Genomic DNA, 95,101 nt, shown 5'->3' with positions numbered 1-95,101 from the left:
ACTGCAGGGGGGACCCTGTGGGAGAGTAGGACGCCGCCGAACAATCATTCAGGGAAAGCCCCCCGCCTTTTGGCGGGGGGCTTTTTCGCATTTCCAGAGAATTCCCGACGCGGCCCGGGCCGGACCGCCCCACCGGCCCGGGCCGGCACGCCTCAGAGGCGCGAGCCGCCGGTCGCGTCGATGGTCTGGCCGGTGATCCAGCGGGAGTCGGGGGTGGCCAGGAAGGCGACGATGTCGGCGATGTCGTCGGGCTGGCCGATGCGGCCGAGCGCGGAGAGGGAAGACGCGTGGGCCTGGGCAGCGGGGTTGTCGCGGAGCCAGGAGGCATTGACGTCGGTGTCGATGATGCCGGGCCGGACCGAGTTGGCGGTGATGCCGCGGGGGCCGAGCTGGGCGGCGAGGTTGAGGGTGAAGTTATCGAGGGCGCCCTTGGTGGCGTTGTAGGCGATGATCTCGGGCATGGCGATACGGGCGACGCCGCTGGAGATGTTGATGATGCGGCCGCCGTCGCGGAGCCGGGGCAGGGCCTGCTGGGTGATGAAGAACGGGGCGCGGACGTTGACCGCGAAGACCTCGTCGAACTCGTCCTCGGTGAGCTCGGGGAGCGCGGAACTGCGGCCTATACCGGCGTTGTTGACCAGGATGTCGAGCCCGCCGTCGGGGGTGTACTCGCGGCCGGCCCGGTCGAAGGCCTCCCAGAGGCGGGCGGCGTCGCCGTGGCTGCCGAGGGGTGCGTGGACCAGGAAGGCCCGGCCGCCGTTGGCGCGGATCTTCTCCAGGACGGTGGTGGCGGCGTCGTGGTCGCGGGCGTAGCCGATGGCGACGGTGGCTCCGTCCTGGGCGAGGCGTTCGGCGATGCCGCGGCCGATGCCGCGGGAGGCGCCGGTGACCAGGGCGATCTTGCCGTCAAGTGCGCGAGCAGACATGGTGGTTGACCCATCCCTCATTTGTTGAGTGACCGTTCAAGAAAGACCGTAGCACGGCCCGGCGTACTTTTTGAGTGATCGCTCTAAAATGGATGGCATGACGACGAGTGCAGGTGCGAGACGCGGCCGCCCGCCGGCCTTCGACCGGGCGGCGGTGCTGGCGGCGGCGACCAGGCTGTTCTGGGAGCGGGGCTACCAGGCCACCTCGGTGGGGGAGTTGACCGGGGCGATGGGGATCAAGCCGGGCAGCCTGTATGCGGCGTTCGGCGACAAGGAGGCGCTGTTCCGCGAGGTGGTGCGGGCGTACCAGCAGTCCCCGGCGGGGGAGTTCGTGGGGCTGGCGTTCGCCGAGGAGCCGACCGTCCGGGCGGCGTTCGCCCGGATCCTGCGGGAGGCGGCGCGGGTCTACTCGGATCCGGAGCACCCGGCGGGCTGCCTGGTGATCAGCGCGGCCACCAACGTGGCCGCCCAGGACGACGAGGTGGCGGTGTTCCTCCGGGAGCTGCGGGCCGCGAACCTGGCGGCGTTCGAGGAGCGGCTGTCCTCCGCGCAACGGCTCGGCGAGCTCCCGCCCGGCGCGGAACCGGCCGCGCTGGCGCGGTACTTCGGCGCGGTGCTGCAGGGGATGTCGCAGCGCTCCCGGGACGGCGCGGACCCGGCGGAGCTGACGGCGACGGCCGAACTGGCCATGGCGGCCTGGCCCGTTGTGGGCGCAGGCCGTATCGCCTCCTGAAAACGGGCCGGAGGACGTACGCTCGGCAGTATGCAGACTGCTGAGAACACGTCAGGCGGCGGCCGGGTCGAACGCGTCGAGGTGCTGACGGCGGAACAGGCCGAGGCGGTACGGGAGTTGCTGGCGGATGCGGCCCGGACGGACGGCCGGGAGGCGGTCTCGGAAGCGGGCCGGCTGCGCATTCGCCCCGACAGCCCCCGCCCGGGCGTGCGGCACCTGGTGCAGCTGGCGGACGACCGGGTCACGGGGTACGCCCAGATCGAGGGCGAGCGTCCGGGGACGGTCGAGCTGACGGTGGCCCCGGCCGACCGCGGCCGGGGCCTGGGCGGATCGCTGGTGGGCGCGGTGCTGGACGGGGCGGACGGCGAGCTGAACTTCTGGGCGCACGGCGGCCTGCCTGCGGCCCGGCACCTGGCCGAGGCCCACGGGGCGGTGCTGGTGCGGGAGTTGCGGCAGATGCGGCGCACCGCCGAGGCCCCGGAGCCGGTGCCGCTGCCGGCCGGCGTCGAGCTGCGGACGTTCGAGCCGGGCCGCGACGAGCAGGCCTGGCTGGCGCTGAACGCGCTGGCGTTCGCCCATCACCCCGAGCAGGGCTCGTGGACGGAGCAGGACCTGGCCGAGCGGATGGCTGAGCCGTGGTTCGACCCGAAGGGCTTCTTCCTGGCGGAGCGCGACGGCCGGCTGGTCGGCTACCACTGGACGAAGATCCAGCCGGACGGCCTGGGCGAGGTGTACGTGGTGGGCGTGGACCCGGCGGAGCAGGGCGGCGGCCTGGGCAAGGCGCTGACCGCGGCCGGCCTGCGGCACCTGATCCTGGAGCGCGGGGTGCCGACCGTGATGCTGTACGTGGACGCGGACAACGCTGCGGCCGTCCGGGTGTACGAGCGGCTGGGCTTCGCCGTCCACGAGGTGGACCTGATGTACCGCTGGGAGCCGTCCGCAGGCCGCTGAGCCGGTCGGGCGCGGTGCGGGTGCCGGGCGGACGGAGCCGTCCGGTAACTGCCACAGGGGTGACGGACTCAGCTTTCCTCCCGGCCATGCGGTGTTTACCGTGGATTCAATTGGCGCCGCGAAGATCACAGAATGTCGTCCGTATTGCCCCGTCCGCGTCACCGCTCCACCCGCCGTCCGGCCGGGCCGGTTCCGGCTGCGCCGGGTGGGTGGCCCTGGGTCGACGAGGACGAGCAGCGAGCGGAGGCGTGTCCTTCGTCCCGCCGGGACCGCGTCCTGCAGGAGGAGCTGGAACAGATGAGCATCCCGCGCCCCGTCTCCGATTCGGCAGCGGCCGAGTCCAGCACCGAGCAGAAGCCGACCGCCCGGTCCGGCGTGAAAGCCGGGCCCGCGAAGGCCGGGCCCAGGTCCGGCGGCAGGTCCGCGGCCAAGGACCCGGCCGGTGGTCCGGCGAAGCCGTCGAAGCCCCGGGCCGCGGCGCGCGCCAAGGCCGAGCCGCCGGCGCCGGCCGAGCCGCTCCGGGCGACCACCGCACTGCCGGCGGCCTTCCTGGCCGCCAGCGCGGGCGGCGTGGCCAGCGCGGGCGGCGTGGGCAGCACGGGCAGCACAGCCGTCGCGAGCAGCGCGGACGGGCGCGGCGCCGAGGAGGCGGAGCTGCCGCAGGGCCGGTTCCTGGACCGTGAGCGCAGCTGGCTGGCGTTCAACGAGCGGGTGCTGGAGCTCGCCGAGGACCCGAACATCCCGCTGCTGGAGCGGACCAAGTTCCTGGCGATCTTCGCGTCCAACCTGGACGAGTTCTTCATGGTGCGGGTGGCCGGCCTGAAGCGCCGGATCGCCACCGGGGTCGCCCAGCGGTCGGCGTCGGGGCTGCAGCCGCGCGAGGTGCTGGACCAGATCTGGCGCCGCTCCCGCGAACTGATGGCCCGCCACGCGGCGACGTTCCAGCAGGAGGTGCTGCCGGACCTCGCGGCCGAGGGCATCGAGCTGGTGCGCTGGCCGGACCTGGCGGAGACCGAGCAGTCCCGCCTGCACACGCTGTTCCGGCAGCAGATCTTCCCGGTCCTGACGCCGCTGGCGGTGGACCCGGCGCACCCGTTCCCGTACATATCGGGGCTGTCGCTGAACCTGGCGGTGGTGGTGCGCAACCCGGTGTCGGGCCACAAGCACTTCGCGCGGGTGAAGGTGCCGCAGCTGCTGTCGCGCTTCCTGGAGGCCTCGCCGCAGCGGTACGTGCCGCTCGAGGACGTGATGGGCGCGCACCTGGAGGAGCTGTTCCCGGGGATGGAGGTGCTCGCCCACCACGCGTTCCGGGTCACCCGCAACGAGGACCTGGAGGTGGAGGAGGACGACACCGAGAACATCCTGAAGGCGCTGGAGAAGGAGCTGATGCGCCGCCGCTTCGGGCCGCCGGTGCGCCTGGAGGTCGAGGAGTCCATCGACCCGTACATCCTGGACCTGCTGGTGCGGGAGCTGAACATCACCGAGGCGGAGGTCTTCCCGCTGCCCGGCCCGCTCGACCTGACCGGCCTGTTCGGCATCGCCGACCTGGACCGCCCGGAGCTGCGGTACCCGAAGTTCGTGGCGGGCACCGCGCGCGGCCTGATCGACGTCGAGTCGGCCTCGCAGCCGGACATCTTCGCCGCGATGCGCGAGCGCGACGTGCTGCTGCACCACCCGTACGACTCGTTCTCCACCTCCGTGCAGGCGTTCCTGGAGCAGGCCGCCGCCGACCCGCACGTGCTGGCGATCAAGCAGACGCTGTACCGCACCTCCGGCGACTCGCCGATCGTGGACGCGCTGATAGACGCCGCGGAGTCCGGCAAGCAGGTGCTGGTCCTGGTGGAGATCAAGGCGCGCTTCGACGAGCAGGCCAACATCAAGTGGGCCCGCAAGCTGGAAGAGGCCGGCTGCCACGTGGTGTACGGCCTGATCGGGCTGAAGACGCACTGCAAGCTGTCGCTGGTGGTCCGCCAGGAGGGCGAGACGCTCCGCCGGTACTCGCACGTCGGCACCGGCAACTACCACCCGAAGACCGCCCGGCTGTACGAGGACCTCGGGCTGCTGACCTCCGACCCGCAGGTCGGCGCGGACCTCTCCGACCTGTTCAACCGGCTGTCCGGCTACTCGCGCCGCGAGTCGTACCGGCGGCTGCTGACCGCGCCGCGCGGGCTCCGCGACGGCCTGGTCGCCCGGATCAACGGCGAGATCGCGCACCACCGGGCCGGCCGGCCCGCCTCCGTCAAGATGAAGGTCAACTCGATCGTCGACGAGGTGGTCATCGACGCCCTGTACCGGGCCTCGCAGGCCGGGGTGCCGGTGGACGTGTGGGTGCGCGGCATCTGCGCGATCCGGCCGGGCGTGCCCGGGCTGAGCGAGAACGTCCGGGTGCGGTCCATCCTCGGCCGGTTCCTGGAGCACTCCCGGGTGTTCGTGTTCGGCAACGGCGGCGACCCCGAGGTGTGGATCGGCAGCGCCGACATGATGCACCGCAACCTCGACCGCCGGATCGAGGCACTGGTCCGGGTCACCGACCCGGCCCACCGGGCCGAACTGAACGGGCTGCTGGACCTCGGCGTCTCCGACGAGACCGACTCCTGGCACCTCGGCCAGGACGGCAGCTGGATCCGCCACGCGCAGGACGCCGAGGGCCGCCCACTGCGGCACGTCCAGGACCTGCTGATCGACTCACGCCGCCGCAACCGCGGCTCCGCCGCCGCACGCTGAGCGGCACCCCGCCCGCGCCGGGAGCCCTCCCGGCGCGGGCGGCATGCAGCCCCGGGGCAGGCCCGGGGACGGAATCGGGGAGAGCCACAGCCATGACCGATGCGCCGACGACGGCCCCGGTGGCGCGCGCCGCGACCGCCGGGGAGGTCCTTGCCGGCTACCTGACCGCACAGGCGGGCGTGTTCCTGCGCGCCCTGCCGCAGGCGGTCGGCGAGGCGGGCTCCAGACCGGGTGCGCTCCCGGCGTCGGCACAGGCCGCGGACGACCTGCTGCGCGCGGTGCGCCGGATCGGCGGGGCACTGCACACCTTCGGGCCAGCCTTCGACCCGGTGTGGGCGCAGGAGTCACGGACCGAGCTGCGCTGGCTGATCGACCTGCTCACCCAGGAACCCGGCTACCGGCGCCGCTCCGACCGGCTGCTCGGCGCCGTCGACTCGCTGGCCGACACCGCCCCCGACGGGGCCGGCATGCTGGCCGGCCACCCGGGCGCGCCGAAAGCCCGGGCGCTGCTGGAACGCCAGCTGACGCTGGCCCGGACCCGTTCGCACACCGCGCTGCTGCAGGAGCTGCGCTCGGCCCGGCTGCACGCGCTGGCCGACCGGATGACGCTGCTGGCCGGCGAGCTGCCGCTGGCGCCGGAGGCCGCCGCCGAGCCGGCGGTGGCGCTGCTGCCGCGGACGGCGGCGGCGCTGGCGGCGCTGGTGGCGGCGGCCGAGCGGCTGCCCTGGCAGCGTTCCGCGCAGGCGTACGCCGGTGCGGGCCTGCACCGGCTCGGCGCGGCCCCGGCGGACACGGTGCCGGTACCGCGCGGCGCCGGAGACACCGCGGACGTGGCGCTGGCGGCGGACGACGCGCCGTGGCTGCGGGCCCGGATCCTGGTGAAGCGGGCCCGGTACGCGCTGGAGGTGTGCAGCGCGCCGGACGGCGAACTGCTGGAGCTGGACCGGGTGCTGGGCCACCACCAGGACGCCTCGGACGCGGCGGCCACGGTCGCCGCGGCCGCCCGCACGCCGCGGATCACCCCGGCGACGGCATACGTGCTGGGTGTGGTGCACGCCGATCAGCGGCTGGACGTGGAGGCCGCCCGGTACGCTTTCGGGCGCCAGTGGCCGGCGGTGGCGCCCGGGCTGGCCGGCCCGGCAGCGGTGGCGTCGGATTGAACCCTGGATCCCCGACCTGGATGGACCGCGTGCCGCAGCTCCCAGATCACCCGTCCCCGTCCGACGGCGCCCACGCCCGGGCGGGCGGTGCCCGCACCGACCGCCGCCCGGCGGCCGGTGCGCGGTCGACGGTGCTGGCGGCGGGCGCGGTGCTGTGGGTGCCCGGGCCGCTGCGCAAGGACGGCAGCCGCAAGAAGCCGCGGGTGGCGCTGGTGCACCGGCCCAAGTACGACGACTGGAGCCTGCCGAAGGGGAAGCTCGACCCCGGCGAGGGCTGGCGGACGGCGGCGCTGCGCGAGGTGTGGGAGGAGACCGGGATGCGCTGCGTGCTGGGCCCGGAGCTGCCCACCCAGCACTACCTGGTGCAGGGCCGCCCGAAGGAGGTCCGGTACTGGGCCGCGGTGCCGACCGGCGGGGCGTTCCGGCCCAACCGGGAGGTGGACCGGCTGGAGTGGCTGCCGCCGCGGCGGGCCAAGGAACGGCTGACCCACCCCCGCGACCGGGTCCTGATCGACGCGCTGCTGGAGCTGTTGCTCGGCTGAGCGCCCCGGCCTGTTCCGTACGGCCGGGACGGGTGATCTGCCCGCGCCCGACCTGTGACGCAACCGTTACTACTGGCCAAGGTTTCCTGACATCCGTCCGAGGTTCACTCCCCGTTCATTTGTGACGGGCTGACGCGTCACCTGTCCTGCCTAACTTCGGGGTTACCGGAGGGCCGGAAGGGCCCCGGACCACAGCAATTCCGGTCACTCGTGGACCGGTAATGCCTCAGAAAGGGACACCCTGTGAACCTGCGGAACGGCCGCTCCAAGGCCCTCGCCATCGGTGCCGTCGCGCTCGTCTCCACGCTGTCGCTGTCGGCCTGCGGCACGGACGACAACTCCAAGCCCAGCGCGAACGGCTCGTCCGCCGGTGGGGCCCCGGCCGCCAAGATCGCCTGCTCCGACAAGGGTGGCCAGCTGCTGGCGGCCGGTTCGACCGCGCAGACCCCGGCGATCGAGGTCTGGAAGGCCGCCTACGGCGCCGCCTGCTCCAGCACCAGCCTGACCTACAGCGGTGGCGGCTCCGGCGCGGGTGTCACCCAGTTCAACCAGGGCAAGATCGCTTTCGCGGGCTCCGACGGCGCCCTCAAGGCGGCCGAGATCGACGCCTCGAAGCAGGTCTGCACCGGCGGCCAGGGCATCGACCTGCCGATGGTCGGCGGCCTGATCTCGATCGTCTTCAACGTCGAGGGTGTCGACAAGCTGACCCTGGACGCCCCGACCCTGGCGAAGATCTTCGACTCGCAGATCACCAAGTGGAACGCCCCGGAGATCGCCGCCCTGAACCCGGGCGTCAACCTCCCGGCCGCCGACATCCAGGCGATCCACCGCTCGGAGGACTCCGGCACCACCCAGAACCTGACCGCCTACCTGGCCAAGGCCGGCAACGGCGCCTGGAAGTACCCGGCCGCCAAGAGCTGGGCCGGCCAGGGCGGCCAGTCCGCGAACGGCTCCGCCGGCGTGGTGGCCCAGGTCAAGCAGGCCAAGAACTCGATCTCCTACGTCGAGCTGTCCTACGCCCAGACCAACAAGCTGAACAGCGCGTCCATCGCCACCGGCGCCTCCAAGCCGGTCGAGGCCAACGCCGCCAACGCCGCCACCACGCTGGCCAACGCCAAGATCACCGGCACCGGTGCGGACATGGCGCTGGACATCGACTACGCGACCAAGGCCGAGGGTGCTTACCCGCTGACCCTGGTCACCTACGAGATCGTCTGCGACAAGGGCAACAAGGCCGACACCCTGCCGGCCCTGAAGTCCTTCCTGAACTACACCGTCAGCGACGAGGGCCAGCAGGCCATCGGTGCGGTCGGCTACGTGCCGCTGCCGAAGGAGCTGGCCGGCAAGGTCAAGACCCAGATCGACGCCCTCGCCTGAGGCTGAGCGACGACCGGCCGGGCGGCCCCCGAAGGAGGGGGAGGGGCTGCCCGGCCGGGCCGTGCGCCACGCGCACCATCCGTAACACCGGCACCACCCACCATCAGAACGTCCGGGGCACCGCCGCCAAGGTGCCGCCCTCCGCGGGGCAGCGCCGCCAGACCGGAGTAAACGATCATGACTTCTTCCTCCCCCGCCGACGCGCGGGGACGGACCCCACGACGCCGCGACAGCCGCCGCGGTGACGCCGTGTTCTTCAACCTCTCCCGCGGTGCGGGCATCCTGCTGCTGGTCATCATGGCCGCCATCGCAGGCTTCCTGGCCTACCGCTCGGCCCTCGCCCTGGGCAAGAACGAGGGCAACTTCCTCACCACCTTCGAGTGGACGCCGGACGCCGCGACGCCGGTGTTCGGCATCGCCGTGCTCGCCTTCGGCACCCTGGTCAGCGCGCTCATCGCGATGCTGATCGCGGTCCCGATCGCGGTCGGCATCGCGCTGTTCATCTCGCACTACGCGCCGCGCCGGATCGCCCAGCCGTTCGCCTACCTGGTGGACCTGCTGGCCGCCGTCCCGTCGATCGTCTACGGCCTGTGGGGCGTGCTGTTCCTGGTCCCGCACATGGACGGTCTGACCAGCTGGATGGACCAGTACCTCGGCTGGACGTACATCTTCGACCAGTCCAGCGCCGGCGTCCTGCCACGCAACCTGTTCACCGTCGGCATCCTGCTGGCGATCATGGTGCTGCCGATCATCACCGCGGTCACCCGCGAGGTGTTCCGGCAGGTCCCGCGGATGCACGAGGAGGCGGCGCTCGCGCTCGGCGCGACCCGCTGGGAGATGGTCCGCACCGCGGTGCTGCCGTTCGGCCGCCCCGGCATCATCTCCGCGTCCATGCTCGGCCTGGGCCGCGCGCTCGGCGAGACCATCGCGGTCGCCACCGTGCTGTCCACCAACAGCAAGCTGTCGCTGCACCTGCTCGACCCGGGCGGCGGCACCTTCGCGGAGAACATCGCGCTGAAGTTCAACGAGGCCCAGCCGCTCGGCCGGGACGCCCTGATGGCCTCCGGCCTCGTCCTGTTCGTGATCACGCTGCTGGTGAACGGTGCCGCCCGCGTCATCATCGCCCGCCGCAAGGAGTACTCGGGGGCCGCCGCGTGAGTACCGTCTCGACCGTCACCGACGCCACCGTCCCGCAGCTCAGCCACCGGCTGACCGCGGCCCGGCTGCCCCGCTGGGCACCGGCCGGCATCGCCGCGGCCTCGATCGCCGTCGGCTGCGGCCTCGGCGCCGTCGCCGGCCTCAAGAGCCACCTGCAGTGGGGCCTGATCTCCGCCCTGCTCTTCCTGGTCGCCAGCTACGCCGTCTCCGCCTCGGTGGAGGGCCGCCGGCAGGCCAAGGACCGCTTCGCCACCTCGCTGGTGTGGGTCGCCTTCATCTGCGCCGTGGTGCCGCTGGTCGCGCTGACCTTCTACACCGTGCAGCAGGGCATCGGGGCGATCAGCCCCGAGTTCCTCAGCCACTCGATGAAGGGCGTCGTCGCCACCCTCAGCCCGGACGGCGGCATCTACCACGCCATCATCGGCACCGTCGAGCAGGTCCTGCTGGCCACCCTGATCGCCGCGCCGATCGGTCTGCTCACCGCCGTCTACCTGGTGGAGTACGGCCGCGGCCGGCTCGCCAAGGCGGTCACCTTCTTCGTCGACGTGATGACGGGCATCCCGTCGGTCGTCGCCGGTCTGTTCATCCTCTCGCTCTGGAACATCCTCCTCGGCTTCCAGTACTCGGGCTTCTCCGGCAGCCTCGCGCTGGCGATCCTGATGATGCCGGTCGTGGTCCGCTCGACCGAGGAGATGCTCAAGCTCGTCCCGAACGAGCTCCGGGAAGCCTCGTACGCGCTCGGCGTGCCGCGCTGGAAGACCATCCTGCGGATCGTCCTCCCGACGGCCATCGGCGGAATCACCACCGGTGTGATGCTGGCGGTCGCCCGCATCACCGGTGAGACCGCCCCCGTGATGATGCTGGTGTTCGGCGCCGACTTCATCAACAGCGACCCGTTCAACGGACCTCAGCAGTCCCTGCCGCTCTACATCTGGCAGCAGTACTCGCAGGTCAACAACGACTACGGCTACTCGCGCGCCTGGGGCGCGGCGCTGGTGCTGATCGCCTTCGTGATGGGGCTCAACCTCATCGCACGGGGCATCGCCCGCTGGCGCGCGCCCAAGGGCGGACGCTGACCCCGACTGACGTACGAACAGACGAGAGAAGACGAAAGATCATGGCCAAGCGCATCGACGTCAGCGGACTGTCCGCCTACTACGGCTCCACCCGCGCCATCGAGGACATCTCGATGACCATCGAGCCCCGCTCGGTGACCGCGTTCATCGGCCCCTCCGGCTGCGGCAAGTCCACCTTCCTGCGCACCCTCAACCGGATGCACGAGGTGATCCCCGGCGCCCGGGTCGAGGGCAAGGTGATGCTCGACGACGAGAACCTGTACGGCTCGAACGTCGACCCGGTCGCCGTCCGCCGCTCGGTCGGCATGGTGTTCCAGCGCCCCAACCCGTTCCCCACCATGTCGATCTACGACAACGTGGTGGCCGGCCTGCGGCTGGCCGGCGTGAAGAAGAAGTCCGTCCTGGACGGCGTGGTGGAGAAGTCCCTGCAGGGCGCCAACCTCTGGAAGGAGGTCAAGGACCGCCTGAACAAGCCCGGTGCGGGCCTGTCCGGCGGCCAGCAGCAGCGCCTGTGCATCGCCCGGGCGATCGCGGTCGAGCCCGAGGTGCTGCTGATGGACGAGCCCTGCTCGGCCCTCGACCCGATCTCCACCCTCGCCATCGAGGACCTGATCGGCGAGCTGAAGTCGCAGTTCACCATCGTGATCGTGACCCACAACATGCAGCAGGCGGCCCGCGTCTCCGACCGCACCGCGTTCTTCAACCTGGCGGGCGTCGGCCAGCCCGGCAAGCTGATCGAACTGGACGACACCCAGCGGATCTTCTCCAACCCGTCGGTGCAGGCCACCGAGGACTACATCTCCGGCCGCTTCGGCTGACCGGCCCCGCCGCCTTCCGGCGGCGGAGCACACCAGCTGCTCCACGGTGCTGCATGGCGGTGCCGCCGCGGAGCCGACGAAGGGCCCGCCCCCGTGCTGTGGGGGCGGGCCCTTCCGCTCTGTCGCTTACTCGCTGACGCGGTCAGAGGACCAGCAGGTTGGTGAGGCCGAACATCGCGGCGGCCACGAGCGCCGCTGCCGGCATGGTGATGAACCAGCCCATCACGATGTTCTTCGCCACGCCCCAGCGGACCGCCCGGACCCGCTTGGTGGCGCCCACACCCATGATCGCCGAGGTGATCACGTGGGTGGTGGAGATCGGCGCCGCGTAGACGAACGAGGTGACGTACATGACCGCGGAGGCGGTCGCCTCGGCGGCGAAGCCCTGCGGCGGGTCCAGCTCGATGATCTTCCGGCCGAGGGTGCGCATGATCCGCCAGCCGCCCGCGTAGGTGCCCAGCGAGAGCATCATGGCGCAGGAGATCTTCACCCAGATCGGGATGCCGGTGCCGGAGTGGTGGCCGGAGATGGTCAGTGCCATCACCACGATGCCCATGGTCTTCTGGGCGTCCTGCAGGCCGTGCGCCAGCGCCATCGCGGCCGCCGAGGCGGTCTGCGCCACCCGGAAGTTGCGCTTGGCCTTGTGCGGGTTGGCCTTCTTGAAGATCCACAGGATCGCCAGCATCACCAGGAAGCCGCCGATCAGGCCGACCACCGGCGAGATGACCATCGGAAGGATGATCTTCTCGACCACGCCGTGCCAGATCACCTCGGTACCGCCCGCCAGCGCCGCGCCCACCATGCCGCCGAACAGCGCGTGCGAGGAGGAGGACGGTAGGCCGAAGTACCAGGTCACCAGGTTCCAGGCGATGGCGCCGACCAGCGCGGCGAACAGGATCGCCATGCCCTTGGAGCCGGTCGGGGTCTCGATGATCCCCTCGGAGACGGTCTTCGCCACCCCGCTGCCGAGGAAGGCGCCCGCCAGGTTCATCACCGCGGCCATCGCCAGCGCCGCCCGGGGGGTCAGCGCCCGGGTGGAGACCGAGGTGGCGATCGCGTTCGCGGAGTCGTGGAAGCCGTTCGTGTACGTGAAGAAGAACGCCACGCCGACGACGACGATCAGTGCTGCCATGTCCACGGAGCTCAGGACTCCTTGACGGCGATGGTCTCCACCGTGTTGGCCACGTGCTCGAACGCGTCGGCGGCCTCTTCGAGGACGTCCACGACCTGCTTGAGCTTCAGCACCTCGATCGCGTCGTACTGGCCGGAGAACAGGTGGGCCAGCAGCTTGCGGTGGATCTGGTCCGCCTGGTTCTCCAGCCGGTTGATCTCGATCCAGTACTCGGTGAGGTTGGCCATCGAGCGCAGGTTGGGCATCGCCTCGGCGGTCAGCTCGGCGGCCCGGGCCAGCACCTCGATCTGCTGCTCGATGCCGTTCGGGAGGGTCTCGATGTCGTACAGGACGACAAGGTCGACGGCCTCCTCCATGAAGTCCATGATGTCGTCCAGCGAGGACGCCAGCGCGTAGATGTCCTCCCGGTCGAACGGGGTGATGAAGGAGGAGTTCAGCTGGTGGAAGATCGCATGGGTGGTGTCGTCCCCGGCGTGCTCGGCGGCGCGCATGCGCTCGACGATCTCCGCGCGGGCGGACACGTCCGAGCCCAGTAGTTCCAGCAGGAGCTTGGATCCGACGACAAGGTTCTCCGCCGCGGCGGCGAACATGTCGTAGAAGCTCGTCTCCTTCGGGGTCAGGCTAAAACGCACGGAAATCTCCGATGTGCGGGGTCGGTACTTGACGATGCTAGGCGCACGTCCGCCGTGTCCGGACACGGGGCCGCCGACGCGCGCCCTAAGTGTGTCCCACGACACGCCGGTTTGCTCCCGCTCTGCAGGGGGATCTGTGCCCTGACGCCCGGACGGCGGAACACCAGACCGGCGCCGGATGTTGGACACTGGGGGCACCTCCCGGCCGAAGGCTGGGGGAGGGCCGAGTACCGAAACCAAGAGGGCGGACCGGGATGACCACCATCGACACCCCCAGCACCGACACCGCACCGGCGTGCCACGGAGCGGCGCAGGGCGCCGGGCCGCACGGCTACAGCAGCGACAAGGAAGCACACCTGAAGCGACTGCGCCGGATCGAAGGTCAGATCCGCGGCCTGCAGCGGATGGTCGACGAGGACGTCTACTGCATCGACATCCTCACCCAGGTCTCCGCGTCGACCAAGGCGCTGCAGTCCTTCGCGCTGTCCCTGCTCGAGGTGCACCTGGCGCACTGCGTGGCGGCCGCCGCGGAGGCGGAGGACGGAGGCGAGGCGCTGAACGCCAAGGTCTCCGAGGCCAGCGCGGCCATCGCGCGACTGCTCCGCACCTGACGCCCGGTCGTCCTGACGTCCGCTCAGCCGTCCGTGCCGGACGGCTGTTCGTCGTCCCTGCGCAGCAGCACCTGGTCGATCTGCTCGGCGGCCAGCCGTTCGGCGCGGCTGGCCGAGGCGGCGATCATCAGCTCACCGGCCAGGTCGATCTCGTCCAGCGCGGTGCTGTCGTGGCCGCCGGTGCCGTTCTCCCCGGTTGCCATTGGCCTCCACCCCTTCCGCGCCCCGTCCGTGCCGACTACCCGCCCCCGTACCAGCGTAGGCAGCGGGAGGCCGGCCCACATGGCACGGACGGGCCATCTCTGGTGTCCGAAACGGGTGGGACGGTCACTTCGGGGAGGGCGAGGCCGACATCGACCAGAGGTCGGCGGCGGACGGCTCGGCGGCCTCCACCGGCTTGCCGAAGTCGGTCAGCGCCAGCGTGGAGACCACCTTCACCTGGTCCTTCGCGGCGGTGGAGCCGGCCACCCCGGCGAAGGTGAAGTTCTCCACCACCTTGTGCAGCCGGCCCTGGTCGTCCAGCCAGACCTCGTACGGGACCTCCTTGACCGTGAAGGTCTGCCCGGCCATCCGCAGGCCGTCCGCACCGCGGCCGCCGGTGGCGTCGGCGGCCTTCACCAGGTCCAGGGTGCCCTTGTAGTGCTTCAGCTCCACGCCGTTCACCGTCTCGGAGCCGACCAGCTCGGCGCTCTGCGCCCCGCGCAGCGCGCCCGCGGCGGACGCCGGGTCGGTGGCGCCGGAGCTCACCAGATTGCCGTCCGGGAGCTGGCGGACGTCCAGCTTGACCCACTTGCCCTCGGGGATCTTGGCGCCGCTGTTCTGCAGGTAGACCGTGCCGGGCAGCACCACCTCGACGATCTTCCCGCCGGCGGCGGCCCCCGACGGGACGTCGATCTCCAGCCGGCCCAGCCGCTTCACGTAGTCGTAGCCGCCGGTGCCGTGGAACACCGCCTTCTTCTCCGCGGACTCGGTGCTCAGCTCGGTGGACGCGTGCGCCGAGCCGGTGCGGCCGGTGATGTCGGCGGTGGAGCGGACCGCGGTCAGCGGGTCGGGGGACAGCTGGTCGGCGGAGCTGTCCTGGTTCTGCCCGCCGCCGGTGCAGGCGGTCAGCACACCGGCGAGCGCGGCCGCGGCAGCGGCCCGGTAGAGCTTCTTCACGACTTCGACAACCCCCTGGCCCCGGAAGGCCCGGCCAGCAGCCGCCCCGGATGGACAGCGCGCCTGCCAGGCAAACGAGTTGGGGTCCGGAAGGTTACGGGCGGTCGACCCTTCGCCGAACACGTACCGGCGTGCGACCAGGGAGGACTACCGTGAAGGACGTGGCAGACCGGCAGCCGGAGACGACCGGCGTGGCAGCGTGCAGCGACCATCGACCCGAGGTGGTGGAGCGCGGATCCTTCTGCTTCGCCCAGTGCGACTGCGGCTGGTTCGCCCCCGGGCGGCGCTCCCGCGACCGGGCCCGGCGGGACGCCGCCGAACACCTGGCCGACCCGGAGCCGCTCGACTGACTCGCTGCTTCCGTGAGGCGGTCAGGCCGCCAGGTCGGACTCCCGGTCGCGCTCCGCACGCCGGCCCGAACGGGCCGCCCGCCCGCTGCCCTGACCGGCCGACCGACGCCGGCCACCGGCCGCGGCGGGGGCCTTGGCCGCCACCAGCGGCCGCAGCGCCGTCCGGGACAGCGCGTGACAGAGCGGCACCAGCACGGCCATCGCGATCGGCGCGAGCAGCAGCACCACGGCGGTGGCCAGCGCGTAGCCCCCGATCACGTCTGTCGGGTAGTGCACGCCCACGTACATCCGGCAGAAGCCCTGCAACAGGGCGAGCGCACCGGCGGCCACCCCGAGCTTCCGGTTGACCAGGAACAGCGCGACGGCGATGCCCATGGACATCGCGGAGTGGTCGCTGACGAAGGAGAGGGTGTCCTCCTTGCCGGGCACCAGCACGTCGATCTCGGGGTGGTCGACGAACGGGCGGGGCCGGTCGACGATCGCCGAGATCGGCAGGTTGGCCAGCTCGGCGATGGCGACCGCGATCGGCGCCCACAGCACCCCGGCGACGGCGACCGGCGCATCGGGGCGACGGCGGGCACTCAGCCAGGCGGTCAACCCGATCGCGGCCAGGCCCAGCAGGATGCCGTACTCGGCGGTCCAGGCGACCAGTGAGTCCAGCCAGCCGGGCGCGTCGGCGGCCAGGCCGTTGACTGCCTTGAGCAGGCCGAGGTCGGGGTCACCCGAACCGGTTCCCGCATCGGCGAGCAGCGTGGCCACGCCGTACCTCCCTGTCCGCATCTCCGCAGTGGTTCCCGATCAGTGCGGCCGGGTGCGGACGTCCGGCAGCCTCCTGAGTCAACGCGATCGAGACCATCGGGGGTTCCGTCCGAAACATGCTGTTATGCAAACTTGACTCACCGTCCACCCCGCATGCACATGCCGAGCGGACGGCCCGTCAGCTCTTTACCGGTCCTTGACCCGCCGTGATGGTGCCGTCGTTCTTGTTCCGGCTGGGCAGCGCGGCCGCACCGTCCGGGGTGACCCGGGTCGCCCCGATGTAGTCCCGCTGGTCGATCTTGTCGTAGCGCACCTTGGCGCCGGTGTGCGGGGCGTCGATCATGTAGCCGCCGCCGACGTACAGACCCACGTGGTGGATGGTCCGCGGGTCCTCCAGGTCATTGGCGAAGAACACCAGGTCGCCGGGCCGGAGTTGGTCCCGCGACGGGTGCGGCCCGCTGTACCACTGGTCGTTGGCCACCCGGGGCAGCTCGATGCCCACACTCTTGAACGCCGCCTGGGTCAAACCCGAGCAGTCGAACCGCCCGTCCTCCCAGGTCTGCCCGGTGCCCCCCCACATGTAGTCGATGCCCAGCTTGCTCTGCGCGTAATAGATCGCCCCCGCCGCCTCCTTGGACAGCGCGATCTGCGCCCCCGCCTTCGGCGGCGCGGTGAACGACTTCGCCAGCGACTGGATGCTCTTCACGTACCCCTGGGTCTCCTTGTACGGAGGCACCCCGTTGTTCTTGATCACCGCGTACGGCCCGGCGTTGTACGCGGCCAGCATGTTGGCCTGCTTGTCCCCGGGCACCTTGGCGACGTCCCGGGCCAGCGCGCAGTCGTAGGTGGCGGCGGAGGCGATCGCGTCGTCCGGGTTCCAGATGTCCGGCTTGCCGTCGCCGTTGCCGTCCGTCCCGTACGTCGCCCACGTCCCCTCCAGGAACTGGGCCATCCCATACGCCTTCGCCGGGCTCTTCGCCAACGGGTCGAAACCGCTCTCCTGGTACAGCTGCGCGGCCAGCATCGGCGCCGAGATCTCCGGGCACAGCGCGCCCCACTTCTGGATCTGCGCCCGGTACTGCGCGGGCACCGTCCCACCGGACAGCGCCAGTTCACCGGCCTGCTCCGGCGCCCCGCTGGCCGCGTACGTCCCCAGCGTCACCACCCCGACGAACCCGATGGCCACCACCGCGGTCGCGGCACCAGCGAGCCGAGCCTTCCGGAGCACCATCCCGCACCATCCCGACGGATCGTCAGCAGTCATGTCCTGTTGCGTTATTGCCCGGTGCAATCATCACAGATACCAAGGGCGGGCAGTATCCTCGGACTACCGGACATCTTGGCGGAGGCGTCCGGCCACCACGAGCAATCCGCGAGAAGCAGCCAAGTCGGCGTCAGATCTGGCCAAGAATAGGACCTGCCCCTTCGCTCGACCGTGGTCCGGGGCCTTGAATTTTCCTGATCGGGCGGTGAGATGGGATGAACCTGAACGTGGACAGCGCAGTGATCCGGTACCTGGCGGAAGACCCGCCGAAGAAGGCCGGCATCGACACCATCATCGGCGGCATCGCCCCCGACTGGGGCCCGTTCGCCTCACTCGGCTCCTCGGCCCGCGTGATGGTCCAGGTCGTGATGGCCGTCGCCATCCTGGTCTGCCTGGGCATCGCGATCTGGGGCGCCGCCAAGCAGCGGATCGGCGCCACCGCGATGCGTGACACCTTCAGCGCCGAACAGGGCAAGGGGCTGATCATCGCCGGCCTGACCGGCGTGTTCATCATCGGTTCGCTCGGCACCCTGTTCACCATTGTGTACGGCATGGCGATCTGACCATCGGACAACTCCCGTCCACCTCGCGCAGATCCACGCTCCGCGCGCCGACACCGAGAACACCCGTCACGCCGCCGCGCCCCGCGCGGTGACGCCGCACCAGGAGGGCCCCCGTGCCGTTGTCCGACGACCAGCCGCACACCCGTACGCGGCTACCGGTCGCCGAACAGACCGCCCCCGCGGCCGGCCGCCAGGCCCGCCCCCTGCGCACCCTCCTCACCATCCTCGGCATCGTCACCCTGCTGGTGATCGCCGTCGCCATCGCCAACCGTGACAAGGCCCTACCCGGCCGCACCCCCGCCGCGACCTCCGGCGACCAGGCCCGCGGCGGAACCGCCCCCGCCGCCGACCGCACCGCCGCGACCGGCCAACAGCCCGTCACCACCACCACCAACGGCATCGGCACCGGCTACCCCCACACCGACCAGGGCGCGCAGTCCGCCGCCGCCAACTACGCGGTCGCGCTCGGCTCCACCGACATGTTCCGCCCCGACACCCGCCACACCATCCTCGCCACCGTCGCCGACCCCACCAGCCTCTCCACCCTCCAGTCCCGCCTGGACCAGGCGTTCTCCCCGGAGATGGTGACCCGGTTCGGCCTGGACGCGCAGGGCCGCGCCCCGAAGGGGCAGACCTTCGTCAGCCGGATCGTCCCGGTCGGCACCCACACCACCAACGGCGCCGACACCGCCACCAAGGTCGACGTCTGGTGCACCGGGCTCTACGGCCTGGCCGGCGAGGACTCCACCAACCCGGTCAGCCAGGACTGGTACACCCTGACCGTCACCATGCGCTGGACCGGCAGCGACTGGAAGCTCACCGACTACTCCCGCGCCGCGGGCCCCGCCCCCCTGCCGGGCGACCAGCAGGCGGCCACCGCGAAAGAGATCGCCGATGCCGTCCAGCAGTTCGGAGGGTTCCGCTATGCCCGCTGACGCGTCCAGACTGCGCTTCCTGGGCCGGGCCGGGGTGCTCGGCGCCGCGCTGAGCAGCCTTCAACTCACCGCGCTGGTGGTCGCGCAGCGGGTCGCTGCCGATCCTTCGCCTGGTGCCAGTCCAAGCCCGTCCAAATGCGCAGGCCAGGATGCCACTGTCCTCGGCGCCGACAAGTTGTGCGCTCCCCCTGGGGCGGCGGTCGTCGGGGGGGACACGGTCTCCTCGGTGACGGATCCGTTGGGGTCGTTGGCCAAGGGGTGTGCGCAGGCGGCGGCCTGGGTGGTGCGGCAGTTGGCGGGGGCGATCGACGGGACGACGAAGGTCGATTTCACCAACGCGGCGTTCCTGCAGCAGTACGCGGTGGTGTTCGCGGTGTCGACGGTGGTCACGCTGGTGCTGTGGCTGCTGGCGGTGACGAAGCGGGCGGTGCGCGGTGCGGCGCTGGGGCAGGCGTTCGGCGAGGCGGTCGGGTTCCTGTGGCTGACGGTGATCGCTTCGGCGTTCACGCCGCTGATCCTGTACACGGTGGTGACGGTCACCGACGGGCTGACGGATGCGATCGCGGCGGGGACGAAGTCCGACACGGGCACGTACCTGGGCGGGTTCGCGGACACCCTGGACAAGGGCAGCATGGGCGGTGGACCGCTGATTCTGATCATCGTGTCGCTGGTGGCGGTGCTGGCCGCCGCGGTGCTGTGGATCGAGCTGGTGATCCGGGCGGCGATGCTGTACGTGGGTGCGCTGCTGGGGACGGCGGTGTACGCGGGGCTGGTGGACAAGCAGCTGTGGAAGCACGTGCGCCGGTGGGCGGCGATGATGCTGGCGATAGATCTGGCGAAGCCGATCATCGTGATCATCCTGGGCCTGGCGGGTGCGGTGGCGACCGGTGCGGGCGCGGACGACGACTTCGCGCGGGTGCTGAGCGGGCTGGCGATCCTGTTCCTGTCGATCTTCGCGAGTGCCGCGGTGTACCGGTTCGTGCCGGGCTTCGGTGACGAGCTGCTGTCGATGCGGCAGGCCCGGGCGAGTGCGGTGCAGGCGGGCAGTGCGGTGATCAACGGCCCGGCGAACTTCGTGAAGCAGGGTATTTCGACGCACGGTTCGCGTGGCGACGCGCAGGGCGGGGGCGGCTCCCCGGGCGCGGGTGGCGGTGGCGGGGTGGCCCCGGGCATCGCCGCGCACGCGTCCCGGCCCGCCGGTCCCGGCCGGCAGGCCGGTCCGCCCGTGCAGTCCCAGGCCCCGGTCAACAACCCGAAGGGAGGGTGACGGGTAGATGAGCAGCGAACAGTTCGGCCAGTACGGCGCCCAGTACGCCCAGCCTTATGCCCAGCCGCGCCGCAGTTACCTGATCGGCAAGGCGCGTCCGAACGCGCCGATCGGGCGCAACCGGGAGACCGGCGAGATCGTGCTGATCATCGCCGGTGCGGGCCTGGGCATGCTGTGGGGTCTCGGGGTGCCGTTCCTGACGCTGCGGCTGGCCGGCCTGGTGGGCTTCCCGCTGCTGGCGATCATGGCGGTGTACGTGCCGTACCGGCGGCGGACGTTCTACAAGTGGGTGGAGATCAACCGGACGTACCGGCGTACGGTGCGCAGTGGTCGGGCGGTGTGGAAGCCGGACGTGCACGAGGCCGGGACGCGGCTGGACGGGCGCGAGGTGGAGATCGGCCCGCCGCCGGGGGTGGGGCGGCTGCGCTGGCTGACGGCGCCGTTCGGGCCGGACGAGGTCACGGTGCTGATGCACCTGGAGCGTCGTACGGTGACGGCGGCGATCGAGATCGAGGGCCCGGGCGTGGGCCTGCGCGACTCGGAGGACCAGGAGGCGCTGGTCGACCGGTTCGGCACGCTGCTGAAGCACGTGGCCAACGGCGACGGTTTCGTGACGCGTCTGCAGATCCTGGCCCGCACCCTGCCGGCCGACCCGGACGCGCACGCCAAGGACGTGGAGCGGCGCGGCGACCACTCGGCGCCGCGCTGGCTGCAGGACAGCTACGACGAGCTGCAGTCGATGGTGTCGACCTCCTCGGAGCAGCACCGGGCGTACCTGGTGGCGTGCATGCAGTACACCCGTGACCTGGCGTCCGAGGCGCACGCGATGGGGCGGACCGCGTACGGGCGGGACGAGGGCAAGCGGGACCGCGGCGACGACGGTCTGGCGACCGTGATGGCGCGTGAACTGACGGACATCTGCGCCCGGTTGGCGGAGGCGGACATCCGGGTGCGGCAGCCGCTGGGGCAGGCCCGGCTGGCGTCGCTGATCCACTCGATGTACGACCCGGACCACCCGATCGACCACATCCAGGCGATGAGCCGGCGCAATGCCTGGCCGGCCGAGCTGGATGCCACGCACCCGCAGTACCTGACGGCGAAGACCCGGGAGTCGGCGACCCGGGAGCCGTGGTGCCACGCCACCGCGTGGATCAAGGAGTGGCCGCTGACCCCGGTCGGGGTGAACTTTCTGGCGCCGCTGCTGGTGCACACCCCGGACGTGATCCGGACGGTCGCGGTCACCATGGACCTGGAGCCGACCGACGTGGCGATCGAGCGGATGCTCACCGAGAAGACCAACGACGAGGCGGAGGCCAGCCGCGCGGCGAAGATGAACCGCACGGTGGACCCGCGCGACCTGGCGCACACCGGCCGGGTGGACCAGCGCGGCGACGACCTGGCGTCCGGCGCGGCCGGGGTGAACCTGGTGGGCTACCTGACGGTGTCCTCGCGCAGCCCGGAGGCACTGGCCCGGGACAAGCGGACCATCCGCGCCTCGGCCGGCAAGAGCTACCTGAAGCTCGAATGGTGCGACCGCGAGCACCACCGGGCGTTCGCCAACACCCTGCCGTTCGCCACCGGCATCCGCCGCTGACCCTCTCGGAGGCCCGCACATGCTCGGCAATCTCACCGACGCCTTCGCCAGCGCCCTGTTCGGCAAGGTGGAGACCACCCGGCTGCCGGTGCGCACCTCCAGCGGCCAGGCACAGGCGGTGTACCTGCCGACGGCGGCGCCCGGCCTGGGCGACTCCGGGGTGATCATCGGCCGCGAGGTGTACAGCGGCAAGGGTTACGTCTACGACCCGTTCCAGCTGTACGGCCAGCAGCTGCCGGCCCCGCACTGGCTGGTGCTGGGGGAGTCCGGCAACGGCAAGTCCGCGCTGGAGAAGACGTACGTACTGCGGCAGTTGAGGTTCCGCGACCGGCAGGTGGTGGTGCTGGACGCGCAGGGCGAGGACGGCGTCGGCGAATGGAACCTGATCGCCAACGCGCTGGGGATAAAGTCCATCCGGCTCGACCCGATGGCGGCCCGGGACGGCGGGGTGAAGCTGAACCCGCTGGATCCGGCGATCACCACCACCGGTCAGCTGTCGCTGCTGCGCACCATCATCGAGGTGGCGATGGCGCGTCCGCTGGAGGAGCGGGCCGGTTTCGCGCTGAAGGCCGCGCACGCGCACGTGCACGCCACGGTGAAGGACCGTCAGCCGGTGCTGAACGACATCATCGACACGCTGCGTAGCCCCGATCTGTCGGCGGTGGAGTCGCTGGGCGTCGAGGTCGGCGAGGTGCAGTCCTGGGGCCTGGACGTGGCTCTGGTGCTGGACCGGCTGGTCGACGGTGACCTGCGCGGCATGTTCGACGGCCCGACCTCGGCGGGCATCGACCTGGACGCGCCGCTGATCGTCTTCGACCTGTCGCACATCGACCGGAACTCGATCGCGATGCCGATCCTGATGGCGATCGTCGGGGTGTGGCTGGAGCACACCTGGCTGCGGCCGGACCGGGTGAAGCGGATCTTCCTGGTCGAGGAGGCCTGGCACATCATCAACAGCCCGTTCGTGGCGCAGCTGTTCCAGCGGCTGCTGAAGTTCGGACGCCGGCTGGGCCTGTCCTTCGTGGCCGTGGTGCACCATCTGTCGGACGTGGTGGACGGGGCGGCGGCGAAGGAGGCGTCGGCGATCCTGAAGATGGCCTCCACCCGCACCATCTACATGCAGAAGGCGGAGGAGGCCAGAGCCACCGGCCGGGTGCTGGGCCTGCCGCGCTGGGCAGTGGAGATCATTCCGACGCTGTCGCCGGGCATCGCGGTGTGGGACGTCAACGGCAATGTGCAGGTGGTCAAGCACATCATCACCGAGGCCGAGCGCCCGCTGGTGTACACCGACCGCGCGATGACCGAGGACGCGATGGAGGAGCGGGAACGGGCCGAGCAGCAGCTGGCCGCCCAGCCCAGGATCTGACCTCCGCAGGCGGGCTGAGCAGGGGTCAGCGGAGAACTCGTCAGGCTTCGGATACCAGCTCGTTACCCCAGGGTTCCTGACAGCTACGCGCGTGGACCCTAGGCTGCTCCCCGATACAACGCCAGGCCGCCGTCCGTCGCGGCCCCGACGGTGCAGGGGACCCTCATGCCCATTTCCGGTTCGACCGGCCGCCGCAGGACCGCGCTCGCGGTCGCCGCGACTGTTGCCCTCTTCGGCTCGATGGCCCTGCCGGCCACCGCCGAGGCCAACGGCCAGGGCAAGCCGAAGCTCGAGGACCTGCAGCTCCTCGCCATCAACGACCTGCACGGCAACCTGGAGCCGCCGGCGGGCTCGTCCGGCACCATCAACGAGATCGACGCGACCACCGGCAAGACCGTCGCCACCCCCGCCGGCGGCGTCGAGTACCTGGCCACCGCGCTGCGCAACGCCCGCGAGGGCCACCCGAACAGCGTGACCGTCGCGGCCGGCGACATCATCGGCGCCAGCCCGCTGATCTCCGGCCTGTTCCACGACGAGCCGACCATCGAGGCGATGAACCAGATCGGCCTCGACGTCACCTCGGTGGGCAACCACGAGTTCGACGAGGGCTCGGCCGAGCTGAAGCGCATGCAGAACGGCGGCTGCCACCCGACCGACGGCTGCTACGAGCCGGGCCGCACCTTCGAGGGCGCCGAGTTCCCGTACCTGGCGGCCAACGTCACCAACGAGAAGACCGGCAAGCAGCTGCTCAAGCCGTACTGGGTGAAGAACGTCCGTGGCGTGAAGGTCGGTTTCATCGGCGTGACCCTGGAGGGCACCCCGAACATCGTCACAGCCTCCGGCGTGCAGGGCCTCAAGTTCGGCAACGAGGTCGAGACGATCAACAAGTACACCGCCGAGCTGAAGCGCCAGGGCGTCAACTCGGTGGTCGCGCTGATCCACGAGGGCGGCCTGCCGGCCAGCAGCGTCTACAACTACGACTGCGGCTCGGGCGGCTCGGGCATCTCCGGCCCGATCGTGGACATCGCCAAGCGCCTCGACCCGGCGGTCGGCGCGATCGTCACCGGCCACACCCACAACTCGTACGCCTGCATGATCCCGGACCCGAACGGCGTGCCCCGCTCGGTCACCAGCGCCGCCTCGTTCGGCCGCCTGTACACCGAGATCGACCTCAAGCTGGACAAGCGCACCGGCAGCATCGTCCGCCCGTCGGTGACCGCGACCAACCACATCGTGCGCCGCGACGTCCCCAAGGCGCCGGACATGACCACCCTGATCGACCGGTACCGGCAGCTGTCCGCGCCGATCGCCAACCGGGCCGTCGGCTACATCAGCAGCGACATCAACGGCCGCGGCTCGACCGACCTGGAGAAGCCGCTCGGTGACCTGATCGCCGACGCGCAGCTCGCCGGTCTCGCGCCCGCCGACAAGGGTGGCGCGCAGGTCGCGTTCATGAACCCCGGCGGCATCCGCTCGGACCTGGTCTACAAGGCGTCCGGCAGCGAGGGCGACGGCGTGGTGACCTACGGCGAGGCGTTCACCGTCCAGCCGTTCACCAACATGATGCAGATCAAGACCCTCACCGGCGCCCAGCTGATCCAGGTCCTGCAGCAGCAGGTCTCCGGCTCCAACACGGCCTCCCCGAAGATCCTGCAGATCTCCGGCAACCTCGCCTACACGCTCGACCTGAACAAGGCCGGCGCGGACCGCGTGGTCCTCGACTCGGTCCGCCTGAACGGCGCCCCCGTCGACCCGAACGCCAAGTACCGGGTCGCCGCCAACGAGTTCCTGGCCGGCGGCGGCGACGGCTTCCCGGCCTTCGCGGCCGGCACCGACAAGCTCGTCGGCGCCTCCGACCTGGACGTCTTCAACGCGTACCTGTCCGGCCACAGCACCGCCACCGCCCCGATCGCCCCGCCGGCCCAGAACCGGATCAAGGTCATCGCGGTCGGCCAGACCGGCTGACGAACCAGTCACGGCGAAGGGCGGGGCACTCCGGTGCTCCGCCCTTCGGCGTGCTCAGCGCGGGTCGTCCGGCTGCCCCGGCAGCACCATCACCGCCTGCGTCCCCGGGCCGCCGTCCGCCGCCGGCCCCAGCGAGACCTGGCCGCCGGTGTCCCGGACGGTCTGTGCGACGATCGACAACCCCAGGCCTGAGCCCGGCAGTTGGCGGGAGGACGGGGAACGCCAGAACCGGTCGAAGACGAACGGCAGCTCCTCGGCCGGGATGCCCGGGCCGTGGTCGCGGACCGTCAACCGGCCCGCGCGCAGGCGTACTTCGACGGTGCCGGACGGCGGCGAGTACTTCACCGCGTTGTCCAGCAGGTTGATTACCGCGCGTTCGAGTGCGGCCGGATCGCCGTGCACGTACCAGGGGTTGACCTCGGTGACGAAGGTCAGCGCCGGGCCGCGCAGCCGCCCGCGCTCCAGCGCCCGCTCCACCGTCTCGTGGAACGGCACCACGGTGCGCACCGCCTCCGGATTCGGGGTGTCCGGGCGGGAGAGCTGCAGCAGGTCGCCGATCAGCACGGTGAGTTCCTGCATCTGCGCCTTCATGTTGCCCAGCATCCGGGCCCGCGTCTCCGGCGGCAGCGCCCGGCCCTGGGCGTCGGATCGGATCAGCAGGTCCACGTTGGTGCGCAGGGAGGTGAGGGGCGTGCGGAGCTCGTGCCCGGCGTCGGCGATCAGGCGGGTCTGCCGCTCCCGGGAGTTGGCGAGCGCGGTGGACATCGAATTGAAGGAAGTGGAGAGCCGGGCGATCTCGTCGCTGCCGTTGACGGGGATGGTGGTGCCGACTTCTTCGGTGCGCGCGATGTGCTCGACGGCGCCGGTCAGTTGGTCGACGGGCTTGAGCGCGGACCGGGCGACGACCCGGCCGGCGACGCCCGCGCCGAGGACGCCGAGACCGGCTACGCCGGTCATCAGCAGGGCGAGAGAGCTGAGCGAGTTCTGCACTCCCTGGGTCGGCAGGGCGGTCAGCAGGACGGCGGGCTGCAGGATGCCGTTCGGCAGCAGGACGGCACTGTTGGTGCGCCGTACCTGCGCGTGCTCGTCGCTGTCCACGTAGTGGCCGGTGCGGTAGACCGTGGTGTTCCGGGGCAGCGGTGCGCTGTCGCCGGGCGCCACCTGGATGGCCCGGGTGGCGTCGCCGGTCAGGCAGATGGTGCCGTCGGGCAGCACGTACTGGAAGTCGTACTTCTGCGGGCCGAGCCGGCCACTGCCCCCCGGGGGGACGTTCGCCAGCGCCTCGGCCGGGGTCGCGCCGCAGTGCAGCTGCCCCCGGTCGGGCGGCGCCACCGGGCTCCTGGGGGCGGCGGAGAGGGTGTCGTGCAGCTCCTGGTAGAGCCGTTCGCGGACCAGCAGCCAACTCGCCAAGCTGACCACCGCGATGGCCACCGCCACCGCGGCAGCCGTGAGCATGGCCAGTCGGCTCCGCAGCGACCTGCTGCGGAACCACCCCGTGAACCGGCCGATCAGTTTCACGCCGCGGCGCCGCTGGTGGCGGTGCGCAGCGCGTAGCCGACGCCGCGGACGGTCTGGATGATGCGGGGCATGCCGTGCTGTTCGGTCTTGCGGCGGAGGTACATGACGTAGACGTCGAGGGAGTTGGAGGAGGGCTCGAAGTCGAAGCCCCAGACGGCCTTGAGGATCTGTTCGCGGGTGAGCACCTGGCGCGGGTGGGAGAGGAACATCTCCAGCAGCATGAATTCGGTGCGGGTGAGCTCGATGGTGGTGCCGGCCCGGGTGACTTCGCGGGTCGCGGTGTTCATCCGCAGGTCGGCGAAGGCGAGCACCTCGCCGCCGTCCTCGTCGGCGGCGGTGCGGGCTGCGGCCTCGGTGGCGAGTGCGTTGCGGCGGAGCAGGGCGCGGACCCGGGCGAGGAGTTCGTCGAGTTCGAAGGGCTTGGCGAGGTAGTCGTCGGCGCCGACGTCGAGTCCGGTGACGCGGTCGCCGACGGCGTCCCGCGCGGTGAGCATCAGGACGGGGACGGTGTCGCCGCGCGAGCGCATCCGGCGGACGGCGGTGAGGCCGTCCATGCGGGGCATCATGATGTCGAGCAGGACGAGGTCGGGGTGTTCGCGGTCGACGGCGGTGAGGGCCTCGTAGCCGTCGGTGGCGGTGGTGACGTGGTAGCCCTCGAAGGCGAGGCTGGATTCCAGCGCGTCGCGCAGGGCGGGTTCGTCGTCGACCACGAGGACGCGGGCGCCGCCGCCCGGGGCCTCGGCAGGGGTGCGGTCGTCGGCGGGGGGAGTCATCGGCGCGGGGCCCTTTCTGAGTCCGGTGCGGTCGTGGCCATTGTCCGTCGCTGGGAGACGGAACCGGCGGGTGTCAGAGGTTCTTGCCGGCCTGGAGCTGCGGCAGCACCTGCTTGACGCTGTTGATCGGGATGGCGAAGCCGAGTCCGACGCTGCCGGCCTCGGTACCGCCGGTGGAGCCGGAGCCGCTCGCGGCGTACATGGCCGAGTTGAGGCCGATGACCTGGCCGGCGGCGTTGATCAGCGGTCCGCCGGAGTTGCCGGGGTTGAGGGCGGCGTCGGTCTGCAGCGCCTGGTAGGTGGCGGTCTCGGAGCCGGTGGCGCCGGTGGAGCCGCGCAGGCCGGGCAGGTTGGGGAGGCCGAAGCCGCCGTTTCCGCTGGTGGTGCCCTCGTCGACCTGGACGGAGACGGTGCGGTTCTTGGCGGAGACGATGCCCGAGGTGACGGTGCCGGTGAGCCCCTCGGGGTTGCCGATGGCGACCACGGGGTCGCCGACGGCGGTGGCGTCGGAGTCGCCGAGCACGGCGGTGGTCAGGCCGCTGACGCCGGACGCGGTGATGACGGCGGTGTCCAGGGACTTGTCGGTGCCGGTGACGGTGGCGGAGGCGGTCCGGCCGTCGTGGAAGGTGACGGTGGCCCGGCCGCCGTTCACCGCGCCGGAGATGACGTGGTAGTTGGTGAGGATCTGCCCGTCGGCGGTGAGGATCACGCCGGTGCCGGTCGCGGTGCCGTTGCCGGTCTTGACGGTGATCTGCACGACGGCGGGGGAGAGCGCGGCGGCGATCGCCGACACGTTGGCGCTGCCATCGGCGTTGGCCGCCACCGGGCGGACCAGGGCGCTCGCAGTGGCGCTGCCGGAGCCGTTCCGCTCGTTCACCAGGGCGCCGCCGGTGACGCCACCGAGCAGGGCCGCCACCGCGGCGACGGCGGTGGCCAGCGCGACGCGGCTCTTCAGCAGGCCGCGCCGGGCACGGTGGCCGTGCGGGGGCGGCGGCAGTTCGGGGCCTTCGGGGCCGTGGAAGACGGGCGGCGTCGGCGGGAGCCAGCCCGCGCCGCCGTCCTGGGGGTGGGGCTCGTGGGTGCTGCGGTACTGGTCGCTCATGGAGATGACGTTCCGCCCGTTTCATGAACGTTCGATGAGAGGGCGGTACGAGTTCCCCGAGAAGCGCGTCAGCTTCTCATAAAGCCTGGTCAGGCCGGAGGCCGGCCGGTTTCGCCGGAGCAGCCGCAGGAACGCCGCACGACCAGCCGGGACGGGAACTTGCGGACCCGTTCGGTGTCGCTGCCGGGCACCATCAGCGAGTCGTCGAGGACCAGGTCGACGGCGGCCCGGGCCATCGCGTCCCGGTCGGAGGCGACGGTGGTGAGCGGCGGGTCGGCGAACCCGGCCTCGGGGATGTCGTCGAAGCCGGCCACCGCGAGGTCCTCGCCGACCTTCAGGCCGAGTTCGCGGGCGGCCCGCAGCACGCCGATGGCCTGGTCGTCGGTGGAGCAGAAGATCGCGGGCGGCCGCCGGTCGGAGGCGAGGAGCTCGAGCGCGACCTGGTAGGCGCCGTAGCGGTGGAACGGGGCGTCGATCAGGTGCGGCTCGGTGGGCAGGCCGTGCGCGGCCATGGCGAGTTCCCAGCCGGCCACGTGGTCGATGACCGGGTCGCCGGGGGCGGGCGATTCGACCGGGCCGCCGAAGCACGCCACGTACGGGTGACCGTGCACTTCGAGCAGGTGACGGACGACCAGTTCGGAGCCGCCGACGTCGTCGGTGACCACGGCGACGTCGTCGATCGCCTCGGGGCGGCGGTGCAGCAGCACCACCTTGGCGCCCTCCATGGCGGCGAACTCCTCGGCGGCGCGCTGCGAAGGGCCCTGGCTGACCAGGATCAGGCCGGACACCCGCATGCCGAGGAAGGCGCGGACGTAGTGCACCTCACGGTCGTCGACGTAGTCGGAGTTGCCGATCAGCACGAGCTTGCCGCGCTCGGAGGCGGCGCGTTCCACGGCGTGCGCCATCTCCGCGAAGAACGGCTGCCGGGCGTCGGGGACGACCATGCCGATCAGGTTGGTGCGCCGGGAAGCCATCGCCTGGGCGACGGAGTTCGGGCGGTACCCGAGCTGCTCGATCGCGGCGAGCACCTTTTCCCGGGTGGCCGGGGCGACCGGCCGGGGACCGTTGTTGATCACATAGCTGACGACCGCGGTCGAGGTCCCAGCCAGTCGGGCTACATCGTCGCGCGTCACCTTGGCCACGGGGGGAGTCTACGCGTGTGGTCAGGTGCCTCTCGCCGGGGTCTTGCCCGGTGGGACGGGGCGCTTTTCCGGACCGAATCGGACTGATCCGGGCAAGCCGGGCGGGCCGGGCGAGGGGTGCCGCCGCCCGGCCCGCCCGACGGCCGGTCAGCGTCCGCGGCGTGCCGCGGCTCTGCTCGGCTCGGCCCGGTCGGTGCCCTTGTCGGCCCGCTCGGGGACCACGAAGCGGTAGCCGACGTTGCGCACGGTGCCGATCAACTGCTCGTTCTCGACGCCGAGTTTGGCCCGCAGCCGGCGTACGTGGACGTCCACGGTGCGGGTGCCGCCGAAGTAGTCGTAGCCCCACACCTCCTGGAGCAGCTGGGCCCGGGTGAACACCCGGCCGGGGTGCTGGGCCAGGTACTTGAGCAGCTCGAACTCCTTGAAGGTGAGGTCGAGGACGCGCCCCTTGAGCTTGGCGGAGTAGGTGGCCTCGTCGACGGACAGCTCGCCGTTGCGGATCTCCATCGGGGAGTCGTCGACGGCGACCTGGAGGCGGCCGAGGGCGAGCCGCAGCCGGGCTTCGACCTCGGCCGGTCCGGCGGTGTCGAGCAGTACGTCGTCGATGCCCCATTCGGCGGTGACGGCGGCCAGGCCGCCCTCGGTGACCACCAGGATCAGCGGGCTGCCGATGCCGGTGGAGCGCAGCAGCTGGCACAGGCTGCGGATCTGCGGCAGGTCGCGGCGCCCGTCGACCAGGATCACGTCGGCGCTCGGGGTGTCGACCAGGGCGGACCCCTCGGCGGGGGCCACCCGGACGCTGTGCAGCAGCAGTCCGAGTGCGGGCAGCACCTCGGCGGAGGGTTGCAGGGCGTTGGTCAGCAGGAGCAGTGAACTCATACCCGGTTAGTCCCCTTTCCGGGTCGTCGCGGTCGCGGCCGCCGGGGGGAACGGCGGACGCGGTACAGGGTGGGGGAGCGCCGACAGTCCGGAGGGTGCGGCGATGGACGGGGCGGTGGCCGGCCGGGGGTCCCGCAACCCCTGGCGTCCCACTGGTGCCTCGTCCATCGGCGTACCCTCCGCTCTGTCCGCCGGCGGCCGACACGTCGTCGTGCGGCCGGCGGTGGGGCCGGTCCGGCGGCCGGTGCGGGTGGGGCACCGGTCGCAAGAACGTCCTACTGGCGTCCTGAAAGCACAAAAGGATCCGGGGGCGACTCTGCCCGGATCCCTTACGGAATCGAGGATAGCCGACCGCTCGCGTGGCCGGGAGTGGCTCGAGCGGCGCGCGGGCCCGCGACCGGCTCCGGAACGGGTGAGGTACGACACCTTGTGCCCCCGTGATGACCTGGGAGGTTTGCCCGGCGGCGGGGGCCGGGGGCGATGATGGGGGCCGCACCGGGCCGGCCGCCGTACCGGGCGAGGACCACCGAGAGGGGTTGCCGTGACCGGGACCGCCGATGCCCGTCCCATGCCGGATTCACCTGTGCGGGTGAGCGGGACGGTCCGCTACTGGGCCGCCGCCAAGTCCGCCGCGGGCCGGGCCGAGGATCCCTACCTGGCCGTCACGCTGGCCGAGGCGCTGGCCGGGGTGCGGGCCGCGCACGCCGGGCGGCCGGAGTTGCTGCGGGTGCTGACCATGTGCTCGTTCCTGGTGGACGGCGATCCGGTCGGCGCCCGGGAGCACGCCGCGGTGCCGCTGACCGAGGGCGGCACGGTGGAGGTGCTGCCGCCGTTCGCCGGGGGCTGAGCGCGCATTTGCCCGAGTACCGCGCCGGAACCCGGGCATCCGTGCGATCGTCCTGTCTTCGGGGCCGGTTCGTCGACGGAGCGGCCCGGCCGGAGCGTTTCAGGGGGAAGCGATGCGTGGCGCGGTGAAGTTGCTGATCGGCCTGGGGGTCGTGGGCGCCATGCTGGTCGCCGCCGACCGGGTGGCCGTGGGGGTCGCGGAGGACCAGGCCGCCGATGCCGCGGTCTCCTCCGGCTGGCTGACCAGCAAGCCGGACGTCGAGATCGGCGACATCCCTTTCCTGACCAGCGCGGTGGCCGGTGAGCTCGACCAGGTCAGCCTCTCCTCGGACGGGATGACCGTCACCGACGGCAAGGAGAAGGTGACGGTGCACTCGTTCCGGGCCAACCTGTCCCAGGTGAAGTTCACGGACTCCTACCGGGGCGTGACGGTCGGGCGCGGTGACGGCCAGGGCGTGGTCGACTACAAGGAGCTCGCCAAGTTCATGAACGGCAGCGGCCTGCTGGGCCTGGAGTACGCCGGCCCCGGCACGGTGAAGGCCGCGGTGCCCGGTGGCGGGATCGAGGGCAAGCTGCGCAGCGAGGGCAACGACCTGGTCGTCGACAACCTCCAACTGACCGGCGCCGCTTCGGTGTTGAAGGGCGTCGCGGGCGACCGGCTGAAGCCTCAGCGGTACCACCTGGCCGGCCTGCCCAAGGGTCTGTCGCTGGCCGAGGCCACCCCGGAGGCGGGCGGGGTGCGGCTGCGCTTCACGGTCGCCCCCGGCACGTCGCTGGGGCACTGAGGCTCCTCGGTGCCTGTCCGGTGGGCGAGACGCGCTGTCCAGCGCCGCCGGAAAAATCCTTCGCAGCACCGGTTCGCCGGGCCCCCGTGCGGGGGTCCGGGTCCCACGGCGTGCGTGCGTGTGCGGCGGAAAGCCGGTGAATCTCAGGATTCGAGTGATCCGGTCTCATTATTCGACACGATGATGACAGCGCCCCTCCGGAGTCCCTAGCATCGTCGTCATGAAGCGACAGGCAGACCTCACAAAGCGGCGGGCGGTAGACCACTGCCGCGTGTCGAGCTGCCTTTGTCGAATGCGCTGACCGGGCGGTCCTGACCCCAGTCACGGCAAGCCCGCCCCCGTTCCGACGCCGCGAACCGGTAGCAGTTGCGCACCGGCACGTCGGGGACGACGAGCACACCTCACGATCAACTCCCCCGGCTCTGCCGCACCTCACGCCGTCCCAGCATGCGGACAGGTGTGCGGACAGCGCGGCCCGGGAGAACCTCCAGCAGCCTTCCGCCAACCGCCCCCGGATGGAGAACAGCACATGAGCCGCAGCGACGTCCTGGTCGATGCCGACTGGGTCCAGGCCCACCTGGACGACCCGAAGGTCGTCATCGTCGAGGTGGACGAAGACACCGCCGCCTACGACAAGAACCACATCCGCAACGCGGTCCGGATCGACTGGAAGAAGGACCTCCAGGACCCGGTCCGCCGCGACTTCATCGACCAGGCCGGCTTCGAGGCGCTGCTGTCCGCCAAGGGCATCGCCAACGACGACACCGTGGTGCTCTACGGCGGCAACAACAACTGGTTCGCCTCCTACGCCTACTGGTACTTCAAGCTGTACGGCCACGGCGACGTCCGCCTGCTGGACGGCGGCCGCAAGAAGTGGGAGCTGGACTCCCGCGAGCTGGTCGTCGAGCAGCCCGAGCGGGCCGCCACCCAGTACACCGCGCAGCCGGCCGATTCCTCGATCCGCGCCTTCCGCGACGACGTGATCGACGCGATCGGCACCCTGAACCTGGTCGACGTCCGCTCGCCCGACGAGTTCTCCGGCAAGCTGCTCGCCCCGGCCCACCTCCCGCAGGAGCAGTCGCAGCGCCCCGGCCACGTGCCGAGCGCCAAGAACATCCCGTGGGCGAAGAACGCCAACGACGACGGCACCTTCAAGAGCGACGACGCGCTGAAGGCGCTCTACGAGGCCGAGGGCGTCGACCTGGCCACCGACACCATCGCCTACTGCCGGATCGGCGAGCGCTCCGCGCTCACCTGGTTCGTCCTGCACGAGCTGCTCGGCCAGCAGAACGTCAAGAACTACGACGGCTCGTGGACCGAGTACGGCAGCCTGGTCGGCGTGCCGATCGAGCTCGGCAACTGAGCCCCGGCTCGCGCGAAGCAAGGAAGAGGGAGAACAGACATGTGCGGTGCGAAGGCCGGCGGCCCGGACCTGGCAGGAGTTGACGTGGCGAACGAGACGATCATCCAGGGTTCGGTGACCCGCAACGAGGAGCCGGTCAACGGCTACGTGCGGCTGCTGGACGAGAACGGCGAGTTCACCGCCGAGGTGCCGACCTCGGCGACCGGGCAGTTCCGGTTCTTCGCCCGCCCGGGCAAGTGGACCCTGCGGGCCCTGGTGCCCGGCGCCACCGTGGACCGCCAGGTGGTCGCCACCCAGGGTGAGTTCACCGAGGTCGCGATCGCGGTCTGACGACCGCGGTCAGGGCCCCGGTCGCCTTCTGGCGGCCGGGGCCTTCGGCCTACCCTGGAAGCGTGCAGGCACACCGGCGGCATGTGCGCTACTTCGTGATGATGGGCGTCTGCCTTGGGCTGTTCGTCCTCGCCTGGGGCGTGGTGCGCTTCTTCTCGGTCGGCGCCGCCATCGGCATGTGCGTGGTCGCCATGCTGATACCGCCACTGGCCGCCGTCCTCGCCAACAGGCGCGACAAGGACGACGACTGGTGGAACGACCCGCGCTGGGAGGACCCGCGCTGGGAGCAGCGCGGCCACGACCGGGACCGGCCGGACCACGAGCCGCCCACGGACCCGTGGGGCGGTGAGGGCGCGGACGATCCGCGCTGGGACGACCCGCACTGGGAGCAGCCCGGCCACGACCGCGACCGGCCGGACCGGGAGCCCCCGGACGCTCAGTAAACGAGCGCCTTGGCGTCGTCCGCCATCACCTCGGACAGGAACACCTGCGCGCCGGCGATTCGCACGCCCTCGATGACGTCCGCCTGGCCGATGTCCCGGCGCGCCGCGCACTGGGTGCACAGGGTGACGGTGCCGGCGGCGAGGATCGCCTCCAGCAGGTCGGGCAGCGGTGCGGCGTGCGGCAGTTCGAACTCGGCGGCCTTGCCGGGCAGCGCGAACCACGAGGACTCACCGGTGAGCCAGAGCGAGACCGGCACGCCGCTGGCGACCGCGACCGAGGCGACGGTGAAGGCCTGCGAGCAGCGCTCAGGCGCGTCCGCACCGGCGGTGACCTTGATGACCAGCTTCTTCGACATGCCCCAGAGACTACGGCCGCAGGGGCCGCCCGATAGACTCCCGGCCGTAGTGGAAAGCCCCGTTCCTCCGTCGAACCCGCCCCTGGGAGCACACCGTGTCCGGTCTTGAGATCTTCTTCGAAAGTGTCCTGGTTCTGGTGGCCGTGCTGATCACCTGGTTCGCCATCTTCTCGGTCATGAAGCTCTACCAGGGCCAGCGCTGAGCACTGCCGTACGGTTGAGCCGGTAACCGCCCGACGACAGCAGCCAGGATCATGATCGAGATTCCTTCCGACCTCCACCGGGACGTCGTCCCGCTCGCCTTCCTCCTCGGTACCTGGGAGGGCGCGGGTGTGCATGACTTCCCCGGCAGCGAGAAGTGCAACTTCGGCCAGGAGATCGTCTTCCGTCACGACGGACGACCCTTCCTGGAGTTCCGTTCCCGCACCTGGGTGCTGGACGAGCAGGGCGAGAAGGTCCGCCCGCTGGAGATGGAGCACGCGTTCTGGCGCGTCACCAGCAACCAGCACGGGACCAGCGGCGAGCGCGAGATCGAGGTCTCCTCGGTGCGCGACGACGGCACTGTGGAGATCTGGTACGGCAAGCTGCACGACGGCAAGCCGCAGATCGACCTGGCCACCGACGCGGTCGCCCGGATCGAGGGCGCGGCCCCGTACAGCGGCGGCAAGCGCCTGTTCGGCCTGGTCAAGGACGAGCTGCTGTGGGTCGGCGAGAAGGCCGCCCCCGAGGTGCCGCTCCGGCCGTACATGTCGGCGCAGCTGAAGAAGGTGCTCAACCCGGCGCAGCTGATCAAGGACGTCAACGACCTCCCGGACGACGGGATCGCGTTCTTCCGCTGAGCGGACTGGCGTGGACGAGTGGGGGGACCGACCCGGCGGTCGGTCCCTACACTGGTCGGCACGACCTCTCAACGGGCAGGGACACCGTGGCGAACACCGACACCACCGACTGGAAGGCCGACCTGCGCGAGCGCGGCTACCGGTTGACCCCGCAGCGCCAGCTGGTGTTGGAGGCCGTCGACGTGCTCGACCACGCCACCCCGGACGAGATCCTGGCGCAGGTCCGCCGCACCGCCAGCGGCGTCAACATCTCCACCGTGTACCGGACGCTGGAGCTCCTGGAGGAGCTCGGCCTGGTCTCGCACGCCCACCTCGGGCACGGCGCGCCCACCTACCACCTGGCAGGCCGGCACACCCACCTCCACCTGGTCTGTCGGGACTGCGACCAGGTCACCGAGACCGACACCGCGATCGCCGCGCCGCTGATCGACAGCCTGCGCACCGAGCACGGCTTCGACACCGACCTGAAGCACTTCGCCATCTTCGGCCGCTGCGCGGACTGCACCGCGAAGCTGGAGGACGGCCGGTCGTAACGGCGAGGCTTTAGGCTGGCCGGTATGAAGAGCCCGCTGCTTGCGCTGCCCGGCGCCGTCGCCGCCGAAGGTCCCGACGAAGGGGTCGCCGCCCACTACGGCAACCTGTTCCGCGAGCAGCGCGAACTGGCCGCCGGGCGCGGTTTCACGGACCTGTCGCACCGCGGCGTGATCACCGTGACCGGCCCGGACCGGCTGAGCTGGCTGCACCTGCTGCTCACCCAGCACGTCAGCGAACTGCCGCCGCAGCAGGCCACCGAGGCGCTGGTGCTGTCCCCGCACGGGCACGTCGAGCACGCCCTCTACCTGGTCGACGACGGCGCCACCACCTGGATCCACGTCGAGCCCGGCACCGCGCCCGCGCTGGTGAAGTACCTGGAGTCGATGAAGTTCTGGAACCGGGCCGAGGTCACCGACGCCACCGCCGACTACGCCGTGGTGTTCCTGCCGGCCGGCTCCACCGTCCCCGCCGACCGGGCCGCCGCGGTGCGCGAACTCCCGTGGGGCCGCGACCTGTTCGTCCCGCGCGCCGAACTCGCCGAGGCCGTCGCCGGGTTCGGCCCGGCCGCGGGCGTGTGGGCGTACGAGGCGCTGCGGATCGAGGGGCACCGGCCGCGCCTGGGCTTCGAGACCGACCACCGGACCATCCCGCACGAGGTGGACTGGCTGGGCAGCGCGGTGCACCTGAACAAGGGCTGCTACCGCGGCCAGGAGACGGTCGCCCGGGTGCACAACCTGGGCCGCCCGCCGCGCCGGCTGGTCTTCCTGCACCTGGACGGCACCGAGGAGAAGCTGCCCGGGCACGGCGCCGAGGTCCGCGTCGAGGGCCAGGACCGTCCGGTCGGCTTCGTCACCTCCTCGGCCCGCCACCACGAGCTCGGCCCGGTCGCGCTGGCCCTGGTCAAGCGCAACACCCCGGTCGACGCGGTGCTGCTGGCCGACGGCGTTCCCGGCAGCCAGGACGTGATCGTCCCGGCCTGACCGGTTCTCAGACCTCCAGCAGGACGGTGAACGGCCCGTCGTTCACCAGCGAGACCTTCATGTCGGCGCCGAACCGCCCGGTCTCCACCTTCGCGCCCAGGGCGCGGAGCTCGGCGACCACGGCGTCCACCAGCGGTTCGGCGACCGGGCCGGGGGCGGCGGCGTTCCAGGTGGGGCGGCGGCCCTTGCGGGCGTCCCCGTACAGGGTGAACTGGCTGATCACCAGCAGCGGGGCGCCGAGTTCCGAGCAGGACTGTTCGGGGCTGCCGGGGAACAGCCGCAGCGTCCACAGCTTGCGGGCCAGTTGGGCGGCCCGCGCCGGAGTGTCCTCGTGGGTGGCGCCGACCAGGACGCACAGGCCCGGCCCCTCGATCGCGCCGACCGTCTCGCCGTCCACCGTCACGGCCGCCTCGGCGACCCGCTGCACCACTGCTCGCATGCCGCCATTGTGCCCGCACGTCCGTACCGGGGGCGCGCACCCTCCGGTTGCACGCCGGGGTCGCACGTGATGCGCCCCGATCGGTGCAGGTGAACCCATGGCGCGAATTCTTCGTACTAGCCAGGGGTGTTCGCCAGGGGGCCATCCGGGTACACGGGCGTGCGGCGCCGGGGCCCGGGGTGGCACGCTGTCCGACGGCCCGGAGCCATCCGGGCCCCGAGGGGGCGTCCGTCGTCCCGGCGAACCGCGTCACCCGCACGAGTGGCATCGCCCGCCGGGGGGAACCCTGAGTGGCGGGCGGCCGTGCGATCGGCGGGCACAGGTACTACGGCAGGTGGTCGGATTGATGGACGTGAGCGCGCTCGACGGGCTGGCCGGCCTGGCCCTGGAGGAACTGCGGGTGCTGCGCCGGGACGCCCTGGAGCAGGAGGCCGACCTGTCGTACCTGCGCCGCCTGCTGCATGGCCGGATGGACATCCTGCGGGCCGAACTCCAGCGCCGGGAGATCCCGTTGGCCGGCGCCAGCGAGGCGCAGTGCGCGCTGCTCGACCGGCTGCCCGCGATCCTGGCGGACGCCCCGTCCGCGACCCGCCGCCCGGCCCGGCACCTGACCCTCGGCCCGCCCCGCGGCGAGCGCTACCGGCTGGAGGCGGACGCCCTGATGGGCGACGTCCAACTGGCCGACCTCGGCGCGCACGCCACCGCCGACCTGCTGTCCGCCGTCGAACGGCTGGCCGAGCACGAGCGCGAGGTGTCCGACCGCCGCCAGGCGCTGCAGCGCACCGCGGACGACTGCGGGGCCGAAATCACCCGCAGGTACCGTGAGGGGGAGGCCCGGGTCGAGGACCTGCTCGGCGACAGCTGAGCGGTCGGGACGCGGCCGGGGCCCACCCACCCTCACCACACGTCCTGGAGACCACCCGTGTCGCAGTCCGCCCTGCCCGCACTCGCCGAGGTCATACGTTCCGGCTTCACCGAGGGCCGCCACCGCGGCTCGCTGGTCCTGCTCGACGCCGACGGCACCGTCGCGTACACGCTGGGCACCCCCGATCAGCCGGTCTACCCGCGCTCCACCGCCAAGCCGTTCCAGGCGATCGCCACCCTGCGGGCCGGCCTGGAGCTGCACGGCGAGCAGCTCGCACTGGCCGCCTCCAGCCACTCCGCGGAGCCCTTCCACCGGGCCGCGGTGCGCCGGATGCTGGCCGACGCGGGCCTCACCGAGGCCGCCCTGCGCACCCCCGCCGAGCTGCCGCTTGACGAGGTTGAGGCGGAGGAACTGCTGCGCTCCGGCGGGGAACGGGCGCCGATCATGATGGACTGCTCCGGCAAGCACGCCGGCTGGCTGGCCGCCTGCGCCGCCAACGGCTGGGACCTGGCGTCCTACCTCGACCCCGAACACCCGATCCAGCGCCTGGCCCGTACCGCGCTGGAGGAGACCACCGGCGAGCCGGCCGCGCACACCGGCACCGACGGCTGCGGCGCCCCGCTGCTGGCCGTCTCGCTGACCGGCCTGGCCCGCGGCTACCGCGCCCTGGTGCTGGCCGAGCCCGGTACCGTGCAGCGCCGGGTGGCCGACGCGATGCGCGCCCACCCCGAGTACGTGGCCGGCACCCGCCGGGCCGACACCTGGCTGATGCGTGCGGTGCCCGGCACGCTGTCCAAGATGGGCGCCGAGGCCGTCCAGGTGGTCGCGCTGGCCGACGGCCGGGCCCTGGCGTTCAAGATCGAGGACGGTGCGGAGCGCGCCCGAGGCCCGGTGCTGGCCGCCGCGCTGCGCCATCTCGGCGTCCAGGACCCGGTGCTGGAGCGGATCGCGACCGCCCCGCTGCACGGCGGTGGCGCGGTGGTCGGCGAGATCCGCGCGGCATTCTGACGCCCCGCCGGGGCGGCGCCGGGATGCCCGTCCCGGCGCCCTGGTGCACGGTGGACGGCAGGGGAGCGCCCGCCACCGCCGCACAGGGAGTACGCGCCATGTCCGACCACACCTACCGGGTCACCGAGATCGTCGGCTCCTCGCACGAGGGAGTGGACGCCGCCATCCGCAACGGCATCGCCCGCGCCGGCCGCACCCTGCGCCACCTCGACTGGTTCGAGGTGGTGCAGGTCCGCGGCCACATCGAGGACGGGGTGGTGAAGCACTTCCAGGTCGGCCTGAAGGTCGGGTTCAGGCTCGACGACAACGACGGCTGACCGGCCGCCGGAAACCGGCGAGGGGCGGGAGTCCGGTGTCGGACTCCCGCCCCTCGCACGGGCACTGCGGGCCACCCCGAAGGGCGTGACGGCTCAGTGGCCGCCCTGCTCCTGGAGGCGCTTGATCGAGGCCTCGACCTCGGCCTCGGCCTCGGCCCGGCCGACCCAGTCGGCGCCCTGGACGGACTTGCCGGGCTCCAGGTCCTTGTAGACCTCGAAGAAGTGCTGGATCTCCAGACGGTCGAACTCCGACACGTCGTTGATGTCCTGCAGGTGCGACCAGCGCGGGTCGGTCGCCGGGACGCACAGCAGCTTGTCGTCGCCGCCGGCCTCGTCGGTCATCTGGAACATGCCGATGGCGCGGCACTTGATCAGGCAGCCCGGGAAGGTCGGCTCCTCCAGGATGACCAGCGCGTCCAGCGGGTCGCCGTCGTCCGCGAGGGTGCCCTCGACGTAGCCGTAGTCGGCCGGGTAGCGGGTCGAGGTGAAGAGCATGCGGTCCAGACGGAGGCGACCGGTCTCATGGTCGACCTCGTACTTGTTGCGCGAGCCCTTCGGGATCTCGATCAGGACGTCGAACTCCAACGCTTCCTCCAAGGGTGGGGACTGACAGAATCCAAGTGTCTCCTACGGCAGGGAGTGCTCGGGAAAGGGGCCGGTCGGTGAGATCAGGGACAGGGGTGGGACGCGGGCGCAGGACGGCGCTCGTCGGGGTCCTGGGGGTGGCGCTGGCAGCGGGAGTGCTGACCGTCGCCGATCCGGCACTGGCTCAGCCCTCGCCGGGCGCCAGCCGCTCGGACGGGCACGGCAAGCACGCCGACGACGGGCACGGGCAGGGCGGGGACGGGCAGGGCAACGGCCGCGGCAAGCAGGACCGGCGCGGGGACCGGCACCGGGCCGTCCCGGTCAAGGGCCCGGTGCTGCCGGCCGGGGACGCCGGCGACAGCCACCCGCCGACCGGCAGCGGGCTGCGCGGCGCGCTCGGCGCCACCGTCCAGGACAAGTCGCTGGGCACCCTGAACTTCGCGGTCGCCGACGCCGCCACCGGCGAGCTGCTGTTCGGCGCGCAGGAGAACGCCCCGGCCACGCCCGCCTCCACCACCAAGCTGGCCACCGCGGTCGCCGCCCTGGCGCTGCTGCCGGCCGGCCACCGGATCGCCACCACCGTGGTGCAGGGCGCCACCCCCGGTGAGATCACCCTGGTCGGCGGCGGCGACCCCACCCTGACGGCGCTGCCCACCGATCAGATCCGGATCGGCGGCGCCCCCGTGGACGCGGACAGCGCACCCGCCTCGATGGCCGACCTGGCCCGCCGCACCGCCACCGCGCTGAAGGCGGCCGGCACCACGAGCGTCAAGCTGTCCTACGACACCTCGCTGTACAGCGGCCCGCTGCTGCACAAGGACCACGACGCGATGAACGTCGCTGCGGTCACCCCACTGATGGTCGACGAGGGCCGGATCGACCCGCGCTCCGTCGACGAGGCCCCGGCCCGGGTGTTCGACCCGGCCGGGCAGGCCGCCGAGACCTTCGCGAACCTGCTGAAGGCCGAAGGCGTCACCGTCCAGAACAAGGCCGGCCAGGCCACCGCCCCCGCCGGGGCCAAGGAACTGGCCCGGGTGGAGTCGCCGGAGATCGGACGGGTGGTGGAGCGGATGCTCACCACCTCCGACAACCAGCTCGCCGAGGCCGTCGCCCGGCAGGCCGCGCTCGCCGCCAAGCAGCCCGCCAGCTTCGAGGGCGGCGCGAGCGCCGTCACCGCCGAACTCGGCAAGCTCGGGGTGCCGATGACCGGCGTGGTGCTCACCGACGGCAGCGGCCTGGCCAAGGCCAACCTGATCCCGCCGATCACCCTGGTGAAGCTGCTCGCCGAGGCCGCCTCCCCGCAGCACCCGGAGCTGCGCCCGGTGATCACCGGCCTGCCGGTCGCGGGCTTCACCGGCACCCTGGCCGGCCGGTTCGGCGCCAAGTCCGGGGCCGGCGAGGCGGCCGGCATCGTGCGCGCCAAGACCGGCACCCTGCAGGGCGTCAACACGCTGGCCGGCACCGTGGTCGACGCCGACGGCCGGGTGCTGGCGTTCGCGCTGATGACCCGCACCGGCGCCGACCCGACCGCGGCCCGCGCCGCGGTCGACCGGATCGTCGCGAAGCTCGCCGCCTGTGGGTGCTGATCACCCGGTGACACCCCGTCGGCCCGCTGACCCGCCGTCAACGGGCCGGACGGGCCCGGACAGACCAAGGGCCTGTCCGGACGCCCAGTTGTCTCCCGGGGGCGGGGGCGAGCACGTACCGTGAGGGCATGACGAGCGCGAACAGCGGTGCGGAGATGGTCGACTGGGATCTCGCGGTGGCGACCGCGGTGCGCCTGGCCCGGCCCGGGCCCCGGATCGGCCGGGAGGAGGCCCGTGCGGTGGTCTCCGAACTGCGCCGGCATGCCGTCGAGGCCGAGCGGCACGTGCGCGAGTTCACCCGGATGGGAACGGGCGAGGACACCCCCGGCACCCCCGTGCTGGTGGTCGACCGGCCCGGCTGGGTGCGGGCCAATGTGGCGGGTTTCCGTACCGTGGTCCGCCCGCTGACGGACCGGCTGGCGGCCCGCCGCCCGGAGGGCCCGGGCACGGCGGCGGTCGGCTCGGTGGGCGCCAAGGCCACCGGCGTGGAGGTCGGCGCGGTGCTGGCGTTCCTGTCGGCGAAGGTGCTCGGCCAGTACGAGACCTTCGCCCCCGCCGAGCTGCCCACCGCCCCGGACAGCCCCGAGGGCCTGTTCGACCAGCCGCGCCGGGGCCTGGCGATGCCGCCCGGACGGCTGCTGCTGGTGGCGCCGAACATCGTCCAGGTGGAGCGCGAACTCGACGTCGACCCGCACGACTTCCGGCTCTGGGTGTGCCTGCACGAGGAGACCCACCGCACCCAGTTCACCGCGGTGCCCTGGCTGCGCGACCACATCCAGTCCGAGGTGCAGGAGTTCCTGGCGCAGACCGACGTCGACCCCTCGGCGCTGCTGGACCGGCTGCGCGAGGCGCTCGGCGGCCTGCCGGGCTTCGGCGGCCGCGGCAACGGCTCCACCGCGGGCAGCCTCGTCGACCTGGTGCAGACGCCCGCGCAGCGGGAGATCCTGGCCCGGCTGACCGCCGTGATGTCGCTGCTGGAGGGCCACGCCGACGTGGTGATGGACGGCGTCGGCCCGGCCGTGGTGCCCTCGGTGGCGGAGATCCGGGAGAAGTTCCAGCGCCGCCGCGACCGCGGCAGCGGCCGGCTCGACCTGGTGCTGCGCCGACTGCTCGGCATGGACGCCAAGCTGCGCCAGTACCAGGACGGCGCGGTGTTCGTCCGCGGCGTGGTGGAGCGGGCCGGGATGGACGGCTTCAACCGGGTGTGGACCTCGCCGAACACGCTGCCCACCAAGGACGAGATCCACGACCCGGCGTCCTGGGTGGCCCGGGTGGTCGGCTGAGGCGGATGCCCGGGAACGCCCGGTCGGGCGGCAGGTGCGGCCCGCGGTGGACGGTCAACCGGGCGAGTCGTACACCTGGCGGCAGACGTAACGTTTCTCCATTCACCCGTACGTGGGACCGTGGATCCGCCGTTGGCGCGGAGGGCGTGGGCGGTGGCCGGATTCTGCGACCATCTGTGAGCGCCTGGTGACAGAGAGCTGACAGGCGGCCGACGTACCCTCCCTCCGCCAAGGAGTGCCAACCATGGGCCCACACCCCGCTGTCGCGGCGATACGCCTCGCCGTCCGCCGTACCCTCGCCGAGCTCGCCGCCGAGGCGGGCGTCACCCCCGGAGAGCCGGTGCGCGCCGTCCGCACCGCGCCGCCGGCGCAGGCCGCCCCGCTGCCCGCGCTTGCCACCACCGCCACGGTGCCCGGCACGTTGATCGGCAATGCCCGCCGCCATCCCTCCGGCCTGCCCCGCACCCCGGCCGCCCCCGGCTCCCCGCTGGTGCTGGTCGCGGTCTCCGGCGGCGCCGACTCGATGGCCCTGGCCACCGCCACCGCCTTCGAGGCCCCCAAGCTCGGCCTGCGGGTCGGCGCCGTCACCGTCGACCACGGCCTGCAGGACGGCTCCGCGGAACGCGCCGAACAGGTCGCCGTCCGGCTGCGCGAACTGGGCCTGGACCCGGTGGAGGCGGTCGCGGTGCACGTCGGCCGCGAGGGCGGCCCGGAGAACGCCGCCCGGGAGGCCCGCTACGCCGCGCTGGACTCCGCCGCCGAACGCCACGGCGCGCTCGCCGTCCTGCTCGGCCACACCCGCGACGACCAGGCCGAGACGGTGCTGCTGGGCCTGGCCCGCGGCTCCGGCGCCCGTTCGCTGGCCGGGATGCCCGCACAGAAGGGCCGCTACCGCCGCCCGCTTCTGGAGCTCGACCGGGCCGCCACCCGGCAGGCCTGCTCCGCGCAGTCCATCCCGGTCTGGGACGACCCGCACAACGCCGACCCGGCCTACACCCGCTCCCGGGTCCGCCACGAGGTGCTGCCGGTCCTGGAGAAGCACCTCGGCGGCGGAGTGGTGGAGGCGCTCGCCCGCACCGCCCGGCTGTTCCGCGACGACGCGGACGCGCTGGACCAGTGGGCGGCCCTCGCCGAACGCGACCTGCGCGGCCCCGACGAGGCCCTCGACGTGGGCAAGCTCTCCGAACTGCCCCCCGCGGTGCGCCGTCGGGTGCTGCGTCGCGCGGCCCTGCGCGCGGGCTGCCCGGCCGGCGACCTGTTCGCCCGCCACCTGGAAACCGTGGACCTGCTGGTCACCGGCTGGCGCGGCCAGGGCCCCCTGCACCTACCCGGGGGCGTCGAAGCCGTGCGCCGGTGTGGCACGCTGGTGTTTCGGCGGCAGGGCGACTGAGCACGAACCAGTCGTACCGCCGCCGCCGAACCCAGACCCCGAACGTTTGAGGACGTATCCCCGGTGGACCAGAACGACATGGGCGCAGACCTCGCGAAGGTGCTCATCAGCAAGGACGAGATCGACGCCAAGCTGGTGGAGCTGGCCGCGCGGATCGACCAGGACTACGCCGGGAAGGACCTCCTGCTGGTCGGCGTCCTCAAGGGTGCCGTGATGGTGATGGCTGACCTGGCCCGGACCCTGCACAGCCAGGTGACCATGGACTGGATGGCGGTCTCCTCGTACGGCATGGGCACCAAGTCCTCGGGCGTGGTGCGCATCCTGAAGGACCTGGACACCGACATCGCCGGCCGCGACGTGCTGATCGTCGAGGACATCATCGACTCCGGCCTGACGCTGTCCTGGCTGCTCGGCAACCTCGGTTCCCGCGGCCCGGCCTCGCTGAAGGTGTGCACCCTGCTGCGCAAGCCGGACGCCGCCAAGGTGGAGATCGACGTCGAGTACGTCGGCTTCGACATCCCCAACGAGTTCGTGGTCGGCTACGGCCTGGACTACGCGGAGAAGCTGCGCAACCTGCCGTTCATCGGCACCCTGGCCCCGCACGTCTACGGGGGCTGAACCGTTCGGGCGATGGGTGGGAACAGTGCCTTGTTCCCGCCCGTTGTGCGGGGGTAGGAAAATAGGCTGCACCGTGGTGTGATCCCGTCGTGAGCGGGGGCCGCTGCGGTACGGTCCAATCAACCGCTCGTCTGACGAGCACATATCGGATGCGCCACGGCCCACGGCCGACCAGCGCCCGTTGAATGGCAGGAGGGACGGGGCGGTGACGCCCCGCATGGATGGACGTCAAGCGATACTTCCGTGCGCCGATCATGTGGGTCGTGCTGGCCGCCCTCGCCGTGTTCGCGTTGATGGAGCTCGTCTCGGACTCGAGCGGCTACAAGACTGCGGACACCGGTCAGATCATCAGCGCGATCGACAACAACCAGGTGAAGTCGGCGCAGCTCACCACCGGTGACTCGAACCTCATCAAGATCCAGCTGCAGGACAACCAGAAGCTGAAGCCGGGCGCCAACGGCAAGTCGCCGTCCGGCAGCCGCTTCCAGGCCTCCTACACCGGCGACGTTCAGGCCGCCGATCTGGCCAAGAACCTGCAGACCAAGTACGCCGGCGGGCAGATCCCGGACGGTTACACCGTCAGCCCCGAGAAGCAGTCGACCTTCGTCAGCCTGCTGTTCTCGATGCTGCCGATCGTGATCATCGTCGTGGTCTTCCTGTTCCTGATGAACCAGATGCAGGGCGGCGGCTCCCGGGTCATGCAGTTCGGCAAGTCCAAGGCCAAGCTGCTCACCAAGGACACCCCGAAGACCACCTTCGCGGACGTCGCGGGCGCCGACGAGGCCGTCGAGGAACTCCACGAGATCAAGGAGTTCCTGCAGGAGCCGGCCAAGTTCCAGGCGGTCGGCGCGAAGATCCCCAAGGGTGTGCTGCTGTACGGCCCGCCCGGTACCGGTAAGACCCTGCTGGCCCGCGCCGTCGCGGGTGAGGCGGGCGTCCCGTTCTACTCGATCTCCGGCTCGGACTTCGTCGAGATGTTCGTCGGTGTCGGCGCCAGCCGGGTCCGCGACCTCTTCGAGCAGGCCAAGGCCAACGCCCCGGCGATCATCTTCGTCGACGAGATCGACGCTGTCGGCCGGCACCGCGGTGCGGGTCTCGGCGGCGGTCACGACGAGCGCGAGCAGACCCTCAACCAGCTGCTGGTCGAGATGGACGGCTTCGACGTCAAGGGTGGCGTCATCCTGATCGCCGCCACCAACCGCCCCGACATCCTGGACCCGGCGCTGCTGCGCCCCGGCCGCTTCGACCGGCAGATCGCCGTCGACCGCCCGGACCTCCAGGGCCGGCTGGACATCCTCAAGGTGCACCAGAAGGGCAAGCCGATCGCGCCCGACGTCGACCTGTCGGCCGTCGCCAAGCGCACCCCCGGCTTCACCGGTGCCGACCTGTCGAACGTGCTGAACGAGGCGGCGCTGCTCACCGCGCGCTCCGACAAGAAGCTGATCGACAACCTGATGCTGGACGAGGCGATCGACCGCGTCGTGGCCGGTCCGCAGAAGCGCTCGCGGATCATGTCCGACAAGGAGAAGAAGATCACCGCGTACCACGAGGGCGGTCACGCCCTGGTCGCGGCGGCCTGCAACTACTCCGACCCGGTGCACAAGATCACCATCCTGTCCCGGGGCCGCGCGCTCGGCTACACCATGGTGCTGCCGGACGAGGACAAGTACTCGACCACCCGCAACGAGATGCTCGACCAGCTCGCCTACATGCTGGGCGGCCGGGCGGCGGAGGAACTGGTCTTCCACGACCCGACCACCGGCGCCTCGAACGACATCGAGAAGGCCACCGCCACCGCGCGGGCCATGGTCACCCAGTACGGCATGAGCGAGCGCCTGGGTGCGATCAAGTTCGGCACCTCCGACTCCGAGCCCTTCCTGGGCCGCGAGATGGCCCACCAGCGCGACTACTCCGAGGAGATCGCCGGGCTGGTGGACGAAGAGGTCAAGAAGCTGATCGAGACCGCGCACAACGAGGCCTGGGAGATCCTGGTCGAGAACCGCGACGTGCTCGACAACCTGGTCCTCGAGCTGCTGGAGAAGGAGACGCTGAACAAGGAGCAGATCGCCGAGGTCTTCGCTCCGGTCATCAAGCGTCCCCCGCGTCCGGCGTGGACCGGCTCGGCCCGCCGCACCCCGTCCACCCGGCCGCCGGTGCAGTCGCCGAAGGAGCTGGCGCTGAGCAACGGCGCCGTCTCCGGCAACGACAGCCCGGTCGACACCGTGAAGCTGCCGCCGGCCGACGGCGGCCAGGTCGAGAGCTGACCGACCGAGCACCTGTTCGGAATGGATGCCGCGTTTCCGGGGTTTGTACCCTGGAGGCGCGGCATTCGTGCTGCACGGACACTGTTTTCCCCTTTGACGAGCAGCGAGGCACGCATGATCGATCCGGTGACGCTCGACGGTGAGTTCCCCGTCCGCGAGTTCGACCAGAAGCGGGCCGAGAACGCCGTCCGCGAACTGCTCATCGCCGTCGGTGAGGACCCGGACCGGGAGGGCCTGCTGGAGACCCCCGCCCGGGTCGCGCGCGCCTACCGGGAGATATTCGCGGGCCTGTGGCAGCAGCCGGAGGACGTGCTCACCACCACCTTCGACCTCGGCCACGACGAGATGGTGTTGGTCAAGGACATCGAGGTGTACTCCACCTGCGAGCACCACCTGGTCCCGTTCCGCGGCGTCGCGCACGTCGGCTACATCCCCGCGGTCAGCGGCAAGATCACCGGCCTGTCCAAGCTGGCCCGGCTGGTCGACGTGTTCGCCCGCCGCCCCCAGGTGCAGGAGCGGCTCACCAGCCAGGTCGCGGACGCGCTGATGCGGATCCTGGAGCCGCGCGGCGCCATCGTGGTGATCGAGTGCGAGCACATGTGCATGTCGATGCGCGGCATCCGCAAGCCGGGCGCCACCACCGTCACCTCGGCGGTGCGCGGCCAGCTGCGCGACCCCGCCACCCGGGCCGAGGCGATGAGCCTCATCATCGGGCGATAGCGGCAGTACCGGGGAGGGATGCCCCCGTCAGGGCCGCGGTTCGCGGTCCTGCGGGGGCGCGAGGTGGTCGCTGAGCCACTCCAGGGTGGCCGGCAGTTCGCGGCGCCAGGTGTCGAAGGTGTGGCCGCCGTCCGGCAGCAGCAGCGAGTCGATCAGGAATTCCGGGTGGCCGTCGGCGGCCTGTTTCGCGGCGCTGAGGAACTTCTCGGTCGCCGGGTAGTCGTCCTCGGCGTGGGTGGAGACCACCAGCAGGGTCGAGGCCGGCGCGGGCAGGTTCTTCAGCCGCCAGTTCAGGTCGGCGTGCTTGGCGGCGTCCGCGTCGCCCCCGAACAGGTCGCCGTCGGTCCACCGGTCGTTCGGGACGACGTAGTCCGGGTGCATCCCGGCGGCGTTCCGGTACACGTCGGGGTGACGCATCGCCAGCCGCAGCGCGCAGGAGCCGCCGGTGGAGTAGCCGAACACGCCCCAGGACTCCGCCGTACGGCCCACCCGGTACGCGGAGCGCAGCGCGGCCGGCACGTCCTTGACGAACCAGGTCTCGGTCTTCGGGCCGCCCGCCACGTCCACGCACTCGGTGTCCCGCGGCGGGGCGACGGTGGGGCGGGCCATCACGATCACGGTGGGGGCCATCTGTCCGGTGCGCTGCAGTTCGGCGGCGGTCTGTGGCAGCTGGAGGTCCTCGACCAGGTGCAGCGTCGGGCCGGGGTAGCCGGCCAGCGCGACCAGCACCGGGAAGTGCTCGCGGTTGTAGCGGGGGTTGAAGTACTCGGGCGGCAGATAGACGAACATCTGATCCGACAGACCGGACTCGGTGCCGGTCAGCCGCACCGAGTCGACCCGGCCGACCTGCTCGGGCGGCCCGGCCGGCAGCACGTCCTTGACCGTCTCCAGACCGCCGTCGGTGGTCGGCTGCACCAGCTTGTCGCTCTCGGGGGCGGCGCCGGCGGAGCGCCCGGTGTTCAGGGCCAGCGGGGCGGCCTTGCCGGGGCGGAGCAGGTCGTCCCAGGAGGTGTAGAAGCCGTAGGCGTTGTTCACCGACAGGAGCAGCACCGACAGCGCCGCCACCTGAGTGACTGTCAGTAGCCCTAGTCGCCCCAGCACCGGAAGCGGCCGTTGCCGGGACAGTCGCGGCCACAGCCAGAGGGTGGCGATCAGGGCCGCCACACCCACCACGGTCAGCACGTACACCAGTGTCCGGCTGGTCAGCTCCATGCCGTCCGGCCCTCCTCGACTCCCGCTCGGTCAACGTTGTTTGACGGTCCGTCGGATGCGAGTGGGGGTAGTCTGACCGAGCGTCGGAAACCAGTACGACCGGATGACTGCACGAACGGGAACCGTCGCCCTAGAATGCGGCGTCCACGGGTTGGAATCGCGCCGAACCGCCGGGCCGGCGGCCACAGGTGCGGCATCGGTGGTACCCGCCGCGTCCCCCGGTCCGATGAGCGCAGCCGTTCGAACCGAGCCCCGGGCGGGCCCCTTCCTCCGCCCGGTGTACCCCTCTTGACGTGCGGATTGCCAGAAAAAGGAACAGTCATGAAGGTTCATCACAACCCGGCGCCCGGGGTGCGCGAGCAGCACCCGGGTGCCTCTAGGCTGGGTTCCCATGAGCGCTCCCGTGTCTGCTGAGACGACATCCGACCAGCCCCGCCGGCGGGGGCTGCAGGCGCTCCGGTCCCAAGCCTCCGCCGTACCGAGGCGGTGGCTGCCGGGTGTCGTCGGGTACGCCTGTCTGGCGATCGGCCTGATCGACATCACCTCCGCGGTCTTCCCCCGGTTCCGGGCCACCCGGATGCACACCTGGGCCGGTCAGCTGCCCGGCGGCACCACCACGCTCGCCGCCGCCGGCACCCTGATGGTCGGCATGGTGCTGGTGCTGCTCGCGCACGCGCTGCGCCGCCGCAAGCGGCGCGCCTGGCGCGCCGTGTGCGTGCTGCTGCCGATCGGTGCCGCGCTCCACATGCTGCGCTGGCACCAGTTCGTCCAGGCCGCGATCTCGCTGGCGCTGTTCGTGGTGATGGTGATCCACCAGCGCGAGTTCTACGCCAAGGCCGACCCGCGCACCCGCTGGCGCGCGGCGCTCAACTTCGTCGTGCTCGGCACCGTCTCGGTGCTGATCGGCATGGCGATCGTCTCCGTCCGGTGGAAGTACGAGATCGGCGACCCGTCGCTGTACCAGCGGCTGGAGCACGTCGGCTACGGCCTGTTCGGCTTCGAAGGCCCGATCCACTACACCAGCGAGCGGATCAGCGACCTGGTCGGTTACTCGCTCGGCGCGCTCGGCCTGGTCACCGCGCTCACCACCGCGTACCTGGCGCTGCGCCCCGAGAAGCCCGAACCCGAGCTCACCCCCGAGGACGAACTCAAGGTCCGCGAACTGCTCGCCCGGCACGGCAAGCGCGACTCGCTCGGCTACTTCGCGCTGCGCCGCGACAAGAGCGTGCTGTTCTCGCCCACCGGCAAGGCCGCGATCTCCTACCGGGTGGTCTCCGGCGTGATGCTCGCCTCCGGCGACCCGGTCGGCGACGTCGAGGCCTGGCCCGGCGCGATCAAGGTCTTCATGACCACCGCCCGCGAACACGCCTGGGTGCCCGCCGTCATGGGCTGCTCCGAGGTCGGCGGTGAGGTCTGGACCCGCGAGGCCGACCTGGACGCGCTCGAACTCGGCGACGAGGCCATCGTCGACACCTCCACCTTCTCGCTCTCCGGCCGCGCCATGCGCAACGTCCGCCAGATGGTCAAGCGGATCGAACGCAACGGCTACTCCTGCAAGGTCCGCCGGGTCGGCGACCTCACCCTGGAGGAGAAGCGCCAGATCGCCGACGCGGCCGCCCGCTGGCGCGGCACCGACACCGAACGCGGCTTCTCCATGGCGCTCGGCCGCTTCGGCGACGCCGGCGACGACGACTGCGTGGTCGTCACGGCGCACAAGGCCCCCGAGGAGGGGGAGAGCGCTTCCGGCGGCGACGACCTGAAGGCCGTGCTGCACTTCGTCCCGTGGGGCGACGACGGCATCTCGCTGGAACTGATGCGCCGCGACCGGGAGGCCGACCCCGGCCTCAACGAACTGCTGATCGTCGCCGCCCTCCAGGAGGTCGGCGCGATGGGCATCCGGCGGGTCTCGCTGAACTTCGCGATGTTCCGCTCGGCGCTCGCCCGCGGCGAGCGGATCGGCGCCGGGCCGGTGCTGCGGGCCTGGCGCGGGTTGCTGGTGTTCCTGTCGCGGTGGTTCCAGATCGAGTCGCTGTACAAGTTCAACGCGAAGTTCCAGCCGGTCTGGGAGCCCCGGTTCCTGGTCTACCAGCAGACCCGCGACCTCCCGCGGATCGGCTTCGCCGCGATGCAGGCGGAGGCGTTCATCACGCTCGGCATGCCGCGGTTCGGGCGCAAGCGGCAGCGGCAGGGGCTCATGCCGGAGGTTCCGGCGCAGCTGGGCAAGGCGGCGTAGGGCGAAACCGGGGAGAGCACCATCAGGGGCGCGGGGAACTGCGCGAGGCGGAAGGCACCCCGACAGGAAGATCGCGACGCAGGGCAGTGGCCTGCACGTGTTCGCGACCTGGCTGTCGGGTGCGTGGTCGCTCGCGCAGTTCCCCGCGCCCCTGGTTTGTGCTCTCCCTGGTTGCCTCTCCTCAGCATCGATAATGGGGCGTATGAGCGAAAACCTCCCTGGCCTGCCCGTCCTGGACCGTTGTGCGGTGATGGGGGTGGTGAATGTCACGCCGGATTCGTTCTCGGACGGGGGGATGTGGCTGGATCCGGCGAAGGCGATCGCGCATGGGCTGGAGCTGGTGGCGCAGGGGGCTGACCTGGTGGACGTGGGTGGGGAGTCGACCCGGCCGGGGGCGTTGCGGGTGACGGAGGAGGAGGAGCTGCGCCGGGTGGTGCCGGTGGTGGCCGAGCTGGCCCGGGCGGGGGTGGTGGTGTCGGTGGACACCATGCGGGCGGGGGTGGCGCGGGCCGCGGTGGAGGCGGGGGCGAAGATCGTCAACGACGTGTCCGGAGGACTCGCGGACGCGGAGATGGCCCGGGTGGTCGCCGAGACCGGCGCGCCGTTCGTGGTGATGCACTGGCGCGGGCAGTCGGCGGACATGGACGCGCTGGCGGTGTACGAGGACGTGGTCGCGGACGTGGTGCGGGAGCTGACCGTCCGGGTGGAGGACCTGCTCGCGGCGGGGGTGAAGGAGGATCAGCTGATCCTGGACCCGGGCCTGGGGTTCGCCAAGACCAGTGCGCACAACTGGGCGCTGCTGGGCCGGCTGGACGCGCTGACGGCGCTGGGGCGGCCGGTGCTGGTCGCGGCTTCGCGCAAGCGCTTCCTGGGTACGCTGCTGGCCAACCCGGAAACCGGGGAGCTGCGCCCGGCGCGGCAGCGGGACGACGCCACGGCGGCGGTCTCGGTGCTGTCGGCGAAGGCGGGTGCCTGGGCGGTCCGGGTGCATGACGTGTCCGGCACGGCTGACGCCGTACGAGTCGTCGCGGCCTGGGAGCAGGCGGAGCAGAGGGGGTAGGCGTGGCGGAGGCAGTGAGCGGCAACGACCGGGCAGCGGCGCTGGAACCGGACGAGGAAGCGGTGCTGGCGGCCAATCAGACGCTGTACGAGGCCCTGGAGAACGGGGACTTGGACGCCGTCGAGTCGATCTGGCTGGGGCCGGGCGAGGCGGACGACAAGGGCGGGGTGTTCTGCGTGCACCCGGGCTGGCCGATGCTGGTCGGCCGGGCCCAGGTGACGCGTTCGTACATGCTGATCATGGCGAACACCGAGTACATCCAGTTCTTCCTGACGGATGTGGAGGTGGACGTGCAGGGAGATGTGGCGCTCGTCACCTGCACGGAGAACATTCTGTCCGGCGGGGAGCCCGAGGAGGAGGGCGAACTGGGGCCGCTGGTCGGCGGGAAGGTCGTGTCGACGAACCTGTTCCGGCGTACTTCGGACGGCTGGAAGCTGTGGTCGCACCACGGTTCGCCGGTTCTCACCAGCGGCGACGACGAGGACGACGAGGAGGAGTGAGGGCCGTCCGTCAAGGGCCGCGGTGGCCGGTCCGATCGGGTGGGCAGCCGGGGAGGCGGTCCGGGGCGGTCAGCACTCGAAGGTAGATTCGAGGGGCGGCGGGCGACGGTGCCCGCCGGTCCCCGCCGCGGCGGGGCCGTCAGCTGGGAGCAGTGATTCTTTTGCTGGACCGCGTCACTCTGCGTGGGCTCCGTGCCCGCGGCCATCACGGCGTGTTCGAACGGGAGCGGATCGAGGGACAGACCTTCGTCGTCGATCTGACGCTGTTCCTGGACACCCGTCCGGCCGCCGCGAGTGACGATCTGACCCGCACCGCGCACTACGGCGTGATCGCGGAGGAGGTCACCGCGGCGATCGCGGGCGACCCGGTCGACCTGATCGAGACGCTGGCCCAGCGGATCGCCGACCAGTGCCTGCGGCACGAGGTGGTCGAGGAGGTCGAGGTCGTCGTGCACAAGCCCGACGCCCCGATCACCGTCCCGTTCGACGACGTCACCATCACGATCCGCCGGAGCCGCGCTTGATGGCGTCCGGTGGAGCCCGAGTGGAGGGAACTCCCATGGCCACCACAGACCCGACCGCCACGCGGACCACGTTCGACCTGCAGGGCAAGGTGGACCGCGTGGAGTCCACCCTGCACGAGTCGCGGACCGCCGCGGTCGCGCTCGGCAGCAACCTGGGCAACCGTCTGGAGACCCTGCAGGGCGCGGTCGACGCGCTGGAGGACACCCCCGGTGTCCGGGTGACCGCGCTGTCCGCGGTGTACGAGACCGACGCCGTGGGCGGGCCCGCCGGCCAGCCCAACTACTTCAACGCCGTCGCGGTGCTGCGCACCTCGCTGCCGCCGCGGGACCTGCTGGAGCGGGCCAACGCCGTGGAGGACGCGTTCGGCCGGGAACGCACCGTCCGCTGGGGTTCCCGCACCCTGGACGTCGACATCCTCACCTACGAGGGCGTGCTCAGCGACGACCCGCAGCTGACCCTGCCGCACCCGCGCGCCCACGAGCGGGCGTTCGTGCTGGCGCCGTGGCAGGACGCCGACCCGCAGGCCGAGGTGCCCGGGCACGGGCCGGTCGCGGAGCTGCTGGCGGGCCTCGGCGGGGCCGAGGGCCAGGGCGTGCGGCTGCGCGCCGACCTGCAGCTGCGACTGCCGGAGTGAGCGGCCCGGGAACTTCCGGCGGGGTGCGGGCGTAGCTCCCTGCGGGTGCGGCCCGGCCGGTACGGTGGGCTGGTCGCCGTGACCCGCCGGACCTCCGGGCCGTGAAGAGGCCGGGACGAACCACTGGGAAGGAAGCCCGTCCGCGTGAAGCCGCTCCGTCTCCGCCTGCTGCTCGGCATCACCGCCATCACGGGGCTGCTGTCCTGGGGCGGCGCCCGGCTGTGGGACTCGCTGGGCACACTGCCCGGGGTACCCGCGTACGCGCCGTTCGTGCTGGCGGCGATCGCCGTGGTGCTGCTGGCCGTGGCGATCTCGTTGCGGTCGCGGCTGAAGGCGATCCGGGAGCGGCAGCCGGGTGCGAAGCGGGTCGATCCGCTGCACGCGGCGCGGGCGCTGGTGCTGGGGCAGGCCAGTGCGCTGGTGTCGGCGGTGGTGACCGGGGTGTACGCGGGCGTCGGGGTGTTCCTGCTCGGCTCGCTGGAGGTCGCCGCCCGCCGGGCGCAGGCCGCGACGGCGCTGTTCTCGGTGCTGGCCGGCGCCGCGGTGATCGCGGTGGCGCTGTGGCTGCAGCACATCTGCAAGCTTCCCGAGGACCACGACGACCCGGACCACCCGCGCGGCACGGCCGCGTCCTCGCGCTGATCTTCCCGCCGGATCCGGTCGCGCTGCGTGGTGGGACGTACGCGGCCCGTGTTTCTGTCGGCGTGTCAAGGGCGGAATGGGGGCCGAGGCTGACAGCGCCTCGATTCGCACGCTAGTTTCTAGCCATGTCTCGCGGACGCCACCGTCATTCCTCCGTCCTTGGCCGGTCGCTGCCACCGGTCGCCTCCGGTGTGCTCGTGGTCGCGGCGGTGGCCGCGCTGGTGGCCAGTCCGGATCAGATCGTGGCCCGTTCGGTCGGGGTCGCCGCGGTGGTCGCGGTGGTCGGCCTGGCGCTGGTGCTGCGGCAGCGCGACCGGGCCGCCCGGAACGCCGCCGAGGTGGCCATGGTGCGCCGGCTGCGCGCCGAGGAGAGCTACGAGGAGCAGATCGCCGAGGCCGAGTACGCGGCCGAGGTCGCCGAGGAGCGGGCCACCCGCTTCGGGCGGCGCCTGACCGCGGAGAAGTCCCGGTTGGCGAAGGCGGAGACCGAGATCGCCCGGCTGCTGCGCGAGCGCGCGGTGCTGGTCGCCGAGCAGGCGCTGAAGGAGGCCGAGGCGGCCCGCCGGGCGCTCGAGGCGACCCGGCCCAAGAACCCGGCCACCCCGGCCGCGTTCGTCCGCGCACAGGCCGCGCTGCGGCACCTGGAGCGGCAGGCCGTGACGGCCGAGGCGCGTCGCGCGGTCGACGAGCGGGCCCAGGTCGAGCTGCGGCCGCGGATGCCCGAGCCGGTGCCGGCCACCGGTTCGGCGGCGCTGCGCCCGGTCGGCCCGGCGCTGCCCGCCCCGCGCCCGCAGGACGTCGAGCAGGCGGCCCCGGCGGCCCCGCAGCGGCCGCGGGCGGCGGCGTTCAGCTTCTTCGGCCGGCCGGGCGCCGCCCGGGCCGCGCTGCGGGCGGCCGCGCCGGCCCCGGCGGTCGGCGACCTGGCGGACGTGGTGGGCGACGAGGCGGTGGCCGACAGCGAGCGCTACGCGGTGCTGGACGCCGCGCCGGTGGACGCCGCGCAGCCCGCGCACCGCGCGGTCGAGCAGCCGCCGAGCCACCAGCACGCGGAGTCCGACACCGAGCCCGTCGAGGTGGTCGACCTGACCGTGCACGACGAGACCGAGGTGCTGGAGCTGCCCGAGCTGCGGGCCGGCCGCCCCTGACGACGCGAAAGGGCCCCCGCTCCGGACGGAGCGGGGGCCCTTTTCACGTGCCGGCGGCTGCTCAGACGTTGACGCCGAAGTCCTGGGCGATGCCGGCCAGGCCGGAGGCGTAGCCCTGGCCGATGGCGCGGAACTTCCACTCGGCGCCGTTGCGGTACAGCTCGCCGAAGACCATGGCGGTCTCGGTGGCGGCGTCCTCGGAGAGGTCGTAGCGGGCGATCTCGGCGCCGCCGGCCTGGTTGAGCACCCGGATGTAGGCGTTGCGGACCTGGCCGAAGCTCTGGCCGCGGGTGTTGCCGTCGTAGATCGACACCGGGAAGGCGATCCGGGTGACGTCGGCGGGCAGCGCGGCCAGGTTGACGTTGATCGACTCGTCGTCGCCCGCGCCTTCGCCGGTGCGGTTGTCGCCGGTGTGCACGACGGTGCTGTCCGGGGTGCTGGTGTTGTTGAAGAAGACGAAGTGGCGGTCGGAGTAGACCCGGCCTTCGCCGTTCAGCACGATCGCGCTGGCGTCCAGGTCGAACTCGGTGCCGGTGGTGGTGCGCACGTCCCAGCCGAGGCCGACGGTGACCGCGGTCAGGCCGGGGGCTTCCTTGGTCAGCGAGACGTTGCCACCCTTGGAGAGGCTCACGGGCATGGTCTGTGGTGTCCCTTCGGTCGGTTTTGACCGGAGAACGTGGGACGGGCGGCCGTTGGTTCCATCGCTCCGTGGACGGACGGATTTCTCCCCCGATCGGCCGCCCGGCGCCGGGTCAGATGCGCGGGTACCGGCCCTGCACGGTCCAGATGTTCGGATTGTCGGCCAGGTCCTCGTGCAGCTCGAACAGGTCGGCCAGCACGTCCTGCAGGAAGTCCCGGGCCTCCCGGCGCAGTTCGGCGTGCCGGACCACCAGCGGCTCGTCGTCCGGCCGCCAGGTGGCGGTGATCTCCACCCAGCCGAACCGGCGGGCGAAGCGCAGCAGTTCGGTGTTCTGGGTGAAGTCCAGGTCCTCGGTGCGCACCCGGGCCTCCCGGCTGCCGCGCGGGTCCTCGTCCAGGCGCTCGACGATGTCGCACAGCGCCCAGGCGAAGTCCAGCACCGGCACCCAGCTCCAGCGGGTCTCCACGCCGGCGCCGTCGTCGGTCTCCAGGTAGACGTCCCCGGCGAACAGGTCGTGCCGCAGCGCGCGGACCGGCGCGGTGCGGTAGTCGGTCTGCGGGGGGTCGGGGAAGCGGTTGGACAGGGAGTAGCCGAGCTCGATCACGCCCGCCATTGTGCCGGGTTAATCGGGTGACGGCCGCCGGGCCCGGGCGGGATGATGGCGGTATGACTGAGCCCGTGCGCGTACGGGGTTCGGTGGTCGTCCCCGACGCCGAGCTCGTCTGGCGCTTCTCCCGTTCCTCCGGCCCGGGCGGCCAGCACGTCAACACCTCGGACAGCAAGGTCGAGCTGCGCTGGGACCTGGCGGCCTCCGACGCGCTGCCGCAGGTGTGGAAGGACCGCGCCCTGGAGCGGCTGGCCTCCCGGCTGGTCGACGGGGTGCTGGTGGTGCGCGCCTCCGAGCACCGCTCGCAGTGGCGCAACCGCGAGATCGCGGCCGCCCGGCTGGCCTCGCTGCTCGGCGAGGCCACCGCGCCGCCGCCGAAGGCCCGGCGGGCCACCAAGCCGAGCCGGGGCATGGTCGAGCGGCGGCTGGAGAACAAGCGGCACCGCGCCACGCTGAAGCAGGGGCGGGGCCGGATCAAGCCGGAGTGACGGCCGGGGCCTGCCCCCGTCAGCCCAGGTGGCGGTAGCCGGCCCGGAAGTACACCAGCGGCTTCGCGGCCGGGGCGGGCACCCGCGCGGCCAGCACGCGGCCGAGCACCAGGGTGTGGTCGCCGGCCGGGATGCGCCGCTCGGTGCGGCACTCGACGGTGGCGAGCGCGCCGTCGATCAGCGGGGCGCCGGAGTGCGGGCCGCGCTGCCAGGCGGCGTCGGCGAACAGCAGGCGGTCGCTGAGCCGGCCCTTCATGGCGAACCGGGAGGCCAGCGTGCGGTGCTCCTCGCCGAGCAGCGACACCGCCCAGGTCTCGGCCCGGGTGAGCAGGTCGTCCATCCGGGAGTCCTCGCGCACCGAGATCAGCACCAGCGGTGGCTCCAGCGACACCGACAGGAACGAGGTGGCGGTCATGCCCGCGTCCTCGTCCTCCTCGGGGTCGTGCACGGTCACCAGCGAGACGCCGGCCGCCAGTTGGCCGAGGGCGGCGCGGAACTCCTCGGGAGTGGCGCCGGCATCCGCGACGGGGGCGGTGGGAGAGGTGGGGGACTGGGGGGAGCTGTACACGTACCGCACGGTAGTCGCCGGGCGGTCGTGCCGGTATCGGGCCCTGGTCGTAGGTCGGCTCGGTCGCTGGGCCGAGCGCACGGGAGGCGCGTCGCTGGAAGTCGCCTGGCGGGCGTCCTGTCGTTCCCTGCCGTTTCCGAATACGATCATCACTTCATCATTATGTGATTTGAGTCACACTGACAGCCTATTGCTGACCGAGCGTGCCTATCGGAGTGCTCGCTGTGATTCAGTTCTTCTGGCAATCGGACGACAACCTTTCAAGACCATCCGAAGCAGCCGGGGAGCCCCCGCATGGAAGCCGAGTCGGAGCCCTACGTCCGCCTCGCGACCCTCCGCACCTTGCACCGGGTCGTGGCGGACCTCAACGCTGCCCGGAGCCTGGCGGGAACCCTGCAGGCCGTCGTCGAGGGAGCGGTCCACGGACTCGGATTCGACGCCGCCGCGGTCAGCCTGGTGCGGCCCGACGGCGACCTGGTGATCGCCGCCGTCTGGGAGATCGAGGAGAGCACCTTCGGCGGCCCCGCCGTCCTGCTCGGCCAGGTCGGCTCCCGCGAGTCCTGGGACCGGATGCTCCAGGTCGCCGACCACTGGGGCACCCTGCGCTTCATCCCGCACGACCGCGGCTGGGCCATCGGCACCGACATCCCCACCTGGACCGGCGACGGCCCGATGCCCGTCTACGACAACGACTGGCACCCCGCCGACGTGCTGCTCGCCCCCATGTACAGCGCCGGCGGCGACCTGCTCGGCATCCTCTCGGTGGACCGCCCGCGCAGCGGAAAACGCCCCGGCGCGTGGACCCGCGAAGCGCTGGAGATGTTCTCCCTCCAGGCCTCCATAGCCATCGGCAACGCCCGGCTGCGGGCCGAGATGCAGCGCGCCCTGGCCCGGCTGGAGAAGGAGCAGCAGGCCCTGCGGGCCAGCGAGGAATCCTTCCGGCAGGCCTTCGAGTACGCCCCCAGCGGCATGGCCATCACCGAACTCCACGGCGACGGCACCGGCCAGCTCACCCGCGTCAACGACGCCCTGTGCCGCCTGCTCGGCCGCCCCCGGGCCACCCTGCGCCAGCAGCGCTTCGTCGACCTGGTCCACCCCGACGACCTGGAGCTGCTGCTGCGCACCAGCGCCGAGGGCGGCCGGGCCGAACTGCGGCTGTCCCGGCGCGACGGCGGTTACCAGTGGGTGTGCCTGCGCAACTCGGTGGTCGCCGACGCCACCGAGGGGCCCAGCTTCCTGCTCACCCACGTCGAGGACATCGAGGAGCGCAAGCGGCACGAGCTCCAGCTCGCCCACCGGGCCAGCCACGACGCCCTCACCGGCCTGCCCAACGGCGCCGAGCTGCGGGCCCGGCTGGCCCGCCGGCTCTGTTCCCGCCCCCCGCTGCCCGCCCCCGGCCCGCACGGACAGGCACTGTCGCCCGGCCACGGCCTCCTGGACGGCCCGCAGGTGCCCGTGGCCCCCGTCCCCCTCGCGCACGGCTACGCGCCGCCCGACGGCGCCCTGGACCGCGCCCGGGAGGCCTTCGCGGCCGGCGTGGCGTTCCACGAGGACGCCGCCACCGCCCACCACGTGCACGCCGTCGTCCCCGCCGACCCGCCCGGCGGCGAACTCTGGCACGGCCACCGCCGCCCCGGCCCCGACAAGGGGCTCGCCGTCCTCTACTGCGACCTCGACGGCTTCAAGCTGGTCAACGACCGCTACGGCCACAACGCCGGCGACGCCGTGCTGATCGAGATCGCCCGCCGGCTCCAGCAGGTCGTCCGGGAGGGCGACACGGTGGCCCGGATGAGCGGCGACGAGTTCGTGGTGCTGGCCGACGCCATCGGCCGTGAGGAGGCCAAGGAGCTCGCCGGGCGGCTGCGCAGCGCCATCCTGCCGCCGATGCGGATCGACAACCGGGCCGTCCGGGTCGGCGTCAGCCTCGGCATCGGCTGGGCCGGCTGCGGCATGAGCATCGACGAGGTCCTGCACTCCGCGGACGAGCGGATGTACGACGAGAAGCGCACCCGCGGCGGCGCGGCCCGCGGCTCGCGCGGCGAGCGCTCGCACCGCCGGGCGGGCTGAACCGCTTACACCGTGTTCGAGCACGGCAGGTAGGGTGCCCTGGGTACGAGAGCATCCAGTCCTGGGGAGTTGACCGTGACGACGGCCGGCAGCAACGACGGCGCGGACGAGGACGACCCGTTCGCGTACCTCTACCGCCCCGCCGAGGGCGAGGAGCCCGCGCCCGAGCGGCCCCGGACCGGCTACAGCCGCCCGATGGAGGTCGGCCGCGCCAACTACGGCGAGCGCCCCGTCCACCCGCAGGCCCCGCCGCCCCCCGGCTACCCGCAGGCCGCGCCCGGGCAGGAGACCACCGCGCTGCCGCCGCAGCAGTCCCGGTACGCCGAGCGCTCCCGGCCCCGGCCCGGCGAGGACCGGCCGGCCGGCCGCGGCAAGGCCGCCGTGATCGGCGCCGTCGCGGTGGTCGCCGCGATCGCCATCGGCGCGGGCGTCGCGCTGTCCACCGGCGACCCGGACGGCGGCAAGAACCAGGCCGGCGGCGCCACGCACAGCCCGTCCGCCCCGGCCGAGCCCACCTCGTCGGCGCCGCCGTCCAGCGCGGCGCCCAGCCCGAGCACGCTCTCCGGCGGTACGGACGTCGCCGACGCCGCCGGCATGAAGCTCAGCGGAGGCAGCACGGCCGCGAACCAGGTGGCGGGCGCGAAGGCGGCCGGCGGCAAGTACGTCGACGGCCTCGGCGCGGTCGGCGCGTCGGTCTCCTGGGACGTCGACATGCCCGCCGCCGGACAGTTCCAGATCTGGCTGCGCTTCAACAACAGCGGCCAGAACGCCACCGCGACGGTCGCGGTCGACGGCCAGCCCACCTACACCCCTATAAAGCTGAACAACTACAGCCCCGGCCTGCCGCCGGACAGCTCCTGGTACTCGTCCTGGGTCAGCGGAACGGTCGCCCAGCCCGGCCACCACACCATCTCGGTGTCCTGCCAGGCCGGCAACCAGTGCGGCTTCCTGCTCGACCAGATCGCCGTCACCCCGAACGGGACCTCCAAGCCCCAGGGCTGGTGATCCGGCCCGACCAGGGGCCGGCCGCGGCCCGGGCCTCCGTGCAGGTCCGGGCCGCGGCGGGTGTCGTCAGGCCGAGGTGTGGACCACCCGGGCCAGTTGTTCGACGGTGCGGGTCATCGCGTCGCGGGCGGCGGTGAGGTACTTGCGGGGGTCGGTGACGGTGGGGTGGGCCGTCAGGTGTTCGCGGACGGCGGCGGTGTAGGACAGGTTGAGCGCCGTGCCGATGTTGATCTTCACCATGCCGGCCGCGACCGCCGCCGTGAGCTGCCCGTCGGGGACGCCGGAGCTGCCGTGCAGGACCAGCGGGACGGGGACGGCGGCGGCCAGCTCGCGGATCAGGGCGAGGTCGAGGTCGGCGGTGCGTGAGGTCATCGCGTGCGAGGAGCCGACGGCGACGGCCAGTGCGTCCACGGCGGTGTCGGCGACGTAGCGGGCGGCCTCCGCCGGGTCGGTGCGGGCGCCGGGGGCGTGCGCGGACAGCGGCGGTTCGCCGTCCTTGCCGCCGACCTTGCCGAGTTCGGCCTCCAGGTGCAGGCCGTGGCGGTGCGCCCAGGCGGCGGCCTCGGCGGTGGCCTTGACGTTCTCGTCGTGCGGCAGCGCGGAGGCGTCGAACATCGCCGAGGAGAAGCCGGCGGCGGGGGCCGCGCGCAGCAGGTCGAAGTCCTCGCAGTGGTCGAGGTGCAGCGAGACGGGGACGCGGGCGGCGGCGGCGATCTCCGCGCAGGCCCGGGCGATCGGCAGCAGGCGGCCGTCGCGGTAGGCGATCGCGTTCTGGCTGAGCTGGAGCACGACGGGCGTGCCGGCGGCTTCGGCGCCGGCGGCGATCGCCTCGGCGTGCTCCAGGGTGATCACGTTGAAGGCGGGCAGTCCGCGCCGGTCGGCGGCGGCGGAGGCGAGCAGGTCGGAGGTAGGGGCGAGCGGCAAGGGGGTCTCCCGGGTGGGGTGAGCAACGAGGCGCAGGTTCCGCTGCTCACCCTCCCCGTGGCGGGAGCGACCGGGGGCGAACCCCAGTCGGGTCAGGCCGGGTTGCCGGCCCTGGTGAAGCGGTCCGCGCCGACGATCCACTCACCGCGGCGCATCACCGCGGCGAGCTCGTAGGTGTCGGAGTCGAGGACGACCAGGTCGGCGTTCTTGCCTGCCTCCAGGGAGCCGAGGGTGTCGGCCAGGCCCATCAGCCGGGCCGGGACGGTGGACAGCGAGGTGACGGCCTGGTCCAGGGACAGGCCGAGCACGGTGACGGCGCGCCGGAAGGCGACGTCCAGGGTGAGGGTGGAGCCGGCGATGGAGCCGCCCTCGACGAGGCGGGCGACGCCGTTCTCGACCCGGACCTGGAGCGGGCCGAGCGGGTACATGCCGTCGCCCATGCCGGCCGCGCCCATCGCGTCGGTGATCAGCGCGACCCGCTCGGCTCCGGCGGTGCCGTAGGCGAGTTCGAGCACCGAGGGGTGCAGGTGGATGCCGTCGTTGATCAGCTCTACGGTGACCCGCTCGTCCTCCAGCAGCGCGACGATCGGGCCGGGGGCGCGGTGCTGGATGCCCGGCATCGCGTTGAACAGGTGGGTGGCGACGGTGGCCCCGGCGTCGATCGCCTCCAGGGTGAGCGCGTAGTCGGAGTCGGTGTGGCCGACGGCGGCGATGATGCCCCGGTCGGCGAGCATCCGGACGGACTCCAGGCCGCCGGGCAGTTCCGGGGCGAGGGTGAACATCTTCGCGTGGCCGCGGGCGGCGTCGGCGAGCTTGCGCACCAGCGCCGGGTCGGGGTCGCGCAGCAGGTCGGGGCGGTGGGCGCCGCACCGGTTGTGGGAGATGAACGGGCCCTCGAAGTGGATGCCGGCCAGGACGCCGTCCTCGACGAGTTCGGAGAGCACGGCCGCCTGGCGGCAGACCTCGTCGATCTCGCCGGTGACGGTGGAGGCCATCGTCGTGGTGGTGCCGTGTTCCAGGTGCGTGCGGGCGGCGGTGAGGGCCTCCTCGGCCACGCCGGACGCGTACGAGGCGCCGCCGCCGCCGTGCACGTGCAGGTCGACGAAGCCGGGGACGACGGTGTACCCGGTCAGGTCGAGGTCGCCGGGTGCCCGCTCGCCGCCGAGGTCCGCGATGCGCGGCCCCTCGACCGTGAGCCGGCCGCCTTCGATCACCCCGCCGGGAACGACGAGTCGGGCTCCGGCCAGTGCAGTACGGTCCGCGGTCACGCGGTCACCTCCATGGAGAGCAGATCCCAGGCGAGCAAACCGGCGCCCAGGGACGCGGCGGTGTCTTTGAGCATGGCCGGAACGACCTTCGGGGGCATCTGGAAGGTCAGGCGCTCGGTCACCGCCGCGCGCAGCGGCGTGAAGAGGGTGTCACCGGCCTCCGCCAGCCCGCCGCCGACGATCACCGTCGACGGGTCGAGCAGGCTCTGCGCGATCACGATGCCGTCGGCGAGCGCGTCCACCGCGTCCTGCCAGACCACCAGGGCCGCCGGGTCGCCGGCGTCGACGGCCAGCGCGCAGGCGGCGGCGTCGGCCTCGGGGTCGCCGGTGGCCTCGGCCCAGGCCCGGGACACCGCGGAGGCGGAGGCCAGGGTCTCCAGGCAGCCGCGGGCGCCGCAGCCGCACTGCGGGCCGCCGGGGCGGACCACCACGTGCCCGATCTCGCCGCCGTAGCCGTGGGCGCCGGCCTCGATCGTGCCGTGGATGCCGATCGCGCCGGCGATGCCGGTGCCGAGCGCGATGAACAGGAAGCGGTCGACTCCGCGACCGGCCCCGATCCGGCCCTCGGCGAGCCCGCCGGAGCGGACGTCGTGGCCGAGGGCGACGGGAATGTTGCCGAGGCGCTCGCCGAGCAGCTTGCGCATCGGCAGGTCCCGCCAGCCGAGGTTGGCGGAGAAGACCGCGATCCCGTTCCTCTCGTCGATCGTTCCCGGCACGGCGACGCCTGCCGCGAGGGGGGCGGCACCGAAGCGGGTGCGGCCCTCCTGCGCCAGGTCGGCGGCGAAGTCGAGGATGGTGGCGACGACGGCGTCGGTGCCGTGCTCCCGCCCGGTCGGTCGGCGTGCCTCGTACAGCACGGAGCCGTCCTGGGCGACCAGCGCGGCCTTCATGCCGGTGCCGCCTACATCGAGTGCGATGACGTGCTTCACGGGGGACAGTTTCCCTTGGCCAGGTCGAAGAGGTCTAGTCCAGTTGCTCGATTGGTCTGGTCCTGAGAGGTGAGCTTTGTCGCTCTTTGCCGACTCCTGGGGGTTTTCGGGGGCTTGGCGGACGGTCAGGTGAGGATGATCGAACGGGTCAGGTTGCGCGGCTCGTCCGGGTTCAGACCGCGGTGCGCGGCCAGCGCGACGGCCAGCTTGTGCACCCGGACCAGGTCGGCCAGCGGGTCCAGACCGCCCGCGCCCGAGTCGGCCACCAGCCGGCCGCCGACCGCCGCCACCTCGTCCGCCAGACCGGCCGGCAGCGCGCCGAACGCCCAGGCGGCGCGGCCCGGAGCGGTGATCGAGATCGGGCCGTGCCGGTATTCCATCGCCGGGTACGCCTCGGTCCAGGCCAGCGCGGCCTCGCGCATCTTCAGACCGGCCTCCTGGGCCAGGCCGTTGGTCCAGCCCGCGCCGAGGAAGGAGATCTGCTCCAGCTCGACCAGCTCCTGCGGCACCTGCCAGGCGACGGCACGCTCGGCGTCCGCGGCGGCCTCGGCGACGGTGGCGACGCCCACCGGGCGGGCCTCCTCCAGCTCCAGGTGGGCGCGGAGCAGGGCCAGCACGGTGGTGGCGAAGCGGGTCTGCACCACCGAGCGCTCGTCGGCGAAGCCCAGGTCGATCAGGTGGCCGGCGTCCGCGGCCACCGGCTTGTCCGGGCAGGCGGTGATCGCGGTGCTCGGCAGGTCGGTGTTGGCGAGCAGCCGCAGCACCTCGGTGGTGGTGCCGGAGCGGGTGATCGCCAGCACCCGGTCGTAGCGGCGGCCGTGCGGGAACTCGGAGGCGGCGAAGGCGTCGGTCTCGCCGTGGCCGCCGGACTCGCGCAGCGTGGCGTAGGCCTGCGCCATGAACCACGAGGTGCCGCAGCCGACCACGGCCACGCGCTCGCCGCGCTGCGGCAGGCCGGCCGGGCCGCTCGCCGCCAGCGCCGCGGCGGTGCGCCAGTTCTCGGGCTGGGTGGCGATCTCCTCGCCGGTCAGGGACGGGTGCGGCATGGGTGCGGACTCCTTCGGCTGTCACCGGACGGCGGCGTTCCCGCGGCGCATTCCTGCGAGCGGGCGAGCTGTGCGCAAATCTGATTGTTTTATAGCTGTTTCGCGCATCATTGCGCAATGCATCCGCCGTGACTGCGGTGTGCGAAGCTGTCCCGACCGAGCCGCGGGGCGCGCGGTGGCGAGCGCGGAAGGAGCGGAACGGTGTCCAGGTACGAACGGTGGAACGCGCTGCTGGAACTGCTGGCCGAGCACGGCAAGTTGGACGTCGAGGAGGCGGCCGGCGCGCTGAATGTCTCGGCCGCGACCATCCGGCGCGACCTCGACCAGCTGGCCCGCCAGCAGATGGTCACCCGCACCCGGGGCGGCGCGGTGGCGCACAGCGTCTCCTACGATCTGCCGCTGCGCTACAAGACCGCCCGCAACGCCGACGCCAAGCAGCGGATCGGCGCCCTGGTGGCCGGCCTGATCGCGCCCGGCGAAGTGGTCGGCCTGAACGGCGGCACCACCACCACCGAGGTGGCCCGCGCCCTCGCCGTCCGCCCCGACCTGGCCGAGCACCCCGAGAACGGGCAGAGCCTCACCGTGGTCACCAACGCGCTCAACATCGCCAACGAGCTGACGGTCCGCCCGCAGGTGAAGATCGTGGTCACCGGCGGCGTCGCCCGCCCGCAGTCGTACGAGCTGATCGGCCCGCTGGCCGCCCAGGTGCTCGGCGAACTCACCCTGGACACCACGGTGCTGGGCGTGGACGCGATCGACGCCGAGCACGGCGCCACCGCCCACCACGAGGGCGAGGCGGCGGTCAACCGGCTGCTCGCCGAGCGGGCCCGCCGGGTGGTGGTGGCCGCCGACTCCTCCAAGCTGGGCCATCGCGCCTTCGCCCGGATCTGCGGCCTGGACCGGGTGGACATCCTGGTCACCGACGACCAGGTCCCCGACCCGGTGGCGGCCGCCTTCGCCGACGCAGGGGTCACCGTTCTGAAGGCGTGAACGTCCTATAATCGGACAGTTTCTGATGGTCCGTCACACTGAGCGCAACTGGATGTGACACTTCGTTAACTCCGTTCCGACAAGCCTGGACCGGGCCGTCGGACGCCTGTCAGGGTCACGCTGTAACCCTTACGAAGGCGGTCCATCCGTGAAGCGATCAGCGCTGCTCCCCCTGCCCATCGTCGGATCCCTGCTGCTCACCGGCTGCGGAGTCCTGGACATGTCGGGGGGTGTCACGCTCAACCTGGTCGCAGCCGACTACGGCGACAACGAGGCCAACTCCAGCTCGGTCTACTGGAACGACCTGGCCCGCCGCTTCGAGGCCGCCAACGCCGGCATCAAGGTCAAGGTCGACGTGGTCAGCTGGAACGACATCGACAAGCACCTCGCCGACCTGATCGCCAAGGGCAACACCCCCGACATCGCGCAGACCGGCGGCTATGCCGAGCAGGTCGCCGCCAACCGCCTCTACCCGGCCGGCGACGTGCTCTCCAACCGCACCCAGGTCAACCTGCTCGACTCCTTCGCCAAGGCCGGCCAGGTGCTCGGAAGCCAGTACGGCATCCCGTTCATCTCCTCCAGCCGGGTCTTCTTCTACAACAAGGACATCTTCGCCAAGGCCGGCATCGCCAACCCGCCCGTCACCTGGGACGACGTCCGCCGCGACGCCGAACTGATCAAGGCCAGGGTCCCCGGCGTCATCCCGTACGCGCTGCCGCTCGGCCCCGAGGAGGCCCAGGGCGAGGCGATGATCTGGACCATGAGCGGTGGCGGCGGACTCTCCGACGTCGCCGGCAACTACACCATCGACAGCCAGGCGAACCGCGCCACCTTCAACTGGCTGCGCACCAATCTGGTCGAGAAGCGCCTCACCTACGACGACCCGGCCAAGGTCGACCGCAAGGCCGCGTTCGCGGACTTTGGGGCCGGCAAGGCCGCCATGCTCAACGGCCACCCCGGGCTGATCAGCAAGGCCGTCGCGGGGAACATCCAGTACGGCACCGCGGTGATCCCGCGCAAGGACACCGGCGTCAAGCCCTCGACCCTCGGCGTCGCCGACTGGGTGATGGCGTTCAAGGCGAACGGCCACCGGGCGGAGATCAAGAAGTTCCTCGACTTCGCCTACACGAAGGAGAACACCATCAAGTTCGACGAGCAGTACAACATGCTGCCCGTCACCCAGGACACCCTCGAGGAGATGTCCGCCAACCCCGGGCACAAGGACCTCAATGAGTTCCTCAACGCGCTGCCCAGCGCCAACTTCTACCCGCTCGGCGACCCGTCCTGGGACAAGGTCTCCAGCATGCTCAAGCAGCGCATCGGCGAGGCCGTGCGGCCCGGCACGACGGACGTGCTCGGCGACCTCCAGTCCGCCGCCGCGGCCGAGGCGTCGCGGGCCCGCAAGGGCTGACGGCCGCGGCGCGGCGCCCGGCCGGGGGCTGACGGTCCTGGTGCTTAGCCTGGACGCATGGCCGAACTGACCGACCGCGACCGGGCGGTACTCGAACTGGAAGCACGCGGGTGGCGGACCGCCGGCGCCAAGGAACAGGCGATCCGGCAGGAACTCGGCATCTCCGCCACCCGCTACTACCAGCTGCTCAACGCCCTGCTCGACCGGCCGGAGGCACTCGCCCACGCACCCGTCCTGGTCAACCGGCTGCGGCGGGTGCGGCAGGGGCGGCGTGACGCCCGGTAGTGACGCGATCAGGGCCCGCCGGGGGCCCCGGCCGGGTAGCGTCGGGGCCATGGGAATTGCTGAGCAGATCACGTCCCAGGCAGGGCGGGCCGGACTGGCGGGCCTGCTCGCCGACCCGCGCTCCGCGGTCGTGGGACTCGACTTCGACGGCACGCTCGCCCCGATCGTCGCCGACCCCGAGAGGGCCCGCGCCCACCCCGGCGTCGTCCCCGCCCTCACCGCGCTCGCCCCGCTGGTCGGCTCGGTCGTCATCGTCACCGGCCGGCCCGCGGCGACCGCTGCCGCGTACGGCGGCTTCGGGGCTGTCGCCGGGCTCGAGCACCTCACCGTCCTCGGCCACTACGGCGCGGAACGCTGGGACGCGCGGACCGGTGCCGTCACGGCGGCGCCGGCGCCGCCGGGGGTTGCTGCCGTTCGGGGCGAACTTCCTTCGCTGCTGGGGGAGTTGAAGGCTGCCGGCGGCGTTTCCGTGGAGGACAAGGAACGGGCGCTGGCGGTGCACACCCGGCGGGCGGACGACCCCGACGGTGAACTCGCGCGCCTGCGCGCCCCGTTGGCCGAACTGGCCGCGCGGCACGGCCTGGTGGTCGAACCCGGCCGGATGGTCCTCGAACTGCGCCCCCCCGGCGTCGACAAGGGCGTCGCCCTGCGGAAGTTCCTCGCCGAACGGGAAGCCGGGCCGGTGCTGTTCGCGGGCGACGATCTCGGGGACGTCGCCGCGTACGAGGAGGTCGAGTCGCGCCGGAAGGACGGCCACCCCGGCCTGCTGGTGTGCAGCGGCCCCGTCACCGGCGAGGCCCCCGTCCGCGAGCTGGCCGATCGCGCGGACCTGGTGGTGGCGGGGCCGGCGGGGGTGGTGGACCTGCTCAGTGAGCTGGCGGAGCTGTTGGGCGCGTAAGCGGGGGTGCGACAAGCGCAAGCCCGCTTACGCGCCCAACCGCTCCTACAGCGCGTGGAGCTGGTCCAGGAACCACTGCTGCGGAGGCAGTGCCGTCGCCGCGGACGCCAGGCGCTTGGTGCGGTCGGCGCGGTCGGCGGGGGGCATGGTGAGGGCCTGGGCCAGGGCGTCGGCGGTGGCGATGACGTCGAAGGGGTTGATGGTGATCGCGTCGTCGGCGAGTTCCGCGTGGGCGCCGGCCTCGCGGGAGAGGACCAGGGCGCAGCCGTGGTCGGAGACGACGGGGACTTCCTTGGCGACCAGGTTCATGCCGTCGCGGACGGGGTTGACCAGGGCGACGTCGGCGAGCCGGTACGCGGCGAGGGAGCGCGGGAAGTCGTCGTCGACGTGCAGGATGAGCGGCTGCCAGTCGCCGGTGGCGAACTCGGCGTTGATCTCCTCGGCGAGCCGCCGCACTTCGGCGGTGTACTCGCGGTACTCGGCGAGGTCGGTGCGCGAGGGGTAGGCGAAGGCGATGTGGACGACCCGGTCGTGCCATTCGGGGCGGGTGCGCAGCAGGTGCCGGTAGGCGAGCAGGCCGCGGACGATGTTCTTGCTGAGTTCGGTGCGGTCGACCCGGACGATGGTGCGCCGGTCGCCGACGGCTTCGCGCAGGGCGGCGAGGCGTTCGTCGACGTCGGGCCGGTGGGCGCGTTCGCGCAGGAACTCGGCGTCGGCGCCGAGGCCGTGGACGCCGAGCCGTGTGGTGCGGCCGGCGTACGTGACGGCGAGGACGTCGCGGTCGACGCTCGCGCCGATGACGGCTTCGCAGCAGTCGGCGAAGGCGAGGGCCCAGCGGCGGGTGAGGAAGGCGGCGCGGTCGGCGCCGAGGATGCCGCGGAGGACTTCGGCGGCGACGTCGTCGGGCAGCAGCCGGTAGTACTCGGGCGGCGCCCAGGGGGTGTGCGAGAAGTGGCCGATGCGCAGGTCGGGGCGGAGTTCGCGGAGCAGCGCGGGGGTCAGCGAGAGGTGGTAGTCCTGCACCAGGACGGCGGCGCCGGGGGCGGCCTCGGCGGCGAGGGCCTCGGCGAAGGCGGTGTTGTAGGCCTGGTAGGCGGCCCATTCGGTGCGGAAGCCGGCGTCGAAGGCGGGTTTGGTGGGGATGTCGTACAGCAGGTGGTGGACGAACCACAGGGTGGAGTTGGCGACGCCGTTGTAGGCAAGGGCGAAGGTCTCCGGATCGATGTCCAGCATCCGGACGGCCTGTCCGCCGACGTCGTGGCCGGCCCGGTCGAGGCGCCCGTCGGGGGCCCGCCGGGCGGCGGTGCGGTCGGCGTCGGAGAGGGCGGCGCAGACCCAGACGGCGTTCGGGTCGTCGATCGCGGAGAGCCCGGAGACCAGGCCGCCGCCGCCTCTGCGGAGGCTCAGCGTGCCATCGTCCTCCGTGCGGAAGGACACCGGGCCGCGGTTGGAGGCCACCAGGATCGGGGCGGCTCCGGACTGCGTGGGGCGTTCGGACGCGTGATCGGCCATACAGCCAACCTTGCCGTGCGACCAGCCGACCAAACCACCCGGCGCGGCCCGCGACGGGTGAACAGCGGGCGTCAGCCGCGATGGTCGGTCGGCGGGCCGGAGTCGCGGGCGGGCAGGAAGTCGGGCAGCCACGGCGGGCGGCCGTCCGGGCACTTCCCGGGCAGGTACCACCCGCGCGGCGGGGTGAGGTTGTGCTCCATGTCGACGGCGGCGACGGCGAGTGCGGTGAGCAGGGCGGCGAAGGCCGCGGCGAGCGCCCGGGTGAGCAGGCCGGGGGAGCGGCGGGTGAGGTACAGGGCGAGCAGGACGGCGAGGGGCGGCAGGAACAGGTAGCCGCACTCGTACGAGTTGAGCAGGTTGAACCGGGCGTCGTCGGTCAGGTCGTAGGTGACCGGCCAGGCCATGTTCAGGCAGCCGGACCAGGTGTCCTCGATCAGCCGCAGCACCCGGGACTCGACCGTGAAGCCGAGGACGGGCGCGAGCAGCAGGGCGAGGCAGCCGATGCCGGCGCCGGAACCGGCAGCGGCGGGCGCGGGTTCGGCTTCCGGGGTGGGGTCCATGCCGGGACGGACGTGGGGCGGCGGTCAGCGGTTGCGGTACTCGGGGACGGTGATCATCGGGGGGCGCTCGGCGGCGGGGACGGGGTGGGTGCGGGGGGTGAAGCCGGTGGCGGTGCGCGTGTACTGGGTGAGCAGGGGGCGGACCAGGTCGGGGTCGGCCTTGAGGCGGTGGGCGCGGTCGAGGCGTTCCAGGGCGGTGCGGTAGATGGTGGCGGCCATCCGGCCGAGGGCCTGGCCGTCCTGGTGGCGGTGGTGCCGGACGCCGACGTCGACCTGGGCCAGCGCGTCGAGCCCGACCAGTTCCAACGCGTCGACCAGCAGGCCGAGTTCGACGCCGTAGCCGGTCGGGAAGGGCAGCTGTTCGAGCAGGCTGCGGCGGGCCGCGTACTCGCCGCCGAGCGGCTGGACGAAGCCGGCCAGCTGCGGCCAGTGCAGGTTGAGCAGGGGGCGGGCGACCAGTTCGGTGACCCGGCCGCCGCCGGCCGGGACGACGGCGCCGTCGGCCTCGAACGGGCGGTCGTACATGGCCTTGACCAGGTGCAGGTCGGGGTCGGTGAGCAGGGGGCCGATGATGCCGGAGACGAACGCCGGGTCGAATTCGCGCAGGTCGGCGTCGATGTAGCAGACGATCGCGCCGCTGCTGGCGAGCAGTGAGCGCCACAGCACCTCGCCCTTGCCGGGGGCGGCGGGCAGCCGGGGCAGGATGGCGTCGCGGTGCACCACCCGGGCGCCGGCGGCGGCCGCGGCGGCGGCGGTGCCGTCGACCGAGCCGGAGTCGACCACCAGCAGTTCGTCGACCAGCGGGACGCGTTCCATCAGTTCGGTGCGGATGGTGGTGACGATCTCGCCGACGGTGGGTTCCTCGTCCAGGGCGGGCAGCACCACGCTGACGGTGCCGGCCGGGCCGGCGGCGCGCTTGGCGGCGAGCAGCCGGTCGAGCGGCCGGTCGGTGGCCGTCCAGGACCGGCGGCGCAGCCAGTCGGCCACTTCCGGCAGTATCCCGGGCTCGGGCTGCTCGGCCAAGATCTCGCTCCCTGTCTCGCTCTGTCTCGGTTGTCGGACGGTGGGGTTCGACCGCACCGGCCTTCCGTTACAGTCTTCGTACTGCGCTCGGACCTTCGCACGCCGGGGTCGCTCGCAGCGTACGACCACAACTTCATACAGCTCATCCAGAGGGACTGAGGGAACGGCCCGTTGAAGTCCCGGCAACCCTCCCGCGCGGCCCAGCAGGCCCGGCGGGACAGGTGCCAATTCCGGCCCGGGCGCGACCGCGTCCCGGGGAAGATGAGGAGAAAGGGCCTCGCCATCATGGCTGTTGACACCCCCGCACCTGCCGCCGTCGACCTCGGTCCGGCCACCGCACTGTCCTGTCGCGAGTGCGGCACCCGCTTCCCGCTCGGCCCGAGCTTCGCGTGCCTGGAGTGCTTCGGCCCGCTGGAGATCGCCTACGACTACGCCGGCTACGACGCCGAGGAACTGCGCAAGCGGATCGAGGCCGGCCCGGCGTCGATCTGGCGCTACGCCCCGCTGCTGCCCGTCCCCGCCGACGTCGCGGGCAAGCCGAACCTGAACCCGGGCTGGACCCCGCTGGTGAAGGCCGACAACCTGGGCCGCGAGCTGGGCTTCACCGCGCAGCTGCACATCAAGGACGACTCCGGCAACCCCACCCACTCGTTCAAGGACCGGGTGGTGGCCTGCGCGATCGAGGCCGCCCGCGCCTTCGGGTTCACCACGCTGTCCTGCTCGTCCACCGGCAACCTGGCGGGCGCGGTGGGCGCCGCCGCGGCCCGGGCCGGCTTCAAGTCCTGTGTGTTCATCCCGCACGACCTGGAGCAGGGCAAGGTCGTGATGGCCGGGGTGTACGGCGGCGAGCTGGTCGGCATCGACGGCAACTACGACGACGTGAACCGGTTCTGCTCGGAGCTGATCGGCGACCCGGCCGGCGAGGGCTGGGGCTTCGTCAACGTCAACCTGCGCCCGTACTACGGCGAGGGCTCCAAGACCCTGGCGTACGAGATCTGCGAGCAGCTCGGCTGGCGGCTGCCCGAGCAGATCGTCATCCCGATCGCCTCCGGCTCCCAGCTCACCAAGATCGACAAGGGGCTTCAGGAGCTGATCAAGCTCGGCCTGGTCGAGGACCGCCCCTACAAGATCTTCGGCGCCCAGGCCGAGGGCTGCTCCCCGGTCTCCGCCGCCTTCAAGGCCGGCCGCGACGTGATCAAGCCGGTCAAGCCGGACACCATCGCCAAGTCGCTGGCGATCGGCAACCCCGCCGACGGCCCGTACGTGCTCGACATCGCCCGCCGCACCGGCGGCGCGGTCGAGGACGTCACCGACGCGCAGGTGGTCGAGGCGATCAAGCTGCTGGCCCGCACCGAGGGCATCTTCGCCGAGACCGCGGGCGGCGTCACCGTCGGCGTGCTGAAGAAGCTGGTCGAGACCGGGCAGCTCGACCCGAGCAAGGAGACCGTCGCGATCAACACCGGCGACGGCCTGAAGACCCTCGACGCGGTCGCCGACTCCGGCATGACCGCAGTGATCCGCCCGACGCTGGAGTCCTTCCGCGCCGCCGGTCTCGTCTCCGCCTGATCCCCCCACGACTTTCTTCTAGGAGCACCCCCATGAGCGCCACCGTCCGCATCCCCACCATCCTCCGCACCTACACCGGCGGCGCCGCCGAGGTGACCGCCGAGGGCGCCACCCTGGCAGCCGTCATCGCCGACCTGGAGGCGAACCACACCGGCATCGCCGCCCGCCTGCTGGACGACACCGGTAAGCTGCGCCGCTTCGTGAACGTGTACGTCAACGACGACGACGTGCGCTTCGCCGAGGGCCTGGAGACCGAGATCAAGGACGGCGCCTCGGTGTCGATCATTCCGGCGGTGGCCGGCGGCTGCTGAGGCAGCTCCGGGCGGCCGGTGGGGCCGCCCCGCGTATTCGTTCCGCCGCCGTCGGGCGCGGGCTCGGAATTCGATTTCCGAGCCGCCCGGCGGCGGCTTCGCACATCGGCCGGGCGCGCGGGCAGCCGTGATTCCGACCTGGCGGGTCGCTGGAATTCCCGCGTTCGCGGGGGAGTAGAGTGCCGGTGGAGCCGTTCCCCGCCACGGCCCGTTCCAATCCTCGATTTTTCCCGCACCGCACCTCGCGCCGGCCCCGTCCCGTCCCGCGCTCTGAGACATGCGCCGGACCGTTCACCGCCCGACCTGTCAGGCCGCCGTCAGAATTCTTTCGACGATTTGCGGCGACACGTCCGTTATGTCCGGTGGCAATTGTCGGGCCATATACCTTTCGACCCGTCATATCCGGTGTGGGGTACGGACTTTCCGTGAAATTAGGGCCTGTTGCAGAGGGCGCATATCCGGATACATTCAGCCGCGACACGAGGCTGCGCCGTGCGGGGGGGAGTCCCCACAGGCCGGCCTTCCAGACCTCCGGGTCCGCGTCCCGCGGATCTCTGAAGGGCCAGCACAGCACAAGGGGAGTTCGGAATGGCTCAGGGCACCGTCAAGTGGTTCAACGCCGAGAAGGGCTACGGCTTCATCGCGGTCGACGGTGGAGCGGACGTGTTCGTCCACTACAGCGCGATCCAGATGGACGGCTACCGCACCCTGGAAGAGGGCCAGCGGGTCGAGTTCGAGATCTCGCAGGGGCAGAAGGGTCCGCAGGCCGACATGGTCCGCGCCGCGGGCGCCTGACGGCCCGGTAGACCGCACACACCACAGCTATGACCCGGCAGGTCCGGCCCCGGCGCGACGCGTCCGGGTCCGGGCCTGTCGGCGTTCCCGGGCCTGCCTGCGGGTTTCCCGGGAGGGGCGTCGGAGCGCGGCGAATGGGCTTGCACTCGACACCCCCGAGTGCTAATCATTGGCGTTAGCACTCACAGCGTGAGAGTGACAACGGACCGGGCCGGTGAGGCCCCGGAAGCGGTAGGGGACGAGACCCCCGCTCTCCTGGGCCGTCCGTCGCGGGCACCCCCTTGGTCCGAGCAGTCGACCGTGTCCCGGAGGACCACTTCTAATGGCCAAGATCATCGCCTTTGACGAGGAAGCCCGCCGCGGCCTTGAGCGTGGCATGAACCAGCTTGCCGACGCCGTGAAGGTCACGCTCGGCCCCAAGGGTCGCAACGTCGTTCTGGAGAAGAAGTGGGGCGCCCCCACCATCACCAACGACGGTGTCTCCATCGCCAAGGAGATCGAGCTCGAGGACCCGTACGAGAAGATCGGCGCCGAGCTCGTCAAGGAGGTCGCCAAGAAGACCGACGACGTCGCGGGTGACGGCACCACCACCGCCACCGTGCTGGCCCAGGCGCTCGTCCGCGAGGGTCTGCGCAACGTCGCCGCCGGCGCCAACCCGATGGCCCTGAAGCGCGGTATCGAGAAGGCCGTCGCCGCCGTCTCCGACCAGCTGCTGGCCCAGGCCAAGGACGTGGAGACCAAGGAGCAGATCGCTTCCACCGCCTCCATCTCGGCCGCCGACACCCAGATCGGCGAGCTCATCGCCGAGGCCATGGACAAGGTCGGCAAGGAAGGCGTCATCACCGTCGAGGAGAGCAACACCTTCGGCCTGGAGCTCGAGCTCACCGAGGGCATGCGCTTCGACAAGGGCTACATCTCCGCCTACTTCGCCACCGACCTGGAGCGCATGGAGACGAGCTTCGAGGACCCGTACATCCTCATCGCCAACTCCAAGATCTCCTCGGTCAAGGACCTGCTCCCGCTGCTGGAGAAGGTCATGCAGAGCGGCAAGCCGCTCGTCATCATCGCCGAGGACGTCGAGGGCGAGGCCCTGTCGACCCTGGTCGTGAACAAGATCCGCGGCACCTTCAAGTCCGTCGCCGTCAAGGCCCCGGGCTTCGGCGACCGCCGCAAGGCCATGCTGGGCGACATCGCCATCCTGACCGGCGGCACCGTGATCTCCGAGGAGGTCGGCCTCAAGCTCGAGAACGCCGGCGTCGACCTGCTGGGCACCGCCCGCAAGGTCGTCATCACCAAGGACGAGACCACCATCGTCGACGGTGGCGGCGACAGCGACCAGGTTGCCGGTCGCGTCAACCAGATCCGCGCCGAGATCGAGAACTCCGACTCGGACTACGACCGCGAGAAGCTCCAGGAGCGCCTCGCCAAGCTGGCCGGCGGCGTGGCCGTCATCAAGGCCGGCGCGGCCACCGAGGTCGAGCTCAAGGAGCGCAAGCACCGCATCGAGGACGCGGTGCGCAACGCCAAGGCCGCCGTCGAGGAGGGCATCGTCGCCGGTGGTGGCGTCGCCCTGCTGCAGGCCGGTGTCGCGTTCGAGAAGCTGGAGCTGGACGGCGACGAGGCCACCGGTGCCAACATCGTCCGCGTGGCGCTCGAGGCCCCGATCAAGCAGATCGCCACCAACGCCGGCCTCGAGGGCGGCGTCGTGGTCGAGAAGGTTCGCAACCTGCCCGCCGGCCACGGCCTGAACGCCGCGACCAACGAGTACGTCGACCTGATCGCCTCCGGCATCATCGACCCCGCCAAGGTCACCCGCTCCGCCCTGCAGAACGCCGCCTCCATCGCGGCGCTGTTCCTCACCACCGAGGCCGTCATCGCCGACAAGCCGGAGAAGGCCTCCGCGGCCGCCGGCGGCGGCATGCCGGGCGGTGACATGGACTTCTGATCCGACCTCACCGGTTGGATCGGTCAGTCTCACGCCGTGAGGGCGGTCTCCTTCGGGAGGCCGCCCTTGCGGCGTTTCCGGGTCGTGGCGGCGGTTTGGGACAATGGGCGGATGTCCAGCAACGAGAAGATCGAAGCCGCCCTGCACAGCGCCCGCGCGCTGATCCTCGCCGACCTCACCGCGCGGGACGTCGCCGACGCCGCGATCGTCTCGCTGGTCGAGGACGCCGTCACCCACCGCCGCTGGTGGCTCGAACAGTGGCCGGACGGCTGCGAGTTCGTGCTCGGGCTGATCGCGCAGGACGTGCAGGACGCGCTGCTGGAGTCGTACGGGCGGTGGCCGTTGTGCGCGGCTTGTGCGGCGGAGGACGACCCGCACGCGCTGGGCGTGGAGCCGGAGTTGGGGGCGGATCCGCACTGGGTGTGCGGCAAGAAGGGTCTGATCGTCGCGGCGGTGGGGGAGCTCGACTGACAGCAGGCGCTTCGCATCCGCTCGCGCCCCTGGTCTCGCACTCGCACAGTTCTCACGCCCGCCCTCTTACCCGGCCAGCTCCGTGAGTTCGTGCTGCATGTTCGCCCGCGCCTGCGCGTCGTAGCGGGCGTGGGCCTCGGGGGTGCGGTAGAGGGCGGGGAGGGCGAGGAGGTGGTGGAGGATCGCGGTGCGGCCCTCGCGGAAGGCGTTCGGGGGGACGAAGGAGTATTCGTCGCGGATGGCGGCGGTGTAGGCCGCGTAGCGGTCGGGGGGTGAGCCGAGGACGGCGAGGTCGGCGTCGCAGAGGACTTCGCCGTTGTGGTCGCCGGGCGCGGGGTGGTGGGTGACGGTGAGTCGGACCAGGCGGTCGACCTCGTGGACCAGGGGTTCGGGCAGGCCCGCCTCGCGCAGGGCGCGGCAGGCGAGGGCGGCGCTGCGTTCTTCGTTCTCGGAGCGGTCGGGCCGGTAGACGGCGTCGTGGAACCAGGCGGCCAGCCGGACGGCGTCCGGGTTCTCGGCGTGGCCGGCGAGTTCGTCGATCCGGTCCAGGACGGCCCGCAGGTGGTCGGTGGTGTGGTAGCGGCGCTGCGGTTCGGCCCAGCGGGCGAGCAGGTCGCGGGCGTAGGGCTCCGGGTCGACGGTGGCGCCGCAGCGCGTGAGCAAGGCGTGCCAGCGCTCGGACAGCGATGCGGTCATGACGGTCATTCTGCTCCCTGCCGGTGGTGCGGCGGCATGGTTCGGCCCGCGATGTGATCCAGACTATATGTAGTTCACCGACTTATGACGCAGACTTGAGTAGTCGTCGCTCGAAGGCTATACATACTCGGTATGCAAGACGTTCCGCTGTTCCGAGGGGGAGCCATGACCGGATCGAGCGCGCAGGCCGTGCTGCGCCTGGAGGGAGTCGGCCGGGTGCACGGCCGGGGCGAGGCCCAGGTGCACGCCCTGCACCCGATCGACCTGGAAGTGCGGGCCGGGGAGTTCCTGGCCGTGATGGGGCCGTCCGGCTCCGGGAAGTCCACGCTGCTCGCTCTGGCCGGCGGCCTGGACCGCCCGTCGGTCGGCCGGGTGCTGGTCGAGGGCACCCCGCTGGAGGGGCTGAGCCGGGCCAAGCTGGCCGATGTGCGTCGCCGCTCGGTCGGCTACGTGTTCCAGTCGTACAACCTGATTCCGTCGCTGACGGCGGCCGAGAACATCTCGCTGCCAAGGGAGTTGGACGGCGTCTCCGCCCGGACCGCCCGCGCGGAGGCACTGGTCGCGCTGGAGGAGCTGGGGATCGCCCAACTCGCCGACCGGTTCCCGGAGGACATGTCCGGCGGCCAGCAGCAGCGGGTCGCGATCGGCCGGGCGCTGGCGGGTGAGCGCCGGCTGGTGCTCGCCGACGAGCCGACCGGCGCGCTCGACTCGGCCACCGGCGAGGCCGTGCTGCAGGTGCTGCGTTCGCGCTGCGACGCCGGCGCCGCCGCCATGATGGTCACCCACGACCCCACGCATGCGGCCTGGGCGGACCGGGTGGTGTTCCTCCGGGACGGCCGGTACCTCCGCGAGGCGGCGCAGCGCACCGAGGCCGGCCGATGAGCGCCTGGCGGGCGGTGCTGCGGATGGCGCGCCGCGACGCCCTGCGGGCCAAGGGCCGCAGCGCCCTGGTGGTCGCGATGATCGCGCTGCCGGTGCTCGGCGCGACCGGCGTGGACGTGGTGCACCGCAGCGGGCAGCTCAGCGCCGCCGAGCGCTCCGACCGGCTGATGGGCCGTTCCGACGCGCTGATCGGCGCCTACGACCCGGGCCGGAGCATCGAGCAGGCGGTGTTCCCGGCCGACGGCGTCCGCACCCTGCCGGTGCGCCCGGACAACCAGACGCCCGAGCAGAAGCGCGCCGTCGGCACCGAACCGACCGTGCTGCTCGGCGAGTTGCTCCCGAAGGGCAGCACCCTGATCCCGGCCCGCACCGGCCCGGTGGCGTCCGTGCAGACCCACGACGGCCTGGCCCCCGTCGACACCTTCGAGGCCGATCTGACCGGCGAGCTCTGGCAGGGCCGGCTGAACCTGGTCTCCGGCCGGGCCCCCGCCGCCGCCCACGAGGCCGCCGCCACCCGGGCGTTCCTCACCGGCACCGGCCTGCGGATCGGCGACCGGGTCACCGTCCGCGGCCTGGAGTCCACCCCGTTCACGCTGACCGGCACCGTCGAACTCCCCGGTGACCTGAACAAGTCCGAACTGGTCGCCCGCCCCGGCGAGTTGTACCAGCAGCTGGACGCCGCGCAGGTCACCGCCGGACTCGCCCCGCAGAACCCGGGCGCCGAGCAGGCCGCCGCCAACAAGGCCGCCTGGCTGGTCCGGTTGCCCGCCGGGGCGAGCCTCGGCTGGGAGCAGGTCCGCGAACTCAACCGCTACGGCTACACCCTGGCGAGCCGCCAGGTCGCCGCCCACCCGCCGGCCGACGTGCCGGCCGTGGAGGAGGCCGTCGGCGCGCAGGACGCCCGCGAACGCCGGTTGATGACGGTCGCCACCACCGCCGCGATGGCCCTGTTGGAGGTCGCGCTGCTGGCCGGCCCCGCCTTCGCGGTCGGCGCCCGGCGGGCCCGCCGCCAGCTCGCCCTGTTCGGCGCGGCCGGCGGCCGCCCCGGACACGTCCGGGCCGTGGTGCTCGGCGGCGGACTGGTGCTCGGCGCGGCCGGCGCGGTGCTCGGCACCGTGGTCGGCGCCGCCCTGGTCGCCGTGCTGCGCACCCGGATCGAGGAGTGGGGCGGCAGCCGGTTCGGCGGGCTCACCCTGAACCCGTCCGACCTGCTGGGGATCGCCGCCGTCGGCATGGTCACCGCGCTGCTGGCCGCCCTGCTGCCCGCCCTGCAGGCCGGACGCCGCGAGGTGCTCGACGGCCTGACGGACCGTGACCCGGTGCGCCGCTCCGCCCGCTGGACGCCACTGCTCGGCCTGGCGGTCGTGCTGGCCGGCATCGGACTCGCGCTGTACGGCGCGGTGGCCGCCCCGACCGGCGGGATGCCGGTGGTCGCCGGACTGTCGACGCGCACCCTGTCGGTGCTGGGCGGCGCCACGCTCGCCGAACTCGGCCTGCTGCTGTTCACCCCGCTGCTGCTCGCCCTGCTCGGCAGGCTCGCCCGCCTGCTGCCGGTCGGCCCGCGGCTCGCGCTGCGCGACACCGCCCGGCACCGCTCCCGCACCGGCCCCGCGGTCGCCGCCGTGCTGGCCGCCGTCGCCGGAGCCGTCGCGGTCGGCGTGCACACCGCCGGCGCCGAGGCCCAGGACCGCGCCTCCTACCGGCTGGAGCAGCCCGTCGGCGCCGTCAGGCTCACCCTGCACGGCGACGCCGACACCATGCCCCAGCTGCGCACCGCCATCGTCCAGGACATCCCGGACCTCGGGGAGCGCGCCGACCTGTACGAGGCCAACTACGTGTTCTGCGAGGGCTGCTCCAGCGTGGTGTCCGCGGAGGGCGGGCAGCGCTACGGCCGGGACGTCACCAGGTCGGTCGTGGTCGGCGACGCCAAGGTGCTGCGCAACCTGCTGGCGGTGCGCGACCAGGCCGCCGAGACGGCGCTGCTCGCCGGGAAGGCCGTGGTCACCGACCCGTCCTACCTGCACGACGGCAAGGCGGTGCTGCGGATGCTGGGCAACAACATGGAGCCCAAGGACGTCACCGTCGACGCCGTCCTGCTCGAACGGCCCGCCGCGCAGCGCTACGCGCCGCTGGTGATCTCGCCCGACACGATCCGCGGACTCGGTCTGAAGGTCGTGCCGGCCGGGGCGATCTGGCTGCCCACCACGCCCGTCACCGACCGGGCCCAACAGCGGGCCGCCGCCACCGTCGCCCGGCTCGCCCCGCACTCCGAGTTCGGCGTGGAACGCGGCTTCCGGCCGCAGAGCAGCGTGGTGCAGGTCGCGCTCAGCGGCTTCGCGGCCCTGGTGGTGCTCGGCGCGGCCGTGGTCTCCACCGCGCTGGCCGCCGACGACGCCCGCCGCGAACGCGTCCTGCTGTCCGCGATCGGCGCCCGGCCGCGCACCCGGCGCACCGTCGCCGGGCTCCAGGCCGGACTGATCTCGCTGCTCGGCGCCCTGCTCGGCACCGTCAGCGGCTTCGTCCCCGCGTACGCCCTGCTGCGCTCCCGGGTGGCCGGGGCGCTGGGCGCACCCGCCGTGCTGAACCCCGCCGACATCCCGTGGGCCACCATCGCGCTGTTCGCCCTGGCGCTGCCGGTGCTGGCCGGCCTGCTCGGCGCGCTGCGCCGGGACGACCCCGCGGGATGGCGCGGATAGGCAGGTCGGCGATATATGTAGTCGTATGACTGAACGCGCCATGCAGGAACCCACCCTGCTGCTGCTCACCGCCCTCGCGGACGCCCCCCGGCACGGATACGCGCTGATCCAGGAAGTCGACGCGATCTCCGGGGGGCGGGTGAAGCTCCGCACCGGAACCCTGTACGGCGCCCTCGACCGGTTGCTCCAGCAGGGCCTGATCGAGGTCGCCGCCGAGGAGATCGTCGACGGCCGGGCCCGCCGCACGTACTCCCTCACCGAATCCGGCCGCGGTGTCCTGGCCACTGAGGCCGAACGGCTGCGCACCGTCGCCGCCGAGGCGCAGCGCCGCCTCGGCGGTGTCGTCCGTCCGCGGGGGGCGACCGCGTGAACATGGCCCTGCGCACCGCCCTCGCGCTCTACCCCGCCCGCTACCGCCGCGACCGGGGCGCCGAACTCGCCGAGGTGTTCGCCGACACCACCGCCGGCTCCGGCCGCCTCGCCACCGCCCGCGAGGCCCTCGACCTCGCCACCTACGGCCTGCGGCTGCGCACCGGCCTGACCGAGACCGCGCTCCCCGGCCGCCTGTTGGTCGCCGCCGCCCCGCTGCTGGCCGGCGCCGTGCTCGGCCTCGGCACCCTGCCCGGCACCGGCGACTGGCGGGAGTACGGGATCACCGGCGCCGCCCACGCCGGAACGGACCTCCCGTGGGCCCAACTGGTGGAGAACCTCGCCGTGCTGGGCCTCGTCGTCGTCCCGCTGCTGCTGGCCGCCGCCGCCGTGTTCGGCGCCTGGCGGGCCGTCCGACTGCTCGGCGCCGTGGTGGCGCTGCTCGGCACCGTCCGGATCGGGTACGCCGCGCTGGACCTGTTCGGCCCGCAACCCGGCGTCGGATGGTTCTTCCTGTACTCCGCCACCGTCCTGCTGCCCTACCTGCTGGGCGGCCTGCTGCTGGCCGTCGCACCGACCGGCCCGGGCGACTCCCGCGGCCGGGCCGACCGGCTGCTGGTCCTGGCCGGCGCGGCCGCCGGATTCGCCCTGACCCGGGCCCAGGGCTACTACGACACCCGCTACCTGATGGACGGCTGGTGGCCGACCGCGCTGCTGCTGCTCCCGCTGCTGCTGATGCTGTTCGCCGCCCGCGACCGGCTGCTGCCCGCCGCGCTCGGCGTCGCGCTGCTGCCGCTGACCGCCGCGTTCAGCCTGTTCTCGCTCTGGGAGCAGCTCGGCGGAGTGTGGCGCGCCGCGCCCTACGCGCTCGCGACCGGGCTGGCGCTGCTGGCGGCGTTCCGACTGCTCGCCTCCACCCGTCCGACGGGGCGTCAGATCGCTGCCCCGCTGGGCTGAACGGGGAGGGAAGCGGGCGAACGGGGCGCCGGCGGGGAGCGAACGGAGGAGGACGCGGGGCCGAACGGACGAGGGGGGTCGCCCGGGGCGGACCGATGTGGCAGGCTATCGGATATGTCTAGACCAATGTTCGAAGTGATCGCGCTGACCGCCCAGGACGCCAGGGCCGCCGAGTCGGGCGGCGCGGACCGGCTCGAACTGGTCACCGACATGGCCGCCGACGGGCTCACCCCCACCGTCCAGGACTTCGCCGCGATCCGCGCCGCCGTCTCGCTCCCGCTCCGCGTCATGCTCCGCATCCGCGACGGCTTCACCCCCGGCGACCTCGACCTGCTGCTGACCCGGACCGCCGCGCTGCGCGCCGAGGGCGCGGACGAGTTCGTCTTCGGCTTCCTCACCCCCGATGGTGCGGTGGATCTGGACGCGACCCGAACCGTCGCCGACGCCGTCACCGGCTGCCGCTGGACGTTCCACCGGGCCATCGACCACAGCACCGACCGCTCCGAGGTCCGCGCCGCCGTCGCCGAGCTGCCCGGACTCGACACCTTCCTCACCTCCGGCGCCCCGGCGGGCGTCGACGCCGGGCGGGAAGTCCTCCTCGGCGAACTCGCCAAGTCCGGCAACCCCGGCTACCGCCAGCAGATCCTGGTCGGCGGCGGCCTCCGCGCCGAGCACGTTCCCGAACTGCGTGCGGCCGGCTTCGACGCGTTCCACATCGGCGGGGCGGCGCGAACCGGCGGCTGGGCGGGGGCGGTGGACGCGGCACGGGTCGCTGAATGGCGCGAGCTCATCGGGGATTAGAGGTGCACAACCAGGGGCGCGGGGAACTGCGCGACAAGCGCATACCCGTCCGTCAGGTCGCGATCAAGTGCAGGTCACTGTCCTGCGTCGCGATCTTGCGGGTGGGTGCCTTCCGCTTCGCGCAGTTCCCCGCGCCCCTGGTGGCTTACGTCAGCTCGTCGGGCATCGGGTCCGTGTGGAGCACCGTCAGCCCTGAGACCGCGCGCGTCAATGACACGTAGAGGCGGCGCAGCCCCGTGCGGTGGTCGGGTTCGCCGGCGATGATCGCGGTGGGTTCGTCGAGGACCACGTAGTCGTATTCGAGGCCCTTGGCGAGGGAGGCGGGGACGAGGGTCAGCCGGGCGTCGGCGGTGGTTTCGGTGCCGGGTTCCAGGCAGGGCAGCCCTGCGGCTTCGAGCATCTCGGTGAGGGCGGGGATGCGCGCGTCGGCGGCGATCAGGCCGACGGAGCCCTCGTGGCGGAGGGCGTCCTGGCAGGCGGCGAGGACGGCTTCGTCGCGCCCGGCGGGGACGTGGCGGATGGTGAGGGAGCCCGGGGTGTCGCGGACGGAGGTCGCGGGGGCCAGGCCGGGGGCGATCGCGGGGAGGAGGCGGGAGGCGTAGGCGATGACCTCGCCGGGGACGCGGAAGCCCTGGGTGAGTTCCTCGATGTGGGCGCCGTCCTTGCCGAGGTGGTGCAGGGCTTCCTGCCAGCTGTCGGTGGCCCAGGGGGTGGTGCCCTGGGCGAGGTCGCCGAGGACGGTCGCGGAGCCGGTGGTGCAGCGGCGGCCGACGGCCCGGTACTGCATGGGGGAGAGGTCCTGGGCCTCGTCGACGACCACGTGGCCGAGCGAGGCGGTGCGGTGGACCAGGTCGGTGGTCTCGTCGATCAGGACGGCGTCGGCGGCGGACCAGGGTGCGGTGCGGGCGGAGCGCGGCGCCTTGGCCCACAGGATGGTGGCCTGTTCGTCGGCGTCCAGGATGCCGTCTGCCGCGGCGGCCAGGAATTCGGCGTCGCTCAGCAGGCGGTGCACCAGTTTCACCGGGTCGACGGCGGGCCAGCTGGCCTTGGCGACGGCCTTGACGGCGGTGTTGCGGGCCACCGCGTCCTGCACCCGGTCGTCGGGGGCCTCGCCGCCGTGTTCCATCTTGACCAGGACGGCGTGCGCGATCCGCTGCGGGAGGGCCTCGGCGGCAGCCCCGTAGCGAATGTCGCGGTCCATCAACTCGCGGACGATTTCCTCGAGTTCGTAGGCCGGAACGCGCCAGCGGCGGGAGCCGCGGACCACCACGCAGGGCTCGGTGGGGACGGTGATCCCGGCCCGGACGGCGTTGCGCAGGACCTGGGCCATTCGGGCGTCGCCCTTGATCCGGGCGGTGTCGGCGGTGTCGGTGCCGCGCACCTCGACGTGGCCGACGAGTTCCTGCACGGTGGCCTGGGCGACGTCCAACTCGCCGAGGGCGGGCAGGACTTGCTCGATGTACTGGAGGAAGGACCGGTTCGGGCCGACCACCAGGGTGCCGGTGCGGGCGAGCCGCTCGCGGTGCGCGTACAGCAGGTAGGCGACACGGTGCAGGCCGACGGCGGTCTTCCCGGTGCCGGGGGCGCCCTGGACGCAGACGGTGCCGGTGATGTCGGCGCGGACGATCTCGTCCTGCTCGGGCTGGATGGTGGCGACGATGTCGCGCATCGGGCCGACGCGGGGCTTCTCGATCTCCGCGGCGAGCAGTGCGGAGCGGGTGTCGCCCTCGTCGGGGTCGGACAGGTTCTCGTCCTCATAGGCCGTCAACTCGCCACCGGTGTAACCGAATCGGCGGCGCTTGGCGACGTCCAGCGGGTCCTTGCGGCTGGCCCGGTAGAACGGCTGGGAGACCGGGGCGCGCCAGTCGATCACCATCGGGTCGCCGTCGGCGTCGTGGACGTGCCGGCGTCCGATGTAGAACTGCTCGCCGCCGCTGCCCTCGGACTCGGCCTCGCTGATCGCGTGCAGGTAGTCCAGCCGGCCGAAGAACAGCGGGGTGTGCGCGAGGTCGGCGAGCGCCTTGATGCGGTCGTCGATCTGCCTCTGCAGCACCCGCGCGGACACCCAGGTGCCGGTGACGTCACGCAGGTCGAGCGCCTCGACGTCCTCGCGCATCGCCTTCAGCGCGGCCCGGGAGGCGGCCAGGTGGGAGCGTTCGCGGCCCAGCGGGTCGGTGTCGGCGGCGAACGTGTCGGTGGGGGTGAGGGAGTGCACGGCGGACCTTCCCGGCCGCCCGGCATCCAGGGGCGGCGGACTCGTCTTGGCTCACGGTGAAGGACACCGGCCGGTTTCCGAGCGGCCGGCACCTCCCACGGCTGCCGACGCGGCACCACGGTTCGGGAGGGCAGACGGACGATCCTAGACCCGCCGCTGCCCGGGAGCGAATCCGTTTTCTCAGGGACGACCCTCCCCCCACCCCTGGGGGATCACCCCCTGACGGGCGTAGGGGTCGGTCCACCTTCAGGACGACCAACTGCCCGCCAGGTACGGCCTTCCGGTTGATGCCCGCCGACCGCCCCCGGACCCACCATGGAGACATGACGAACGAACGAATGAACCCGCAGGTCAACGGCGCCCACAGTGTCTCGGAGCGCCGCCGGGGCCCGGTGGCCGCCGCCTTCCGCAACGTCGGCATCGTCCTCGACACCGCCGCGCGCGTCCTCTTCCTCGGGCGCGACGGCGTCAAGATGTAGCCCCTCGCCTACAGGTCGTCGGCGTCGACGATCCGGTACGCGTAGCCCTGCTCGGCGAGGAACCGCTGGCGGTGCGCCGCGAAGTCCTGGTCCACGGTGTCCCGGGCGACCACCGAGTAGAAGTGCGCCGCGTGCCCGTCCGCCTTCGGCCGCAGCACCCGGCCCAGCCGCTGCGCCTCCTCCTGGCGGGAGCCGAACGTGCCCGACACCTGGATGGCCACGGTGGCCTCCGGCAGGTCGATCGAGAAGTTCGCGACCTTGGAGACCACCAGCACACTGATCTCCTTCGACCGGAACGCGTCGAACAGCTTCTCGCGCTGCGCGTTCGAGGTCTCACCCTTGATCACCGGGGCGTTCAGCGCCTCGCCCAACTCGTCCAGCTGGTCGATGTACTGGCCGATGATCAGCGTCTGGTCGCCCTTGTGCTTCTCCACCAGCCGCTCCACCACCCGGCGCTTGGTCACCGTGGTCGAACAGAACCGGTACTTCTCCTCCGGCTCGGCGGTCGCGTACATCAGCCGCTCCGAGTCGGACAGCGTCACCCGCACCTCGCAGCAGTCGGCGGGCGCGATGTAGCCCTGCGCCTCGATCTCCTTCCACGGGGCGTCGAAGCGCTTCGGACCGATCAGCGAGAACACGTCGCCCTCGCGGCCGTCCTCGCGCACCAGCGTCGCCGTCAGACCGAGCCGGCGGCGCGCCTGCAGGTCGGCGGTGAACTTGAACACCGGCGCGGGCAGCAGGTGCACCTCGTCGTACACCACCAGGCCCCAGTTGCGGGCGTCGAACAGCTCCAGGTGCGCGTACACGCCCTTCCGCTTGGTGGTCATCACCTGGTAGGTGGCGATGGTCACGGGGCGGATCTCCTTGCGGGCCCCGCTGTACTCGCCGATCTCGTCCTCGGTCAGCGAGGTCCGCTTGATCAGCTCGTGCTTCCACTGCCGGGCCGAGACGGTGTTGGTCACCAGGATCAGCGTCGTCGACTTGGCCTCCGCCATCGCCGCCGCACCCACCAGCGTCTTGCCGGCGCCGCACGGCAGCACCACGACGCCGGAGCCGCCGTGCCAGAACCCGTCCACCGCGTGCCGCTGGTACGGGCGCAGCTCCCAGCCGTCCTCCTCCAGGTGGATCGGGTGCGCCTCGCCGTCCACGTACCCGGCGTGGTCCTCGGCCGGCCAGCCCAGCTTCAGCAGCACCTGCTTGATCTGGCCGCGCTCCGACGGGTGCACCACCACCGTGTCCGGGTCCACCCGGGCCCCGACCAGCGGCGCGATCTTCTTCGACCGCAGCACCTCCTCCAGCACCGGCCGGTCCGTGGTGGACAGCACCAGCCCGTGCACCGGGTGCTTCTGCAACTGCAGCCGCCCGTACCGCGCCATGGTGTCCGCGACGTCCACCAGCAGCGCGTGCGGCACCGGGTAGCGCGAGTACGTCACCAGCGCGTCCACCACCTGCTCGGCGTCGTGCCCCGCCGCCCGCGCGTTCCACAGCCCCAGCGGCGTCACCCGGTAGGTGTGGATGTGCTCCGGCGCCCGCTCCAGCTCGGCGAACGGCGCGATCACCCGCCGGCACTCCGCCGCCTGCGGATGGTCGATCTCCAACAGCAGCGTCTTGTCGCTCTGCACGATCAGCGGTCCGTTCACGCCTGTGCATCCCTTCCGCGCGGGGCCAAACCTCCAGTGTGCCGCATCGTGCGGCGAGGCCGTCAGCCGAGGAAGAAGTTGTGGCCGACGTCCGGGGGGATGACCTCCTGGTACGGGGTGGAGCCGGGGCCGGGGAGGTGGGTGCCGGGGACGGGGTCGGTGCCGGTGTGCCGCAGCAGGGTGACGCCGTCCTGGTCGAACAGCTCCTGGTAGCCGTGGGCGAGCAGGAAGGCGCGGTAGGCGGCCTGGTCCGGGTCCTTCTGGAACGGGAAGGCGCGCTGGGTGTACCGCAGGATGACGTACTCCTGGCCGCGCGGAGTGCCGTCCGCCAGCATCACGTGGGTGCGGTTGGTCAGCCGCGGCGCGACCTGGTTGTCGGCCTCCACCGTGGCGCCGTCCGGGATCAGCTTCGCCGCCCGGGCCAGCGCCGCCGTCGGAGCCTTCGGCTGCCACTCGTACGGCAGGACCAGGTGGTAGAGACCGAGCGAGGCCGAGGCGGCGAGCGACAGCACGGCCGCGAGCGCCCCCAGCCGGCGGACCTGCCGGCGCTGCCCGCGCGCCCACAGAACGCCCAGGGTCTCGATCGCGGCCGTGACCAGGATCGGCCACAGGAACGCGTCGTAGTGCCGGGCGATCGACCAGTGGTTCGGATTGTCGGACAGGATCCGCTCCGCCAGCAGCGGCAACGCGACCAGCATGGTCGCCGAGCGGAACGGCAGAGCCGCCGTGGTGAGCACCAGCCAGCCGAGCAGCATCGGCTTCAGCGGACTGGAGAACGCCGACTCCACCAGCAGCCACGGATTGCCGAGCACGTGCCGCAGCGCCTCGCCGCCGTCCGCACCGAGCTGCCCGTAGTTCCAGTAGTAGCCCGGCTCGCCGCCCATCGCCGGTATCACGTACGCGATCTCCACCGCCGCAGCCAGCGGACCGCACACCAGCAGCGACCAGCCCAGCACCTTCGCCCACCGGTCCGTGCCGCCGCGCTCACGCCACAGCAGCACCGCGCCGAACGCCCCGACCGCCAGCCCCAGGTCCTCCTTGGTCGCACACAGCAGCAGCGCCGCGAGCGCCGCCCACCCCCAGCGCCGCGCCCCCGCCCGTTCGAACAGCAGCAGGAACAGCGGGACGGCGAAGCCCACCTCGTGGAACCCGCCGCGCGAGGAGATCAGCAACGGCCAGCCCAGCCCGTACACCAGCGCCGCGCCGTCCATCACCCGGGTACGGACCCGCGCATCGGCACCCGCGAACGCCCGGCTCGCGATCCGGCGCACCAGCGGAACACCCGCCGCGAACAGCGCCGCCTGCCCGACCAGCAGCATCCGCGGGTCGTCCCACACCCAGTACAGCGGCGCGAGCAGCGCCAGCACCGGCGAGAAGTGGTCGCCCAGCAACGAGAAGCCCGGCGGGAACTCGTGGTGCACGCTCTTCAACGTCGACACCGGCAGCCCGAAATGCGCGTAACCGCGCACGCCCTGGTCGAAGATCCCCAGGTCGAAACCGCCCAGCTGGAGCGACGTCCACTGCTGGACGCCCAGCGCCAGACAGACCGCGAAACTCAGCACGGTGAACAGGGCCGTCCGGCGCCGGCGGGTCAAGCGGACCCCGGCCACACGGCCCGTCGCCGCACGGGCGACCGGGGACTTCAGAGCGGAGGAAATGGTCACGGCTCCGGTCCTGTCGGGGGCCGGCGAAGGCCCGCTTCCGGCACGGGTGAAGCCCTCCCACCCCCGGCCGCTCCGCAGTCTAACGGCCACCCGTGAGACGCCCGGCGCAGATCGTCAAGCGGAGCCCGGCCCCCCGCAACAGTGACCGCCAGGCGGCCGGCTCGTTGGGCAGGCCATGACCATGCGCAACCGATTCCTGGCAGGCCTCGCGCTCTCCGGCGCCGCCCTCGCCACCACCCTCGGCGCGGCCCCCGCGAGCGCCGCCGGCGAAAGCCCGGCCCTCGACCAGGTCGCCGACGTCGGCCAGCCCGGCGGCCTCCTCGGCACCCTCGCCTTCACCGGCACCGGCCTGCTCACCGGCGTGGAGCCGAAGATGCCGGACACGCACGCGATCGTGGAGGAGGCGAAGAAGCAGAAGGCGGAGGACGAGGCGAAGCAGCACGCGGGCAAGTAGCTGTATGGCCCGACTGCCTAGTCGTCGACCTCGGCCACGCCGGTGATCCGGTGGAGGGCGAAGGTGCGGACCTCGTCGGAGAGGTGGTCGTAGGCGGTGACGAAGCCGCCCTCGACCTTGACTGGGTCGATGACGCGCTGGGAGGAGAGGCCTTCCGCGTTGAGGTAGCCGATCCACATGCGTTCGCCGAGGAGGACGGCGGTCTGCAGGGAGGCGAGGGTGTCGGCGGCGGCGGTGCGCGGGACGACCGCGTTCGCGGGGCCCGCGACAGCGTCCTTGCGGGGAGCGGTCGCGGCGCGGTCGCCGGCCCGGATGGCGCGGACGGCGGCGGTGAGCAGGGTGTCGTCGGGGCGGGCGGGGCCGTCGGGGACAGGGGTGGGCGCGGCGCGTGGCGGGGTGCGGCGGGCGTCGGGGCGGGTGATCACGACGTCGCCTTCGGCGGACTCCGCGGCGGGCGCGTAGCCCATGGTGCGCAGCACGGTGAGCAGGGTGTCCGGCGGGGCCTGGGCGGCGAGCACGGTGGGGGCGAGCAGGCGAAGGCGCAGCTCGGCGGCGCGCCGGTCGGCGAGGACTTCGCCGAGCAGTTGGGGGTCGTCGCAGCGCAGGTAGGAGGAGGCGGCGCCGACCCGCAGGACGCCGTGGCGGCGGGCGACGTCGTCGATCAGGTAGGCGAGCGGCTGCGGGACGGGCGTGCGGGAGTGCCGGCCGAGGAAGCCTTGCAGGTCGGCGGCGGTGCGTCCGGCGTCGAGGGCGCGGCGGATCGTTTCGGGGGTGAAGCGGTAGACGGTCGCGCCGCCCTTGGACTCGATGTCGGCGCAGAGTGCCAGTGCCTGGGCGAGCGGGGTGAGCAGCGGGCCGGGGGCGATCGCGGTGAGGTCGGGCTGCAGGATGACGTGGTCGAGGGGTTCGGGCAGCAGCGGGGCGAGGACGGCGGTGGGGTCTGCGCCGGCGAGCAGGGCGCGGGCGGGGGCGGCGAGCGCGCCGCGGCCGGTGATGCCGAGCAGTTCGGCCTCGTGCAGGGTCCAGCCGGTGAGGGTCTCGCGCAGGTCGTGGCCGTCGGGGCCGGTGGGGCCGCCGCGCAGGGGGCGGTGCCAGCGCAGGGCGGGCAGGACGGCGTCGGCGCCGGCGGCGGTGCCGGGGGGCTGTTCGGCGAGCCGGGTGAGGGTGGCGCGGCGGACGGACGGGGCGAGGGTGCGGTCGAGTTCGGGGCCGAGGGCGGCGCGCGGCCGGCCCTTGCTGTCGGGGGTGCCGGTCAGGCGGCCGACGCGGGTGGCGGTGAGCCAGGTGCGGGCGAGCAGGGTCCAGCGTTCGGCGGTGTCCTGCTGCCGCCACTGGTCGTACGCGGGGGTCGGCGCCCACACCTCGTCGATCTCGCCGTCGGGGGCCAACAGGCCTGCGGTGTGGGCGAGTTCGAGCCAGAACGCGGCGTCGGACTCGGAGCTTTCGAGCAGGGTCGCGGCGCGCTTGAGGTCGCGGATGCCGAGGCCGCCGGCCCGCAGGGTGGGCGGCGGGGTGACGCTCCAGGCTTCGAGGAGCTCTTCGAGGGTGCGGACGGCGGTGGCGGCCTGCCCGGCGGCGGTGCGGTCGACCATCGCGGGGTCGCGGGTGACGACGGGGGCGACGGCGGGCGGGGCGGGTTCGACGGTGCGGTGGGTGCGGCCGCCGCGCAGGTGCAGGGCGAGTTCGCGGGGCAGCACCACGGAAGTGGGGCTGGACGGCAGCAGCAGGCCGCGGGCGAGCAGCCATTCGACGGGGCCGCGCGCGTCGTCGGCGGTGACCTGCCGGGCGGCGTCCGGGACGGTGCCGGTGGGCGGCCCCCAGACCAGGCGTTCCAGCAGGCCGACGGCGGCGGGCGGGGCCTGGTCGAGCAGCGCGGTCAGGCGCTTGCGGTCGCCGAGCAGGGCGGTGAGCGCGGCGACGGCGGTGACCGGGTCGGGGGTGGGCGGCAGTCCGGCGCCGGCCAGCAGTTGCTGGAGGCGGGCGGGCGACATGCCGACGGTGGCCTCGGCGAGGGTCGGGCCGAGACCGGTGCGGCCCGGGTTGGCGGCGCTCGGGGCGAGTGCCTCGCGGACGGCGAGGACCAGCCGCAGTGACGAGTCCGGGCCCCAGATCAGGGCCTGTTCGCGCAGCCGGGCGAGCGCGCCGGGGAGCGCGGCGGTGACGGCGGCGCGGTCCACCGGCTCGGCGCCGGGGTGCGGCTTGACCCGGGCGGGCCCGGCCAGCAGGTTGCGCACCGCGGTCTCGGACGCGCCCTCTGGGGCGGCGGCCAGCGCCTCGACGGTCTGCAGGGTGAAGCGGTCGAGCCGTTCCAGCGCGCGCAGCACGGACGCCCGGCTGGAGAGCCGGGCGGACAGCTGGGTGAGGTCGGTCGGCACCGGGTTCAGCAGGTCGGGACGGGCCCGGAGCAGCGCGGCGACAGCGTCGTCCTCCCGGCCGCGGAGTTCCTCGGCCAGCGTGCGGGGGGCGCCTGTGCGGGCGGCGCGCGGTGCGGTCATCCGGTCCAGCCTAGTCAACGCCCCCGGCCGAGGCCCAGAACGGCGGAAGAACTCCCGGCGAAACCGGGGCAGTCCGGGCCCAACGGCCAGTGGAGCGGGCTCGCTTCGGGCGGCCGCGGGTGGGTACCGTCTCGATGCGGCGGGAAGTACGACGTGAGGGCGGGTGGCGGGGCGATGGCGGGCGGCTCGTGGTGGCGCGAGGGCGGGTCGGCGGAGGGTTCGGACGGCGGGGACAGCGTGTACGTGCCCGCGCAGGCGGCGGAGCCGCCGCCGGTACCGGCCGTCCCGCCGATGCCGGCGGCACCCCCGCCGCGGCGCCCCGTCGAGTTCGACAAGCCGGTGCCGCCCCCCGTCGAGTTCGAGCTGCCGCCCGGGCCGTCCGCGGACGAGGTGGAGCGGGCCGCGCACTGGGCGGAGGGACGCGGCCGCGCCGACGTCACCTCGGTGTTCCCCGGCTGGACGGAGGTGTACTTCGACCTGCCGGCGGAGCCGGAACCCGAACCGGAGCCGAAGGCCACGCCCGAGCCGGAGCCCGAACCCGAACCCGAGCCCCCGGCCGAGCCGCGCCCGGGGCTGGCGATGCGTGCCCTGCGCGCCCTGTTCGGCAAGCCGCAGCCCGCACCCGCGCCGGAGGCCGCCCCCGCCGAGGCCCCGGCGACGGGCGGCGGGGCCCGGCGGCCCGCGCCGCTGCTGGTGCTCGGCGCGGTGCTGCTGGTGGCCGGCGCGGTGACGGGTTCGCTGCTGGTGATGCTGGCGGGCTGGGGCGTGGCCTACCTGTCGAGCGGCCTGTCCGACCTGCTGAAGAAGTTCGCCGTCCTGGGCATCCCGCTGATCACGGTGACCGGTCTGACGATATGGAACTGGGGCCGCGAGAAGGGCCGTTGGGGCACCCCCCTGACCCCGGGCACCGACGCCGGCCACGCCACCTGGGCAGCCGCCCCGGACGTCCTGCGGGCGGCGGCGGTACTGACGGCGCTGTTCCTGCTGGCGGTGACGCTGCGCCGCCGCAAGGCCTAGCAGCGAGGTGCCCGCGCGGTGATCCGTTCGGGGTCCGACTGTCGTATCGGCCGGCAGGCGTCTCAGCTCGCGCCGAGCAGGTGGAGCAGTTCGGCGATCAGGAAGTGCGCACCGGTGTAGCCGATGCCCTGGAACCAGAGCTGGTCGTTCACCGGGAAGGCCCGGTGTGCGCGGACGGCGCCGAGGGACTGCCAGGCGGGGGAGGCGAGGGCGGCGCCCAGTCCGTTGCGGTCGGGGTGGCCGTAGCCGGAGTAGAACAGCAGGTCGCCGTCGGCGGCGGAGAGCTGGTCGGGGGCGGTCTCGACGGCGAACTGGTCGGTGTTCTGCGGGTCGGGCCGGGGCAGTCCGAGGTCGGTGAGGACGCTGCCGGGGAAGTTCTGCCGGGCGTACAGGCGGACGGTGGGGGAGTCCTCGACGAATCGGACCAGGCTGACGCGCTGCCCGGTGAGGCCGGCGGAGGCGAGCGCCCGGGTGGCCTGGTCGAGGTGGCGGGCGTAGGCGGCGACCACGGCGGCGGCCTGTTCGTGGCGGTAGAGGGCGGCGGCGTGCAGCTGGAAGTTCTCCTTCCAGGGCGCGCCGGTGGTCTGCGTGAGCACGGTCGGGGCGAGGCCGCGCAGGGTGTCGAGGTGGGCGGCGTCGCGGGTGCGGTTGGAGAGGATCAGCTGCGGGCGCAGCTGGGCAATGGCCGCCGGGACGGGCGGGTCGCCGATGTCGCCGACCACGGTGATCCTGGCCAGCCAGGAGGGCGGCCAGTAGTCGGGCAGGCCGGGGTCGAGCGGGGCCTTGGCGGCGCCGACGGGCGGGATACCGAGGGTGATCGCGGAGTCCAGTTCGGCGGTGTCGAGGGCGATCACCCGGGTCGCCCCGCCGGGGACGGCGACCGCCCCGTCCGCGCCGTTGACGGTGACACTGGGCGTCGGGCTGGGCGTGGGTGAGGGCGGCGCGGAGCCGGTGGCGGTCTGCGGCGGCGGCCCGGCGGGCAGGGCGTGCGGGCCGCAGCCGGTGAGCAGGGCGGCGCCGAGCCCGGCGAGGGCGGCGCGGCGGGAGACGGGCGGCACCAGGGACCTCCGGTGGGGAGCTCGGCAGTATGTCCGCAATGTAGCTGTACATCCGGTTTTTCCGGCCGGAAACGGCGGCTGGTTACGCTGGAGCGCATGGCTCTCACCGTCGGCTTCGACCTCGACATGACACTCCTCGACACCCGCCCGGGCATCAAGGACACCTACGACGTGCTCTCTGCCGAGACCGGCACCTTCATCGACTCCCAGCTGGCGGCGAGCCGGCTGGGTCCGCCGCTGGCGCAGGAGCTGGCGCACTGGTTCCCGGCGGAGCAGCTGGACGCGATGGTCGCCCGCTACCGGGAGCTGTACGTGGAGCACGCGGTGCCCGTGGCGCTGGAGCTGCCCGGGGCGCTGGCGGCGGTCGCGGCGGTGCGGGCGGTCGGCGGCCG

93 protein-coding genes, 1 pseudogene and 1 riboswitch (1 of these 95 running past the window's edge) are annotated in these 95,101 nt (G+C 72.4%); of the genes and pseudogenes, 62 read left to right on the top strand and 32 right to left on the bottom strand.

Annotated elements, in window-relative coordinates:
* Positions 1 to 152 precede the first annotated feature (152 nt).
* A complete protein-coding gene (locus ACFYST_RS26340) occupies positions 153 to 926 on the bottom strand; it encodes an SDR family NAD(P)-dependent oxidoreductase (protein WP_387865896.1) in 774 nt (257 codons plus the stop codon).
* A gap of 88 nt (positions 927 to 1,014) precedes the next feature.
* Between ACFYST_RS26340 and ACFYST_RS26335 the strand changes: the two genes are divergently transcribed.
* The 9 genes from ACFYST_RS26335 to pstB all read left to right on the top strand — a co-directional run bounded on the left by ACFYST_RS26335 (position 1,015) and on the right by pstB (position 11,465).
* Positions 1,015 to 1,659 (top strand): TetR/AcrR family transcriptional regulator, encoded by a 645-nt coding sequence (locus tag ACFYST_RS26335; RefSeq protein WP_387865893.1) that lies wholly within the window; start codon positions 1,015 to 1,017, stop codon positions 1,657 to 1,659.
* Between the two features lie 30 nt (positions 1,660 to 1,689).
* A complete protein-coding gene (mshD, locus tag ACFYST_RS26330) occupies positions 1,690 to 2,610 on the top strand; it encodes a mycothiol synthase (RefSeq protein WP_387865890.1) in 921 nt (306 codons plus the stop codon).
* Positions 2,611 to 2,907: 297 nt separating this feature from the next.
* Positions 2,908 to 5,334 carry an RNA degradosome polyphosphate kinase gene (locus tag ACFYST_RS26325; RefSeq protein ID WP_387865888.1) on the top strand — a complete coding sequence of 809 codons (2,427 nt, stop codon included), beginning with the start codon at positions 2,908 to 2,910 and terminating at the stop codon, positions 5,332 to 5,334.
* Positions 5,335 to 5,426: 92 nt separating this feature from the next.
* Positions 5,427 to 6,494, top strand: coding sequence for a CHAD domain-containing protein (locus tag ACFYST_RS26320; RefSeq protein ID WP_387638808.1), 1,068 nt, complete (start codon positions 5,427 to 5,429; stop codon positions 6,492 to 6,494).
* 29 nt (positions 6,495 to 6,523) lie between these two features.
* Positions 6,524 to 7,036 (top strand): NUDIX hydrolase, encoded by a 513-nt coding sequence (locus ACFYST_RS26315; RefSeq protein ID WP_387865885.1) that lies wholly within the window; start codon positions 6,524 to 6,526, stop codon positions 7,034 to 7,036.
* 243 nt (positions 7,037 to 7,279) lie between these two features.
* Positions 7,280 to 8,413, top strand: a complete 1,134-nt coding sequence (gene pstS / locus ACFYST_RS26310; RefSeq protein ID WP_387638804.1) for a phosphate ABC transporter substrate-binding protein PstS — start codon at positions 7,280 to 7,282, stop codon at positions 8,411 to 8,413.
* Positions 8,414 to 8,590: 177 nt separating this feature from the next.
* On the top strand, positions 8,591 to 9,571 hold the full coding sequence (pstC, locus tag ACFYST_RS26305) for a phosphate ABC transporter permease subunit PstC (RefSeq protein ID WP_387638801.1): 981 nt from the start codon (positions 8,591 to 8,593) through the stop codon (positions 9,569 to 9,571).
* A complete protein-coding gene (gene pstA, locus ACFYST_RS26300; protein WP_387638798.1) occupies positions 9,568 to 10,647 on the top strand; it encodes a phosphate ABC transporter permease PstA in 1,080 nt (359 codons plus the stop codon). Before pstC ends, pstA begins: the two co-directional genes overlap by 4 nt.
* A gap of 41 nt (positions 10,648 to 10,688) precedes the next feature.
* On the top strand, positions 10,689 to 11,465 hold the full coding sequence (pstB, locus tag ACFYST_RS26295; protein ID WP_380488732.1) for a phosphate ABC transporter ATP-binding protein PstB: 777 nt from the start codon (positions 10,689 to 10,691) through the stop codon (positions 11,463 to 11,465).
* 142 nt (positions 11,466 to 11,607) lie between these two features.
* Here pstB and ACFYST_RS26290 read toward each other — a convergent pair whose 3' ends face one another.
* The gene (locus ACFYST_RS26290) at positions 11,608 to 12,603 is read right to left on the bottom strand and encodes an anion permease (protein WP_387638795.1); all 996 of its coding nucleotides are present in this window, start codon (positions 12,601 to 12,603) and stop codon (positions 11,608 to 11,610) included.
* Positions 12,604 to 12,608: 5 nt separating this feature from the next.
* On the bottom strand, positions 12,609 to 13,229 hold the full coding sequence (locus tag ACFYST_RS26285) for a DUF47 domain-containing protein (protein WP_387638793.1): 621 nt from the start codon (positions 13,227 to 13,229) through the stop codon (positions 12,609 to 12,611).
* A 254-nt stretch (positions 13,230 to 13,483) separates the two neighbouring features.
* Between ACFYST_RS26285 and ACFYST_RS26280 the strand changes: the two genes are divergently transcribed.
* On the top strand, positions 13,484 to 13,840 hold the full coding sequence (locus ACFYST_RS26280) for a metal-sensitive transcriptional regulator (RefSeq protein ID WP_387638790.1): 357 nt from the start codon (positions 13,484 to 13,486) through the stop codon (positions 13,838 to 13,840).
* Between the two features lie 23 nt (positions 13,841 to 13,863).
* Here the strand turns inward: ACFYST_RS26280 and ACFYST_RS26275 are convergent, their stop codons facing one another.
* A complete protein-coding gene (locus ACFYST_RS26275; protein ID WP_387865882.1) occupies positions 13,864 to 14,043 on the bottom strand; it encodes a hypothetical protein in 180 nt (59 codons plus the stop codon).
* A 124-nt stretch (positions 14,044 to 14,167) separates the two neighbouring features.
* Positions 14,168 to 14,998: a hypothetical protein gene (locus tag ACFYST_RS26270; RefSeq protein ID WP_387638784.1), complete on the bottom strand. Its 831-nt coding sequence runs from the start codon at positions 14,996 to 14,998 to the stop codon at positions 14,168 to 14,170.
* Positions 14,999 to 15,150: 152 nt separating this feature from the next.
* On the opposite strand from ACFYST_RS26270, the gene ACFYST_RS26265 reads away from it, so the two are divergent.
* On the top strand, positions 15,151 to 15,348 hold the full coding sequence (locus ACFYST_RS26265) for a hypothetical protein (RefSeq protein WP_387638781.1): 198 nt from the start codon (positions 15,151 to 15,153) through the stop codon (positions 15,346 to 15,348).
* Positions 15,349 to 15,369: 21 nt separating this feature from the next.
* Here the strand turns inward: ACFYST_RS26265 and ACFYST_RS26260 are convergent, their stop codons facing one another.
* Both ACFYST_RS26260 and ACFYST_RS26255 read right to left on the bottom strand, forming a co-directional pair.
* Positions 15,370 to 16,128 (bottom strand): phosphatase PAP2 family protein, encoded by a 759-nt coding sequence (locus ACFYST_RS26260; RefSeq protein WP_387638779.1) that lies wholly within the window; start codon positions 16,126 to 16,128, stop codon positions 15,370 to 15,372.
* Between the two features lie 157 nt (positions 16,129 to 16,285).
* Positions 16,286 to 17,338, bottom strand: coding sequence for an NlpC/P60 family protein (locus tag ACFYST_RS26255; protein ID WP_387865879.1), 1,053 nt, complete (start codon positions 17,336 to 17,338; stop codon positions 16,286 to 16,288).
* A 248-nt stretch (positions 17,339 to 17,586) separates the two neighbouring features.
* Between ACFYST_RS26255 and ACFYST_RS26250 the strand changes: the two genes are divergently transcribed.
* The 6 genes from ACFYST_RS26250 (at position 17,587) to ACFYST_RS26225 (ending at position 25,061) form a co-directional block, all read left to right on the top strand.
* Positions 17,587 to 17,934 (top strand): hypothetical protein, encoded by a 348-nt coding sequence (locus ACFYST_RS26250; RefSeq protein ID WP_387638773.1) that lies wholly within the window; start codon positions 17,587 to 17,589, stop codon positions 17,932 to 17,934.
* A 113-nt stretch (positions 17,935 to 18,047) separates the two neighbouring features.
* Positions 18,048 to 18,869 carry a hypothetical protein gene (locus ACFYST_RS26245; RefSeq protein WP_387865876.1) on the top strand — a complete coding sequence of 274 codons (822 nt, stop codon included), beginning with the start codon at positions 18,048 to 18,050 and terminating at the stop codon, positions 18,867 to 18,869.
* 226 nt (positions 18,870 to 19,095) lie between these two features.
* Positions 19,096 to 20,136, top strand: a complete 1,041-nt coding sequence (locus tag ACFYST_RS26240) for a hypothetical protein (RefSeq protein ID WP_387865874.1) — start codon at positions 19,096 to 19,098, stop codon at positions 20,134 to 20,136.
* A gap of 7 nt (positions 20,137 to 20,143) precedes the next feature.
* Positions 20,144 to 21,730 (top strand): SCO6880 family protein, encoded by a 1,587-nt coding sequence (locus ACFYST_RS26235; protein ID WP_387865872.1) that lies wholly within the window; start codon positions 20,144 to 20,146, stop codon positions 21,728 to 21,730.
* A 19-nt stretch (positions 21,731 to 21,749) separates the two neighbouring features.
* Positions 21,750 to 23,096 carry an ATP-binding protein gene (locus ACFYST_RS26230; protein WP_387865869.1) on the top strand — a complete coding sequence of 449 codons (1,347 nt, stop codon included), beginning with the start codon at positions 21,750 to 21,752 and terminating at the stop codon, positions 23,094 to 23,096.
* A 165-nt stretch (positions 23,097 to 23,261) separates the two neighbouring features.
* On the top strand, positions 23,262 to 25,061 hold the full coding sequence (locus tag ACFYST_RS26225) for a bifunctional metallophosphatase/5'-nucleotidase (RefSeq protein ID WP_387865866.1): 1,800 nt from the start codon (positions 23,262 to 23,264) through the stop codon (positions 25,059 to 25,061).
* A gap of 54 nt (positions 25,062 to 25,115) precedes the next feature.
* Here ACFYST_RS26225 and ACFYST_RS26220 read toward each other — a convergent pair whose 3' ends face one another.
* The 5 genes from ACFYST_RS26220 to ACFYST_RS26200 all read right to left on the bottom strand — a co-directional run bounded on the left by ACFYST_RS26220 (position 25,116) and on the right by ACFYST_RS26200 (position 30,475).
* Positions 25,116 to 26,516, bottom strand: a complete 1,401-nt coding sequence (locus ACFYST_RS26220) for a sensor histidine kinase (RefSeq protein ID WP_387638756.1) — start codon at positions 26,514 to 26,516, stop codon at positions 25,116 to 25,118.
* A 59-nt stretch (positions 26,517 to 26,575) separates the two neighbouring features.
* Positions 26,576 to 27,352, bottom strand: a complete 777-nt coding sequence (locus ACFYST_RS26215; protein WP_387865865.1) for a response regulator transcription factor — start codon at positions 27,350 to 27,352, stop codon at positions 26,576 to 26,578.
* A gap of 73 nt (positions 27,353 to 27,425) precedes the next feature.
* The gene (locus ACFYST_RS26210; protein WP_387865863.1) at positions 27,426 to 28,454 is read right to left on the bottom strand and encodes a S1C family serine protease; all 1,029 of its coding nucleotides are present in this window, start codon (positions 28,452 to 28,454) and stop codon (positions 27,426 to 27,428) included.
* 89 nt (positions 28,455 to 28,543) lie between these two features.
* On the bottom strand, positions 28,544 to 29,596 hold the full coding sequence (locus ACFYST_RS26205; protein WP_387638747.1) for a LacI family DNA-binding transcriptional regulator: 1,053 nt from the start codon (positions 29,594 to 29,596) through the stop codon (positions 28,544 to 28,546).
* 147 nt (positions 29,597 to 29,743) lie between these two features.
* Entirely contained in the window at positions 29,744 to 30,475 is a 732-nt protein-coding gene (locus ACFYST_RS26200) for a response regulator transcription factor (protein WP_387638744.1), read from the bottom strand.
* Positions 30,476 to 31,043: 568 nt separating this feature from the next.
* Between ACFYST_RS26200 and ACFYST_RS26195 the strand changes: the two genes are divergently transcribed.
* The 5 genes and pseudogenes from ACFYST_RS26195 to ACFYST_RS26175 all read left to right on the top strand — a co-directional run.
* The gene (locus ACFYST_RS26195; RefSeq protein WP_387638742.1) at positions 31,044 to 31,322 is read left to right on the top strand and encodes a MoaD/ThiS family protein; all 279 of its coding nucleotides are present in this window, start codon (positions 31,044 to 31,046) and stop codon (positions 31,320 to 31,322) included.
* A 112-nt stretch (positions 31,323 to 31,434) separates the two neighbouring features.
* Positions 31,435 to 32,106, top strand: coding sequence for a DUF2993 domain-containing protein (locus ACFYST_RS26190; protein ID WP_387865860.1), 672 nt, complete (start codon positions 31,435 to 31,437; stop codon positions 32,104 to 32,106).
* A gap of 529 nt (positions 32,107 to 32,635) precedes the next feature.
* Positions 32,636 to 33,469 carry a sulfurtransferase gene (locus ACFYST_RS26185; RefSeq protein ID WP_387638736.1) on the top strand — a complete coding sequence of 278 codons (834 nt, stop codon included), beginning with the start codon at positions 32,636 to 32,638 and terminating at the stop codon, positions 33,467 to 33,469.
* A 39-nt stretch (positions 33,470 to 33,508) separates the two neighbouring features.
* Positions 33,509 to 33,799 (top strand): DUF1416 domain-containing protein, encoded by a 291-nt coding sequence (locus tag ACFYST_RS26180; protein ID WP_035864892.1) that lies wholly within the window; start codon positions 33,509 to 33,511, stop codon positions 33,797 to 33,799.
* A gap of 62 nt (positions 33,800 to 33,861) precedes the next feature.
* Positions 33,862 to 34,113: pseudogene (locus ACFYST_RS26175) on the top strand (DUF3099 domain-containing protein); the annotation flags it as partial.
* Positions 34,114 to 34,235: 122 nt separating this feature from the next.
* On the opposite strand, the gene ACFYST_RS26170 reads toward ACFYST_RS26175, so the two are convergent.
* On the bottom strand, positions 34,236 to 34,598 hold the full coding sequence (locus ACFYST_RS26170) for a DsrE family protein (protein WP_387638733.1): 363 nt from the start codon (positions 34,596 to 34,598) through the stop codon (positions 34,236 to 34,238).
* 254 nt (positions 34,599 to 34,852) lie between these two features.
* On the opposite strand from ACFYST_RS26170, the gene ACFYST_RS26165 reads away from it, so the two are divergent.
* From ACFYST_RS26165 to ACFYST_RS26155, 3 genes are all read left to right on the top strand, one after another.
* Positions 34,853 to 35,437, top strand: a complete 585-nt coding sequence (locus ACFYST_RS26165; protein ID WP_043915577.1) for an FABP family protein — start codon at positions 34,853 to 34,855, stop codon at positions 35,435 to 35,437.
* Between the two features lie 86 nt (positions 35,438 to 35,523).
* Entirely contained in the window at positions 35,524 to 35,970 is a 447-nt protein-coding gene (locus ACFYST_RS26160; RefSeq protein ID WP_387638729.1) for a Fur family transcriptional regulator, read from the top strand.
* 24 nt (positions 35,971 to 35,994) lie between these two features.
* Positions 35,995 to 36,951 carry a YgfZ/GcvT domain-containing protein gene (locus ACFYST_RS26155; protein ID WP_387638726.1) on the top strand — a complete coding sequence of 319 codons (957 nt, stop codon included), beginning with the start codon at positions 35,995 to 35,997 and terminating at the stop codon, positions 36,949 to 36,951.
* Between the two features lie 7 nt (positions 36,952 to 36,958).
* Here the strand turns inward: ACFYST_RS26155 and dtd are convergent, their stop codons facing one another.
* Positions 36,959 to 37,390, bottom strand: a complete 432-nt coding sequence (gene dtd, locus ACFYST_RS26150) for a D-aminoacyl-tRNA deacylase (protein WP_387865857.1) — start codon at positions 37,388 to 37,390, stop codon at positions 36,959 to 36,961.
* A gap of 346 nt (positions 37,391 to 37,736) precedes the next feature.
* On the opposite strand from dtd, the gene ACFYST_RS26145 reads away from it, so the two are divergent.
* From ACFYST_RS26145 to ACFYST_RS26135, 3 genes are all read left to right on the top strand, one after another.
* Positions 37,737 to 38,255 carry an ABC transporter substrate-binding protein gene (locus tag ACFYST_RS26145; protein ID WP_387638723.1) on the top strand — a complete coding sequence of 173 codons (519 nt, stop codon included), beginning with the start codon at positions 37,737 to 37,739 and terminating at the stop codon, positions 38,253 to 38,255.
* 57 nt (positions 38,256 to 38,312) lie between these two features.
* The gene (locus tag ACFYST_RS26140; RefSeq protein WP_387865854.1) at positions 38,313 to 39,263 is read left to right on the top strand and encodes an asparaginase; all 951 of its coding nucleotides are present in this window, start codon (positions 38,313 to 38,315) and stop codon (positions 39,261 to 39,263) included.
* Between the two features lie 98 nt (positions 39,264 to 39,361).
* The gene (locus ACFYST_RS26135) at positions 39,362 to 39,580 is read left to right on the top strand and encodes a dodecin (RefSeq protein ID WP_387638718.1); all 219 of its coding nucleotides are present in this window, start codon (positions 39,362 to 39,364) and stop codon (positions 39,578 to 39,580) included.
* A gap of 93 nt (positions 39,581 to 39,673) precedes the next feature.
* On the opposite strand, the gene ACFYST_RS26130 is transcribed toward ACFYST_RS26135, so the two are convergent.
* Positions 39,674 to 40,165, bottom strand: a complete 492-nt coding sequence (locus ACFYST_RS26130) for an inorganic diphosphatase (RefSeq protein WP_387638715.1) — start codon at positions 40,163 to 40,165, stop codon at positions 39,674 to 39,676.
* Positions 40,166 to 40,302: 137 nt separating this feature from the next.
* On the opposite strand from ACFYST_RS26130, the gene dacB reads away from it, so the two are divergent.
* The 6 genes from dacB to folE all read left to right on the top strand — a co-directional run bounded on the left by dacB (position 40,303) and on the right by folE (position 48,026).
* Positions 40,303 to 41,751: a D-alanyl-D-alanine carboxypeptidase/D-alanyl-D-alanine-endopeptidase gene (dacB, locus tag ACFYST_RS26125; protein WP_387865851.1), complete on the top strand. Its 1,449-nt coding sequence runs from the start codon at positions 40,303 to 40,305 to the stop codon at positions 41,749 to 41,751.
* 128 nt (positions 41,752 to 41,879) lie between these two features.
* Positions 41,880 to 43,034, top strand: a complete 1,155-nt coding sequence (locus ACFYST_RS26120) for a zinc-dependent metalloprotease (RefSeq protein WP_387865848.1) — start codon at positions 41,880 to 41,882, stop codon at positions 43,032 to 43,034.
* Positions 43,035 to 43,278: 244 nt separating this feature from the next.
* A complete protein-coding gene (tilS, locus tag ACFYST_RS26115; protein WP_387638708.1) occupies positions 43,279 to 44,424 on the top strand; it encodes a tRNA lysidine(34) synthetase TilS in 1,146 nt (381 codons plus the stop codon).
* Between the two features lie 63 nt (positions 44,425 to 44,487).
* Positions 44,488 to 45,042 (top strand): hypoxanthine phosphoribosyltransferase, encoded by a 555-nt coding sequence (gene hpt / locus ACFYST_RS26110; protein ID WP_043915585.1) that lies wholly within the window; start codon positions 44,488 to 44,490, stop codon positions 45,040 to 45,042.
* A 221-nt stretch (positions 45,043 to 45,263) separates the two neighbouring features.
* Positions 45,264 to 47,306 (top strand): ATP-dependent zinc metalloprotease FtsH, encoded by a 2,043-nt coding sequence (gene ftsH / locus ACFYST_RS26105; RefSeq protein ID WP_387638706.1) that lies wholly within the window; start codon positions 45,264 to 45,266, stop codon positions 47,304 to 47,306.
* 114 nt (positions 47,307 to 47,420) lie between these two features.
* A complete protein-coding gene (gene folE / locus ACFYST_RS26100) occupies positions 47,421 to 48,026 on the top strand; it encodes a GTP cyclohydrolase I FolE (protein ID WP_387638704.1) in 606 nt (201 codons plus the stop codon).
* Positions 48,027 to 48,053: 27 nt separating this feature from the next.
* On the opposite strand, the gene ACFYST_RS26095 is transcribed toward folE, so the two are convergent.
* The gene (locus tag ACFYST_RS26095; protein ID WP_387865845.1) at positions 48,054 to 49,238 is read right to left on the bottom strand and encodes an alpha/beta hydrolase; all 1,185 of its coding nucleotides are present in this window, start codon (positions 49,236 to 49,238) and stop codon (positions 48,054 to 48,056) included.
* Between the two features lie 391 nt (positions 49,239 to 49,629).
* Between ACFYST_RS26095 and ACFYST_RS26090 the strand changes: the two genes are divergently transcribed.
* The 7 genes from ACFYST_RS26090 to ACFYST_RS26060 all read left to right on the top strand — a co-directional run bounded on the left by ACFYST_RS26090 (position 49,630) and on the right by ACFYST_RS26060 (position 55,977).
* Positions 49,630 to 51,471: a phosphatidylglycerol lysyltransferase domain-containing protein gene (locus tag ACFYST_RS26090; protein WP_387865842.1), complete on the top strand. Its 1,842-nt coding sequence runs from the start codon at positions 49,630 to 49,632 to the stop codon at positions 51,469 to 51,471.
* 193 nt (positions 51,472 to 51,664) lie between these two features.
* A complete protein-coding gene (gene folP, locus ACFYST_RS26085) occupies positions 51,665 to 52,531 on the top strand; it encodes a dihydropteroate synthase (RefSeq protein ID WP_387638697.1) in 867 nt (288 codons plus the stop codon).
* A 2-nt stretch (positions 52,532 to 52,533) separates the two neighbouring features.
* Positions 52,534 to 53,031 (top strand): nuclear transport factor 2 family protein, encoded by a 498-nt coding sequence (locus ACFYST_RS26080; RefSeq protein WP_387638694.1) that lies wholly within the window; start codon positions 52,534 to 52,536, stop codon positions 53,029 to 53,031.
* A 164-nt stretch (positions 53,032 to 53,195) separates the two neighbouring features.
* A complete protein-coding gene (folB, locus tag ACFYST_RS26075) occupies positions 53,196 to 53,555 on the top strand; it encodes a dihydroneopterin aldolase (protein ID WP_387638908.1) in 360 nt (119 codons plus the stop codon).
* A gap of 35 nt (positions 53,556 to 53,590) precedes the next feature.
* The gene (folK, locus tag ACFYST_RS26070) at positions 53,591 to 54,190 is read left to right on the top strand and encodes a 2-amino-4-hydroxy-6-hydroxymethyldihydropteridine diphosphokinase (protein WP_387865839.1); all 600 of its coding nucleotides are present in this window, start codon (positions 53,591 to 53,593) and stop codon (positions 54,188 to 54,190) included.
* Between the two features lie 144 nt (positions 54,191 to 54,334).
* Positions 54,335 to 54,832, top strand: a complete 498-nt coding sequence (locus tag ACFYST_RS26065) for a DUF3180 domain-containing protein (RefSeq protein WP_387638690.1) — start codon at positions 54,335 to 54,337, stop codon at positions 54,830 to 54,832.
* Positions 54,833 to 54,957: 125 nt separating this feature from the next.
* Positions 54,958 to 55,977 (top strand): hypothetical protein, encoded by a 1,020-nt coding sequence (locus ACFYST_RS26060; RefSeq protein ID WP_387865836.1) that lies wholly within the window; start codon positions 54,958 to 54,960, stop codon positions 55,975 to 55,977.
* Between the two features lie 61 nt (positions 55,978 to 56,038).
* Here ACFYST_RS26060 and ACFYST_RS26055 read toward each other — a convergent pair whose 3' ends face one another.
* Positions 56,039 to 56,614: a TerD family protein gene (locus tag ACFYST_RS26055; RefSeq protein ID WP_387638684.1), complete on the bottom strand. Its 576-nt coding sequence runs from the start codon at positions 56,612 to 56,614 to the stop codon at positions 56,039 to 56,041.
* A 115-nt stretch (positions 56,615 to 56,729) separates the two neighbouring features.
* Complete coding sequence (locus tag ACFYST_RS26050; RefSeq protein WP_387638682.1) at positions 56,730 to 57,221, bottom strand: hypothetical protein; 492 nt, start codon at positions 57,219 to 57,221, stop codon at positions 56,730 to 56,732.
* A 62-nt stretch (positions 57,222 to 57,283) separates the two neighbouring features.
* Between ACFYST_RS26050 and arfB the strand changes: the two genes are divergently transcribed.
* Positions 57,284 to 57,712, top strand: coding sequence for an alternative ribosome rescue aminoacyl-tRNA hydrolase ArfB (gene arfB / locus ACFYST_RS26045; protein ID WP_387638680.1), 429 nt, complete (start codon positions 57,284 to 57,286; stop codon positions 57,710 to 57,712).
* Positions 57,713 to 57,731: 19 nt separating this feature from the next.
* Here the strand turns inward: arfB and ACFYST_RS26040 are convergent, their stop codons facing one another.
* Positions 57,732 to 58,280, bottom strand: a complete 549-nt coding sequence (locus ACFYST_RS26040) for a flavin reductase family protein (protein WP_387638677.1) — start codon at positions 58,278 to 58,280, stop codon at positions 57,732 to 57,734.
* 294 nt (positions 58,281 to 58,574) lie between these two features.
* Between ACFYST_RS26040 and ACFYST_RS26035 the strand changes: the two genes are divergently transcribed.
* Together ACFYST_RS26035 and ACFYST_RS26030 are read left to right on the top strand one after the other, a co-directional pair.
* Positions 58,575 to 60,347 carry a diguanylate cyclase domain-containing protein gene (locus tag ACFYST_RS26035; RefSeq protein ID WP_387638674.1) on the top strand — a complete coding sequence of 591 codons (1,773 nt, stop codon included), beginning with the start codon at positions 58,575 to 58,577 and terminating at the stop codon, positions 60,345 to 60,347.
* Positions 60,348 to 60,422: 75 nt separating this feature from the next.
* Positions 60,423 to 61,352 carry a hypothetical protein gene (locus tag ACFYST_RS26030; RefSeq protein WP_387865833.1) on the top strand — a complete coding sequence of 310 codons (930 nt, stop codon included), beginning with the start codon at positions 60,423 to 60,425 and terminating at the stop codon, positions 61,350 to 61,352.
* Between the two features lie 66 nt (positions 61,353 to 61,418).
* On the opposite strand, the gene ACFYST_RS26025 is transcribed toward ACFYST_RS26030, so the two are convergent.
* From ACFYST_RS26025 to ACFYST_RS26010, 4 genes are all read right to left on the bottom strand, one after another.
* Positions 61,419 to 62,276, bottom strand: a complete 858-nt coding sequence (locus tag ACFYST_RS26025) for a ketose-bisphosphate aldolase (RefSeq protein ID WP_387865830.1) — start codon at positions 62,274 to 62,276, stop codon at positions 61,419 to 61,421.
* A 92-nt stretch (positions 62,277 to 62,368) separates the two neighbouring features.
* Positions 62,369 to 63,544, bottom strand: coding sequence for an N-acetylglucosamine-6-phosphate deacetylase (gene nagA, locus ACFYST_RS26020; RefSeq protein WP_387865827.1), 1,176 nt, complete (start codon positions 63,542 to 63,544; stop codon positions 62,369 to 62,371).
* Positions 63,541 to 64,473, bottom strand: coding sequence for an ROK family protein (locus ACFYST_RS26015; RefSeq protein ID WP_387638663.1), 933 nt, complete (start codon positions 64,471 to 64,473; stop codon positions 63,541 to 63,543). Before ACFYST_RS26015 ends, nagA begins: the two co-directional genes overlap by 4 nt.
* Before the next feature lie 125 nt (positions 64,474 to 64,598).
* Entirely contained in the window at positions 64,599 to 65,519 is a 921-nt protein-coding gene (locus ACFYST_RS26010) for an SIS domain-containing protein (RefSeq protein WP_387865825.1), read from the bottom strand.
* A 201-nt stretch (positions 65,520 to 65,720) separates the two neighbouring features.
* On the opposite strand from ACFYST_RS26010, the gene ACFYST_RS26005 reads away from it, so the two are divergent.
* From ACFYST_RS26005 to otsB, 4 genes are all read left to right on the top strand, one after another.
* A complete protein-coding gene (locus tag ACFYST_RS26005; protein ID WP_387638658.1) occupies positions 65,721 to 66,509 on the top strand; it encodes a DeoR/GlpR family DNA-binding transcription regulator in 789 nt (262 codons plus the stop codon).
* A gap of 148 nt (positions 66,510 to 66,657) precedes the next feature.
* Positions 66,658 to 67,920 carry an extracellular solute-binding protein gene (locus ACFYST_RS26000; RefSeq protein WP_387638656.1) on the top strand — a complete coding sequence of 421 codons (1,263 nt, stop codon included), beginning with the start codon at positions 66,658 to 66,660 and terminating at the stop codon, positions 67,918 to 67,920.
* Between the two features lie 57 nt (positions 67,921 to 67,977).
* Positions 67,978 to 68,205, top strand: coding sequence for a DUF3263 domain-containing protein (locus tag ACFYST_RS25995; RefSeq protein WP_387638653.1), 228 nt, complete (start codon positions 67,978 to 67,980; stop codon positions 68,203 to 68,205).
* 49 nt (positions 68,206 to 68,254) lie between these two features.
* A complete protein-coding gene (otsB, locus tag ACFYST_RS25990) occupies positions 68,255 to 69,103 on the top strand; it encodes a trehalose-phosphatase (RefSeq protein ID WP_387865823.1) in 849 nt (282 codons plus the stop codon).
* A 45-nt stretch (positions 69,104 to 69,148) separates the two neighbouring features.
* Here the strand turns inward: otsB and ACFYST_RS25985 are convergent, their stop codons facing one another.
* From ACFYST_RS25985 to ACFYST_RS25975, 3 genes are all read right to left on the bottom strand, one after another.
* Positions 69,149 to 70,615 carry a trehalose-6-phosphate synthase gene (locus tag ACFYST_RS25985; protein ID WP_387865821.1) on the bottom strand — a complete coding sequence of 489 codons (1,467 nt, stop codon included), beginning with the start codon at positions 70,613 to 70,615 and terminating at the stop codon, positions 69,149 to 69,151.
* Positions 70,616 to 70,686: 71 nt separating this feature from the next.
* Positions 70,687 to 71,175, bottom strand: a complete 489-nt coding sequence (locus ACFYST_RS25980; RefSeq protein WP_387865818.1) for a hypothetical protein — start codon at positions 71,173 to 71,175, stop codon at positions 70,687 to 70,689.
* 24 nt (positions 71,176 to 71,199) lie between these two features.
* On the bottom strand, positions 71,200 to 72,174 hold the full coding sequence (locus ACFYST_RS25975) for a glucosyl-3-phosphoglycerate synthase (protein ID WP_387638905.1): 975 nt from the start codon (positions 72,172 to 72,174) through the stop codon (positions 71,200 to 71,202).
* 163 nt (positions 72,175 to 72,337) lie between these two features.
* Positions 72,338 to 72,466, top strand: a riboswitch (SAM riboswitch).
* A gap of 17 nt (positions 72,467 to 72,483) precedes the next feature.
* Between ACFYST_RS25975 and thrC the strand changes: the two genes are divergently transcribed.
* The 5 genes from thrC (at position 72,484) to ACFYST_RS25950 (ending at position 77,286) form a co-directional block, all read left to right on the top strand.
* A complete protein-coding gene (gene thrC / locus ACFYST_RS25970; protein ID WP_387865816.1) occupies positions 72,484 to 73,764 on the top strand; it encodes a threonine synthase in 1,281 nt (426 codons plus the stop codon).
* A gap of 32 nt (positions 73,765 to 73,796) precedes the next feature.
* Positions 73,797 to 74,075 carry a MoaD/ThiS family protein gene (locus tag ACFYST_RS25965; RefSeq protein WP_387638643.1) on the top strand — a complete coding sequence of 93 codons (279 nt, stop codon included), beginning with the start codon at positions 73,797 to 73,799 and terminating at the stop codon, positions 74,073 to 74,075.
* 588 nt (positions 74,076 to 74,663) lie between these two features.
* Positions 74,664 to 74,870 (top strand): cold-shock protein, encoded by a 207-nt coding sequence (locus ACFYST_RS25960; RefSeq protein WP_014137493.1) that lies wholly within the window; start codon positions 74,664 to 74,666, stop codon positions 74,868 to 74,870.
* A 322-nt stretch (positions 74,871 to 75,192) separates the two neighbouring features.
* On the top strand, positions 75,193 to 76,815 hold the full coding sequence (groL, locus tag ACFYST_RS25955) for a chaperonin GroEL (RefSeq protein WP_387638638.1): 1,623 nt from the start codon (positions 75,193 to 75,195) through the stop codon (positions 76,813 to 76,815).
* A gap of 111 nt (positions 76,816 to 76,926) precedes the next feature.
* Entirely contained in the window at positions 76,927 to 77,286 is a 360-nt protein-coding gene (locus ACFYST_RS25950; RefSeq protein ID WP_387865813.1) for a hypothetical protein, read from the top strand.
* Between the two features lie 66 nt (positions 77,287 to 77,352).
* Here ACFYST_RS25950 and ACFYST_RS25945 read toward each other — a convergent pair whose 3' ends face one another.
* Positions 77,353 to 77,982, bottom strand: coding sequence for a hypothetical protein (locus ACFYST_RS25945; protein ID WP_387865811.1), 630 nt, complete (start codon positions 77,980 to 77,982; stop codon positions 77,353 to 77,355).
* Positions 77,983 to 78,147: 165 nt separating this feature from the next.
* Between ACFYST_RS25945 and ACFYST_RS25940 the strand changes: the two genes are divergently transcribed.
* From ACFYST_RS25940 to ACFYST_RS25920, 5 genes are all read left to right on the top strand, one after another.
* The gene (locus ACFYST_RS25940; protein WP_387638631.1) at positions 78,148 to 78,864 is read left to right on the top strand and encodes an ABC transporter ATP-binding protein; all 717 of its coding nucleotides are present in this window, start codon (positions 78,148 to 78,150) and stop codon (positions 78,862 to 78,864) included.
* Positions 78,861 to 81,560, top strand: a complete 2,700-nt coding sequence (locus ACFYST_RS25935) for an ABC transporter permease (RefSeq protein ID WP_387865808.1) — start codon at positions 78,861 to 78,863, stop codon at positions 81,558 to 81,560. The genes ACFYST_RS25940 and ACFYST_RS25935 overlap by 4 nt, the downstream gene beginning before the upstream one ends.
* Before the next feature lie 25 nt (positions 81,561 to 81,585).
* Positions 81,586 to 81,930 (top strand): PadR family transcriptional regulator, encoded by a 345-nt coding sequence (locus ACFYST_RS25930; RefSeq protein ID WP_387865805.1) that lies wholly within the window; start codon positions 81,586 to 81,588, stop codon positions 81,928 to 81,930.
* Positions 81,927 to 82,886 (top strand): hypothetical protein, encoded by a 960-nt coding sequence (locus ACFYST_RS25925; protein WP_387865802.1) that lies wholly within the window; start codon positions 81,927 to 81,929, stop codon positions 82,884 to 82,886. Before ACFYST_RS25930 ends, ACFYST_RS25925 begins: the two co-directional genes overlap by 4 nt.
* A gap of 114 nt (positions 82,887 to 83,000) precedes the next feature.
* The gene (locus ACFYST_RS25920) at positions 83,001 to 83,687 is read left to right on the top strand and encodes a copper homeostasis protein CutC (protein ID WP_387865799.1); all 687 of its coding nucleotides are present in this window, start codon (positions 83,001 to 83,003) and stop codon (positions 83,685 to 83,687) included.
* A gap of 145 nt (positions 83,688 to 83,832) precedes the next feature.
* Here ACFYST_RS25920 and ACFYST_RS25915 read toward each other — a convergent pair whose 3' ends face one another.
* The gene (locus ACFYST_RS25915; protein WP_387865796.1) at positions 83,833 to 85,902 is read right to left on the bottom strand and encodes a HelD family protein; all 2,070 of its coding nucleotides are present in this window, start codon (positions 85,900 to 85,902) and stop codon (positions 83,833 to 83,835) included.
* 323 nt (positions 85,903 to 86,225) lie between these two features.
* Between ACFYST_RS25915 and ACFYST_RS25910 the strand changes: the two genes are divergently transcribed.
* On the top strand, positions 86,226 to 86,381 hold the full coding sequence (locus tag ACFYST_RS25910) for a hypothetical protein (protein WP_387638615.1): 156 nt from the start codon (positions 86,226 to 86,228) through the stop codon (positions 86,379 to 86,381).
* A gap of 8 nt (positions 86,382 to 86,389) precedes the next feature.
* Here the strand turns inward: ACFYST_RS25910 and ACFYST_RS25905 are convergent, their stop codons facing one another.
* Both ACFYST_RS25905 and ACFYST_RS25900 read right to left on the bottom strand, forming a co-directional pair.
* A complete protein-coding gene (locus ACFYST_RS25905; RefSeq protein WP_387638612.1) occupies positions 86,390 to 88,021 on the bottom strand; it encodes a DNA repair helicase XPB in 1,632 nt (543 codons plus the stop codon).
* Between the two features lie 62 nt (positions 88,022 to 88,083).
* Complete coding sequence (locus ACFYST_RS25900; RefSeq protein ID WP_387865795.1) at positions 88,084 to 89,685, bottom strand: DUF2079 domain-containing protein; 1,602 nt, start codon at positions 89,683 to 89,685, stop codon at positions 88,084 to 88,086.
* Between the two features lie 181 nt (positions 89,686 to 89,866).
* Here ACFYST_RS25900 and ACFYST_RS25895 point away from each other — a divergent pair, with 181 nt between their 5' ends.
* On the top strand, positions 89,867 to 90,139 hold the full coding sequence (locus ACFYST_RS25895) for a hypothetical protein (protein WP_387638607.1): 273 nt from the start codon (positions 89,867 to 89,869) through the stop codon (positions 90,137 to 90,139).
* Between the two features lie 17 nt (positions 90,140 to 90,156).
* Here the strand turns inward: ACFYST_RS25895 and ACFYST_RS25890 are convergent, their stop codons facing one another.
* A complete protein-coding gene (locus ACFYST_RS25890; RefSeq protein WP_387638604.1) occupies positions 90,157 to 92,634 on the bottom strand; it encodes a helicase-associated domain-containing protein in 2,478 nt (825 codons plus the stop codon).
* 153 nt (positions 92,635 to 92,787) lie between these two features.
* Here ACFYST_RS25890 and ACFYST_RS25885 point away from each other — a divergent pair, with 153 nt between their 5' ends.
* Positions 92,788 to 93,651: a hypothetical protein gene (locus ACFYST_RS25885; protein ID WP_387865792.1), complete on the top strand. Its 864-nt coding sequence runs from the start codon at positions 92,788 to 92,790 to the stop codon at positions 93,649 to 93,651.
* A 62-nt stretch (positions 93,652 to 93,713) separates the two neighbouring features.
* Here the strand turns inward: ACFYST_RS25885 and ACFYST_RS25880 are convergent, their stop codons facing one another.
* Positions 93,714 to 94,709 carry an ABC transporter substrate-binding protein gene (locus ACFYST_RS25880; protein WP_387865790.1) on the bottom strand — a complete coding sequence of 332 codons (996 nt, stop codon included), beginning with the start codon at positions 94,707 to 94,709 and terminating at the stop codon, positions 93,714 to 93,716.
* A gap of 96 nt (positions 94,710 to 94,805) precedes the next feature.
* On the opposite strand from ACFYST_RS25880, the gene ACFYST_RS25875 reads away from it, so the two are divergent.
* Positions 94,806 to 95,101: the start of an HAD family hydrolase gene (locus tag ACFYST_RS25875; protein ID WP_387638595.1), read on the top strand. 310 nt of this gene lie beyond the right edge of the window; only the first 296 of its 606 coding nucleotides appear in the window; the start codon lies at positions 94,806 to 94,808; the stop codon falls past the right edge of the window.

This window comes from Kitasatospora sp. NPDC004614 (genome assembly GCF_042873675.1).
Taxonomy (GTDB): Bacteria; Actinomycetota; Actinomycetes; order Streptomycetales; family Streptomycetaceae; genus Kitasatospora.
Note: the sequence above shows the minus strand (reverse complement) of the source record. Positions and strands in the feature narration are given on the sequence as shown.

Coding starts and splice junctions, on each gene's coding strand:
- tilS (WP_387638708.1), top strand. CDS start 43,279: ATGGGCCCACACCCCGCTGTCGCGGCGATACGCCTCGCCGTCCGCCGT.
- ACFYST_RS26010 (WP_387865825.1), bottom strand. CDS start 65,519: ATGCCGCACCCGTCCCTGACCGGCGAGGAGATCGCCACCCAGCCCGAG.
- ACFYST_RS25995 (WP_387638653.1), top strand. CDS start 67,978: ATGGCCGAACTGACCGACCGCGACCGGGCGGTACTCGAACTGGAAGCA.
- ACFYST_RS25980 (WP_387865818.1), bottom strand. CDS start 71,175: ATGGACCCCACCCCGGAAGCCGAACCCGCGCCCGCCGCTGCCGGTTCC.
- ACFYST_RS26215 (WP_387865865.1), bottom strand. CDS start 27,352: ATGACTCCCCCCGCCGACGACCGCACCCCTGCCGAGGCCCCGGGCGGC.
- dtd (WP_387865857.1), bottom strand. CDS start 37,390: ATGCGAGCAGTGGTGCAGCGGGTCGCCGAGGCGGCCGTGACGGTGGAC.
- ACFYST_RS25920 (WP_387865799.1), top strand. CDS start 83,001: ATGTCTAGACCAATGTTCGAAGTGATCGCGCTGACCGCCCAGGACGCC.
- ACFYST_RS26165 (WP_043915577.1), top strand. CDS start 34,853: ATGATCGAGATTCCTTCCGACCTCCACCGGGACGTCGTCCCGCTCGCC.
- mshD (WP_387865890.1), top strand. CDS start 1,690: ATGCAGACTGCTGAGAACACGTCAGGCGGCGGCCGGGTCGAACGCGTC.
- folE (WP_387638704.1), top strand. CDS start 47,421: ATGATCGATCCGGTGACGCTCGACGGTGAGTTCCCCGTCCGCGAGTTC.
- thrC (WP_387865816.1), top strand. CDS start 72,484: ATGGCTGTTGACACCCCCGCACCTGCCGCCGTCGACCTCGGTCCGGCC.
- arfB (WP_387638680.1), top strand. CDS start 57,284: ATGACTGAGCCCGTGCGCGTACGGGGTTCGGTGGTCGTCCCCGACGCC.
- ACFYST_RS25960 (WP_014137493.1), top strand. CDS start 74,664: ATGGCTCAGGGCACCGTCAAGTGGTTCAACGCCGAGAAGGGCTACGGC.
- folK (WP_387865839.1), top strand. CDS start 53,591: ATGGCCACCACAGACCCGACCGCCACGCGGACCACGTTCGACCTGCAG.
- pstC (WP_387638801.1), top strand. CDS start 8,591: ATGACTTCTTCCTCCCCCGCCGACGCGCGGGGACGGACCCCACGACGC.
- ACFYST_RS26180 (WP_035864892.1), top strand. CDS start 33,509: ATGTGCGGTGCGAAGGCCGGCGGCCCGGACCTGGCAGGAGTTGACGTG.
- ACFYST_RS25950 (WP_387865813.1), top strand. CDS start 76,927: ATGTCCAGCAACGAGAAGATCGAAGCCGCCCTGCACAGCGCCCGCGCG.
- ACFYST_RS25910 (WP_387638615.1), top strand. CDS start 86,226: ATGACGAACGAACGAATGAACCCGCAGGTCAACGGCGCCCACAGTGTC.
- ACFYST_RS26185 (WP_387638736.1), top strand. CDS start 32,636: ATGAGCCGCAGCGACGTCCTGGTCGATGCCGACTGGGTCCAGGCCCAC.
- ACFYST_RS26235 (WP_387865872.1), top strand. CDS start 20,144: ATGAGCAGCGAACAGTTCGGCCAGTACGGCGCCCAGTACGCCCAGCCT.
- ACFYST_RS25895 (WP_387638607.1), top strand. CDS start 89,867: ATGCGCAACCGATTCCTGGCAGGCCTCGCGCTCTCCGGCGCCGCCCTC.
- ACFYST_RS25935 (WP_387865808.1), top strand. CDS start 78,861: ATGAGCGCCTGGCGGGCGGTGCTGCGGATGGCGCGCCGCGACGCCCTG.
- ACFYST_RS26135 (WP_387638718.1), top strand. CDS start 39,362: ATGTCCGACCACACCTACCGGGTCACCGAGATCGTCGGCTCCTCGCAC.
- ACFYST_RS26120 (WP_387865848.1), top strand. CDS start 41,880: ATGACGAGCGCGAACAGCGGTGCGGAGATGGTCGACTGGGATCTCGCG.
- ACFYST_RS26200 (WP_387638744.1), bottom strand. CDS start 30,475: ATGAGTTCACTGCTCCTGCTGACCAACGCCCTGCAACCCTCCGCCGAG.
- groL (WP_387638638.1), top strand. CDS start 75,193: ATGGCCAAGATCATCGCCTTTGACGAGGAAGCCCGCCGCGGCCTTGAG.
- ACFYST_RS26035 (WP_387638674.1), top strand. CDS start 58,575: ATGGAAGCCGAGTCGGAGCCCTACGTCCGCCTCGCGACCCTCCGCACC.
- ACFYST_RS25985 (WP_387865821.1), bottom strand. CDS start 70,615: ATGGCCGATCACGCGTCCGAACGCCCCACGCAGTCCGGAGCCGCCCCG.
- ACFYST_RS26335 (WP_387865893.1), top strand. CDS start 1,015: ATGGATGGCATGACGACGAGTGCAGGTGCGAGACGCGGCCGCCCGCCG.
- ACFYST_RS26195 (WP_387638742.1), top strand. CDS start 31,044: ATGCCGGATTCACCTGTGCGGGTGAGCGGGACGGTCCGCTACTGGGCC.
- ACFYST_RS26210 (WP_387865863.1), bottom strand. CDS start 28,454: ATGAGCGACCAGTACCGCAGCACCCACGAGCCCCACCCCCAGGACGGC.
- ACFYST_RS25940 (WP_387638631.1), top strand. CDS start 78,148: ATGACCGGATCGAGCGCGCAGGCCGTGCTGCGCCTGGAGGGAGTCGGC.
- ACFYST_RS25890 (WP_387638604.1), bottom strand. CDS start 92,634: ATGACCGCACCGCGCGCCGCCCGCACAGGCGCCCCCCGCACGCTGGCC.
- ftsH (WP_387638706.1), top strand. CDS start 45,264: ATGGACGTCAAGCGATACTTCCGTGCGCCGATCATGTGGGTCGTGCTG.
- ACFYST_RS25945 (WP_387865811.1), bottom strand. CDS start 77,982: ATGACCGCATCGCTGTCCGAGCGCTGGCACGCCTTGCTCACGCGCTGC.
- ACFYST_RS26060 (WP_387865836.1), top strand. CDS start 54,958: ATGTCTCGCGGACGCCACCGTCATTCCTCCGTCCTTGGCCGGTCGCTG.
- ACFYST_RS26055 (WP_387638684.1), bottom strand. CDS start 56,614: ATGCCCGTGAGCCTCTCCAAGGGTGGCAACGTCTCGCTGACCAAGGAA.
- ACFYST_RS26250 (WP_387638773.1), top strand. CDS start 17,587: ATGAACCTGAACGTGGACAGCGCAGTGATCCGGTACCTGGCGGAAGAC.
- ACFYST_RS26220 (WP_387638756.1), bottom strand. CDS start 26,516: ATGCTCACGGCTGCCGCGGTGGCGGTGGCCATCGCGGTGGTCAGCTTG.
- ACFYST_RS26095 (WP_387865845.1), bottom strand. CDS start 49,238: ATGGAGCTGACCAGCCGGACACTGGTGTACGTGCTGACCGTGGTGGGT.
- ACFYST_RS26280 (WP_387638790.1), top strand. CDS start 13,484: ATGACCACCATCGACACCCCCAGCACCGACACCGCACCGGCGTGCCAC.
- ACFYST_RS26325 (WP_387865888.1), top strand. CDS start 2,908: ATGAGCATCCCGCGCCCCGTCTCCGATTCGGCAGCGGCCGAGTCCAGC.
- ACFYST_RS26340 (WP_387865896.1), bottom strand. CDS start 926: ATGTCTGCTCGCGCACTTGACGGCAAGATCGCCCTGGTCACCGGCGCC.
- ACFYST_RS26255 (WP_387865879.1), bottom strand. CDS start 17,338: ATGGTGCTCCGGAAGGCTCGGCTCGCTGGTGCCGCGACCGCGGTGGTG.
- folP (WP_387638697.1), top strand. CDS start 51,665: ATGGGGCGTATGAGCGAAAACCTCCCTGGCCTGCCCGTCCTGGACCGT.
- pstB (WP_380488732.1), top strand. CDS start 10,689: ATGGCCAAGCGCATCGACGTCAGCGGACTGTCCGCCTACTACGGCTCC.
- ACFYST_RS26260 (WP_387638779.1), bottom strand. CDS start 16,128: ATGCGGACAGGGAGGTACGGCGTGGCCACGCTGCTCGCCGATGCGGGA.
- ACFYST_RS26155 (WP_387638726.1), top strand. CDS start 35,995: ATGAAGAGCCCGCTGCTTGCGCTGCCCGGCGCCGTCGCCGCCGAAGGT.
- ACFYST_RS25965 (WP_387638643.1), top strand. CDS start 73,797: ATGAGCGCCACCGTCCGCATCCCCACCATCCTCCGCACCTACACCGGC.
- ACFYST_RS26190 (WP_387865860.1), top strand. CDS start 31,435: ATGCGTGGCGCGGTGAAGTTGCTGATCGGCCTGGGGGTCGTGGGCGCC.
- ACFYST_RS26225 (WP_387865866.1), top strand. CDS start 23,262: ATGCCCATTTCCGGTTCGACCGGCCGCCGCAGGACCGCGCTCGCGGTC.
- ACFYST_RS26320 (WP_387638808.1), top strand. CDS start 5,427: ATGACCGATGCGCCGACGACGGCCCCGGTGGCGCGCGCCGCGACCGCC.
- ACFYST_RS25930 (WP_387865805.1), top strand. CDS start 81,586: ATGACTGAACGCGCCATGCAGGAACCCACCCTGCTGCTGCTCACCGCC.
- ACFYST_RS26170 (WP_387638733.1), bottom strand. CDS start 34,598: ATGTCGAAGAAGCTGGTCATCAAGGTCACCGCCGGTGCGGACGCGCCT.
- ACFYST_RS26145 (WP_387638723.1), top strand. CDS start 37,737: ATGGACGTGAGCGCGCTCGACGGGCTGGCCGGCCTGGCCCTGGAGGAA.
- otsB (WP_387865823.1), top strand. CDS start 68,255: ATGGGAATTGCTGAGCAGATCACGTCCCAGGCAGGGCGGGCCGGACTG.
- ACFYST_RS26275 (WP_387865882.1), bottom strand. CDS start 14,043: ATGGCAACCGGGGAGAACGGCACCGGCGGCCACGACAGCACCGCGCTG.
- ACFYST_RS26230 (WP_387865869.1), top strand. CDS start 21,750: ATGCTCGGCAATCTCACCGACGCCTTCGCCAGCGCCCTGTTCGGCAAG.
- ACFYST_RS26090 (WP_387865842.1), top strand. CDS start 49,630: ATGAGCGCTCCCGTGTCTGCTGAGACGACATCCGACCAGCCCCGCCGG.